Genomic DNA, 115343 nt, shown 5'->3' with positions numbered 1-115343 from the left:
GCGGCACTGGGTTTTGCCAAGAAGTGCGGCGTCGAGCTGAGCGAAATCGATCAGAGCGGCCCGAAACTGCGTTACAGCCAACGTATCGCTGGCAAGCCGACCTCGAGCCTGCTGCCGACCATCGTCGAGGATTCGCTGAACGACCTGCCGATCCCGAAACGCATGCGTTGGGGCGCTCGCAAAGAAGAATTCGTTCGCCCGACCCAATGGCTGGTGATGCTGCTCGGTGACCAGGTCATCGACTGCACCATCCTTGCCCAGAAGGCTGGCCGTGATTCCCGTGGTCACCGCTTCCACCACCCGGAAAACGTGCGCATCACCTCGCCGGCCAATTACCTGGCCGACTTGCGGGCCGCTTATGTGCTGGCCGATGCCAACGAGCGTCGCGACATCATCAGCAAGCGCACCGAAGAACTGGCCACCCGTCAGGAAGGCACGGCGATTGTTCCGCCGGCGCTGCTCGACGAAGTGACCGCGCTGGTTGAATGGCCAGTGCCGCTGGTGTGCTCGTTCGAAGAACGCTTCCTCGACGTGCCGCAAGAAGCGCTGATCACCACCATGCAGGACAACCAGAAGTACTTCTGCCTGCTGGATGCCGACGGCAAGTTGCTGCCACGTTTCATTACTGTGGCCAACATCGAAAGCAAAGACCCGCAGCAGATCATCGCCGGTAACGAGAAAGTGGTCCGCCCACGTCTTACCGACGCCGAGTTCTTCTTCAAGCAAGACAAGAAGCAGAAACTCGAAGACTTCAACCTGCGCCTGCAAAACGTGGTGTTCCAGGAAAAACTCGGCAGCGTCTACGACAAGGCCGAGCGCGTTTCCAAACTCGCGGCGTTCATCGCGCAACGCATTGGCGGCAACGCTGCATGGGCTTCCCGTGCCGGCCTGCTGTCCAAGTGCGACCTGTCGACCGAGATGGTCGGTGAGTTCCCGGAGATGCAAGGCGTCGCCGGTTACTACTACGCCCTCAATGATGGCGAGCCGGAAGAAGTCGCTCTGGCGCTGAACGAGCAGTACATGCCGCGCGGTGCGGGCGCTGAACTGCCAACCACCCTGACCGGTGCGGCCGTGGCCATCGCCGACAAGCTCGATACATTGGTGGGCATTTTCGGTATCGGCATGCTGCCAACCGGCAGCAAAGACCCGTATGCCCTGCGCCGTGCAGCACTGGGTGTGTTGCGCATCCTGATCGACAAGAAACTTGAACTCGACCTGAACGACGCCGTGGCCTTCGCCGTGGATGCATTCGGTGCCAAGGTCAAGGCTGCCGGCCTGAACGACGCCGTGCTGGAGTTCATCTTCGACCGTCTGCGTGCCCGTTACGAAGACGAAGGCGTCGACGTGGCAACGTACCTGTCGGTTCGTGCCCTGAAGCCGGGTTCGGCGCTGGACTTCGACCAGCGTGTTCAAGCAGTAGAAGCCTTCCGCAAATTGCCGGAAGCCGCTGCCCTGGCCGCCGTGAACAAGCGCGTATCGAACTTGCTGAGCAAGGTCGAAGGCTCCGTTCCGACAGTGGTTGAAGCCAAGTACTTCGACAATGCCAACGAGTTCTCCCTGTACTCGGCGATCCAGCAGGCTGACCAGGCCGTCCAGCCAATGGCTGCTGCGCGTCAGTACAGCGAATCGCTGGCCCGTCTGGCCGCCTTGCGCGAGCCGGTGGATGCATTCTTCGAAGCAGTGATGGTCAACGCGGAAGATGCCAAGGTTCGCGCCAACCGTTATGCCTTGCTGGCGCGTCTGCGTGGGCTGTTCCTCGGCGTCGCTGATATTTCGCTGCTGAGCTAAGGGGCTGCTGTTGAAACTGCTGATTCTCGATCGCGACGGGGTAATCAATTACGACTCCGACGCTTACATCAAGTCGGTGGAGGAGTGGATTCCACTCCCCGGTTCGATCGAAGCCATCGCGCAGTTGAGCAAGGCCGGCTGGACGGTAGCGGTCGCTACCAACCAGTCGGGCATCGCTCGCGGCTATTACGACATCGCCACCCTGGACGCCATGCACGAGCGCTTGCGCTCGCTGGTGGCGGAGCAGGGCGGTGAAGTCGGGCTGATCGTCTATTGCCCACATGGGCCGGACGAAGGCTGCGATTGCCGCAAGCCGAAACCCGGGATGTTGAAAACCATCGCCGAGCATTACAACGTGTCGCTGACCCATCTTTGGTTCGTTGGCGACAGCCTTGGTGACCTGGAAGCCGCCAAAGCCGTCGATTCACAGCCAGTTTTGGTAAAGACCGGGAAAGGCGAAAAGACGTTGGGCAAGTCCCTACCGGTAGGCACCTTGATTTTTGACGATCTGGCGGCGATTGCCGCAGAACTTATCCACAATTAAAGTGCTTCGATTGTTCCGATTAAGGACTGATCGGGAGTGCGCTTATAGACGGGCAGAGCCCGCACGGTAAACGTCACCATGTCGATACTGCAGGCCATCAGAACCTTCCTCTTTTACCTTCTGCTGGGCACCAGCTCATTGCTCTGGTGCAGCCTGAGCTTTTTTATCGCGCCGTTTCTGCCGTTCAAGGCGCGTTATCGTTTCATCAACGTGTACTGGTGCCGCTGCGCCTTGTGGCTGAGCAAAGTGTTCCTGGGCATCAGCTACGAAGTGAAGGGTGCCGAGAACGTGCCTGATCAGCCCTGTGTGATTCAGTCGAACCACCAGAGCACGTGGGAGACGTTCTTTCTCTCCGCTTACTTCGAGCCGTTGAGCCAGGTGCTCAAGCGTTCATTACTGTATGTACCGTTCTTCGGCTGGGCCATGGCCATGCTACGACCGATCGCCATCGACCGCGACAATCCCAAAGCCGCGCTCAAGCATGTGGCGAAGAAGGGCGATGAACTGCTGAAGGATGGCGTCTGGGTGCTGATCTTTCCTGAGGGGACTCGCGTTCCTTTTGGCACTATCGGCAAGTTCTCACGCGGTGGCACCGCGTTGGCCGTCAACGCCGCGCTTCCGGTACTGCCGATTGCGCACAATGCCGGCAAGTTCTGGCCAAAAACCGGTTGGGCGAAGAAGCAGGGTGTTATCACCGTGATCATCGGCGCACCGATGTACGCAGAGGGTAGCGGGCCTCGCGCCATTGCCGATCTGAACGACCGGGTGCAAGCCTGGAACGAGCAGATGCAACGGGAAATGGGTTCGCTGCCGGCCGCCCCGGCGGCACCGACCGCCAGTGATCAAGTGGCTGTCTGAGATTCTGTGGATAACCTGTGTACCGTTTTCTCGAAAATCAGCGTTTTTGTTTTGTAAGATAATGATTTATATACATATTTCTTAAACACATAAAACGCCGAAAATGGTGCATAAGTTTTTTCGGGGCGCAAAAAAACCGGCTGATATAGCCGGTTTTTTTATGCCCGTCGTTTGCGGTTTTCCTCACTATGGTCTACAGCGGGAGGCGGTAATACCGGACAACCTTCAATCGACTTGGTTGGTCAGAGTTGTAACATTTCATCTCCTCAGCCGATTCCTTTAGACTCCAGCCATTGGCTCATAGGGCGCTGCTTTTGCTCTATAACGGATGTCTAAATAAATTCTTATGAAAAAAATAATCGATACCCTTCGAAATCATTATTGGAAGAAATGGATTCGTAGGCATAAATGCAAAGTGGCGGGCGGTGTGTTGTCGTTGTACAAGAGATCGACGCTGACACTGGAAGAGGGGGTATCTCTCGGGTATGTGGTCATAGAATCAAAAAAACTGGGAATCGGTGCTCATACCTATATCAGAAGTGACTGTGTCCTTTCGGCAGTGTCCTCTATCGGGAGATTCTGCTCTATTGGCAGTGGATGTTTTATCGGACAGCAAAAGAGTTCACATCCGTCAGACTGGCTCAGTTCACATCCTTTTCAGTACACCGGTACAGGTCTGATTTTCGATCCCGAAGTTGCTGATGTAACGATTGGGCATGATGTCTGGATTGGGCACAGTGCGATGATCCTGGAAGGGGTCACCGTCGGCACGGGGGCTATTATCGCAACCCGCGCCTTGGTTGCCCATGATGTACCGCCCTACGCTATCGTTGCCGGGATCCCTGCAAAAGTCGTCAAGTATCGGCATGCACCTGAGCTAATTGAAGAATTGATCAGTAGTCAGTGGTGGAATCATGATGTCGAGTTGCTCAAGACGTTACCGTTGAATGATCCTCAGACCACGTTAGCGCTATTGGCAGATAGACCTGAAGAAAGTCGTGCTAACTACCAGCAGATTCAAATTACACGCAAAAAATGCAGCGTTCTGCCCTCGCTGTAAATCTATAGGGATAACGTTCCCGTCTTAAACACAGACAACAAAAAAGGCCAACGTTAAACGTTGGCCTTTTTTGTTTGGCAGGTTCTCTGGATCAGAAGTCCAGGTTCGAAACCGCCAGGGCATTGCTTTCGATGAAGTCACGGCGAGGTTCGACCGCATCACCCATCAGGGTGTTGAAGATCTGGTCTGCGCCAATGGCGTCTTCGATTGTCACTTTGAGCATCCGGCGCTGGCTTGGGTCCATGGTGGTTTCCCACAGCTGATCCGGGTTCATTTCGCCCAGACCTTTGTATCGCTGGATGGTGTGACGCTTGGTGCTTTCAGCCATCAGCCATTCAAGGGCTTCCTTGAACTCGGTGACCGGCTTCTTGCGCTCGCCACGCTGGATGTACGCGCCGTCGTCGAGCAGGGTGCTCAATTGAGCGCCCAGGGAAACGACCGTTTTATAGTCGTTGCTGCCGAAGAAGTCGCGGTTGAAGGTGACGTAGTTCGACAGGCCGTGGGAGATCAGCTCGACCTCTGGCAGCCAGACGTTACGTTCACGGTCTTCACGCAGGCTGGCTTTGTAGACCAGGCCGGATTTCTCGACGGTGCGCAGGCGAACTTCGTATTGAGCCAGCCAATCCTGCATCGCTGCATGATCGGACAGTTGATCCATGCTCACCGCTGGCAGGTAGATGAAGTGCTCGGTCAACTCCTGAGGGTACAGGCGCGACAGACGCTTGAGGGTCTTCATTACCAGGCGGAAGTCATTCACCAGGCGCTCTAGCGCTTCACCGGAGATGCCCGGTGCTTCTTCGTTCAGGTGCAGGCTTGCATCTTCCAGGGCCGACTGCGTCATGTACTCTTCCATGGCGTCGTCGTCTTTGATGTATTGCTCTTGCTTGCCTTTCTTGACCTTGTACAGCGGTGGCTGAGCGATGTAGATGTAGCCACGCTCAATCAGCTCCGGCAACTGACGGAAGAAGAAGGTCAGCAGCAGGGTACGGATGTGCGAACCGTCGACGTCAGCATCGGTCATGATGATGATGTTGTGATAGCGCAGCTTGTCGATGTTGTACTCATCACGGCCGATGCCACAACCCAGCGCGGTGATCAAGGTGCCCACTTCTTGCGAAGAGATCATCTTGTCGAAACGCGCCTTCTCGACGTTCAGGATCTTGCCCTTCAGCGGCAGGATGGCCTGGGTGCGGCGGTTACGTCCCTGCTTGGCGGAACCGCCAGCAGAGTCACCTTCCACGAGGTACAGTTCGGACAGGGCAGGGTCTTTTTCCTGGCAGTCAGCCAGTTTTCCCGGCAGGCCAGCGATATCCAGCGCGCCTTTACGACGGGTCATCTCACGGGCTTTACGCGCAGCTTCACGCGCACGTGCCGCATCGATCATTTTGCCGACGACCAGTTTGGCTTCGTTCGGGTTTTCAAGCAGGAAGTCGGAGAAGTACTTGCCCATTTCCTGTTCGACCGCTGTCTTCACTTCGGAAGACACCAGCTTGTCTTTGGTCTGGGAGCTGAACTTCGGATCCGGTACTTTCACCGAAATGATCGCGGTCAGGCCTTCGCGGGCATCGTCACCGGTGGTCGCGACTTTGTGTTTCTTCGCCAGACCTTCAGCTTCGATGTAGGTGTTCAGGTTACGCGTCAGCGCGGAACGGAAACCCACCAGGTGAGTACCGCCATCGCGCTGTGGAATGTTGTTGGTGAAGCACAACAGGTTCTCGTTGAAGCTGTCGTTCCACTGCAGGGCGATTTCTACGCCGATGCCGTCTTCACGCTGAATGTTGAAATGGAACACCTGGTTGACCGCAGTCTTGTTGGTGTTCAGGTATTCAACGAACGCACGCAGGCCGCCTTCGTACTTGAACAGCTCTTCCTTGCCGCTGCGCTCATCCTTGAGGACGATGCCGACACCGGAGTTGAGGAAGGACAGTTCACGAATCCGTTTGGCCAGGATGTCCCAGCTGAAGTGGATGTTCTTGAAGGTGTCTTCTGAAGGCTTGAAGTGAATCTGGGTGCCTGTGGTTTCGCTTTCGCCAACGATCTTCATCGGCTCTTTCGGAACACCGTGGATGTAAGTCTGTTCCCAGATTTTGCCACTGCGGCGAACGGTCAGGACCAGTTCTTTGGACAGAGCGTTCACCACCGACACACCTACACCGTGCAGACCGCCGGATACTTTGTAGGAGTTGTCGTCGAACTTACCGCCGGCGTGCAGCACGGTCATGATGACCTCGGCTGCCGAAACGCCTTCTTCTTTGTGCACGTCTACCGGGATGCCACGACCGTTGTCACGAACGGTGATGGACTCATCCGGGTGAATGATGATGCTGATGTCGTCGCAGTGGCCGGCGAGAGCTTCGTCGATCGAGTTATCGACCACTTCGAACACCATGTGGTGCAGACCGCTGCCATCGTCGGTGTCACCAATGTACATACCGGGACGTTTGCGTACGGCATCCAGGCCTTTCAGCACTTTAATGCTCGTTGAGTCGTACGTATTTTCTTCGCTCAATGCCTTCACTCCCGATGGTCGTGGGTCTGGGTGATACGGCCCTGTTCCACGTGGAACAGAGCGACTGGCGTTTCCGTCTGCCAGCCTTCCCTCAATAATTCGTGATCTACACAGGTGATAAAGACCTGGCAGCGTAAGTCTTCCAGCAAGCGGCAAAGCGCGCGGCGGTGATGCTCGTCAAGCTCGGACGGCAGGTCATCCACCAGATAAATACACTGGCCGCGTCGGGCCTGGCTAACCAAGTGCCCTTGGGCAATCCGCAATGCACAGACCACCAACTTCTGCTGACCCCGGGACAAAATGTCCGCGGCATTATGTGCGCCCAGTCTGAGGCGCAAATCAGCGCGTTGTGGTCCGGCCTGGGTGTGACCCATTTGCTGGTCCCGTTGAAGAGACCCAGCGAGTACGGCACTCAGTTCGCGGTCTTTGTCCCAGCCTCGGTAATAGCTGAGGGTCAAACCTTCAAGCTCAACCAATTCGCTCAAGGTCTGTTCAAAGACTGGTTTCAAGGCTTTGATGTAAGCGCGGCGGTATTCATCAATTTCTGCGCTGGCCTGGCACAGTTCCCTGTCCCAAACCGCTTGCGAAACGGCGTCAAGTGTACCATGCCGCAGCCAAGAGTTTCTCTGGCGCAGGGCCTTCTGCAAGCGCTGCCAGGTGGACATGAAACGCGGTTCCACGTGGAACACGCCCCAGTCGAGAAACTGCCGTCGAATCTTCGGCGCGCCTTCCAGCAAACGAAAACTGTCAGGGTTGATCAACTGAAGAGGCAGGATCTCAGCCAATTGCGCCGCACTGCGAGCATTCTGACCGTCGATGCGGATCTGAAATTCACCCTGACGGTCGCGCGAGATACCCAGCGCGCTGTGCCCCCCCTCAGCCAGTTCGACCTGGCCAAACACGGTGCAGGCCAATTGCTCGTACTGAATCACCGGCAACAAACGGCTGCTACGAAACGACCGGGCAAGCCCCAGCAGATGGATGGCTTCCAGAACACTGGTTTTGCCGCTGCCGTTGGCGCCGTAAAGAATGTTGATTCGGGGGGAGGGGGAGAAGGTCACCGGGTGCAAATTGCGCACCGCGGTGACCGAGACGCGACTGAGCGACATCTAGCTTCTGCTGAACATGATTACAGGCGCATCGGCATGACAACGTAAGCCGAGTCGTCGTTGTCGGACTCTTGCACCAGCGCACTGCTGTTGGAGTCTGACAGGATCAGGCGAACTTGCTCAGTGGTCATCACGCCCAGCACGTCGAGCAGATAGCTCACGTTGAAGCCGATTTCCAGATTGCCACCGTTGTACTCAACGCCCACTTCTTCTTCCGCTTCTTCCTGCTCCGGGTTATTCGCCTGGATTTTCAGCTGACCGTTGGCCAGTTGCAGACGGATACCACGGTACTTCTCGTTGGACAGAATTGCGGTACGGCTGAAGGCTTCACGCAGTGCCTGACGGTCGCCGAGTACCAGCTTGTCACCACCTTTAGGCAGAACGCGCTCGTAATCCGGGAATTTACCGTCGACCAGTTTCGAGGTGAAGGTAAACTCGCCGGTGGTCGCACGGATGTGGTGCTGACCCAGGACGATGCTGACGATACCGTCCGGCTCGGTCAGCAGGCGTGCGAGTTCAAGGATGCCCTTGCGTGGAACGATGACCTGATGGCGATCCGGCTGACCGATATCGGCCTGCATCGAGCACATGGCCAGACGGTGACCGTCGGTGGCCACGGCACGAATGATTCCGGCCGAAACTTCCAGCAGCATACCGTTCAGATAGTAACGAACGTCCTGCTGAGCCATGGCGAAGCTGGTGCGCTCGATCAAGCGACGCAGTTTGCTTTGCTCCAGGCTGCAAGTCAGCGAGCCCGGACCTTCTTCCACGGTCGGGAAATCGTTGGCCGGCAGGGTCGACAGGGTGAAGCGGCTACGGCCAGCTTTCACTACCAGCTTCTGTTCGTCGACCTTGATGTCGATCAGCGCGTCGTTTGGCAGGCTCTTGCAGATGTCCATCAGCTTGCGCGCTGGCACAGTGATGGAACCTGGATCTGCCGGCTCTTCAAGTTGCACACGACCGACCAGTTCGACTTCCAGGTCGGTACCGGTCAGCGACAATTGCTGGCCTTCGACAACCAGCAGCACGTTGGAGAGCACCGGCAAGGTCTGTCGGCGCTCAACGACGCCTGCGACCAGTTGCAGGGGTTTCAACAGGGCTTCGCGTTGAATGGTGAAATGCATGGTCTAGTCCCTTGCCTTAATAAGCTGCGCTGGTGTGCATCAAGTGGTCAGTGTACGCAGCAGGTTCTTGTAGTCCTCGCGGATGTCCGCGTCGGATTCCTTAAGCTCGTTGATCTTGCGGCAGGCGTGCAAAACAGTGGTGTGGTCGCGGCCGCCAAACACATCGCCGATTTCCGGCAGGCTGTGGTTAGTCAACTCTTTGGACAACGCCATTGCAACCTGACGCGGACGTGCGACCGAGCGTGAGCGACGCTTGGACAGCAGGTCGGAGATCTTGATCTTGTAGTACTCGGCGACAGTGCGCTGAATGTTATCCACAGAGACCAATTTATCTTGCAGCGCCAACAAGTCTTTCAGGGATTCGCGAATCAGCTCTATGGTGATGTCGCGGCCCATGAAGTGCGAGTGGGCGATCACGCGTTTCAGTGCGCCTTCCAGCTCACGGACGTTGGAGCGAATGCGTTGGGCAATGAAGAACGCGGCATCATGAGGCAGATCGACTTTGGCCTGGTCGGCCTTTTTCATCAAGATCGCAACGCGGGTTTCCAGTTCCGGCGGCTCGACGGCAACCGTCAGGCCCCAGCCGAAGCGTGACTTGAGACGCTCTTCAAGGCCTTCGATTTCTTTCGGGTAGCGGTCACTGGTGAGAATGACCTGCTGGCCACCTTCAAGCAGGGCGTTGAAGGTGTGGAAAAACTCTTCCTGGGACCGTTCCTTGCGAGCGAAGAATTGAATGTCATCGATCAGCAACGCATCCACCGAACGGTAGAAACGCTTGAACTCGTTGATAGCATTCAGTTGCAGCGCCTTGACCATGTCGGCCACGAAGCGCTCGGAATGCAGGTACACGACCTTGGCATTCGGGTTCTTCTTTAATAGGTGGTTACCCACAGCGTGCATCAAGTGGGTCTTACCCAAACCAACGCCTCCATAAAGGAAGAGTGGGTTGTAGCCGTGCTTCGGATTGTCCGCCACCTGCCAGGCCGCCGCCCGGGCCAGTTGGTTGGACTTACCTTCGACAAAATTTTCAAAGGTAAAGGTGCGGTTCAGGTAACTGGTGTGCTTGAGCGCGCCTTCGACTTGCACGGTGCGCTGCTCGGAGCGCACCGGAGCTTGCTGCGAGCTGGCGCCGGCCATCGGGTCGAAGCTGTCGCGGGACGGCTCTTCATTGATCTCGGCCACTTTTTGCGTTGCACGTTTGGTCGGTGCGCTGGCAGTCGGCGCTGGCGCCGGAGCGCTAACGGGTGCTTGAGCAGCCTGTGCCTGAGACGCAGCGGCAGCCAACGGCGCATTCGGTGCAGCGCGCGGTGCCGAACTGCGTTTGCTGCCTATTAATAAGGACAGCACCGGCGCCATGCCGTTGCCGTGCTCATCCAGCAGTTCAAGAACGCGGCCCAGATACTTTTCGTTGACCCAGTCGAGAACAAAGCGATTCGGTGCGTAGACACGCAACTCGTCGCCTTCGGCTTCGACCTGTAGTGGACGGATCCAAGTGTTGAATTGTTGGGCAGGCAGCTCTTCGCGCAAAAGCTCTACGCACTGCTGCCAAAGTTCCACTGACACGGATATCCCCTAAGTTGAAAGCCGGTGAGGCAAAAACAAGCGGCCATTGTAGCGACCAGACGCCGACTTATCCACACGTAGGTGGATCACTGACCAAGAACAATCAACGCTTTATACGCAAAAAACACGACGAGCGGTCTGTGCATAAGCTCTGTGGATAACCGGGTCTAAGGTCGTTGCACAAGTAGGGGGGAAACTCGGTGGATAACCACCCTGTGGATAACAAGCCCTTTCACCCACAGGTTATCCGACAGCGCAGCACAGGCTGCCCCCTGTTTTCCACCGTAGTTGTCATTCTCTGTACAGCGCGGAATAGAAGGCTTGAAGTGAGTTATCCACAGATGATCGCCTGCCTAGCTTTTATAAGCTTTACAGAAAAGCTTTAAATAATTCCTTTCTTATTTCTATTTCTAACGACGGGTTATTCACGAGCAAAACCTCTGGAGATCTATTTATAAGGAAACGTTGGTTGGAAATTGACCTAGAGGCTTGCTTTCTCTAGAATCCCCGGTCTCTTAAAACGGGGGCCATTCCGGCCCGTTGTGGACGAACCAGGTAACACGACAATGAAACGTACTTTCCAACCAAGCACTATCAAACGCGCTCGTACCCACGGTTTCCGTGCTCGCATGGCTACCAAGAACGGTCGTGCCGTTCTGTCGCGTCGTCGCGCCAAAGGTCGTGCGCGTCTGGCAGTTTGATAAGCCGGCACTGGAGGTGAGTCAGGACTTCAGTCGGGAAAAGCGCCTGCTTACTCCCCGGCATTTCAAGGCAGTCTTTGACTCCCCTACCGGCAAGGTTCCGGGGAAAAATCTCCTGCTCCTTGCGCGCAACAACGATCTTGATCACCCCCGTCTCGGGTTGGTTATCGGGAAAAAGAGCGTAAAGCTCTCCGTCGAGCGCAATCGCCTCAAACGTCTGATGCGCGAATCGTTCCGTCTGCACCAGGATTCACTGGTCGGCTGGGACATTGTTATCGTCGCGCGCAAAGGTTTGGGTGACGTAGAAAACCCCGAATTGATTCAGCATTTCGGCAAACTCTGGAAGCGTCTGGCACGCAGCACGCCGGTACCAGCAGTCAAAACCGAAACTGTAGGGGTAGACAGTCCCGATGCGTAAACTGGCGCTCGTTCCGATCCAGTTTTATCGCTATGCCATTAGTCCTCTGATGGCCAGTCACTGTCGCTTCTACCCCAGTTGTTCCTGCTACGCGTATGAAGCCATAGAAAATCATGGCCTTCTGCGCGGTGGCTGGCTGACCTTTCGTCGTTTAGGTCGCTGTCATCCGTGGAATCCCGGTGGTTATGACCCGGTTCCATCTATCCCTACCTCCCGTTCTTCTTCGATGGCCGAGTAATCATGGATATCAAACGCACGATCCTGATCGTCGCCCTGGCAATCGTGTCCTACGTTATGGTTCTTAAATGGAACCAGGACTATGGTCAGGCTGCCCTGCCGACTCAGAATGTTGCTTCCAGTACTACCGCACCGGGCTTACCGGATACGGCTACTGGCAATAATGCTTCTGTCAGTGACGACATTCCACGCGCCGCAAGCGATACCAGTGCCACTGCACCTGCTGAAACACCAGTAGCTGCAAGCAAAGACCTCATCCAGATCAAAACGGATGTGCTCAACCTGGCCGTCGATCCACAGGGTGGTGATGTTGCCCAGCTGACGCTGCCGCTGTATCCACGTCGCCAGGACCATCCGGATATCCCGTTCCAGTTGTTCGATAACGGCAACGAGCGGACTTATCTGGCTCAAAGCGGTTTGATCGGCACTGATGGTCCGGATGCAAGTCCTGCCGGTCGTCCGGTTTGGTCCTCGGAGAAGAAGGTTTATCAACTGGCTGACGGTCAGGACCAATTGGTCGTAGACCTGAAGTTCAGCAAGGACGGCGTCAACTACATCAAGCGTTTCACTCTGAAACGTGGCCAGTACGATGTAGAAGTTTCTTACTTGATCGACAACGAAAGCGCCAAGCCTTGGTCGGGTGCGATGTTCGCCCAACTGAAGCGTGATGCCAGCTCCGATCCTTCTTCCAGCACTGCCACCGGCACCGCGACTTATCTGGGCGCAGCCCTGTGGACAAGTAACGAGCCGTACAAGAAAGTGTCGATGAAGGACATGGACAAGGCTCAGCTGAAAGAAACCGTAAACGGTGGTTGGGTTGCCTGGTTGCAACACTACTTCGTGACTGCGTGGATTCCGGCGAAGGGCGAAAACAATGTCGTCCAGACCCGTAAAGACAGCAAAGGCAACTACATCATTGGCTACACCGCCCCGGCAATCACTGTTGCGCCAGGTGCGAAAGCTGAAGTCAGCGCTGTTCTGTACGCCGGCCCGAAAAGCCAGGCAGTACTGAAAGAGTTGTCCCCAGGTCTGGAATTGACCGTCGACTACGGCATTCTGTGGTTCATTGCCCAGCCAATCTTCTGGCTGTTGCAACACATCCACGCGCTGGTCGGTAACTGGGGCTGGTCGATCATCTTCCTGACCATGCTGATCAAAGGGATTTTCTTCCCTCTGTCCGCCGCCAGCTACAAATCAATGGCGCGCATGCGTGCAGTGGCACCGAAACTGGCCGCGCTGAAAGAGCAACATGGCGATGACCGGCAGAAAATGTCGCAAGCCATGATGGAGCTGTACAAGAAAGAGAAGATCAATCCGCTGGGTGGTTGCTTGCCAATCCTCGTGCAGATGCCGGTATTCCTTTCGCTGTACTGGGTTCTGCTGGAAAGCGTTGAAATGCGCCAAGCGCCGTTCATGCTGTGGATCACCGACCTGTCGATCAAGGATCCGTTCTTCATTCTGCCGATCATCATGGGTGCAACCATGTTTATCCAGCAGCAGTTGAACCCGACACCTCCGGACCCGATGCAGGCCAAGGTGATGAAGCTGATGCCAATCATCTTCACCTTCTTCTTCCTGTGGTTCCCGGCTGGTCTGGTGCTGTACTGGGTAGTGAACAACTGCCTGTCCATCGCCCAACAGTGGTACATCACACGTAAAATCGAAGCGGCTGCCAAAGCAGCTGCCTGATTTACACTGTAGATAACCACTCAAAACGCCCCCTAGTGGGGCGTTTTGCTATCTGTCACTTTTGTCTGGATTCCGGTTTATGAGCGCTCCTCGTGAAACCATCGCAGCCGTTGCAACCGCTCAAGGTCGCGGCGGCGTGGGCATCGTTCGAATTTCCGGGCCGTTGGCGAGCCTTGCGGCCAAGGCCATCAGCGGTCGGGACCTGAAACCCCGGTTTGCCCATTACGGCCCGTTCCTCAGTGAAAACGATGAGGTGCTGGACGAAGGCATCGCGTTGTATTTCCCGGGACCGAACTCCTTCACCGGCGAAGACGTGCTTGAGCTGCAAGGTCATGGCGGGCCGATCGTTCTGGATATGTTGCTCAAACGTTGCCTGGAACTGGGCTGCCGTCTTGCCCGTCCTGGCGAATTCAGTGAGCGCGCCTTCCTCAACGATAAACTCGACCTGGCTCAGGCTGAAGCCATCGCCGACTTGATTGAGGCAAGTTCTGCACAAGCTGCGCGAAATGCACTGCGTTCTTTGCAAGGCGCCTTTTCCCAGCGTGTGCATAACCTCACCGAGCAACTGATAGGCCTGCGCATCTATGTCGAGGCGGCCATCGACTTTCCAGAGGAAGAAATCGACTTCCTTGCCGATGGTCATGTATTGGCCATGCTCGACAAAGTGCGCGATGAACTATCCACAGTGCTGCGCGAAGCCGGGCAAGGCGCCTTGCTGCGTGACGGTATGACAGTGGTGATTGCCGGTCGGCCGAATGCCGGTAAATCCAGCCTGTTGAATGCCTTGGCCGGTCGAGAAGCCGCGATCGTGACCGAAATTGCCGGTACAACCCGGGACATTCTTCGCGAACATATCCACATTGATGGCATGCCGCTGCACGTGGTTGATACCGCTGGTCTGCGAGATACCGACGATCACGTGGAAAAAATCGGTGTAGAACGGGCGTTGAAAGCCATCGGCGAAGCAGATCGCGTGTTGCTGGTTGTCGATGCTACGGCTCCTGAAGCGTTGGACCCCTTCGCATTGTGGCCGGAATTCCTCGAAATCCGCCCCGATCCGGCGAAAGTTACGCTGATTCGTAACAAGGCTGATCTGACGGGCGAAGCCATTGCCCTGGAAGTCAGTGAGGATGGCCACGTCACCATCAGCCTGAGTGCCAAGTCTGCTGGCGAAGGCCTCGAGTTACTGCGCGACCACCTCAAGGCCTGCATGGGTTACGAGCAAACGTCAGAAAGCAGCTTCAGCGCACGCAGGCGCCACCTTGAGGCGCTGCGTCATGCCAGCGCATCCCTTGAGCATGGCCGCGCGCAATTGACCCTGGCAGGTGCCGGTGAGTTATTGGCCGAGGATTTGCGTCAGGCTCAGCACTCGCTAGGTGAAATCACCGGTGCATTCAGCTCGGATGACCTGTTGGGACGCATCTTTTCCAGCTTCTGTATCGGTAAATAACCCTTCAGTTGTCCACAGACAGGCCATTCGCGCCTGTCTGTTTCCTCTTTTTTGATAAATCTTCCCTCAGTGCCGAGCAGATAATTTCTGGTTGAGCGGTTTTCCTTCGACCCAAATTTACCCGATGAGCGCTTTTCTGTGGATTAAGCCCTGTGAATAACTGCCACTAAGGGCAGTTGATAACAGGGCCTCAAAACTGAAGATAACCGCCTCTGTGGATAACCACCCCTTTCATCCACAGGCTTAAACCGGTTATCCAAGGGCCTCGTTGGCACATGACCACAGGGTTTTGAATCTCTGTACATATTGATAATAAAGGGCTGTAGCAATCTATCCACAGAAAGGTGCCTCAGTAGAAATAAACATAAAAACAAAGATTTAATAAATTTCTCTCTTTATAATTTCTATAACCCCGACTTCTCCACAGCTGGTTAAATTTTGTGCAAAGGGTTCTTTAGGAAGGACGAAGTCCCTATACTTGCCGACCAGGTCCAGAAACCTGAGCTCAAACTATTCCTGATTACCTAACTGAAGCAGGCACGAGGTGCGTGGTGGATTTCCCTTCCCGTTTTGAAGTGATCGTCATCGGCGGCGGTCATGCCGGTACCGAGGCAGCACTGGCCTCAGCACGTATGGGKGYAAAAACCCTGTTGCTGACGCATAACGTGGAAACCCTCGGAGCAATGAGTTGCAACCCCGCCATTGGTGGGATCGGTAAAAGTCATCTGGTAAAAGAAATCGACGCCCTTGGTGGCGCGATGGCCATGGCTACCGACAAAGGTGGTATTCAATTTCGCGTGTTGAACAGCCGCAAAGGTCCGGCCGTGCGTGCAACTCGCGCTCAGGCGGACCGGGTTCTCTACAAAGCCGCTGTCCGAGAAGCATTGGAAAACCAGCCGAACCTGTGGATATTTCAGCAGGCCGCTGACGACTTGATCGTCGAGCAGGAACAAGTGCGTGGTGTTGTCACCCAAATGGGCCTGCGTTTCTTCGCGGACTCCGTGGTGTTGACCACTGGCACCTTCCTCGGCGGACTTATCCACATCGGAATGCAGAATTACTCCGGCGGTCGTGCCGGTGATCCTCCTTCGATTGCCCTGGCTCACCGTCTGCGTGAATTGCCACTGCGTGTAGGTCGTCTGAAAACCGGTACGCCACCACGGATCGACGGTCGTTCTGTGGATTTCTCGGTCATGACCGAGCAAGCCGGCGATACACCGATCCCGGTGATGTCGTTCATGGGGTCCAAAGAGCAGCATCCGAAACAGGTGAGCTGCTGGATTACCCACACGAACGCCCGGACTCACGAAATTATTGCCTCCAACCTTGATCGTTCGCCGATGTATTCCGGCGTGATCGAAGGCATCGGCCCGCGTTATTGCCCGTCGATCGAAGACAAGATCCACCGCTTTGCCGACAAGGAAAGCCATCAGGTCTTTATCGAGCCGGAAGGTCTGACCACTCACGAGCTGTATCCGAACGGGATATCCACCTCCTTGCCGTTCGACGTGCAATTGCAGATCGTGCAATCGATCCGTGGCATGGAAAACGCGCACATCGTTCGTCCTGGTTATGCCATCGAGTATGACTACTTCGATCCGCGTGACCTGAAGTACAGCCTGGAAACCAAAGTCATCGGCGGCCTGTTTTTCGCCGGGCAAATCAATGGCACCACCGGTTACGAAGAAGCTGGCGCCCAAGGTTTGCTGGCCGGCGCCAACGCTGCACTGCGCGCACAAGGCAAAGATGCCTGGTGCCCGCGTCGCGACGAGGCGTACATCGGCGTGTTGGTCGACGACCTGATTACGCTAGGTACTCAAGAGCCGTACCGGATGTTTACCTCCCGTGCCGAGTACCGCCTGATCCTGCGCGAAGACAACGCGGACCTGCGCTTGACCGAAAAAGGTCGCGAACTGGGTCTGGTCGATGACGCGCGTTGGGCGGCGTTCTGCACGAAACGCGAAAGCATCGAACTGGAAGAACAGCGTCTGAAAAGTACCTGGGTGCGCCCTGGTACCGAGCAGGGCGATGCAATTTCCGAAAAGTTCGGCACACCGCTGACCCATGAATACAATTTGCTCAACCTCTTGAGCCGTCCGGAAATCGACTACGCTGGCCTGATCGCCGTGACTGGCGGGGGCGCAGAAGATCCACAGGTCGCCGAACAGGTTGAAATCAAGACCAAGTACGCCGGTTACATCGACCGTCAACAGGATGAAATCGCACGCCTGCGGGCCAGCGAAGATACAAAACTGCCTGTGGATATCGATTACACGAACATTTCCGGCCTCTCCAAAGAGATCCAGAGCAAGCTCGGCGCGACCCGTCCAGAAACTTTGGGCCAGGCGTCACGTATCCCGGGCGTAACCCCGGCAGCCATTTCGCTGTTGATGATTCATTTGAAAAAACGCGGCGCGGGCCGTCAGTTGGAGCAAAGCGCTTGAGTTCGTTGGTTACCTCGCAACACGCCGAAGAGTTATCCACAGGTGCTCGCCAGCTCGGTGTCACACTGACAGAAACCCAGCACGCGCAGCTGCTGGGTTATCTGGCTCTGTTGATCAAATGGAACAAGGCCTACAACCTGACCGCCGTGCGCGATCCGGACGAAATGGTCTCTCGCCACCTGCTCGATAGTTTGAGCGTCATGTCGTTCATCGAAAACGGTCGCTGGCTGGACGTTGGCAGCGGTGGCGGCATGCCGGGCATTCCGATGGCCATCCTGTTTCCAGAGTCCCAAGTGACTTGCCTGGACAGCAACGGCAAGAAAACCCGCTTCCTGACCCAGGTCAAACTCGAACTCAAACTGGATAACCTGCAAGTTATCCACAGTCGCGTCGAAGCCTTCCAGCCTGCACAGCCATTCAACGGGATCATTTCCCGGGCGTTCAGCAGTATGGAGAACTTCAGCAACTGGACTCGCCATCTCGGCGACGCCGATACACGCTGGCTGGCAATGAAGGGCGTTCATCCGGCCGATGAGCTGGTAGCATTGCCGGCAGACTTCCACCTCGATAGCGAACACGCCCTGGCCGTACCTGGTTGCCAAGGCCAACGCCATCTGCTGATACTGCGCCGCACGGCATGATTGGGAACACAAGCAAGAATGGCTAAGGTATTCGCGATTGCGAACCAAAAGGGTGGTGTGGGTAAAACCACCACCTGCATCAACCTCGCAGCTTCCCTGGTCGCTACCAAGCGTCGGGTACTGCTGATCGATCTCGATCCACAGGGCAACGCCACCATGGGTAGCGGTGTGGATAAACACGGTCTGGAAAACTCGGTCTACGACTTGCTGATCGGTGAATGCGACTTGGCCCAGGCCATGCATTTCTCCGAACACGGTGGTTACCAGTTGTTGCCGGCTAACCGTGACCTGACGGCGGCTGAAGTGGTTCTGCTGGAAATGCAGATGAAGGAAAGTCGCCTGCGCAGTGCATTGGCGCCGATCCGTGAAAACTACGATTACATTTTGATCGACTGCCCGCCGTCGTTGTCGATGCTGACGCTGAACGCACTGGTTGCCGCCGATGGGGTAATTATCCCCATGCAGTGCGAGTACTTTGCGTTGGAAGGTCTGAGCGACCTTGTGGATAACATCAAGCGCATCGCCGAACTGCTGAACCCGAACCTGAAAGTCGAAGGCCTGTTGCGGACCATGTACGACCCGCGTCTGAGCCTGATGAACGATGTGTCTGCACAGCTCAAGGAACACTTCGGCGAGCAGCTCTACGACACCGTGATTCCGCGCAACATTCGCCTGGCCGAAGCGCCTAGTTATGGGATGCCGGCATTGGCGTACGACAAGTCATCTCGGGGCGCCATTGCCTATCTGGCTTTGGCGGGCGAGATGGTTCGTCGTCAACGCAAAAACTCACGCACCGCCGCTGCTCAGGCAACTTAAGGAATCCCCATGGCCGTCAAGAAACGAGGTCTCGGACGTGGACTGGATGCACTGCTGAGTGGTCCGACTGTCAGCTCGCTGGAAGAACAAGCGGTGCAAGCCGACCAGCGTGAGCTGCAGCACCTTCCCCTGGACCTGATCCAGCGGGGCAAGTATCAACCCCGTCGGGATATGGATCCTCAAGCGCTGGAAGAATTGGCGCAGTCGATCAAGGCCCAGGGTGTGATGCAGCCGATCGTGGTCCGCCCGATCGGTAGCGGTCGCTTCGAGATCATCGCCGGTGAACGCCGCTGGCGTGCAAGCCAGCAGGCAGGCAAGGAAACCATCCCGGCGATGGTTCGCGATGTACCGGATGAAACGGCCATCGCTATGGCGCTGATCGAGAATATCCAGCGTGAAGACCTCAATCCGATCGAAGAAGCGGTGGCGTTGCAGCGTTTGCAGCAGGAATTCCAGCTCACTCAACAGCAAGTTGCCGAGGCCGTGGGCAAATCCCGCGTGACCGTGGCCAACCTGCTACGCTTGATCGCGTTGCCGGAAGTTATCAAAACCATGCTGTCGCACGGTGACCTGGAAATGGGTCATGCGCGTGCTTTGCTCGGTTTACCGGAGAATCAACAGGTAGAAGGGGCGCGACACGTTGTCGCACGGGGGCTGACTGTGCGCCAGACTGAAGCACTGGTTCGCCAGTGGTTGAGTGGCAAACAGGAGCCTGCCGAACCGGTAAAACCGGACCCGGATATAGCCCGACTTGAGCAGCGCCTGGCCGAACGCCTAGGCTCTGCGGTGCAGATTCGCCACGGTAAGAAGGGGAAGGGGCAGTTGGTTATTGGTTACAACTCCCTCGACGAATTGCAGGGTGTGCTTGCACACATTCGTTGAAACATTTCCTCATGTAGCGTGAAGTCGGAAATCACTACCTGACAGTTGAATAGGGGCGGAACCGCCCCTATACTCTGCGCGCATTTTGTCGGCACAAATTATGCCAAGTTATTGAATTCTGGCAGCCGATCATTGGGGAGCAAAAACGATGGAGAGCCGCACGCCAAACCGCTTGCCGTTCCATCGCCTGGCAGTTTTTCCGGTCTTACTGGCTCAATTTGTCGTTTTGGTACTGGCCGCCTTGGCGCTCTGGTACTGGCATGGAGTCGTAGCCGGGTACTCAGGACTTTGCGGAGGCCTGATAGCCTTGCTTCCCAATGTTTATTTCGCTCACAGGGCATTTCGGTTTTCCGGCGCCCGAGCAGCTCAAGCCATCGTCCGGTCTTTTTATGCCGGCGAGGCGGGCAAACTGATTTTGACGGCAGTGCTCTTTGCATTGACGTTTGCAGGTGTGAAGCCATTGGCGCCGCTAGCTGTATTCGGCGTCTTCGTGTTGACCCAACTGGTCAGCTGGTTCGCGCCCCTGCTGATGAGAACAAGACTTTCGAGACCTTAGGGCGTTTGAGGCAACCATGGCAGAGACAACCGCTTCGGGCTATATCCAGCACCACTTGCAGAACCTGACCTTCGGTCAGCACCCAACTGGCGGGTGGGGTTTTGCCCACACCGCAGCAGAAGCCAAAGAAATGGGCTTCTGGGCTTTCCACGTCGATACTCTCGGCTGGTCGGTCGCGTTGGGTCTGATCTTCGTTCTTCTTTTCCGCATGGCGGCAAAGAAGGCGACTTCCGGTCAGCCTGGCGGCTTGCAGAACTTCGTCGAGGTTCTGATCGAGTTCGTCGACAGCAGCGTGAAAGATACCTTTCACGGCCGTAATCCATTGATCGCACCATTGGCGCTGACCATTTTTGTCTGGGTGTTCCTGATGAACGCCGTCGACCTGGTACCGGTTGACTGGATTCCAAAAGTGGCAGCCATCATTACTGGCGACCCGCATCTGGTCTTCCGTGCTGTTCCGACCACTGACCCGAACGCGACCCTGGGCATGTCCCTGTCGGTGTTCGCGTTGATCATTTTCTACAGCATCAAGGTCAAGGGCATCGGCGGCTTCATCGGCGAACTGACCCTGCACCCTTTCGGCAGCAAGAACGTCTTCGTTCAAGCCCTGCTGATCCCGGTGAACTTCCTGCTGGAGTTCGTGACGCTGGTTGCCAAGCCTATTTCCCTGGCACTGCGTCTGTTCGGCAACATGTACGCCGGCGAACTGGTCTTCATTCTGATCGCTGTGATGTTCGGCAGCGGTCTGCTCTGGCTTAGCGGCCTGGGCGTAGTTCTGCAGTGGGCGTGGGCTGTGTTCCACATCCTGATCATCACCCTGCAGGCGTTTATCTTCATGATGCTGACCATCGTTTACCTGTCGATGGCGCACGAAGAGAACCATTAAGACCAGTCTCGACTAGTCTGATGTCCCACTCGGTCAAACGGGTGGGTGCCCTAACAGGGCTATGAAACGATTTGTTTTACCGCTTTAAAATCTAAAAAACCTAAACCATACGACGTAAAAGTCGGGAGGAAAGATGGAAACTGTAGTTGGTCTAACCGCTATCGCTGTTGCACTGTTGATCGGCCTGGGCGCACTGGGTACCGCAATTGGTTTCGGCCTGTTGGGCGGCAAGTTCCTGGAAGGCGCAGCGCGTCAGCCAGAAATGGTTCCAATGCTGCAAGTTAAAATGTTCATCGTTGCCGGTCTGCTCGACGCCGTAACCATGATCGGTGTTGGTATCGCTCTGTTCTTCACCTTCGCGAACCCATTCGTTGGTCAACTCGCTGGCTAATTACTCGAACCTTCGAGTAGTTGGTGTGATGTGTAACGAACGAGCGAGGTGTTGGCGTGAACATTAATGCAACCCTGATTGGCCAGTCCGTTGCGTTCTTCATTTTTGTACTGTTTTGCATGAAGTTCGTGTGGCCTCCGGTCATCGCGGCTTTGCACGAACGTCAGAAGAAGATTGCGGATGGACTGGACGCTGCCGCCCGAGCAGCTCGCGACCTGGAATTGGCCCAAGATAAAGCGGGTCAACAACTGCGCGAAGCTAAAACTCAGGCAGCCGAAATCATTGAGCAAGCCAAGAAACGCGGTAACCAGATCGTTGAAGAGGCTGTTGAAAAAGCCCGTATCGACGCTGACCGTGTGAAGGTTCAGGCTCAGGCCGAGATCGAACAGGAACTGAACAGTGTCAAAGACGCGCTGCGTGCCCAACTGGGTAGCCTGGCAGTCTCCGGCGCCGAGAAGATCCTGGGTTCCACAATCGATCAAAACGCGCACGCGGAGCTGGTAAACAAACTGGCTGCTGAAATTTAAGCGAGGGCGATCATGGCAGAATTGACCACGTTGGCCCGACCTTACGCTAAGGCAGCCTTCGAGCACGCCCAGGCCCACCAGCAACTGGCCTCTTGGTCAGCCATGCTCGGCCTGGCTGCAGCAGTGTCGCAAGACGACACCATGCAGCGCGTGCTCAAGGCCCCGCGACTGACGAGCGCAGACAAGGCCGCCACGTTTATTGACGTGTGCGGCGACAAGTTTGATGCCAAGGCACAGAACTTCATCAACGTCGTTGCCGAAAACGACCGTCTCCCGCTGTTGCCGGAGATATCCGCTCTGTTCGACCTGTACAAGGCCGAACAAGAGAAGTCGGTAGACGTTGAAGTGACCAGTGCTTTTGCATTGAACCAAGAACAGCAAGACAAACTCGCCAAGGTTCTCAGTGCACGACTCAACCGGGAAGTGCGCCTGCAAGTCGAGGAAGACAAATCCCTTATTGGGGGCATTGTCATCCGCGCCGGCGACCTGGTTATCGATGGCTCGGTTCGCGGCAAACTCGCGAACCTTGCCGAAGCATTGAAATCTTGAGTTTGAAGGGGCAGCAGAGCAATGCAGCAACTCAATCCTTCCGAAATAAGTGAAATTATCAAGGGCCGCATCGACAAGCTCGATGTGACCTCCCAAGCCCGTAACGAAGGCACTGTCGTCAGCGTATCTGACGGTATCGTGCGGATTCACGGTCTGGCCGACGTAATGTACGGCGAGATGATCGAGTTTCCGGGCGGCGTCTTCGGTATGGCTCTCAACCTGGAGCAAGACTCTGTAGGTGCCGTTGTATTGGGCGCATACCAGTCTCTGGCTGAAGGCATGAGCGCCAAGTGCACTGGCCGCATCCTCGAAGTTCCGGTTGGTAAGGAACTGCTGGGTCGCGTAGTCGACGCACTGGGTAACCCGATTGATGGCAAAGGTCCGCTGAACAACACCTTGACCGATGCGGTCGAGAAAGTTGCTCCAGGCGTGATCTGGCGTAAGTCGGTAGACCAGCCTGTACAGACTGGCTACAAGGCTGTCGATGCCATGATCCCTGTCGGCCGTGGCCAGCGTGAGCTGATCATCGGTGACCGTCAGATCGGTAAAACCGCTCTGGCGATCGACGCGATCATCAACCAGAAAAACAGCGGAATCTTCTGCGTCTATGTAGCTATCGGTCAGAAACAATCGACCATCGCTAACATTGTTCGCAAGCTGGAAGAAAACGGCGCACTGGCTAACACGATCATCGTGGCAGCGAGCGCTTCGGAATCTGCAGCACTGCAATACCTGGCACCTTACGCCGGTTGCACCATGGGTGAATTCTTCCGCGACCGCGGTGAAGACGCGCTGATCGTTTATGACGATCTGTCCAAGCAAGCAGTGGCTTATCGCCAGATTTCCCTGCTGCTGCGCCGTCCACCAGGCCGTGAAGCTTACCCAGGCGACGTGTTCTATCTCCACTCCCGTCTGCTGGAGCGCGCATCCCGCGTTTCGGAAGAGTATGTAGAGAAGTTCACCAACGGCGCAGTGACCGGCAAAACCGGTTCCCTGACCGCGCTGCCGATCATCGAAACCCAGGCTGGCGACGTTTCCGCGTTCGTTCCGACCAACGTGATTTCCATCACTGACGGTCAGATCTTCCTGGAGTCGGCCATTTTCAACTCCGGGATCCGTCCTGCAGTGAACGCCGGTGTTTCGGTATCCCGTGTGGGTGGTGCCGCTCAGACCAAGATCATCAAGAAGCTCTCCGGTGGTATCCGTACCGCTCTGGCTCAGTACCGTGAACTGGCGGCATTCGCCCAGTTTGCATCTGACCTGGACGAAGCGACCCGTAAGCAACTTGACCATGGTCAGCGCGTTACCGAGCTGATGAAGCAGAAGCAATACGCACCAATGTCGATTGCTGACATGGCGCTGTCGCTGTATGCCGCTGAGCGTGGGTTCCTGACTGACGTCGCAATCGCCAAGATCGGTAGCTTTGAACAAGCGCTGATTTCCTTCTTCAACCGCGATCACGCCGATTTGATGGCGAAGATCAACGTGAAGGGTGACTTCAATGACGAAATCGATGCGGGCATGAAAGCCGGTATTGAGAAGTTCAAGGCCACCCAAACCTGGTAAGCCGCAGCGGGAGCCGCAAGGCTCCCGCTTGCTAACCTGATAGGTGTTACATGGCAGGCGCAAAAGAGATTCGCAGTAAGATTGCGAGCATCAAAAGCACGCAAAAGATTACCAGCGCCATGGAAAAAGTGGCGGTCAGTAAAATGCGCAGGGCACAAATGCGCATGGCTGCTAGCCGTCCTTACGCGGAGCGCATCCGCCAGGTTATTGGTCATTTGGCCAACGCCAACCCGGAATATCGCCACCCGTTCATGATCGAGCGTGAAGTAAAGCGTGTCGGTTACGTCGTGGTGAGCTCTGACCGTGGTCTGTGTGGTGGTTTGAACACCAACCTGTTCAAGGCCCTGGTCAAGGACATGGCGGTAAACCGCGAAAACGGCGTCGAGATTGATCTGTGTGTAGTGGGTAGCAAGGGTGCGGCTTTCTTCCGCAACTTCGGCGGCAACGTCGTAGCAGCTATCAGCCACCTGGGTGAAGAGCCGTCGATCAATGATCTGATCGGCAGCGTCAAGGTGATGCTGGATGCCTACCTGGACGGCCGTATTGACCGCCTGTCCGTGGTGTCCAACAAGTTCATCAACACCATGACGCAATCGCCTACCGTGGAGCAGTTGATTCCACTGGTGGCAACCCCGGATCAAGGACTCAAGCACCACTGGGACTATCTCTACGAACCGGACGCCAAAGAGCTGCTTGACGGCTTGATGGTTCGTTACGTGGAGTCGCAGGTCTACCAGTCGGTGGTCGAGAACAACGCGGCTGAACAAGCTGCGCGGATGATCGCGATGAAGAACGCTACCGACAACGCCGGTGATTTGATCAGTGATTTGCAGCTGATCTACAACAAGGCGCGTCAGGCTGCGATCACCCAAGAGATCTCGGAAATCGTCGGCGGCGCTGCCGCGGTTTAACGGTTCAAATATTCAGAGGATCCAGCTATGAGTAGCGGACGTATCGTTCAAATCATCGGCGCCGTTATCGACGTGGAATTCCCACGCGACAGCGTACCGAGCATCTACAACGCGCTGACTGTACAAAGCGCGGCCGCAACCACTCTGGAAGTTCAGCAACAGCTGGGCGACGGCGTGGTTCGTACCATTGCGATGGGCTCCACCGAGGGCTTGAAGCGTGGTCTGGACGTCATCGACTCCGGTTCCGCCATCTCCGTACCGGTCGGTAAAGCGACGCTGGGCCGGATCATGGACGTACTGGGCAACCCGATCGACGAAGCTGGCCCGATCGACACCGAAGAGCGCTGGGGCATTCACCGTCCTGCGCCAACCTTCGCTGAACAAGCGGGCGGCAACGACCTGCTGGAAACCGGCATCAAGGCTATTGACCTGGTTTGCCCGTTCACCAAGGGTGGTAAAGTCGGTCTGTTCGGTGGCGCCGGTGTAGGCAAAACCGTAAACATGATGGAACTGATCCGTAACATCGCCATCGAGCACAGCGGTTATTCCGTGTTCGCCGGTGTGGGTGAGCGTACTCGTGAGGGTAACGACTTCTACCACGAGATGAAGGATTCCAACGTTCTGGACAAAGTGGCACTGGTTTACGGTCAGATGAACGAGCCGCCGGGTAACCGTCTGCGCGTAGCACTGACCGGCCTGACCATGGCCGAGAAGTTCCGTGACGAAGGTAACGACGTTCTGCTGTTCGTCGACAACATCTATCGTTACACCCTGGCCGGTACAGAAGTATCCGCACTGCTGGGCCGTATGCCTTCCGCAGTAGGTTACCAGCCGACCCTGGCCGAAGAGATGGGTACTCTGCAAGAGCGTATCACTTCGACCAAGAATGGTTCGATCACCTCGATCCAAGCGGTATACGTACCTGCGGATGACTTGACCGACCCGTCGCCAGCGACCACTTTCGCCCACTTGGACGCCACCGTCGTTCTGTCCCGTGACATCGCTTCCCTGGGTATCTACCCGGCAATCGATCCACTCGACTCGACTTCGCGCCAGTTGGACCCGAACGTAATCGGCCAGGACCACTACGACACTGCTCGCGGTGTACAGTATGTTCTGCAGCGTTACAAAGAACTGAAGGACATCATTGCGATCCTCGGTATGGACGAGCTGTCGGAAGAAGACAAGCAGTTGGTAAACCGTGCTCGTAAGATCCAGCGTTTCTTGTCGCAGCCGTTCTTCGTGGCTGAAGTCTTCACCGGTTCTTCGGGTAAATACGTTTCCCTGAAAGACACCATTGCTGGCTTCAAAGGCATCCTCAACGGTGACTACGACCACCTGCCAGAACAAGCGTTCTACATGGTCGGCGGCATCGAAGAAGCGATCGAGAAAGCCAAGAAACTGTAATCCCGGCGCCCGGAAACGGGCGCTAATTTAGGTTGAGGCAATCAGATGGCTATGACAGTCCATTGCGATATCGTCAGCGCGGAAGGAGAAATCTTTTCCGGTCTGGTCGAGATGGTGATTGCGCACGGTGCACTGGGTGATCTTGGTATCGCACTGGGTCACGCGCCGTTGATCACTAATCTAAAGCCGGGCCCGATCCGCCTGGTCAAGCAGGGCGGGGAAGAGGAGGTGTATTACATCTCCGGTGGTTTCCTCGAAGTTCAGCCGAACATGGTCAAGGTTCTTGCCGACACCGTGCAACGTGCTGCCGACCTGGATGAAGCCTCCGCTCAGGAAGCCGTTAAGGCTGCCGAGAAGGCCTTGCATGAACGCGGCGCAGAATTCGATTACGGTTCTGCTGCCGCACGTCTGGCCGAGGCGTCAGCTCAGCTGCGCACCGTCCAGCAGATCCGCAAAAAGTTCGGCGGTTAATCCGTCATCGACTTGTTGTGCGATTGATTAAAAAGGGTAGCCTCGGCTACCCTTTTTTCTTTTCCAACTTTCATAACCTGGTCGCAGCCGCTGACCACCCAGGATTGGTAGCCAGTCATGTCTCTTGAAATCGTTATCCTCGCTGCTGGCCAAGGCACCCGCATGCGCTCGGCGTTGCCAAAAGTTCTGCACCCGATCGCCGGCAACTCGATGCTTGGCCATGTTATCCACAGCGCCCGACAACTTGATCCACAGCGCATCCATGTGGTGATTGGCCATGGCGCCGAAGCAGTACGTGAGCGTCTGGCGGCGGATGATCTGAATTTCGTCCTGCAGGACAAACAACTGGGTACCGGTCATGCGGTGGCTCAGGCCGTGCCGTTCATTGAGGCCGATACCGTACTGATTCTCTACGGTGACGTGCCGCTTATTGAAGTCGAAACCCTGCAACGCCTGCTCAAGAAAGTAGCGCCGCAGCAACTGGGCTTGCTGACCGTTGAACTGGACGACCCGACCGGTTACGGCCGCATCGTTCGCGATGCCGCTGGCAAGGTCACGGCCATCGTTGAGCAAAAAGACGCCAACGAAGACGAGCGTGCGATCACTGAAGGCAACACCGGCATTCTCGCCCTGCCTTTCGCACAACTGGGTGGTTGGATGAGCCGTCTCTCCAACAACAATGCCCAGGGCGAGTACTACCTGACCGACGTGATCGCCATGGCGGTCAGTGATGGGCTGGTGGTGGCCACCGAGCAACCTCATGACGCCATGGAAGTGCAGGGCGCCAACGACCGCAAGCAACTTTCCGAACTTGAACGTCACTATCAATTGCGCGCCGGCCGCCGGTTGATGGCTCAAGGCGTGACCCTGCGTGACCCGGCTCGTTTCGATGTGCGTGGTGAAGTCACTGTCGGCCGCGACGTGCTGATTGATATCAACGTGATCCTCGAAGGCAAAGTAGTCATCGAAGACGACGTGGTGATCGGCCCGAACTGTGTGATCAAGGACAGCACCCTGCGCAAAGGCGTAGTGATCAAGGCCAACAGCCATATCGAAGGTGCAATTCTGGGCGAGGGCAGCGATGCCGGTCCGTTCGCGCGTCTGCGTCCGGGCACCGTACTTGAGGCTCGCGCACATGTGGGTAACTTTGTTGAATTGAAGAACGCTCACTTGGGCGAAGGCGCGAAGGCCGGTCATCTGTCGTACCTTGGGGACGCCGAGATCGGTGCGCGCACCAACATTGGCGCGGGCACCATCACCTGCAACTACGACGGCGTTAACAAGTGGAAAACCGTGTTGGGTGAAGATGTGTTCATCGGTTCCAACAACTCGTTGGTGGCGCCTGTGGATATCTCTGCCGGTGCAACCACGGCGGCCGGTTCGACCATTACGCAGAATGTGGATAACTCACAGTTGGCGATAGGCCGGGCGCGGCAGAAGAATATCGACGGCTGGAAGCGGCCGGAAAAGGTCAAGAAGAGCTGAGTTATCCACAGCGCTTCAAAATCAAAAAATCGCAGTTTGCGGCAGGTACTGAACGACCCGCCGTAAGCTACGATTTTTTTAGTTATGCACAGGCCTTTTTATCGCATCACGCTTGACGAAATTTCGGCGATAGGTTTTGATTGCTTCCGTTATCTTTCGAATCGAAACTTATCAGCCCATGTCGAAGCGCAATACACCCCAACGCCGGCACAATATCCTCACCTTGCTCAATGAGCAGGGCGAAGTCAGTGTGGATGAGCTGGCAAAGCGCTTCGAAACTTCGGAAGTTACGATTCGAAAAGATCTGGCGGCACTCGAGAGTAACGGCCTGCTGCTGCGCCGTTACGGCGGTGCGATCACCATGCCTCAGGAATTGGTCGCTGACATCGGCCAACCCGTCTCCAAGTACAAACAAGCCATTGCCCGCGCCGCCGTCGCACGTATTCGTGAGCATGCGAGGATCATCATCGACAGCGGCAGCACCACGGCCGCGATGATTCCGGAACTCGGTCAGCAGCCAGGGCTGGTGGTGATGACCAACTCGCTGCACGTTGCCAATGCGTTGAGTGAGCTGGAACACGAGCCGGTGCTGTTGATGACCGGCGGTACCTGGGACCCGCATTCCGAGTCCTTTCAGGGGCAGGTCGCCGAGCAGGTTCTACGCTCTTACGACTTTGACCAACTTTTTATCGGTGCCGATGGCATCGATCTGGTCCGCGGTACCACCACTTTCAACGAATTGCTGGGGCTGAGCCGGGTCATGGCAGAAGTCGCCCGCGAAGTAGTCGTGATGGTGGAGGCCGACAAGATCGGCCGAAAAATCCCCAACCTGGAGCTGCCATGGAGCAGTGTCCATACCCTTATTACCGATGATCGCCTTTCGCTTGCGGCACGCGATCAGATTCAGGCCCGCGGAATCAATTTGATTTGCGCGGCTGTCAGTCAGGAGAAATAGTATGTGTGGAATTGTCGGCGCAGTTGCAGAACGTAACATCACCGCCATCCTGCTCGAAGGCCTCAAACGCCTGGAATACCGTGGCTATGACAGCGCCGGTGTGGCGGTTTTCACCAACGATGAAAAGCTCGAACGTATGCGTCGTCCGGGCAAGGTCAGCGAGCTGGAACTGGCACTTGAAGCCGAACCACTGGTCGGTCGTCTCGGCATCGCCCATACCCGCTGGGCGACACACGGCGCACCGTGTGAGCGCAACGCCCACCCGCATTTCTCCGGCGACCTGGCCGTGGTGCACAACGGCATCATTGAAAACCACGAAGCCTTGCGTGAGCAGCTGAAAGCCTTGGGTTATGTGTTCACCTCGGACACCGACACCGAAGTCATCGCTCACTTGCTGAACCACAAACTCAAGGATTTTCCCGACCTGACCGCGGCCCTCAAAGCGACTGTTAAAGAACTGCACGGCGCTTATGGCCTGGCGGTGATCAGCGCTCAGCAGCCGGACCGTCTGGTCGCAGCTCGTAGCGGCAGCCCGCTGGTGATTGGTCTGGGCCTGGGTGAAAACTTCCTCGCTTCCGACCAACTGGCCCTGCGCCAGGTCACTGACCGTTTTATGTATCTGGAAGAAGGCGATATCGCTGAAATTCGCCGTGACAGCGTGCATATCTGGGACGTTGATGGTAACGCCGTCGAGCGCGAAACCGTGCAGTATCGCGACGGTGCCGAAGCGGCGGACAAGGGCGAGTTCCGCCACTTCATGCTGAAAGAAATCCACGAGCAACCGTCTGTTGTTCAGCGCACCCTTGAAGGTCGCCTGAGCCCGAACGGCGTGCTGGTACAAGCGTTCGGTCCACAGGCTGCCGAGCTGTTCGCCAAAGTGCGCAACGTGCAGATCGTTGCCTGCGGTACCAGCTATCACGCCGGTATGGTTGCCCGTTACTGGCTCGAAGAGCTGGCCGGCATCCCGTGCCAGGTCGAAGTCGCCAGCGAATTCCGCTACCGCAAAGTCGTGGTGCAGCCAGACACCCTGTTCGTGACCATCTCCCAGTCCGGTGAAACCGCCGACACCTTGGCCGCACTGCGCAACGCCAAGGAGCTTTCAAGAGAAGAAGGGGGCTACCTCGCCAGCCTGGCGATCTGCAACGTCGGCATCAGTTCGCTGGTGCGTGAGTCCGATCTGACCCTGCTGACCCAGGCCGGTCGCGAAATTGGCGTGGCGTCGACCAAAGCCTTCACCACTCAACTGGTGGGCCTGCTGCTACTGACCCTGTCCCTGGGTCAAGTTCGAGGCACATTAGCCAAAGGCGTCGAAGCGACTCTGGTTGAAGAACTGCGTCGTCTGCCAACTCGCTTGGGCGAAGCCTTGGCCATGGACAGCACCGTCGAGAAAATCGCCGAACTGTTCGCCGAGAAGAACCACACGCTGTTCCTCGGCCGTGGTGCGCAATTCCCGGTAGCAATGGAAGGGGCCCTGAAACTCAAGGAAATCTCCTACATCCACGCTGAAGCCTACCCGGCTGGCGAGCTGAAACACGGCCCGTTGGCGCTTGTGGATAACGACATGCCCGTGGTGACCGTGGCACCGAACAACGAGTTGCTGGAGAAGCTGAAATCCAACCTCCAGGAAGTCCGCGCCCGTGGCGGCCAATTGATCGTCTTCGCAGACGAGCAGGCAGGCATGACCAATGGTGAAGGCACGCACGTTGTGCACATGCCGCATATCCACGACATCCTGTCGCCGATCCTCTACACCATCCCGCTGCAGTTGCTGTCGTACTACGTTGCTGTATTGAAAGGCACGGACGTTGACCAGCCGCGTAACCTGGCGAAGTCGGTGACGGTGGAATAAGTTATCCACAGGTGATCGAAATATTGTCTGCAATAAACAAAGGTTGTCCCAAGCGAATAAGCCTTGTCACAACGAAATAAAGATTGTCACGGTTGCTTCCCTACGTCGGGGAAGCAACCGCAATCATTATTGAGGTCCACAATCTGTAGTCAGGTTGTGACACTACTCCGATGCAACCTACGCTGCGACGCAACAGCATGGGGTTCCCCTCTCTTCCAGCGTTTCCCTCCCATGGCACCTGATACAGAATTCGTCGGAGCCCCTGAGCCCCTGATGCAACCTTTGGATCTTGGCGCTTCCTTTTGCGCATGCTAGCGGCTGCTATACTTCTTTCGGGTTGCATGAAGTGACTGCAAATCTCAGTTAAAGGCTGCAGGACAGAGGAGGTCTACGGCAAACGCGAAATGGGAGGTGTGGCATGAATCGACACTATTACATTAGTGACAATCTCGACGATCTCGAAGCTGTTGAAAATGAATTAGAGGCCAGCGGCATCAATTCCGAACAGATTCATGTGCTTAGTGAAAAAATTGCTGATGTTGAACAACATCACCTCCACGAGGTGAACTCGTTAATGGAACAAGATGCTGTTCACTCTGGTGAGATTGGTGCGGTGGTCGGTGTGCCACTCGCAGCGCTGGTCTTGGGTGTCGCCTATTGGCTGGGCTGGACCGAATCCGCCGCAGGCTGGATGCCTTTTATCTTCCTTGCCATTGTTATTTTGGGCTTCTGCATCTGGGAAGGCGGTTTTTTTGGGTTCCAGGTGCCGAACACTCACTTCCGCAGTTTTAAACAGGTGGTAGAGGAAGGAAAACATATCTTCTTCGTGGATGTTGATCCGAATCAAGAATCGGTATTGGACCGGGTAATCGAACATCATCCAACGCTGAAGATCGCCGGCACGGGAACGGCAGCCCCCCACTGGACAGTAGCCTGGCAGCACAAATGGCATCAGTTCAAGCGAGTAATATCGGGTTAGCCCCTGGAGACTCAAGGCCATCCGGAAGCTGTTTATTGGCCGAAGAAAATGACTCGGCTGAGGAAAACATAGTCCGCCTCGGTGGCCATCAGTCCCACGAGTACCAGCAAACACAAAGGTGGCACCAATATGGCGTAGACCATGGCCAACCGCTCCCAGGCCATATGCATGAAGATGGAGACAATTAAACCTGCCTTCAACAACATGAAAGTAATAATCAGGGACCACCGAAGGTAACCATGGAAGTGGAAATAGTCGACAAGGTACGACAGCGTGCTGAGGACGAATAACAGCCCCCAGATTTTAAGGTACAAACTGATTGGATGTTGCTGACCCTGAGCATGTGCCATCACCGGTGCTCCTCTACCATAAATAGAAGAAAGCAAAAATAAACACCCACACCAAATCCACGAAGTGCCAATAAAGCCCGGCTATCTCGACGTTCTGATAGTTTCCGGAGCGCTCATAATCCCCCCGCGATACTTTCAGAGCCACAATGCTCAGGTAGATGGCGCCGATTGACACATGCAGTCCGTGGAAACCGGTAATCATGAAAAAGCTGGCACCAAATTGCGCCGCCCCCATGGGGTTCCCCCAGGGACGCACTCCTTCTGCGATGAGTTTGCTCCATTCAAATGCCTGCATACTGACGAAGGTCACACCCAAGGCGGCGGTCGCCAGCATCAGGGCAGTGGTTTTCGCGCGATCACGGCGATAGGCGAAATTAACGGCCATGGCCATGGTGCCGCTGCTACTGATCAGCACAAAGGTCATGATGGCGATCAGAATAAGTGGGATTTCTCTACCGCCGATCGTCAATGCGAACACTTCACTGGGGTTCGGCCAGGCCGTGGTGATGGTCATGCGTACCGACATGTAGCCGGTTAAAAAACAGCTGAATATAAAAGTATCGCTGAGCAGGAATATCCACATCATCGCCTTGCCCCAGGGGACCTGCTTGAAGGCCTCTTTATCCGAGGACCAGTCGCTGGCGATGCCCTGCCATCCTGGTGCAGGCGTTGAGTCTGGTGGATTGGATGAACTGGATTCGACTGGGGCTTGTGGGTGCAATGCCATGGCTTTTCACCTCAGGCCGCAGAATCTGGCGATGGCTTCATAGGTTTGTGGCGTGCTGGCCAGTAAAGCGAATAGCACGAACCAAAGACCGAGTAAGTAGTGCCAATAGGTGGCACAGAGCTCTACGCTGACGCTGAGTTGCGGCAACGGCACGCGATGCAGAAATTTAGCAACGATTATGCCCCAGGCTATCAACCCGCCCAGCAGGTGGAGCCCATGCAGCCCGGTCAACAGGTAGAAGAAACTGTTGGCCGGATTGCTGGCGACAAAGTAGCCCCAGGCGACAAACTGCTGCCAGACCCAGAGTTGTCCCGTCAGAAAGGCAATGGCAAACACGCCCCCCAACGCAAAACCAATGACCGTTGCGCCCAGTTGCGCCTGTCGGGCGGCCATACGCGACCACTGCAGTGCAATGCAACTGAACACCAAAAAAGCCGAATTCAGCCATAACTGCCAGAGATTGGCTAACGGCGCCAAGGGCTCTGTCAGGGGCAGCCAGTCGGCCATTTGTGAGCGGGCAATAAAGGCGATCAGGAAGAGAAAGAATAACGAACTCACCACGACCAGAAATAAGCGCAGGCCCACTCTTGCGGTTTGATTTCTATCGGCCCCCTCGGCGGACTGAACATCCCCAGGATCGCGACTCCAGCTGCCGCCGGGGTCAGCGCCATCGGCGTTTCTCAATAGCAACCTGCTCATGTTTTAACGTCCGCTATCTTGGTTCCGGCACTCAGTTGCCGCATGTGCTCCAGCTCCTCGGCGGAGACCGTTTGCGGAACGAAATCCTGTTCTATCCCCGGCACACTGTAGTCATAGGCCCAGCGATGCACGACCGGCAGCTTTGCTCCCCAGTTACCGTGGATCGGCGGGGTATTCGGCGTTTGCCATTCCAGACTGGCCGCGCCCCAGGGATTACTGCCTGCGGGCTTGCCCTTAAATGCACTCCAGGCCAGGTTGAACACAAACAGCAGCTGGGAAACGCCAACGGTCAATGCGACCACCGTAATGAAGGCATTCAAATCTTGCGCCGACTGCGGGATGAACGCGTAGTTTTCATAGGCGTAGTAACGGCGTGGCATGCCCTGGAATCCCAGGTAGTGCATGGGGAAGAAGATGGCGTAGGTGCCCAGAAAGGTAATCCAGAAATGCAGCTTGCCCAAGGTGTCGTTAAACATGCGTCCGGTTACTTTCGGGAACCAGTGATAAATGCCGCCGAACACCACCAGTACCGGTGCAACCCCCATGACCATATGAAAATGGGCTACGACGAAATAGGTGTCCGAGAGTGGAATATCCACAATCACATTGCCGAGAAACAACCCGGTCAAACCGCCGACCAGGAAGGTGACGATAAAGGCCAGGGCAAACAGCATCGGCACGGTCAGATGGATATCGCCCCGCCACAGGGTCAGCACCCAGTTGTAGACTTTCAGTGCGGTTGGCACCGCGATGATCAAGGTGGTGACGGCGAAGAAAAAGCCAAAGTACGGGTTCATTCCGCTGACATACATATGGTGCGCCCAGACTACAAAGCTGAGTACACCGATCGCAATAATGGCCCACACCATCATTCGGTAGCCGAAGATATTTTTACGCGCATGCGTGCTGATCAAGTCGGAGACCAAACCAAACGCAGGGAGAGCAACGATGTAGACCTCCGGGTGGCCGAAGAACCAGAACAGGTGCTGGAATAATATTGGGCTGCCACCCTGGTGATCGAGCTGCTGCCCCAGCGAGATCATCGCCGGCATAAAGAAGCTGGTGCCCAACAGCTTGTCAAACAGCATCATGACCGCACTGACAAATAACGCCGGGAAAGCCAACAAGGCCATAATCGAGGCCATGAAAATTCCCCATACGGAGAGCGGCATGCGAAACAATGTCATGCCGTGCGTGCGCGCCTGCAACACCGTGGTTACGTAGTTCAACCCGCCCATGGTGGCTGCGACAATAAAAATCGCCAGTGAGACGAGCATCAGGACGATGCCCCACTCGACCCCTGGTGTTCCCTGAGAAATGGACTGTGGCGGATAGAGCGTCCAGCCCGCCCCGGTGGGGCCGCCAGGGACAAAGAAACTGGAGAGCAACACCACTACCGCAAGCAGGTAGAACCAGTAACTCAGCATGTTGACATAGGGGAAGACCATGTCGCGAGCGCCCACCATCAGCGGGATCAGATAGTTGCCGAAGCCACCCAGAAACAAGGCCGTCAGCAAGTAAATGACCATGATCATGCCGTGCATGGTCATCGCCTGATAGTAAGCACTGGCATCCATGAACGCCAAACTACCGGGAAAGCCTATCTGCATGCGCATCAAGTCGGACAACACCACGGCGATAAGACCCACGAACAGAGCCGTCAAGGAATATTGAACAGCTATGACCTTGTGGTCCTGACTCCAGATATATTTGGTCAGGAAGCTTTTAGGCTCGTGCAGTGCTTCTGTTTCGGCTTGCTCCGCATAGGCCATCACGTCATCCTCCTGTCGAAGTTTCGGTGCATTCCTGGCTGCTTCACGGCTACTTCCCTGGCTCCGCCTTGCTCGCATCGGCGTCGGTATTCGCCTTGGATTTGATAAAAGCGATCAGTGCGTTTAACTCCTGATCACTCGGAGCAAAGGCCGGCATGACGGGTGCATAGCCTTTGACGATTTTGGCGCTGGGATTAAGAATCGAATCCTTTATATAGCCCTCATCGACCTTGATACTCGTACCGTCGGCCAGGGTTTCTGCCTTGCCATACACGCCCTGCCAGCTGGGGCCGACACCCTTGCTGCCATCGACACTGTGGCAGGCCAGACAGCCGAGCGACCCGGCCAGCCGCTGCCCCTGCGTCGCCAAGTCGTCACCTGGGCCCGACGCGTCGCTGGCAGAAGGTTCATTGTCTTGCCGCGCAGCACCCAGCGATTTGATCAGGGCGACGAGAGCACCCAGTTCATCGTCATTGAGAGTATAGGCCACCATTATCGGCGGGTAGCCCTGTACCAGTCGGGCCTTCGGATCGAGGATCGACTCTTTCAGGTAGGCCTCATCGACCAGCACACTGGTGCCATCGGCAAGCTGTTCAGTGCGGCCGTATAACCCCTTCCATCCCGGGCCGAGACTGTTATTGCCATCCTGGCTATGGCAGGCACCGCAGCCGTATTTTTCGACCAACAGGCGACCTTTTTCCAGCACGCTGTCCCGACTGGGTTTGGCAGCTGTCGTTAATGTCTGGGCAAAAGTCGGTTGGCTGTTCAGCCATTGATCGAAGGCGCCTTGCTCTTCCACGATCATATGGCCGCGCATGTTGTAATGACCTACGCCACAATATTCAGCGCAAAGGGTTTCATATTTTCCGGTTTTAGTCGGCGTAAACCAAAAGTACGACACCATCCCTGGCACCATGTCCATCTTGCTGCGAATTTGCGGTACATAAAAATCGTGCAGAACATCTTTAGAGCGCAATAAAACTTTCACCGGCCGATTGAGCGGAAGGCGAACTTCATTATTTAATACAAGCACATCGTCTTGCCCTACAGGATCCTTGGGATCAAGGCCGAGGGGATTGGCAGGATCAATAAACTTAATATCCGATCTGCCCAGCTTTCCGTCTTGACCGGGAAAACGAAAGGCCCACTGCCACTGCTGGGCGACCACTTCAAGTTCGTAAGCATTTTTCGGCACCCGGATGAAATCGTTGTAAACAACCAGACCTGGCGCCAACATCCCGGCAATACCCACTGAGGTAACGATAATTAACCATACTTCCAACTTTTTATTTTCTGGCTGGTAAGCCGCCCTGGAACCCTCCTTGTGACGATACCGCATCACGGCTACCGCCATAAATACCGTGATGGCGATGAAAAATATTCCGCTAATGATCAGGGTGATGAAGAGGGTGGTGTCTATTGACCCCCAGTTGGAAGCTGCCGGTGTCGCCTGCCACGGCGCTAGTATATGAAACAGCACTGATGCAATAACGATTAGTATCAAGACAATTGCTATTGCCATTTTCTCTTCATCCTATTCCTGTTGCTCAGTGGTGATGCAAAAGCATCGCCACTGACGTCCAAGCAGGGCAGACAAGTACCATCCATTGCGACGGTAAAATCAGCCAGAAGTATAGTGCATGGACGGAACAGGCGCTTTTTCTGAGAAACGGCTGACCAATATTCCAATTCGAACATTACGTTAATTGTTTAAAGCTATTCGCTACATGCAACTATAGATATTCAGCATCACGTCTCTCGGGACTAGATGGGCATAGATCAGTCAACATGATTGGAAAAACGCTGAAAAACATCCCATCACATGAGTTTTTCCGATGAAGCAGATGACCTTCTGCCGACGCGGTTACAGCAAGCGAGGCCCGGTCGCCAGCTATACTCACTTCCGATGACGGATGGCAGAACTGGCCAGAAGCGGATTTCATTGAGAAGAGACAAGAGCCACAGAGTCCCGCAGTCCACAACGGAGGTTTCGCGTCATGAGTGCCTTGACGATCGAAGGCTGGTGCAAAGTCAACGGAGAACAAAAGTCGACCCCGGTGGGGGAAATCCATTTTTACGTCGATGGAACCCTCCATCTGGGTCTGGAACAAGCTGAAGAACGCCTGCAGAAGACCCATGAGCGTGAAGCCATGGTCGATGTCGACATGAGCTCACTGGAATTGATGCTGCCAGAGGGATATGGACCTTTGTCCGACTGCCAAATGCGCGTCTATATACACAACGAGCGCGGTCAGTTCCATTTGGTCGGGCATAGAGCGAGTGATGGAAGTTTGATCTACAGCAACGCGGTTTTGATTGATCAGTTGCTTGAGTAGCTACGACGGGATTCTCGGCATCGGATTTCCCCTGTTCGATACCCTTCACCCGACCGGCTACCAAGGGCTGTAAATTCACTCGCGCTGTGACATTGTTTATTTATCCTGCACAAACACTAAAAATCGCAGCCTACGGTTGCGATTTTTTTTATCTGAATAAAGGACATGCCCCATGGACCGATTCCAGGAAATGCAGGTCTTCGCCGCCGTGGCCCAGGAACAAGGTTTCTCGGCGGCGGCACGGCGTTTGGGGATGTCGGCGGCCAGTGTCACCCGGGCAGTGGCAGCACTTGAGAAGCGCATTGGCACTCTGTTGCTGACGCGTACTACCCGCAGCGTGCATTTGAGCGAGGCGGGGCAGCGTTATCTGGAGGATTGTCGGAGGATTCTTGCCGAACTGCAGGAAGCGGAGGATTCGGCCGCCGGCAGTCATGCCCAGCCCCGCGGGCAACTGACGATCACCGCGCCGGTGTTGTTCGGTGAGTTGTTTGTCACACCGGTGATGGTCGGTTATCTCTCTCAATTTCCTGAAGTCAGCATCAATGCCTTACTGGTTGACCGGGTTGTGAGCATGGTCGAGGAGGGCATTGATGTGGCGGTGCGCATCGGTGAGTTGCCTGACAGCAATCAACATGCGATTCGAGTGGGTGAGGTGCGGCGGGTGGTTTGTGCTTCCCCGACGTTTTTGGCGGCCCGTGGCAGGCCACGGCACCCAAACGAGCTCACTGCTGCCCCGATCGTTGCAACGTCGTCCATTGGGCAGCAAAGAACCTGGCCATTCCTTGAAGGGGGCGAGCCGCTGAATGTACGTCCGGAACCGCGTCTGGTGGTCACCGCCAATCAGGCGGCCATCATGGCGGCATGCATGGGTTTGGGATTCACTCGGGTCCTGTCTTATCAAGTGGCCAGCAACGTTGCCGCCGGTGAATTGGAAATCGTGCTGGCTGACTTCGAGCTACCTGCGTTACCCATTCATGTGGTCTACCAGGGTGGCCGCAAGGCGCCGGTGCGAGTCCGCAGTTTTGTCGATTTCGCCGTGACAACATTAAGAGAACATCCGTCGCTGCGCGGTTAATGGGTTATTGCGCTGAATGAAATAATGGATTGCGTTTACTGGTTATTCTGTTGTTTTGGTTGTGGGTGGAAGATGGCGTCCATCGGTGCTGATCCTTCCTGAACGGCGCCACCACCCAGCGGAGTCGACCATGCAAGCGATCAAACTCTACAACTTCCCTCGTTCCGGCCATGCTCACCGTGTGGAGCTGATGCTGTCGCTGCTGCAACTGCCGACCGAGCTGATCTTTGTCGATTTGGCCAAGGGCGAGCACAAGCAACCGGACTTTCTGGCACTCAATTCGTTCGGTCAGGTGCCCGTCATTGATGATCAAGGCGTGGTGCTGGCCGACTCCAATGCGATCCTGGTTTATCTGGCTCAGAAATATGGAAACGGTCGCTGGCTGCCGGCTGATCCAGTCGGAGCAGCCAAGGTTCAGCGGTGGTTGTCCGTTGCCGCCGGGCCAATTGCCTTTGGCCCGGCCAGGGCGCGGGTGATCACGGTGTTTGGTGGGCCTTACAACGCTGAAGAGGTCATCGCTTATTCCCATACCGTGCTCAAAGTGATCAATCAAGAACTGGCTGCAACGCCGTACCTGGCGGGCGCCGAGCCAACCATCGCCGATGTGGCCGCCTACAGCTACATCGCCCATGCGCCGGAAGGCAATGTCTCGTTGGACGACTACGCCAACATCCGCGCCTGGCTGGCGCGGGTTGAAGCCTTGCCTGGTTTTGTCGGCATGCCGCGTACCGTGGCCGGTTTGCAAAAAACTGCCTGATGCTCACGGCCCGACCTGCTCGGGCTGTTCACTGTGCGCAATAGGCGTAGGGGAAAACCGTTATGGAACATTCACCTTGGCACACCGGCGAGAAACAGCTGCAAGCTCATGTGGGTGTTGCCGAGCGAATGGAGGCGTTCGGTCGCAGGGTGATTCGCAGTCAGATGCCGGATCAGCACCGCACGTTCTATCAACAACTGCCGTTCATGCTGTACGGCGCCGTAGATGCCGATGGCAACCCTTGGGCCAGCATTCTTGAAGGGCCGCCGGGCTTCGCTCATTCTCCCGACCCTTCACTGTTGCAGTTCGACTGTTTGCCGAGTGCCGATGACCCCGCGCAACTGCAAGACGGTGCCGCCATCGGTCTGCTCGGTATCGAACTGCACACCCGACGTCGCAACCGCCTCAATGGTCGAGTCGACGCGGTGACGGCCGGCGGATTCGGCGTGACGGTGGAGCAATCATTCGGCAACTGCCCCCAATACATTCAATTGCGCCAGTTTCGCTCGGTGCCATTGGCGGACCCCGCGAGCCGCGTTGCACAGCACCTGAATGAACTGGATGACGCGGCCAGAGCCATGATCGTCGAGGCGGATACGTTCTTTGTCGCCAGCTACGTGGACGTCGATGGTCAGCGTTCGGTGGATGTTTCTCACCGGGGCGGGCAGGCCGGTTTCGTACAGGTAGAGGGCAATCGCCTGACCATTCCGGACTTCGCCGGCAACCTGCATTTCAACACGCTGGGCAATCTGCTGATCAATCCTCGCGCTGGTTTGTTGTTCATCGATTTCAATTCAGGTGACCTGCTGCACCTCTGTGGGCGCACCGAGATCATCCTCGACGGCCCGCAAATCGAAGCCTTTCAAGGCGCCGAGCGGCTGTGGACCTTCGAGGTCGAGCGCGTGGTGCGTCGGCCTGCGGCGCTGGCCTTGCGCTGGCGCTTCGACGGCATGTCGCCCACCAGCCTGCTGACCGGCACTTGGACGCAGGCCTCCGCGCGTTTGCAAGCCAAGGCCTTGGGTGATTGCTGGCGGCCGCTGCGGGTAGTGCGTATCGAATCGGAAAGCCAAAACATCCGTTCGATTTATCTGGAGCCCACCGATGGCGCCGGGTTGCCGGTGTTTCAGGCCGGGCAGCATTTGCCCCTGCGATTCAACATTGCCGGTGATGTGCATATCCGCACGTATAGCCTGTCGAGCGCGCCGTCTGATGATTTTTTCCGTATCAGCGTGAAGCGTGACGGGTTGGTGTCATCGCATCTGCATGAGCGGATTCGTGTCGGTGATGTTCTGGAGGCCCGTGCGCCTCAAGGGCATTTCACGGTGGCACCTCATGAGCGGCGCCCGCTGGTGTTGCTGGCCGCGGGCGTGGGCATTACGCCGCTGCTGTCGATGGTGCGCGAAGTGGTTTATCAAGGCCTGCGCACGCGAAGCATCCGCCCGACCTGGTTCTTCCAGAGTTCGCGAGCCTTGGCCGATCAACCGTTTCGCTCGGAACTGAACCGCTTGCTCGACGGGCTCGGCGACGCGGTGCGCGTCCTGCGTTTGCTCAGTCAGCCGGAGCCCGATGCGCGTGAAGGCGAAGAGTTTGACCTGACCGGGCGGATCGACGCCGACCTGCTCAAGACCATGCTCGAGGTGGAAGACTACGATCAGCTGGATTTTGTCCTCTGCGGTCCAGGCAGTTTTACCCAGGCGATGTACGACAGCCTGCGTGAGATGGACATCCGTGATTCGAGGATTCACGCCGAGACCTTTGGTCCGTCAACGTTGCGCCGGATACCCGACCCGGATGCCGTGGTCATCGAGCAACCACCGGCCGCCACGACATCGGTGGCGGTCGTGTTCGAGCGCTCGGCCAAAGAAGCGCGCTGGAAGCCCGATAGCGGGAGTTTGCTGGAGTTGGCCGAAAGCCGTGGTTTGCGCCCGGAGTTCAGTTGCCGCGGCGGATCCTGCGGGACCTGCAAAACCCGTCTGATCAGCGGTGCGGTGAGTTATCCACAGGTACCGGCAGAAGTGCCCGGCGCAGGAGAAGTGCTGATTTGTTGTGCGGTGCCGGCGCAGGGTTCGCAGCCGTTGGTGCTGGATCTGTGACGCAGGACTTGTGGGTGAACCCATGTGGGAGCGAGCCTGCTCGCGAAGGCTTTCTGACATTCAACTTTTATGTCGACTGACACACCGCTTTCGCGAGCAGGCTCGCTCCCACAAAGAAGCAGTTATGCGTAGGACAGGTATTTTTCTTCCAGCAGTTCTTCGTACAACTCTGTCCACTTGCGGCCCATTTCGTCCGCCGTGAATAATTTCCGATAACGCGCCTCAGCCTTCACGCCCATTTGCGCCGCGCGCGTCGGGTTTTCCCACAGCGTGCGCATTGCTTCACGGAAGGCCTGTGGATTACTTGGAGGAACCACCAGCCCGGTTTCGTTGTGAATGTTGATGTAACTGGTGCCGGTGCCGATCTCGCTGGAGATCATCGGTTTGCCATACATCGCGCCTTCCAGCAGCGAAATACCGAACGCTTCTGAGCGCAGGTGCGACGGGAACACGATGGCGTAGCTCAGTTGCAGCAGCGCCACTTTGTCTTCGTCGCCCAGGCGTCCGAGGAAGTGAATATTGCGCAAACCCAAAGCTGCCGCCTGGGCGTGAAGTTCCGCTTCCAGTGGGCCGGCACCGACAATCACCGTGGGGTAATCCAGGTCCTTCAAGGCGTCGAGCAGGATGTGCAAACCTTTGTAGTAACGCATCACCCCTACAAACAGAAAAAACTTATCCCCAAGCTTCTGCCGCCAGTGGGCCATGCGCTCGCTGTCGGGCTGTGGATAACCTGCCTTGTTCAGGCCGTAGGGAATCACGCGGGTCTTGTCCTGAAACTGCTGAAGCACATCGCTGGTGTGCAAGTAGTTGGGGGATGCTGCGACGATCCGGTCGGCGCTGGCCAGAAAGCGGTTCATCAGCGGCCGGTAGAGTTTGAGCAGGTGTTTCTGGCGAATGATGTCCGAGTGGTAGGTCACCACGCTCGGTTTATTCACGCCGCTGGCGAAATGCACCAGGTCCATGAAGGGCCATGGAAAGTGATAATTGACCACGTCGGCTTCGGCCGCCAACTCGCGAAACTGTTTGAAGACGCTCCAGGAGAACCCCGTGGAGGCGAACTGAATGTCGAGTCTGGCCCGATGAACTTCGTGATGGCCAAGCTGAACCACCGGCGGGGCAGGATCGGCACTGAGTGTCAGCACCTGGCCTTCAACGCCGTGCTGGGCTCCGCTTTCGCACAACTGGAAAATAACTTGCTCGATCCCGCCGACCGAGTCAGGCAGGTACGTCTTGAAAAAATGAAGAACTCGCATTCAACCTCCCATAGCCTGGCGGTAGGCGCGGGCCGTAACCTGCGCACAGCGTTCCCAGGTAAAAAGCCTTGCTTGATGTAATCCGGCTTCTCGGCATACCTGCCAATGCGCTTGATCATCGATCAGACGGCTCATTGCATCGCGTAAGCCGTCGGGTTCGTCCGTTTCAACATAGTTGCCCGCAGCGCCTGCCACTTCGGGCATGGCCGAACGTCGAGTCAGAATGACCGGCGTGCCGCTGGCCATGGCCTCCAGCACCGGCAGGCCAAAGCCTTCATAGAGCGACGGAAAAATCAGCGCCCGAGCGCCGGCCAACAGTTGTGCCACTTGTTCGTCGGGCAGATAGCCCAGCAAACAGACGTGACCGCAGGCCAAAGCCTGATGCAGTTCTTCACTGAACTGCTCGCGCTGCCAGCCGGCCATGCCGACGATCAGCAGTGGAAAACGCTGACGGACCGATTCAGGCAGTCGGGCGTGGGCGCGCAGGGCCAAGGTTAGATTCTTGCGCGGCTCCAGGGTGCCGACACAGAGGAAGTATTCCCGTGGCTCGACGCCATGCGCCTTGAGGACTGCGTCGATGGCCTCAGGTGCCCTTGGGTGGAAACGCGCGGCTACGCCCAGTGGAGCAACGACAAAGCGTTCGGCCGGTAGCCCGAAATGCGCCTGAGCTTCATCAGCAATGTACTGCGAGTCGGTGAGAATCAGGCTCGCCTGGCGCACGCCGTCGGCCAGCCGCCGTTCGATTTCTCGCAAGCGCGCGGGCGGCTGTGTGTCGGGGTAGTGCAGATGTGTCAGGTCATGCAGGGTGATGACCGTCGGGCCCTCGAACGACAGCGGCCACAAGCTCGGTTCGTGGTAGAGGTCGATGGATTGCGCGCGACCTTGATCGAAGCGTTTCTGCTCCAGCCAGCGCCGGGCCTGATAGGCCCCCGGAATTTGCCGCAGCAGCGGCGTCAGTCGGGAATAACCGGGCATGGCCGCTTCAGGCAGCACGGAGCTCCAACCCCAGCCATGAAACAGCGCCAGTTCAACATCGGGCTCACTCGCAAGAGCGTTCGCCAGTTCGGCGACGTAGTGGCCGATGCCGGTACGCGGCGCCTGGAGGATCCGGGCATTAAGGGCAATTCGCATATTGCCTCTCTGGCATGACCGGCGCTTGTTCAAGATTGCGCAGGGTTCGTTCGGCCAATTGCGCACTGGCCTCACGCCAGCCGATCCAGCGCCAGTCGGCTACGTCGCGGGTCGCCGGGAACTGACCGCTGCGCTCGAAACGCACGACCAGGTCGGCCAGGCTGTGTGGCTCGGCCAGATCAAAGTACGCCATGAATTCACCACCGATTTCGCGAAAGACCGGAATATCGCTGCCCATGGCCGGCAATCCACGCTGCATGGCTTCCACCAGTGGCAGGCCGAAGCCTTCGACATAGGACGGAAACACCAGCGAGCTGGCGTGGCTGTAGGCATGTTCGAGGCTGGTATCGCTCAGGTCGTTGAACATGAACAGACGCTGGTTCAGTTGCGGGTGATTGCGTACCCGGCCGAGCAGTGCGTCGCACTTCCAGCCGATTCGACCGGCAATGCACAGCCGGGCGTTGGAGCCCGCCGCCCAAGCGAGCTCAAAGGCGTCCAGCAGGTAGTCGTGGTTCTTGCGCGGCTCGATGGTACTGACCATCAAAAACACCGGTTCCGGCGTCTGAAACAGTCGTGCAAGGCTCGGTTCCACAGCAGCGGTGGCTTCGCTCAGGTCGAGCTCGGAACCGAGGTGGAAATAATCGAACCACAACTCATTGGCCTTGGCAGAACCCAGACGGTGCTGCAATTCCTCGCGGACCTGATCGCGCACCGTGGCAGAAATCGCCACGTAGCCATCGGCGGTTTTCGTGATCCAGTCGAACCATTCGTTGAAAACCTGCACCAACCGGTTGTCGTAGAACTGCGGGTGAGTAAGGGGAATGAGGTCGTAGATGACTGCAACGATGCCCACGCCTTCACGTTTGAGCTGTTCGGCAAACGGGAAAAAATCGGTATGCCAGGACGAGTCCAGTAGCACCAATTGATCCCCCGGCTGGTGCTGCAACGGCGTGCAGCGTTTGGGCAGCTGATACTGGTTGATGCCTTCGATCACCCGCAGCGGAATGCTGAAGCAGGTGACCGCCGTTACCCGGTAGGCCACGTGCAGCAAACGCTTGATCACTCGCGAGTTGCTGCGATTGTGCAGGCGTTGATGCAGTTGCCAGAAACGGTGAGCCAATCGCCCCAGTCGTCCACCAAAGATCATCATGTGATCGAAAAACGGGATGTTCAGTGCGCCGAGCTTCAGCACTCGATAGAGTTTGCCTTTGAGCATCACGACCGGAATGCACTCAACCCCGCCCACACTTTCCGGCAGCTGATTGATGACGTTGCGCACCACGCGCTGAATGCCCGAATTGACCTTGGGGTGTTGAAACACGTGGGTGCATTCCACCAGCAGACGCGTCATGGCGTGCTCTCCGAGGTGATCGGCGTGTTCGCGCGAGTGATGGTGGTTTTCGCTCCCAGCCACGAGCAACCGACAAAGTCTTCGTGCCGGTTATTAATCACATGGAATACCAACCCGTAGTCGCGCCACTCGAAATTGCGGTCCAGGTGCGAATCCAGCCGAGACAGGCTCAGCGCCACGGAATAGTTGCCCTTGCCCAGGCCCATGACGAAAGCAAAGCGGTAGGTCACGCGCTCGCCGGCCTGCAGGTCGGTCAGAGCCTTGTCTTGACGATGGGTATTGATGCCGTACATGGCTTGGCCCAGGCGATCCTTGATCATGAAACCCAGCACCAGCCGTTCGATGTCCTGGCGGACTTCAACCTTTACCTCCAGCACCACTGGCTGACCGACTTCGGCGGCGTCGATGGATCGGTCGTTTTCGTCCAGCAGGCGCACGCTGAGAATCCCGGCTTCACCGGTACCGGAAATGGTGCTGACTTGACCACCAGAGAGCGCTTCCTGACGCACGGTCTGGCCTTCACGCTCGGCGAGCAGGGCGTTGTAGTAATCCATGACGGCTTCAGGTGTGCCGTGCATGGCCATGCGACCTTTTTCAAGGAGGATCGCCGAGTCGCAGATCGACTGAATGGCGGAGCGATCATGGGACACGATCAGCAGGGTGGTGCCGGCTTTGCGAAAGCTGCGGATGCGATCGAAACTTTTGTGTTGAAAGTAGGCGTCGCCCACTGAGAGCGCTTCGTCGACGATCAGGATATCCGGGCGTCGGGCGGTGGCCACGCTGAATGCCAGACGCATCTGCATGCCACTGGAATAGGTGCGCACCGGGTGATCGATGGCGTCGCCGATTTCCGCGAAACGTTCGATCTCGGGCATCAATGCTTCAATTTCTTCGACGTGCATGCCCAGCAGTTGCCCGGCCATGATCGCGTTCTGCCGGCCGGTGAAATCTGCGTGAAAGCCCATGCCCAGTTCCAGCAGGGCGGCGACACGGCCTTCGAGCTGGATGTTGCCGCAGGTGGGTTGGGTCGTACCGGTGATCATTTTCAGCAGGGTGCTTTTGCCGGCTCCATTGACCCCGACGATGCCCACCGCTTCACCGGGGGCGATCTCGAATGCCACGTCTTGCAGCACCCAGTGGGGGTGATGGCGAATCGGTGAAAACGGAATCAGCCATTCGGCCAGCCGACTCCAGCGCGTAGGGTATTGCTTGTAGGCCTTGCCCAGGCCGGTGACGCGTATGTGCCCCATCAGAGTTCATCCACCATTTCACCGACCCGCTGACGGAACAACCGCAGCCCGATCACGCAGAACACCACGCCGCTGACGAAGATGGGCAGTAGCGAACTCCAGACCGGCCATTGGCCGTAAAGAAACACGTTCTGATAGCTGGTGATCAGGTTGGTCAGGGGGTTGAGTTGCAGCAGACGTTGTACCCATTCCGGCAGGATGCTCATCGGGTACACAATCGGCGTCAGCCAGAACCAGAATTGCATACAGATAGCGAAGAATTGTCCGACATCGCGGAAGAACACGTTCATTACGCCAAGAATCATCCCTAATCCGGCACAAAACATGATTTGCAACGCCAACAGCGGCAGCAAGGCCAACAAGGCCATGCCCGGAAAACGTCCGGTGATCAGCAGAAAGCCGAGGAACAAGCCGATGATGATCGCGAAGTTGATACCGGCATTGAACAGCACGATCACCGGCAGGCAGATCCGCGGGAAGCTGATTTTTTTCAGCAGGTTGGCGTTATCCAGAAACATGTTCTGGCTGCGCAAAGTGATTTCGGCGAACAGCCCCCAAGTCAGCAGGCCAGCACAGAGGTAGACGCTGTAGGCCATGCCGTCATCCACGCCCGGTAAACGAGCACGCATGATGTGGGAAAAGATCACGGTGTAGACGACGATCATCGACAGCGGGTTGAGCACGGTCCACAGGGCACCGAACAACGAATTGCGATATCGCGACTGAAACTCTCGCTGGACGCTACCGAAGATAAAACCCCGATAGCCCCACAGCGAGCGGTACAGAGAAAGCAGCATTCAAACCGTCCTGCCGTAATGGTCTTCGAAGCGGACGATATCGTCCTCCCCCAGGTATTCGCCGCTTTGCACTTCGATGATCACCAGGTCGATCACGCCGGGGTTTTCCAGGCGATGTTTGTGACCGGCGGCAATGAACGTTGATTCGTTCTTGGCCACCAGGTGGGTGCCGGTACCGTTGTTGGTCACCTTGGCCATGCCTTCGACCACCACCCAATGTTCATTGCGATGGTGGTGCATTTGCAGCGACAACTTACCACCGGGTTTGACCACGATGCGTTTGATTTTAAAGCGCGGGCCTTCTTCGAGCACGGTGTAGGTGCCCCAAGGTCGGCTGACCGTACGGTGCAGGCGATAGGCTTCGTGCTCTTTGTCCTTGAGCTGTTTGGCCACCCGGCGCACGTCCTGGGCGCGATCAGCGTGGGCCACCAACACTGCATCGGCGGTGTCGATGATGATCAAGTTATCCACACCCACGGCCGCCACCAGACGGTCTTCGCTCTGGATAAAGTTGTTGTGACTGTCGATGAACACCGCGTCGCCGCTGGCGCGGTTGTTTTGTGCATCAGCCGGCACCAGCGCGGCTACCGCGCCCCACGAGCCGATGTCGCTCCAGTCGAAAGCGGCGGGCACCACAACCACCTTGTCGGAACGCTCCATCAGGGCGTAGTCGATGGAAATGTCAGTCATTTCCGAGAACAACTCCGGGGACAACTCCTGTTGCAGGAACCCGACGGTTTCCACCGGGTTACTGGCCGCCATGCAGGTTTTCGCCTGCTCGAGTAACTCGGGGGCGTGTATTTCCAACTCGGCCAGCACGGAGGCGATCGAGAAGCAGAACATCCCGGAATTCCACAGGAAGTTGCCACTTTCCAGGTAATGCGTCGCGGTTTGCAGGTCGGGTTTTTCGACGAAGCGCTGCACCTTGGCCGCCCCTTTATGGTCCAGCGCTGCGCCGGTTTCGATATAGCCAAATCCGGTTTCCGGAGCGGTCGGCACCACGCCAAACGTCACCAGAAAACCATCTTTGGCCAGATTCACGGCGTGTTCCACGGCGGTCTTTAAGGTATCTACGTTGAGAATCAAATGGTCGGCCGGCATCACCACCATGATCGCTTCGTCGCCGTGCAGGGCTTTCAGCGACAGCGCAGCCGCCGCAATCGCCGGGGCTGTATTGCGACCGGTCGGCTCAAGCAGAAAATGCCCGCGATGGCGACCGAGGTGCGCCTCCTGATAGTGATCCTTGCTCTGGAAGTAGTAGTCGCGATTGGTCACCGTGACGATATCGCCCCAGCCATCGAGCAAACCGGCGGCACGGCGGTAGGTTTTGCCCAACAGCGACTGACCATCGGGCAAGGTCATGAAGGGTTTGGGATGGCCCTCACGGGACACCGGCCACAAGCGAGTACCGGCACCGCCGGAGAGAATCACGGGAATCAGCATGGCCTACTCCTTGGCGACGCGTTTCATGTCCGCATCCATCATCATGCGGATCAAGGTATCCAGATCGGTCTTTGGCTTCCAGCCAAGTACGCGCTGGGCTTTGGCCGGGTTGCCCAGCAATACTTCCACTTCGGCCGGGCGGAAAAACGCCGGGTCGATTTTCACAAAATCGCGATAGTTCAGGTCGACGTGGTCGAAAGCGATCCGGCACATTTCGCGCACGGTGGTGGTCACGCCGGTGGCGACCACGAAGTCATCGGGCTTGTCTTGTTGCAGCATCAGCCACATCGCTTCGACGTAGTCGCCGGCAAATCCCCAGTCGCGCTTGGCGTCGATGTTGCCCAGACGCAGTTCCTGCTGTTTGCCCTGCTTGATGCGGGCGGCGGCGTCGGTGACTTTGCGGGTCACGAACTCGATGCCACGCAGGGGGGATTCGTGGTTGAACAGGATCCCGCTGCTGGCGTGCAGGTTGAAACTTTCGCGGTAATTCACAGTGATCCAGTGGCCATACAGCTTGGCCACGCCGTACGGGCTGCGAGGGTAGAACGGGGTGTTTTCATCCTGCTGCTCGGCTTGGATCAGGCCAAACATTTCGCTGGTGGATGCTTGATAAAAACGCGTATGCGGACTGAATTGACGAATGGCTTCGAGCAGGTGAGTCACGCCCAGGCCGTCAACGATGCCGGTGGTGACCGGTTGGTCCCAGGAGGCGGCGACGAAGCTTTGCGCGGCCAGGTTATAGACCTCGTCCGGGGCCGACTTGATGACCGCGCGCTGCACGGAGCAGGCATCGGCCATGTCGCCGTCCAGGTAAACAATGTCGCCCTCGACGCCCATCTCACGCAGGCGCCAGCGCGAATCGCTGCTGCGTCGCGCCACTAACCCGTGGACTTTATAACCCTTGTCGAGCAGCAGTTTGGCCAGATACGCGCCGTCCTGGCCGGTGATCCCTGTGATCAGTGCACTTTTTGTCATTCTTGTCGTACTCGCTTCTCCCAGTCGGACAGGATCGCCCGCAGGGATTGTTGTGTTGTGATTTCAGGCGCCCATCCTGTGGCCTGTGCAAGCTTGGCAGAGCTACCACAAACGCGACGCTGATCTGCGCGGCGAAGGCGTGTGGGGTCTTGAATCAATTGCATGTCGACCTGGGCGAGGTCCCCCAGTTGTTCGATCAAACTGCGAATGCTCTGCTCGTGCCCCGAGCAGATGTTGTAGACCTGTCCCGGCACGCCCTTTTCCAGCAGCGCCAGGTAAGCCGAAATTACGTCGTTTACATCCAGGAAGTCGCGTGTGACATCGACGTCACCGACTTCCAGTTGCGGCGCTTGCAAGCCTTGTTTGATTCGGCTGATCTGCCGGGCAGCGCTGGCGATGACGAAGCTTTCGCTCTGGCCGGTGCCAATGTGATTGAACGGGCGGGCGACCATGACCGGCCAGCCTTCGCTCAGCCCCCATTGCAGGCTCAGGAATTCCGCCGACAATTTGCTCACGGCATAGGGATTGCGCGGGCAGGGTGGCTGGTGTTCGGTGATGGGCAGATCGGTTTCGCTGACCTGGCCGTAAACGTCGCCAGAGCTGACGTACAGAAAAGTACCGTTGAAGCCTCGGGCCTTCAGGGCTTGAAGCAAATTCAAGGTGCCGAGCAAGTTAATGCCGAGCGTGCGCGCCGGATCGCGGAAGGCTTCAGGAACGAACGTCTGGCCTGCCAGGTGAATGACCGCGTCGGGCATCTCGGGCCACAGATCTTCGAGGCTGTCTGGCTCAACGAGATTGTAACGGGAAGTGGCAGGCAGAAGCGCCCAATCCGAGGCATCAGCGTTCAGGCGAGATTGGATGTGTTGTCCGACGAATCCACTGAGACCCGTCACGAACAGACGCTTTTTCAAACAGCAGCCCCTTGGTCATTAATCTCGTCCATTCCCCACAGGTTTCAAGGAGATGTCTGACAGACCGGTTGGATGACCGGGTCGAAAGACAGGCGAAATATTTTTGTTGTAGTTGTTTGGTAGCCAATCTGTGCCAATTGCTCGGCAATTTCAACAGGTCCAATCGTGACCAATCAGTTCTCAGTAGAGTCACCCGCTTTATTCTCGCCGGGCGGTTCACGAATCCTCAATGGATGTGTTTAGAATGCCCCTCGTCACGATAACCGGTGTTTGTTTGGGATCTTCCGAGACTCCGCGAATCCGACCATTAAAACAAGAACGTAGACGGGCAAGAAGACGATGGGCGATGACTGGCGAATRCCGGCTCGATCCATGGCTTTGCCGTCATAGAGTGGGGCTGCCGGGATGGCGGTTTCCTCGTGGGATGCCATGAATTTCATTCTTTACTCGGACGTCAACGACAGCTCCATCAGCCAGAGCCTCGGTCGTCCCGAATACAGTTACTACTTCGTGCTCAAGGCGTATCGCCCGGTGCTCGAAAGCCTTGGGCGCGTGCATGTGGTGTCCTCCACCGCCGAGGTCGATCCCCTCTACAAACAGCTGCAGGCCGCTGGCGAAGACAGTCTGTTCCTGTCATTTACGCCGCCGCAGAAAACCCCGAACGACCTTGAGTGCCCGACGATCTGCGTGGTGGCCTGGGAGTTCGACTCGATTCCCGATGAGCAGTGGGACAACGATCCGCGCCAGGACTGGACGCAAATGCTGGCGCGTCAGGGCCGGGTGATCACGCTCTCCAGTCATACCGCCCGGGCGATTCGTAAGGCCATGGGGGACGACTTCCCGGTGCTGGTGTTGCCCACGCCGTTGTGGGAAAACTTCGCGGCCATTCGCCGTCAGCACACCAGTGTCCCGGTGAACGCCGGTTCGACGCTGGAGATCAAGGGCTGCATTTTCGATACGCGTACGCTGGGGCTCAGCGCCGATGCACTGATTCCCGTGGTGCCGACCGCTGAGGAACTGGCCGCGCGCGAAGCCGAGCTGGAGGCGTTGAAGCCACCGCCGCTGACACTGAAACGTCGCTTCGTGATTGCCCGGCATTACCTGCACATGTGGCGCCGGGACATGGGCAAAACACTGCCGATTCCGGTGCATCGCACACACTTTCTGAGCCAGTGGTACTGGGAAGGCATTCGCGATTTGCTCTCGGATGCGGCACATGCTCGAGTGGCCGAATACCTGCCAGCCATCGCCGGCCCGCAGACGATTGCCGTGCCAGAACCTGAACCACGCCAATGGCCAGACACCACCTCGATGGTACAAACCCGGGTCGACGGCGTGGTCTACGTCACCGTGTTCAACCCGCGTGACGGCCGCAAGAACTGGCATCAACTGATCACCGCATTCTGCTGGGCCTTCCGCGAAACGGCTGATGCCACCTTGGTGCTGAAGATTACCCAAAGCGACCTGTCGTCCTATTACGACGAGCTGATGACCTTGCTCGCGCAGCTCTCGCCATTCGCCTGTCGGGTGGTGGTGATGCACGGTTACCTGGACGATCCGCAATACGCCCGGCTTTATGAAGCCGCCAGTTACTACGTCAATGCCTCGCGCTGCGAAGGCCTGTGCCTGCCGCTGATGGAGTTCATGGCCAGCGGTCAACCAGTGATCGCTCCGGATCACACGGCCATGGAGGATTACATCGATGAGCGCGTCGCGTTTGTGGTCAAGTCCAGCGAAGAGCTGACCATCTGGCCGCAGGACACACGGATCATTTACCGGACTCTGCGCTATCGCCCGGACTGGGGTTCGCTGAAAACCGCTTACGAAAACAGCTATCGGATGGCCAAGGCGCAACCGCTGGAGTATCAGCGCATGTCCCTTGCCGCCGTCGAACGTATGCACGACTACTGCGCTTTCGCTCCGGTGCAGAAGCGCCTGGCGGATTTTTTCGGGCTGGCGCCACAGGCTTTGCCGGCAGCGACTGTCACGGATAACGCCGCATGCTGATCATCATTCATTCGGAAACCAACCAGCACACCATTGCTCAGAATCTGGGGCGTTCGGAGTACAGCTATTACTTCGTACTCAAGGAGTACCGGCCGGTGTTGGAACGATTGGGGCGAGTAGTAGAGGTCAGCGACCCGCAGACCGAAGTCGATGCCTTGTACCTCGACTGCCTGGCCCGTGGTGAAGACTGCGTGTTCCTTTCGTTCTCGCCGCCGCATCGCACACCGATCAATTTCGCCTGTCCGACACTACCGGTGTTCGCGTGGGAATTCAGCACCATTCCCAACGAGCCCTTTGCCGGTGATCCGCTCAATGACTGGCGCACCGTGTTGCGGGCATCGGGTGCGGCGATTACTCATTCCAGCTATACCGTTGATGCGGTGCGCGAGGCGATGGGCACCGACTACCCGATCGTCGCAGTGCCTGCTCCGGTGTGGGACCGGTTTTCCGAGCGCGGTGCTCAACTGCAGTGTCAGCCCTTGGCCAGCCAGGTGCGATTGAAGATCAAAGGGTTGCTGGCAGACAGCCGCGAACTCGACTTGCGAGCCTTTGGGCCTGCGTCATCGCGCGAAGGTGTGGGCATCGATTTCGCGGCCCCGCCGAGTGAACACGAGTTGGTCCTCGACGGCGTGATTTACACCTCGGTGTTCAACCCCGGCGACGGACGCAAGAACTGGGAAGACATGCTCAGTGCCTTTTGCGTGACATTCCGCGAAGTGGACGACGCGACACTGGTGCTCAAATTGACGCACCACGATGCCGAAGCAGCGTTGACTGACATCCTTCACCACTTGTACAAAAACCAGTCCTATCGCTGCCGCATCGTGCTGATTTACGGCTATCTGACCGACGTGGACTACGAGCGTCTGGTGCAGGCAACCAGCTACGTGGTCAACACGTCCTACGGCGAAGGCCAATGCCTGCCGCTGATGGAGTTCATGTCCTGCGCAAAACCGGCAGTGGCGCCACGGACCACGGCGATGATTGATTATCTGGATGCCGACAATGCGTTCCTGATCGACTCCACGGATGAACTGACCGCTTGGCCTCATGACCCGCGCCGGGCGTTTCGTACCCTGCGTTACGTGACCAATTGGGCGTCGTTGTGCCGGGCTTACCAATCAAGCTATGACGTGGCCAAGGGTGACCCCGACCGTTACGCGCAGATGTCCGTGCATGCCGTGGCCAGCCTCAAGAAATTCTGCAGCCAGGCCACCGCCGAGCAGCGGCTTAAGGTGTTTTTTGAGCACCTGTTCGAGCACCGTGCCGTGGAAACCCCTGAAGCATGATTCGCGCATTGGTCAGAAGTTTCTTTCCTGAAGCGAAGCCTGCGCCCGCGCCGTTACCGGTTACGCCCACCCGTGTGTCGCCAAGAGAAGTGGGCTTGCACGATGCAATGCATGACGGCTGGTTTTCAGGCGACAGCGGCGAACTGCTCAAGGGATTTGCCATTACCGCCGACGACACCTTGCTGGACGTCGGTTGTGGCGAAGGGGTCGCGACCCTGTTTGCGGTGCGTCAAGGTGCGTCGGTGATCTTCACCGACAGTGAGCACGACAAGGTCCGCGATCTGGCGCGGCAAGTGGACGCGCAGTCGGATAAAGCCAATCTCGGTCTGGTCAGCAACAGCCTGCCACTGCCGCTTGCCGATGGTTGCGCGAGCAAAGTGGTGTGCATGGAAGTGCTGGAGCACATCGATCAACCCGAGCCGTTCATGGCCGAGTTGGTGCGTATGGGCCGGCCAGGTGCGCTGTATCTGCTCAGCGTTCCTGCGCCGGTGGGCGAGCATTTGCAGAAGGGCATCGCCCCGGCGAGCTACTTCCAATCACCCAATCATGTACAGATTTTTACCCCTGAACGCTTCGCCGCACTGGTCGAGGACGCGGGGTTGGTGATCGAGCATCGCCAGGCCACCGGGTTTTTCTGGGTGATGGGCATGATCTTCTTCTGGGCCAGTGAGCGTGCCGCCGGGCGCGATCTGGGCGGCGCAGTGCGTGACCGCATCCAGGCGCCGTACCCGCCGCTGATGGAAAGCTGGGCGAAAACCTGGCAGGACTTGCTGGCGCAACCCAACGGTTTGGCGATCAAGCACATGCTCGATCAGTTCATGCCCAAGAGCCAGGTGATCATCGCGCGTAAACCGGTTGATGCCGATGCAGCGTCCAGGAGGACGGCATGAGTAATGACAAACGGATCATGGACATCGAGTTGTTGCGCGGCATTGCGGTACTCGGCGTGCTGTTTCATCACCTGCAAGACAGCCTCTTTGCAGCCTCGGTGCCTTTGCTGCAAACCATTACCGCGTTCGGTCAGCCCTGGTGGGGCGTTGACCTGTTTTTCGCGATCTCCGGATTTGTCATCGCACGCAGTTTGATCCCGGCGTTGCAAGGTTGCAGTACCCGTCAGGAGTACTGGCAGCAGACGCGCAATTTTTGGCTGCGCCGGGCCTTTCGATTGTTGCCATCGGCCTGGTTGTGGCTGGCGCTGATGTTGCTGGCTTGCCTCTTTCTAAACCGCTCCGGCGCGTTCGGTACGCTGCACGCCAACGTGCAGGCGACACTGGCCGGTGTGGCGCAATACGCCAACTTCCGCTTCGCCGACAGCTTCTATCACTACGAATACGGCACCAGTTTTGTGTACTGGAGCCTGTCACTGGAAGAGCAGTTCTACCTGCTGTTCCCCTTGCTGATTCTGGTCTGCCGCAAGCATCTGGTCTGGGCCTTGCTGGCGCTGGTCGCGGTGCAATTGTTCACGTTGCGCACACCGATCCTGATGGTGGTTCGCACCGATGCACTGGCCCTCGGCGTGCTGTTGGCGATGTGGAGTGCGCAACCTTCGTACCTGCGCTGGGAACCGACGTTTTTGCGTCGCCCATGGGCCGGTGTTTCGGCGTTGATTGTGCTGTCGCTGGCGCTCAGTTTCATGGCGACTGATCGCTTTACGTTCACCCAATACCGCATCGGTGTGATTGCCGTGTTGTGCGCGGTGCTGGTCTGGGTGGCGTCCTACAACCGTGATTACCTGATGCCTCGGGGCCTGCTGAAGAATCTGATGACCTGGGTCGGCAGCCGGTCCTACGGGATTTACCTGATCCACATCCCCGCTTATTTACTGGTGCGCGAATTCACTTTTCGTTTACAGGCTGGCGGGTTGCCCAATCCGGCGGGTCATCCAATCCTGACGTTGCTGATGGCTGGCGGCCTGATTGTGCTGCTGAGCGAACTCAACTACCGCTACATCGAAATGCCCATGCGCAACCGCGGCGCCTCGCTGGTCAAGCGCCTGAGCACATCCCGAACAGCCGTCCCATCCTCTGGAGCTACCTCATGCTGAGCCTTTTGAAGAAACTCACGGCGGGCACGCCCGCTCCCGCGACGCCTGCGGCGGACAAGGTCGAGAAAGTCGACCCGTACATGCTCGGCCTGCACGACGCGATGCTCAGTGGCTGGTTCAATCAGCAAACCGGCGAGCTGTTCACCGGTTTCCCGGTGAGCGCTGATGACACGCTGCTGGATGTGGGCTGTGGTGACGGCGGTAACGTTCATTTCTGCGGCATGCGCGGGGCGAAGATCATCATCGCCGACATCGACGCGGCCAAGGTCGAATCCACCCGTCAGCGCCTCAGTGACACCCCTGCCCGCGATGTCGAATGTCACGTCACCGATTGCAATCCACTGCCGATTGCCGACGCCACGGCCACCCGCGTGGTGTCCACCGAAGTCATCGAGCATGTGGACGACCCGGCGCAGTTCCTCGCCGAGCTGGTGCGTGTCGGCAAACCGGGCGCGCTGTATTTGCTCAGCGTTCCGCACCCGAGCTCCGAAGACCTGCAAAAGGACATCGCCGCGCCGGAGTATTTCCAGAAACCGAACCACATTCGCATCATCAGCGAAGAGCAGTTCAAGGCGATGGTCAGCGACGCTGGCCTGGAAGTACTCAGCCACAGTCAGTACGGCTTTTACTGGTCGATGTGGATGCTGCTGTTCTGGGAAGCCAAGGTTGACTTCAGCAATGCCGACCACCCGTTGCTCAACCACTGGGCCGATACCTGGCAAGCGGTTTTGAGTTCGCCTCGTGGCGCGCAGATCAAGCAGGCACTGGATGCGGTCGTGGCGAAAAGTCAGGTGATCATTGCCCGCAAGCCGATGGCATAGACCTCTAAGTAGCAGCTGCCGAAGGCTGCGTCCGGCTGCGCAGCAGTCGTAAAATCAGGCGCTGCGGTTTTTCAGATAAACCGTACATTCAGGATTTACGACTGCTACGCAGCCGGACGCAGCCTTCGGCAGCTGCTACAAAGGTCCGCTTTGGCTCAAAGGTTTCTCATGATGTTTTTCACGCGTTTGATCGCCTTGTTGGCGGCGCTGGTACTGCTCAACGGTTGCGAGCAACAAGACGCGCCACCGCTCGATCAGCAGCTCTACGTCTGGCAACGGCAATGGACGCCGGCCCATGACGTTGCCCTGCGCGACAGTCGTGCGGACTTTTCGACGCTACGGGTGCTGGCCTTGCAGGCGTTTCCTCAGGCCGGTTGGCGTCGGGCGCGAATCGATCCGGGGCTGCTCAAACGCGATGGGCGGCCGCTGATTGCGGTGATTCGTCTGGATGGTCAGCTCAAGTCGTTGGACCAGGACGAAGTAACGGCGCAGATTCAACAGGTGCTCAGCGACTGGCAAGAGCAGGGGCTGACGTTGTCCGGCGTGGAAATTGACCACGATGCGGGCAACGCCCGACTACCGGCCTATCGAACTTTTCTGGCGCAGCTGCGTGCAGTTTTACCGGCGACTTTGTCGCTAAGTATTACGGCGTTACCGGCGTGGCTGGACAGTCCCGAGTTGCCGGCTCTTCTATTGACTGTCGATAGCAGCGTCTTGCAGGTGCACGCGGTGAGCGATCCACGGCGCGGGCTGTTCGACCCGGATCAGGCGCGAAAGTGGGCCAGAAACTGGAGTCGCCTCACGACGAAACCGTTCTATCTGGCGCTGCCGGCCTATGGTGTGGCCCTGTTGCCAAGCGCCAGTGGCGCACCGGTTGTGGAAAGCGAGGTGCCGGTGGGGCGGGGCGGCGAGCGCCGGGAACTGCTGGCTGATCCGCGGCAACTGAGCACACTTGCCGCTGAGTTGCGCGCCGATCCGCCGGCTCATCTGGCCGGCCTGATCTGGTTTCGCCTGCCGTTGGCGGGCGACCGCCGGGCCTGGAGCCTGACAACCCTGGGCGCGGTGGCTCGCGGTGACACGCTCGACAGTCGCTTGAGTGTGAAACTTAGTGCGCAAGACGGCCTCTATGACATCAGCCTCAGCAACCACGGCAACCTCGACACTGCCTGGCCCGAACGCGTGACCCTGGCCGTCGAGGGCTGTGATGGCGCCGATGCGCTGGCCGGTTATGCGTTGCAACAGAGCCCGGATCTGCTTACCTTCACCCGCCTTAGCGACGGCCGGATAGCGGCTGGTGGACAGCGAGCGGTCGGTTGGGCGCGCTGCACAAAAATTGATCAAGGAGGTTCGAATGTTCACCCGTAACTGGCCCCGCCATCTGCTCTGTTTGAGCCTCAGCTTGCCGCTGGGTTCGGCGCTGGCCTGCGGCCCGGACTTCCCGATGCGCCTGCTGGATAACCGCGGCCAGTCGTTGGCGGAGCTGCCGGAAGGCAATTTCCAGTTTGAGATCAACCGCCTCGGCCATGCGATCGCGGGGCTCAAGAATGTCGCGCAGTCGCCCTACAGCATGGAAGCTACGGATTACGCAGAACAGCGAGACACCGCTGAGCAGACCGGGCTGACGGCGGAACAGCAAGCGCTGGTGAAACAACTGCGCAGCCTGACGGATGCACATCAAGTCGAAGCGCAGGGCACGAGCCTGCCGGCCGAGCTCAGGCTGTATCTGGCGGGCGCTGTGGCGTTCAGTGCGGGCAATCATGGATTGGCCGCCGACTACTTCCGGAAAGTGCTGGCGTTGCCGGCCGATCAACGTGCCTTGCGCAGCACCTGGGCGGCGTACTCGCTGGGCCGGGCGCTGTTTGCCATGAGCACCGAGGCGCAAGCGTCGCCCGATCTGCTGGCGCAGGCGCGAACGGCGTTCGAGCAGACCCGTCAGCTGAGCATCGACGGCTTCAGCGACCCACTGGAGCTGGGTGTCGCCAGCCTCGGCGAAGAAGCTCGCGTGGCCCGTACCGCCGGCGACTGGGACAGCGCCATCGAACTCTACGCCGCGCAAAACCTCCACGGTTCAGCAGTCGGTTACACCTCGTTGAAGCTGTTGATGGCGGATCTGTTGGCGATGCCGGACGATCAATTGAGCGCGCTGCTCAAGGATAAACCGGTGCAACAACTGGCAACCGCGTCCTTGATCAGCCGCCTGGGCTGGTCATTCGGTGAACAACCAGCAAACGAATTGAAACTGATCAAGCTGCTGCAAAGCAGCACGCGCGGCAGCCTGGATAACGCGGATCGATTGGCCGCGATGAACTATCAACAAGGCGATTACGCCAGCGCCAAGACCTTCCTCGAACACGCCGGTGACGGCGGCCTGGCGTGGTGGTTGCGGGCGAAACTGGCATTGCGCGAGGGCGATAAAAACGCAGCGGCTGCGGCGTATGCCAAGGCTGCTCAGGCGTTCCCGCAGAATGAATCGTGGGGTGATCGCCGGACGCCGGACTTTGATTACGAGACGCTTCAGCCCAAGTGCCGGGTCGAGGGTGAAAGTGCAATTCTGGCGCTGCAACGCGGGGATTATCTGCAAGCATTCGATCAGCTGTATCGCAGCCAGAGCATCTATTGGCTCGATGCCGCTACAGTGGCCGAACGGGTGCTGACCGTTGATGAACTCAAGCATTACGTCGACACGCAGGTGCCTGAGCCACCTCCGTTGAGCCAAGAGGATCGCGACAACTACGTACCGCTTCCGGTGGCAGCAAAATTGCGCAATCTGCTCGGACGCCGATTGCTACGCGAAGAGCGCTACGACGAAGCGCTGGCGTATTTCGACAATGCCGATCTACAGAAAAAAGCCCGGTTGTATACGCAGCAACGTCAGCTGGCGGACGCCGCGTGGTGGCCGACCAAACGCGCCGCTGCCCTGTTCAATGCAGCCTGGACGGCGCGCGAGTGGGGGATGGACATTCTCGGCTACGAAATGGCTCCCGACTACGCCACGTTTGGCGGCAATTACAGCCTCGAAAACACTGATCTGAAAGTCGGACCATTAGTCGCCGAAGGTGAAGTTCAGCGCCAGCAAGCCAGTGCCGCCAAACCCGATGAGCGCTATCACTATCGCTTTGTGGCCACGGCATTGGCCAATCGCGCCGCCGATAACTTGCCTCACACCAGCCAGGCCTTTGCGGCGGTGCTGTGCGCAGCGGCGGGCTGGAACAGCAGCCTTGAAGAGCAAAGTGCTCTGTACCAACGCTATGTGAAGGAAGGACCTTATGTGGATTGGGCGGTGAATTTCGGTCACCAATGCCCTTATCCCGACTTCGAAAATGCCAGCAAACGTTACGTGACCCAGGCAACTGACGCGACGCGTTCGGTACTGCGGCCCTACAAGCGGCCATTGCAATACGGCGCTGTCATCGCCGTGACGGCAGTGGCGTTGCTGCTGATCAACCGTCGCCGCCGTCGTCGGGTGCAGTAAGGCTTACGCCTGTTGCACGAAGGTCAGCCGCACCGCGAAGCCGATCAACAGGCTGCCAAACAGCCATTGCTGGAGCCGCTGGGCTGAAGGACTGCGTTGCAGCCAACGGCCCAGCGCCGCGCCGACCAGCGCATAGGCGCTGTCGAAGATGAAGCCGACACTGACCAGCACCATGCCGAGGATCGCGAACTGCGTGAGCACTGATCCTGCGTGTGGATCGATGAACTGTGGCAGCAGCACCGAGCAGAACAGCAGCGCCTTGGGATTGAGCAGATTGGTGAACAAGCCGCGCTGGATCGCCACTGTCCAGCGTGGCTTTGCTGCTGTGGCGTCAGTGCCGTTCAGGTTCGGCAGCATTGTGGTGCGCAGGCATTGAATACCGATCCACAACAGGTACGCAGCCCCGGTCAGACGCACCACATCGAAGGTCCACGGCGCGGCTTTGAACAGCGCTGCCAGCCCCAGCGCGGCCAACGCAACATGACAACCCCGGGCAATGCCCAGGCCTATCGCCGTTGCCAATGCCGCCCCTTTTCCCTGACGAGCGCCGGTTTGCAGCAGCAGGATCATGTCCGGTCCGGGCAGCAAATAAACCACCGCCAGTGCCATGAAAAACAGCCAGAGTCCTGCCATGTTGCGCCCCTTTCGTTGTCGATTCGGTAGGGCCAGTCTAGGGTGCAAGGGCAGGGCAGGTGGTTGCGTAGTCGGCTTCTAAAGCATGGAAAATTGGCATAGTCTGCTGCTTTCACGTGATCGAACCATCGGGATCTGCCAAACCATGAAACTGGATGCCTACGACCGCAAGATCCTCGCGGCCCTGCAACGGGACGGTCGATTGAGCAATGTGCAATTGGCCGATGAAATCGGCTTGTCCGCCTCGCCCTGTTTGCGTCGGGTGCGGATGCTGGAGGAGGCCGGGGTGATTCGAGGCTATCAGGCCAATCTGGATCGCGACGAGGTGGGGCTAGGGCTGACGGTGTTTGTCGGGGTCAAAGTCGAACGCCACAACGACGAGCAAGCCGAAGCCTTTCGCGTGGCCGTGACGGCACTGCCGGAAGTGATTTCGGCGTTTCTGGTGTCTGGGGAATCGGATTTTCTACTGCAAGTGGTGGTGCCGGATTTGCGCGGGTATGACCGCTTTCTTACCGAGCGGCTGCTGAAGTTGCCAGGTGTGAGCGATATTCGCAGTAATTTTGCGATTCACACGGTGAAGACGCCGGGGGCGTTGCCGTTGGGGCATTTGCCGCTTTAGACCGAGTCGGCCCCATCGCGAGCAAGCTCGGCTCCCACACTGGTTTTGTGAACGCCACAAATCACCTGTGGGAGCCGAGCTTGCTCGCGATGGCGGTAGACCGGAAAACGAAAAACTCAAAGCCTTACATCTGCGTCGCCATCCCCTCCACATTCATCGCCGCCTGGCGCAACGCCTCGGACCGTGTCGGGTGTGGATGGCAAGTCAGCGCAATGTCCTCGGCCGAGGCGCTGAACTCCATCGCCACGCAATACTCGCCAATCATTTCACTGACGCTCGGACCCACCAGGTGGACGCCGAGAATTTCGTCCGTGCGTTCATCGGCCAGCACTTTGGCGAAGCCTTCGGTTTCGTGGTTGATCTTGGCCCGGCTGTTGGCGGTGAACGGGAATTTACCGACCTTGTACGCGCGACCTTCGGCCTTGAGCTGCTCTTCGGTCTTGCCGACGCTGGCCAGCTCCGGTTTGGTGTAGACCACGCTGGGAATCAGGTTGTAATTCACTTCACCCGCCTTGCCGACGATCTGTTCCACACAGGCCGTGGCTTCGTCTTCTGCCTTGTGGGCGAGCATCGGCCCGGACGTGACGTCGCCGATCACCCACACGCCCGCCGCTTCGGTGCGGTGCCCTTTATTGGCGAGCATGCCGCGCTTGTCCGTGGCGAGGCCGACGTTTTCCAGCCCAAGGCCTTGGGTGTAAGGCCGGCGACCGATCGACACCAGCACGTAATCGGCCTCCAGCAACTCGGCGGTGCCGCCCGCCGCCGGTTCAATGCTGAGCTGAACACCGCTCGCCGATGCAGTGGCGCGGGTGACTTTCGAACTCAACTTGAAGGTGATGCCTTGTTTACTCAATGAACGCTGTAGTGTTTTGCCGGCCTCAACGTCCACACCTGGGCAGATGCGGTCGAGAAATTCGACTACCGTGACTTGAGCACCCAGGCGCCGCCACACAGAGCCCAGCTCCAGGCCAATGACGCCGGCGCCGATCACCACCAGATGCTTTGGTACTTCGGTCAGCGACAGCGCGCCGGTGGAGTCGAGGATGCGTTGGTTATCGATGTCGACGCCCGGCAGGGGAGTGGGCTCGGAGCCGGTGGCGATGATGATGTCTTTGGCGCTCAGCTCGGTCTTGCCGCCGCCACTGTCGGTGACCGTGACTTTGCCTGGCCCGTCGATGTAGCCCCAGCCCTTGATCCAGTCGACTTTGTTTTTGCGAAACAGAAACTCGATGCCCTTGGTCAGCCCGGTAACGCTTTCATCCTTTTGTTTCATCATCTGAGCGAGGTTGAGGATGGGTTTGACCTCGATGCCCAGGTTGGCGAATTCCGAACCCATGGCCGCGTCGTAGAGTTCGGACGCGTGTAACAGCGCCTTGGACGGCATGCAGCCGACGTTCAGACAGGTGCCACCGAGGGCCGCGCGACCTTCGACGCATGCTGCTTTCAAACCCAGCTGGCCTGCACGGATCGCTGCGTTATAACCGCCGGGGCCACCGCCCAGAATCACGACGTCGTAGCTGCTCATGGAAGGACTCCTGAAGTGAAGGGATCGGGCTGGTTAAAAGTAGTAGCTGGCTAAAATTACGAACGTAATATGTGCGCTTCGCGTTGTTTCGGTCAAGGCTTCAGCCAAGCGAAAGGTTCAGCGTTTTTAGATAGAGGGATTTAGAACAGAAATTTCACCGCTTTCGTTATACCGTAACGAAATGCGGTGTCCGCGTTGAATAAACACTGGGGTGGTATGCAAGTCGATCTCGAAGTCGATGGCGCGCAAGTAGCAGGGTTGCCGCGCTTTCAGCAGGCGGTCTTTCAGGGGCGACGATTGCGTCAGTTCGCCATTGGCCTGAGTGCTTTGGCAGCGCTCGGTCTGGTATTGGCGTTATTTGTCGGATTGTTTGCGCCACAGTCGCTGTGGGGCGCATTGCTGGTAAATCAGAGCGCCGCTTTGCTGGTGCTGGTTGCCGGTCTGCAATCAGCCTGGTGGGTTACGAGGTGGCGTGCACAGACAATGAACCCGACGCCACCTGTGGTGGCCGTTGACGAAATTGTTGCGCCTGAAGGTTGGTATGAGCGATTGCTGGATGGGCTCAGTCGGCGCTCGGTACGCATGCTTGGCCAGATCGGCGCGCCAACGCTCTGGCTCGGCGGTTGGGCGCTGTTGACCTTGTTCAGCATCAGTCAATTCTGGAACCTCGCGTTACCGCCCGCAGCGCTGGGGTTATCGGCCAGTGTCGGGGCTGCTCTGGCGTTGCTGCTGGCGTTCGGTTTGCTGGTTGCTGAGCGGCAACTGGCTCAGGAAAACGTCGCCCAATGGCCAGAGGCCGGTGCACTGGCGCAACTGACTCGGGTGGCAATCATTTGCCTGGTGCTAGGCGCATTGTGTCTGTTGTTCGCCAGTGAAACATCGGTGTGGCCAGTGCGATTGGCGGTGCTGATCGGTTTACTGCCGGGGTTGGTCGCAGTCGAGTTGCTGCTGCGTGCGGTGTTGTCGCTGTTCAGTCCACAGCGCGAACAACTCGAACCTGCATTGCTGGCGCGCAGTTTTGTCGCTGACATGCTGCGCTGGCCACCGCAACCGCTGCTCGCCTTGCAGCACGAATTGCACAATCGGTTCGGCATCGACTTGCGGCAAATCTGGGCGTTCACTTACATGCGCCGGGCGTTTTTGCCGGTGCTGGCGGTGGTTGCCGTCGTCGGCTGGTCACTCACCGGCATTCACGAAATACCGTTGCAGGGGCGGGGTATCTACGAGCGTTTCGGCAAACCGGTGGAGGTGTTTGGTCCTGGTTTGCACGCCGGCTTACCTTGGCCTTTGGGTCGAGTGCTGAAGGTTGAAAACGGCGTGGTCCACGAGTTGGCCACCAGCGTTGGCGAAGCGTCGGCACCGGTTGTACCCGAGCCCGCGGAAGGCCCAGCGCCTGCGATTGCCAATCGGTTATGGGACGCCAGCCATGTGAACGACAAATCTCAGGTCATCGCCAGCAGCCGTGCCGACAAGCAGAGCTTCCAGATCGTCAACATGGACGTGCGTTTCGTCTATCGCATCGGCCTGACCGATCAAGCGGCGTTGGCGGCGACCTACAACAGTGCCGATGTACCGACGCTGATTCGCAGCACCGCCAGCCGGATTCTGGTGCATGACTTTGCCTCGCGAACCCTTGACGGTTTGCTCGGCGAGGACCGGGTAGGGCTCGCTGAAGAGATCGGTCGTGCCGTGCAGGCTGACCTGCAGAAACTGGACAGCGGTGTGGAAATTCTCGCCACTGTGGTAGAGGCGATTCATCCACCGGCCGGCGCTGCCAATGCTTATCACGGTGTGCAGGCCGCGCAGATCGGTGCTCAAGCATTGATCTCACGGGAACGCGGTGCCGCCGCCGAGGCGACCAATTTGGCGCAACTGCAAGCGAGTATTGCGCGCGATCAAGCGACCGCCAGTGCCCATGAAATCAACGCCACGGCACAGGCAGCGGACCTGAAATTCAGCGCGGAGCAGAAAGCCTACACCAGCGCCGGTCAGGCTTTTGTGCTGGAGCAATACCTCAGCCAACTGAGCCAGGGCCTGGCCAACGCCAAGCTGCTGATTCTTGATCATCGTCTGGGTGGCAGCAGCAATGCGCCGACCATCGACCTCCGTACTTTCACGCTGCCGGCTGATCCTGCGTCGCCGCGTACGAGCGCCCAGCCAGGAGCTACCCATTGAGCCAGTCGCACACACACGATCACGATGACCACACCGGCCACGATCACGGCCATGGCGGACATCACCACGGTCACCACCATCACCACCACGGCGATCCACAAGAAGCCGGCCCGTTTCCCTGGCGGCGCATGGGCTGGGCGGCGCTGCTCGTGGCGTTTGCCATCGCTGCCGCAAGCCTTGTTCAAGTGCGTTCGGGGGAAGCCACCGTGATCACGCGCTTTGGCAATCCATCGCGGGTTTTGCTGGAGCCGGGTCTTGGCTGGCGTTGGCCGGCCCCGTTTGAAGCGGCCATTCCTGTCGACTTGCGGCTGCGCACCACCTCCAGTGGGTTGCAGGATGTCGGCACTCGCGACGGTTTGCGCATCATCGTTCAGGCTTACGTGGCGTGGCAGGTGCAGGGCGATCCGGAGAACGTGCAGCGCTTTATGCGCGCGGTGCAGAATCAGCCGGATGAAGCGGCGCGGCAGATCCGCACCTTTGTCGGCTCTGCGCTGGAAACCACGGCTGCCAGTTTTGACTTGGCGAACCTGGTTAACACCGACGCCAACCAAGTTCACATTGCCGACTTTGAGGCGCAACTTCGTCATCAGATCGATCAGCAGTTGCTTACTACCTATGGCGTGCGTGTGCTGCAAGTCGGCATCGAGCGTCTGACTCTGCCGTCGGTAACCTTGACCGCCACTGTGGATCGCATGCGGGCCGAGCGTGAAACAATCGCCACCGAACGCACTGCAATTGGCAAGCGCGAAGCCGCGCAAATTCGTTCCGCCGCTGAGCGGGATGCGCGAATCGTGCAAGCCGATGCAACGGTGAAAGCCGCTGATATCGAAGCTCAATCGCGTGTTGAAGCAGCACAGATTTACGGCCGTGCTTACGCCAGTTCTCCGCAGTTGTACAACTTGCTGCGCTCACTCGACACCTTGGGCACGATCGTTTCGCCAGGCACCAAACTGATATTGCGCACGGATGCTGCGCCATTCCGGGTATTGGTTGACGGACCGCCGACCCTCGAAAACAAGTCCGGGTCGCAGCCATGAGTTTAGTTCCACGTGGAACACATGAGTTAAGCAGCCCCTGGATTCAGGCCGGGCGCCTGGCTTTTCTCGCGCTTTACGCGGTGACCGTTCTCGCCGCGTTAGCCTGGGCGTTCTCCAATGTGCGGCAAATTGATCCACAGAATCGCGCGGTGGTCCTGCATTTCGGTGCGCTGGATCGCATCCAGAACGCCGGTTTGTTGTTGGCATGGCCGCGACCTTTTGAGCAGGTGGTTTTACTGCCAGCGGCAGATCGCATTATCGAACGTCGAGTGGAAAACCTTCTGCGCAGTGATGTCGCCTTGCAGGCTGATCGAGCTGCCACGTTTGCCACGCCGCTCAGTGATGCACTCGCCGGTTCCGGCTATTTGCTGACGGGTGATGCCGGCGTGGTGCAACTCGATGTGCGGGTGTTCTACAAAGTCACCGAGCCGTATGCCTTCGTGCTGCAAGGTGAACATGTGCTGCCAGCGCTGGATCGGCTAGTCACCCGCAGCGCTGTGGCCCTGACCGCGGCGCGAGATCTGGACACTATTCTGGTGGCGCGTCCGGAACTGATCGGCGCCGACAATCAGGCTGCTGAACGACGTGAACGTCTGCGCGGTGATTTGGTGCAAGGCATCAATCATCGGTTGGCCGAGCTGACAGCAACTGGGCAGGGGTTGGGTATTGAAGTCGCGCGAGTCGATGTGCAATCGAGTCTGCCCGGTCCTGCGGTGAACGCCTTCAACGCAGTATTGACCGCGAGTCAGCAGGCCGACAAAGCCGTGGCGAATGCGCGCACCGAAGCCGAGAAGGCGACCCAGGCCGCTAATGAACAAGCGGATCGAACGCTGCAAGTGGCCCATGCCCAAGCCAGCGAGCGGCTGGCAAAAGCGTCTACCGACACTGCCACCGTACTGAGCCTGGCCAAGGCACAACAGCAGGGCACCGACCCGCAAATGTTGTTGCGCATTTACCGCGAGCGGATGCCGAAGATTCTCGGTCAGGCCGGTTCCGTGACCACGGTCAATCCGAAAGATGATTCCCGCCTGATCATTCAGGGAGCTGCACAATGACCGCGCAAACCGCCGCCGCACCGAGCATGTTGTCCTCGGCCGAACAACGTAGCGCCGCTCGCCAACTGACGCTGGCCATGCTCGCCCTGGGTCTGCTCGGGCTCGGTCTGATCTGGCGCTGGTTGTCGCCGGAGCAGACCGGCGTTAGCCAATTGCTGCTCGGGTTTGCATCGCTGTTGGTGGCCGTGCCGGTGATGCGTTCGGCGTGGTATAGCCTGCGTTACCCGAGCTTGCACGGGATCACCGACCAGTTAATCGCGCTCGCCATGCTCGGCGCCTGGGCCACGGGTGATCTGCTGACCGCCGCGTTGTTGCCGATCATCATGATTTTCGGCCATGTGCTGGAAGAGCGCAGCGTGATCGGTTCTCAGGAAGCGATTCATGCTCTTGGCAAACTCACCCGCAGTCATGCGCGCAAGGTTCAGGCCGATGGCTCGGTCCTCGAAGTCGACAACAGCACCCTCAAGGCCGGTGACCTGGTAGAAGTGCGTGCCGGTGATCGCGTACCGGCGGATGGCCGGGTGTTGTCCGGTCAGGCGAGCCTCGATACCGCTTCGATTACCGGTGAGTCGGTGCCGATGGAAGCCGGCGTTGGCATGCCGGTGTTCGGAGGCGCGATCAACCTCGATGGCCTGCTTCGCATTGAAGTGACCCGCACCGGTAATGAATCGACCCTGGGCAAAGTCATCGCGCTGATGCAAAGCGCCGAACGCTCCAAGCCACCGATTACTCGCTTGCTGGAGCGTTATGCCGGCAGCTACATGGTGCTGGTGTTGTTGCTGGCCGCAGTGACTTGGTTTGTCACCAACGACGCCCAAGCAATGCTCGCGGTGCTGGTCGCGGCGTGTCCTTGTGCGCTGGTGTTGTCGGCGCCGGCGACGGCCATTGCCGGGGTGGCGGTGGCGGCGCGGCACGGCATTTTGATCCGCAGTTCGGCGTTTCTTGAAGAGCTGGCAGACCTGACGTCGTTGGTGGTGGATAAAACCGGCACGCTGACGTTTGGCACCTTGCGCTTGCAGTCCATCGAAGGTCCGCTGGTAGACCGCAGTCACGTCTTGAAACTGGCCGCCAGCCTTGGTTCGGCCAGCAGTCATCCGGTCAGTCGAGCACTCGCCGGGCTGGTCACGCAGGAGCATTTTCTGCTGCTGTCGGACATCCACGAGCGCCAGGGTTTGGGCGTGGTGGCCATGACCGAGCAGGGCGAGGCCGCACTCGGTCGCCCGGAATTGTTCGCGCAATTGGGCATTGCTACGTCGGCGGTTCCTGAACATGACGGTCCGATTGCCGGGCTGGCGCTTGATGGGGTATTTCTCGCTTGGTTATTGCTGGCCGACAGCGTCAAACCCGAGGCACGATTTGCTTTGAGTGAGCTGCGAGAGCTTGGCCTGGGTCGGCAATTGCTGCTCACCGGGGATCGGCAGAGCGTCGCGCATACGCTGGCGCGCGATGTCGGAATCAGCGATGTCGAAGCGCAGGCGTTGCCTGAGGACAAGCTCAATCGCGTGCTTAAAGAAATTGGCAGCGGCTTCCGACCGATGGTGGTCGGGGACGGGATCAACGACTCACTGGCGCTCAAGGCCGGTGTCGTGGGTGTCGCAATGGGCGCGGGCGGGGCAGACATCGCATTGGCCTCGGCCGACATCGTGTTGATCGGCAGCGACCTGCGTCGGCTCGGCACCTGTGTGCGCTTGAGTCGCCAATGCCGCCAGACCTTGCAGGTCAATGTGATCATTGGTTTGGGCTGGACACTGGCGATTGTTGCCTTTGCCGCTTTTGGCTGGCTCGGTGCGGCAGGGGCGATGATTGCAGCGTTGCTGCATAACTTGAGCACGTTGCTGGTGCTGGGCAACGCCGGACGTTTGCTGCGATTTCAGGAGCCTTTGCTCAAGCTCAAGGAAGACAACTGAGAGAATCGAAAACTTTTTGCAGGCCTCTGTAACGCCTTTGGGGCAGTGCTCTCTAGTGCTGTGTCGGGACTGAACAACATTCCAGCCGACAACCCTGACGATAACCGAGGATACAAAAATGAATTTCAAATCCGCTACTTCTGGTGCCGCTCTCGCTTTCGCCGCTGCCACCCTGTTTGCCGGTGTTGCCACTCAGGCTCAGGCCGCCGACGCAGCTCAGGTTCACTGCTACGGCGTGACCTCGTGCAAAGGCATGAACGATTGCAAAACCGCAGAAAACGCCTGTAAGGGGCAGGGGGTTTGCAAAGGTCACGGTTTCAAGGCGATGACTCAGACCGAATGCATGAACGCCGGTGGCAAGGTCGGCGCATAACCGACCACCGCTTGGCGCCGCGGTGGTTTCCCCCTTGCCACTGCGGCCATTTTGCGAGGAGTCCGCAAATGTCTGCATCCCTTCCGTGTCTGGGCTACGGCCTGGGTTTACGCAGTGCTTACTACCAACAAATTCTTGATCAGTCGCCGGCCGTGGACTGGTTCGAAGTCGTCTCCGAAAATTTCATGGTGCAGGGCGGCAAAGCCCTCTACTACCTTGATGCCATCGCCGAGCGTTATCCGCTGGTGATGCATGGCGTATCGTTGTCCATCGGCGGGCCTCATGCGCTGGATCCGGGCTATCTGCAACAACTCAGACTGTTGGCTGATCGAGTAAAACCGGCGTGGATTTCCGATCACTTGTGCTGGAGCCGCGGCAACGCCCATCAGCTTCATGATTTGCTGCCATTACCGTACACCGAAGAAAGCCTTCATTACGTCGCGGACCGAGTGCGTAAGGTGCAAGACTTTTTGCAGCGTCCACTGGTGTTGGAGAATGTCTCCAGCTATGTGCGTAGCGCTGGCGATGATTTCAGCGAGTGGGAATTTCTTGAAGCACTGAGTCGGCTGAGCGATTGCGAGTTGTTGCTGGACGTGAATAACGTCTATGTCAGCTCACGCAATCATGGCTTCGATCCGTGGACATTCATTCAAGGATTGCCAGCGAACAAGATTCGCCAACTTCACTTGGCGGGCCACAGCGATTACGGCGATTACGTCATCGACACCCATGACCATCCCGTCAGCGATCCAGTCTGGGCGCTTTACCAACGAACCCTCGACTACCTCGGCCCGGTCGCCACGTTGCTGGAGCGCGATGACCATTTCCCGCCTTTTGAAGAATTGCTCACTGAACTGCAAAAAGCCCGGGAGCTGGGCGAGGGCGTGTTGGCCCGGAGAGAGAAATGCGCCTGAACGATTGGCAACTGGCCTTTGAATGTTACCTGTTGGGAGAGTCTTCGACGGCTGATATCGCGCTCGGTTCAAGCCTGATCGGCGGTCCGACGCTGGGTGTCAGCACCGGGCTGGCGATTTATCACAATGCTTATCAAGCGCGGCTTCAGGAAGTGTTGCGCGGCGACTATCCGGCGATCCTGAACTGGCTGGGTGACGACGAGTTCGAACAGCTCGCCGCAGCTTATTTGCGTCAGAATCCCTCGGCTCATTACAGCCTTCGTTGGCTCGGCAATGGGTTCGAGGCGTTCATTCGCCAACATTTGGTGCCTGAGCAAAGTGCGCCATTGGCCGAACTGGCGGCGTTTGAATGGGCTTTCACGCTGGCATTCGATGCGCATCCAGGAACGCCGTTGACGATGCAGGACATGGTGATTTTGGCACCGCAAGACTGGCCGACGCTGCAAGTCAGCCCCAGTCCATCACTGCAATGGCAGGAGTGTGCCTTCAACAGTGTGGCGCTTTGGCGATCGGTAAAGGATGAAACTACGTTTCCCGGCAGTACGGCGCTCGACGATCCCCACGTGGTGGTGATTTGTCGAAATGATCTTGTTTGCCAGTATCGGAGCCTGGAGCCTCTAGAGGCCAACGCTCTAAAAGGCATGTTTGAGCGGGACTGGAATTTTGCTGAACTGTGCTCTGAATTGACAGTCATCTATGGAGAGGGCGCACCACTTCAAGCTGTAACCTGGCTTAAGCAGTGGATTCACGATGGCTGGTTGCAGATTCGCTGATTATAGAAAACGGCTAGTAATTGGATAGCCAGCTAATTTTCAGAGATGGTCTACCCTCACATCAGACGTCTGAAACAAGGGGATTGTCCATGCTCGCGCACCTTCCACCGGCCTTACAGAATCTGCAGTTACCGTTACGCCTGCGACTCTGGGACGGCCATGAATTCAATCTGGGACCGACGCCCAGCGTCACGATTGTGGTCAAGGATCCACAAATGGTTACCCAGTTCACCCATCCAAGCCTGGACGCGCTCGGAGCGGCGTTTGTCGAGGGCAAACTTGAGCTGGAAGGTTCCATCAGCGACGTCATCCGCGTCTGCGATGAATGGAGCCAGGCGATGTTGGACGAGAACGACGACGATCAACCCGTTCGTACCGCCCACGACAAGGAAACCGACGCGAAGGCCATTTCCTACCATTACGACCTTTCCAACGCGTTCTATCAGCTGTGGCTCGACAGCGACATGGCGTATTCCTGCGCGTACTTCGAGACCGGTAGTGAAACTCTGGAGCAGGCCCAGCAGGCCAAATTCCGCCACTTGTGTCGCAAGTTGCGGTTACAGCCTGGCGAATACTTACTGGATGTCGGTTGCGGCTGGGGCGGGCTGGCGCGGTATGCAGCGCGGGAGTTCGGCGCGAAGGTGTTTGGCATTACGCTCAGCAAAGCGCAACTCGATCTGGCACGCGAACGCGTGAAAGAGGAAGGTCTGGAAGATCTGGTCGAATTGCAACTGCTCGACTACCGCGACCTGCCTCAGGACGGGCGCTTCGACAAAGTGGTCAGTGTCGGCATGTTCGAACACGTGGGCCACGCCAATTTGGCGGAGTACTGCAAAACCTTGTTCGGCGCGGTGAAAGAGGGCGGTCTGGTAATGAACCACGGGATCACCGCCAAACACATTGACGGCCGGCCGGTGGGGCGCGGTGCCGGCTACTTCATTGGGCAATATGTGTTCCCCAACGGCGAGCTGCCGCACCTCTCGATGATCGCTGCTGAAATCAGTGACGTGGGGCTGGAGATCGTCGATGTCGAAAGCCTGCGCCTGCATTACGCGCGTACCCTGGATCACTGGAGCGAACGCCTGGAAGACAATCTGGAAGCGGCGTCCAGGCAAGTCCCGGAGCAAACCTTGCGGATCTGGCGGCTGTACCTGGCGGGATGCGCTTATGCATTTGCCAGGGGCTGGATCAACTTGCACCAGATCCTCGCGGTTAAAGCCCATCCTGATGGCAGCCATGAGCTGCCATGGACGCGCGACGACATCTACAACCCTTAAAGAATCGGTGAAATAAGCCGGGCGACCCGCATGCCGAATTGCTGCACGCGGCGGGTCTCCCGGCCTTCGTCTTTGGCGATTTCATGCGCCTGAGCGAAGTCATCGTTGAGCATCTGTTCCACCTGCGCGGCAAACACGCTGTCGACCGTCAACAACATCACTTCGAAGTTGAGCCGGAACGAGCGGTTGTCCATGTTGGCACTGCCGATGGCGCTGATTTCACTGTCGATCAACACCACTTTCTGGTGCAGGAAACCGGGTTGATAACGGAATACTCGAACACCGGCGCTTACGGCTTCGAAGGCGTACAGGCTGGAGGCGGCGTAGACGATGCGGTGGTCTGGACGAGAAGGCAGCAACAGTCGCACATCTACACCCCGCAACACTGCCAACCTGAGTGCCGCAAATACCGCTTCGTCGGGGATGAAATAGGGGGTGGTGATCCACACTCGCTCAGTCGCGGCATGGATGGCTTCGACGAAGAACAACGAACAGGTTTCGTAGGAATCCGCCGGGCCGCTCGCCAAAAATTGGCAAAGCACGCCGTCGTCGGGATACACGTCCGGCAGGATCAATGGCGGCAATGACCGCGCAGCCCAAAACCAGTCTTCGGCAAACGACTCCTGCATACAGGCCACCACCGGACCGCGTACTCGAACATGTGTGTCTCGCCACGGCGCCAGCGGTGGTTTCTCGCCCATGTATTCGTCGCCCACGTTATGTCCGCCCACGAAGCCCAGCACTCCATCGACCACTACGATCTTGCGATGGTTGCGGAAGTTGACCTGGAAGCGGTTGAGCCAGCCACTGCGGGTGGCGAACGCTTTGACTTCAACGCCGGCATCGCGTAACGGTTGCACGTAACTTTTGGGCAGGGCGTGGCTGCCAATGCGGTCGTAAAGCAGGTAAACCGCGACGCCTTCGGCGGCTTTTTTCAGCAGCAGATTGTGCAGGCGTTGGCCCAGACGATCATCGTGGATGATGAAAAACTGAATCAACACCGCTACCTTAGCGTTGCTGATGGCTTCGAAAATCGAATCAAACGTGGCATGGCCATTGATCAATAAGTGCACTTCGTTGTTCGCCAGGCACGGCATTCGGCCAAGCTTGGGCATCGCCCGCAACGACGCGTAAGCATTGGACGCACGAGCGGTCAGTGCCTCCTCGAACCATGGACGCCAGTTGAGTTCGGAGACGGCTTTGCGCATCTCTTCGTTGGCCTGGCGCCGAGCCTTGATGTAACCATCAAAGGTACTGCTGCCGAAGATCAGATACGGAATGAGTGTGAGGTACGGCATAAACACCAACGAAAGCGCCCAGGCGATCGATCCCTGAGCGGTACGTACGTTGAGCACGGCGTGGATGGCCGCGATTGTGCCCAGCGAGTGAAGCAGTGCAATGGTGTAGCCGAAAATGTGTGGTCCGAAGTAATCCATGGGGGCAGCCCTGCTCCTGAAGATTCAGTGCTTAACAGAGCATGTTCCGTGCAAAATGTCGCTATTTAATTGGCCCATGAACCGAAGCCGAAGGTTGGCGTCTAACGGCCACTACTGATCAGGAGTTACTCGATGAACGTTCGTCTGCTGGGTTTGGCCATGGCTATTGGTTTGTCACTTCCTGTGGCAGCTCACGCACAGATGCTGCAACCCGGGTTGTGGGAATTGACCACAAGTAACATGAAGGTCGATGACCAGAACCTGCCGGACTTACAACTGATCCTCGGTCAGTTGCAGAGCCAGATGACCCCGGAACAGCGCGCGCAACTGGAGAAGCAGGGCCTCACCATGGGCGGCAAAGGGATTCGGGCTTGCCTGACGCCGGAGCAGGTGCAGACCGACAACATTCCACTGACGGACCCACAATCGGGTTGCAAGCAGGAAGTCACCGACCGCACCGGCAACCAGTGGAAATTCCGTTTCAGCTGTCCCAAAGCGCAAGGCGCCGGTGTGGCCACGTTCCTCAGTGACCGTGAGTTCACGACCAAGGTCAACGGCACCTTCAACGCCACCGGCATCCAGCAAAAGGGCAGTCTCGAAAGCCGCGCTGTGTGGCTGGGGCAGGATTGCGGAACGGTCAAGCCAAGAGCCTAAGACCTTCCTTCGCCGTAAACCCGCTTCCTGCATGATCGTGTGGGGGCGGGTTTGATTCAGCTACTGACACGCCTCCTCCCAGTTCCACCGGCTTTCGGCGACGGCATCGTGAGCGTGAAGGCTCTCAGCGTGGACCACGCGAATGTGGAAGGCGCTGATATCGGGGGAGCGTTTCAAGGCAACGTTCAGACGTCGCGCAGCGTCTTCGCAGAACATCAGGTTCTGACCATTGGCCAAAGCGAATGCCTGTTCATCGGCGCGCTTTACCGCTGTTTGTACGGCGGTGCCGAGTGCTGCTTCGGCCTCGTTGATGAGTGCAATCAGCGGCAGGTCATCCCGATGATTGTCCAGCCGCAAGCACAAATGCGCGGTGCTGCGTTGACTATGGGGTGTCGCAATGATGCCTTTTGTGGAACCGAGCCATGCCAAAACGTCCGCGTGTTGCAGCGTCTTGTTGGCGAAGTCATCAACGAATTGCTGCTGAATCAACTGCCGGGACAGTGCTGCTGAGCATGGACATGTCGAGGAATAAGCAACGTTTATTTTAAGTTCCACGTGGAACATAGCGTTTTTCAGACGCGCTTCGATGCTCACTGGATAGGTTTTCCAGCCGGCCAATGGGCTAATTAGCGCTGGCCGTTTCAGCAATAAATCGCCGTGGATTTTTAGGTACGCATTGGTGGAGAGTCCTTGGTGAGTATCGAGAAAACGTTGCAAGACTCGTCGCAATAGAGTGGGACTCAGGTTTTCCTGCTCGAGCATTTCCAGCGCCAGATACAACCGTGACATATGAATCCCGCGTGCCTCTCCTTCATCGAGGCTCACTCCAGCGTCAGCCCTTGCACTCATTCGCTGACCATCGAATAAAACAGGAAGAGCAATGCCGCACATGCCCACCCAGTCGAGTGGCAGTGCTTGGCGAGAGGCTTGCGCAGCAATATCCGGCAGAGTCAGCGCGTTCATGGGCAGATCCATCGTAAAGAGGTGGCTTGATTGTATTGTTATACTATAACATAAAATCAGGCCCGACTCTGCGACCGGGCATCCCTGTGAGGAATACCTGATGCCCAATCGTCTCCCGGTGACTGTCCTGTCGGGCTTTCTCGGTGCTGGAAAAAGTACGCTGCTTAACTACGTATTGCGTAACCGCGACAACCTGCGGGTCGCCGTCATCGTCAACGATATGAGTGAGATCAACATCGATGGCAATGAAGTCCAGCGTGATGTCAGCCTGAACCGCGCAGAAGAAAAGCTCATCGAAATGAGCAACGGCTGCATTTGCTGCACCTTGCGCGAAGACCTGCTCGACGAAGTCAGCAAACTCGCCAGGGATGGTCGCTTTGATTACTTGTTGATCGAATCCACCGGCATCTCCGAACCGCTGCCCGTGGCGGAAACCTTCACCTTCCGTGATGAAAAAGGGCAAAGCCTGGCCGACATCGCGCGGCTCGACACCATGGTCACCGTGGTGGATGGCGTGAACTTCCTGCTCGACTATCAGGCTGCCGAAAGTCTCGGCTCACGCGGTGAAACGCTGGGCGAGGAGGACGACCGCTCGATCACTGACCTGTTGATTGAGCAGGTCGAATTCGCCGACGTCATCCTGATCAGCAAGATCGACTTGATCAGCAGCTGCGAGCGCCAGGAGCTGATCGCGATTCTTCAACGCCTCAACGCGAAGGCAGACATCATCCCGATGGTCATGGGTGAAGTACCCCTGGAAAAAATCCTGAACACCGGTCGCTTCGACTTTGAAAAGGCCGCTCAGGCGCCAGGCTGGTTGCAGGAACTACGTGGCGAGCACGTGCCGGAAACCGAGGAATACGGCATCGCCTCGACTGCTTACCGAGCCCGTCGCCCCTTTCATCCACAGCGCTTTTTCAGCTTTATCGACCGCCCATGGGTGAATGGAAAACTACTGCGCTCCAAAGGTTTTTTCTGGCTGGCCAGCAAACCCATGGACGCCGGCAGCTGGTCCCAGGCTGGAGGTTTGATGCGCCATGGTTTCGCTGGGCGCTGGTGGCGTTTCGTGCCGAAAACCCAGTGGCCGCAGGACGAAGAAAGCACGGCCGGGATCATGGAGAACTGGACCACCGCCACCGGAGACTGCCGCCAGGAGTTGGTGTTCATCGGCCAGAACATAGACTTCGCACAGCTCTGCGCCGAACTCGACGATTGTCTGCTGACGGATGCCGAAATGGCCTTGGGTGTCGAAGGTTGGCGATTGCTGGCAGACCCGTTTGGCCCATGGCACGAAGAGGCTGCCGCCTGATGTTGGCGCCGAGTCTGAAGCGGCGTCCCGCGGTTCATCCCGTTCAAGGCGAAACGCCGCAAACGCTGGCCCGAATCCTCGATGACGACGTAAACCTCGCCATTTGGCAGCGCCAACTCCCGGTGCATATCGTAGATTTTGGTCAGTTGCTGCTGTCCCTGAACGCACCGCTAGCCGAGTCGTTGGTCCTGGAGTTGCCGAGCGATGACGCCGAACCCAATCTGCAGGGGCTGGCCTCAGGCTTCAGCGATCTACAAGGGTATGAGGGGTTCATTGCCGACGTGTCGTGGTTAGTCAGCGCGTTTGCCTGTTTGTTGGGCGCCAAGCGCATCGGCCTGCGTCTACGGGTACTGGACAAGGCCATGTGCCCGCGTTTTCACGTCGATCACGTGCCGGTGCGGTTGATCACGACGTATTCTGGCATCGGCAGTCAGTGGCTGCGAGAGGGCGTTATGGAGCGTCGCCAACTGGGCAGGCCTGAGGCCGAACCTGTACAAGATTCGCTGATCGAGCAAATCGCCAGCGGGGAAGTGGCGCTGTTCAAAGGCGAGAAATGGCATGGTAACGAAGGTTTCGGCCTGATCCACCGCTCGCCGCAACCGGCACCGGGCGAGCGTCGTTTGATCCTGACCCTCGATTGGCTCGGCTAACGCCTCAAGGCTTGAGCCAGTTGCCTTGGCTCTGTGTTTCGCAAAACGGCTTCAAATAGGCAGCATCGGTGGCCACGCCGTAATAGTGAATATCCTGCCGGTAAGGCATATTGGCAACTTGAGCGTTGCTGCACACCCCGAATGCGCCGGTTGGGCATTGGTCGACGTACTGCACGTCGACTGTTTGCCCGGCCAGATTGGGCTGGCAAAAGCCGTCGGTAAAGAGTTTTTCCGGGATGTTTCTGTTCTGCTGGCAGACTTTCACGTCCAATCGCGCGGATGTGGTATGTACCACACAAGCTTGGGCAAGTACCTCGCTGGAACACAGCGCCAGCAGTAACGACAATCCCATCAACCGCATCTTTTACCTCCTCAGAAAATGCCGACCATGTTGCAGAACATTCCCACTCACGTCATTGCGGGCCCTTTGGGCGCAGGCAAAACCAGCCTGATCAAGCACCTGTTGACGCAGCGGCCGGTCGGCGAGCGCTGGGCGGTGCTGATCAACGAATTCGGTCAGATTGGCCTCGACGCTGCGCTGCTGACCTCGGATACCGATGGTATCGCACTGGGCGAAGTGGCCGGCGGCTGTTTGTGTTGCGTCAATGGGACACCGTTTCAGATCGGGCTCGGGCGGTTACTGCGCAAGGCAAAGCCGGATCGGTTGTTCATAGAACCCTCTGGCCTTGGACATCCGGTCCGGTTGCTTGAACAGTTGAGGGAGGCTCCGTGGGTCGGTGTACTGTCGGTACAACCCTGCGTACTAGTGCTGGATGCCCAGGCGCTCGCTGCCGGCAAACCGCTGCCTGAGGCGCAACAGGAAGCGTTGAACAGCGGCGGCCTGTTGGTGTTGAACAAGGCGGAAGGCCTCGACTTCGATGATCGCCAGCGAATCGCCGCGCGGTTACCTCCTGGTCCTCTGTATTGGACGCAGCAAGCTCGGTTGCCGTTGAGCAACTTGCCCGGGCTTCATGCACGGGCTGTAGCGGGTGTGGATAACTTTGTCGCGCCCAAGGGGCTGGCGCAGATGCCCGCCATCTGGACCGATCCCGCGCTGCCGATTTGCTTGAGTCAGGAGCAGGAGGGGGGCTGGAGCATCGGCTGGCGTTGGCATCCGAGCCAGACGTTCGATGCGGCGCTCATTGGCCAATGGCTTGAAAGCCTTTCCTGGCGGCGGGCGAAGCTGGTTATCCACAGCGTCGACGGTTGGGTTTCGGCCAATGCGTTGGATAACTCGGAACTGGAATGGAAGCCCAGCGAATGGCGCCAGGATTCGCGGATAGAGCTGATTTTCAGTGAGCCGCAGGATGTTGAATCACTGCAAAGCGTTCTGGCCGACTGTCGGTCGGGTTAAGGGCGCCACTTGGTGTGTTCTTGCCGCCACTGGCTCAACTCGATCACCTCGGCGCGCGGCTTCGCTACATCGACTACGACAGGCGTGTCGTCAAACGGCATCGGGTAGGGCGCCAGTTCGATCTGCGCGCTGTGGGCGCCGAATTGCGTGATGGTGCCGTTGTGGCGGGTTTCACCGGTCACGGTGAATTCAAAGTTGTACACGCGGGCCAGGCGCCGCCGGCCGTTGGCGTCTTTGATGAACGCGATCTTTTTCAGGGCGACGTTGCCGTCCAGCAACTCGATGCCGAGCTTGGCACAATGCTGTTTGACCCGCTCCAGCGCGCGCTCGCGTAAGCCGTGGTTGTGCCACAGCCACGCGCCACCGGTGGCGAGCAGCATCAGCACGAAGATATTTCCGAGGGTCAGCATCAACAGATTGCTCCAACTAGATGGTGTCAGCTTAACTGCGTCGCCGGTCTGTCGTACAGGCTGCGTTTCGTCGCATACTGAGCGCCTTGAATTTCAATGGTTTTACGGAAAACTCACCGCATGAAACGCACGCCCCATCTGCTCGCCATTCAGTCCCACGTGGTGTTCGGCCACGCTGGCAACAGCGCCGCGGTTTTCCCGATGCAGCGGGTCGGGGTGAATGTCTGGCCGCTCAACACCGTGCAGTTCTCCAACCACACCCAGTACGGCCAGTGGACGGGTGAAGTGCTGGCACCCCACCAGATCCCTGAGTTGGTCGAAGGCATTGCCGCGATTGGCGAGCTGGGCAACTGCGATGCGGTGCTGTCCGGCTACCTCGGCAGTGCTGCTCAGGGCCGGGCGATCCTGACCGGCGTGGCGCGCATCAAGTCGATGAATCCCAAGGCACTGTATTTGTGCGACCCGGTGATGGGCCATCCGGAGAAAGGCTGTAGCGTACCGGCCGAAGTCAGCGACTTCCTGCTGGAAGAAGCGGCGTCGGTGGCTGACTTCATGTGCCCGAACCAGTTGGAACTGGACAGCTTCTCGGGACGCAAACCGCAGTCACTGTTCGATTGCCTGGCCATGGCGCGAGCGCTGTTGGCGCGTGGGCCGAAGGCGGTATTGGTCAAGCATTTGGACTATCCCGGTAAACCGGCGGATGGCTTCGAGATGTTGCTGGTGACTGCCGAGGGCAGCTGGCATCTGCGTCGCCCGCTGCTGGCGTTTCCGCGTCAGCCGGTGGGCGTGGGCGACCTGACGTCCGGGCTGTTCCTGGCGCGGGTGTTGTTGGGCGACAGTCTGGTCGCTGCGTTCGAGTTTACAGCGTCTGCGGTGCATGAAGTGCTGCTGGAGACTCAAGCTTGCGCCAGCTATGAGCTGGAACTGGTGCGGGCGCAGGATCGGATTGCTCATCCGCGGGTACGGTTTGAGGCGACGGCGATCAGTCTCTGATCCGTGTTGAACCCATTCGCGAGCAGGCTCGCTCCCACCCTTGAACTGTGTCGCTCACAAATTCACTGTGGGAGCGAGCCTGCTCGCGATGGCTATCTAAAACGGGTCACAGATCTCAGGCATCACCCTTGATTTCCTGATACCGCTTTTCCAGCTCCTGACGAATCTGCCGACGCTGCTGTGCCTGGATGAAGCGGCGTTTTTCTTCGCTGTTATGCGGTTGCAGCGGCGGGACGACAGCGGGTTTGCGGTTGTCATCCACCGCGACCATGGTGAAAAAGCAGCTATTGGTGTGGCGCACCGAGCGCTCGCGGATGTTCTCGGTCACGACCTTGATGCCCACCTCCATGGAGGTGTTGCCGGTGTAGTTGACCGAAGCCAGAAAGGTCACCAATTCGCCGACATGAATCGGCTCGCGGAAAATAACCTGGTCCACCGACAGAGTCACCACGTAGCGACCGGCATAACGGCTGGCGCATGCATACGCGACTTCGTCGAGGTATTTGAGCAAGGTGCCGCCGTGGACATTGCCAGAGAAGTTGGCCATGTCAGGGGTCATCAATACCGTCATCGACAGTTGTGCGTTTCCGGGTTCCATAGCGTTCTCACGGTTCAAGGCGCAATTTCAGGGGCGCACCTCTGCGGGTGCCTTGTCAGCTTTTTCAAACCAACAGTTATCGGGACGCCGGGCAGGTGGCTGCCGTCACGCCTGGGCCGATCTGTTTCCATATATTGCACCGCCTTTGCGACGGAAGTCGTGGTGTTAACCTCCAAAAGTCCCCTGAGGAGCTCCGCGCCATGCATGCCATCAGTTTCATTCAGGATTTGGCGGTGATCATGTTGATCGCGGGCATGGTGACTGTGTTGTTCCATCGCTTCAAACAGCCGGTGGTGCTGGGCTACATCGTCGCCGGTTTCATCATCGGTCCGCACACGCCGCCGTTCAGCCTGATTCACGATGAAGACACCATCAAGACCCTCGCGGAACTAGGGGTTATTTTCCTGATGTTCTGCCTCGGCCTGGAATTTAGTCTGCGCAAGCTGTTCAAGGTCGGCGCCACGGCGTTTATCGCGGCGTTCCTGGAAATCGTGCTGATGATCTGGATCGGTTTCGAGATCGGTCGCTGGTTCGGCTGGAACACCATGGACTCGCTGTTCCTCGGCGCGATCCTGGCGATTTCCTCGACCACCATCATCGTCAAGGCACTCAACGACCTGAAGATGAAGAACGAGCGCTTCGCGCAATTGATCTTCGGTGTGCTGATCGTCGAGGACATCCTCGGTATCGGCATCATCGCGTTGCTGTCGAGCATTGCGGTCAGCGGCACGGTCAGCTCCGGCGAAGTGTTTTCCACGGTCGGCAAGCTCTCGCTTTTCATGATTGTCGCGCTGGTCATCGGGATTTTGCTGGTGCCACGGCTGCTGGCGTACGTGGCCAAATTCGAAAGCAACGAGATGCTGCTGATCACCGTGCTCGGCCTGTGTTTCGGTTTCTGTCTGCTGGTGGTGAAGCTGGAGTACAGCATGGTGCTCGGCGCGTTCTTGATTGGCGCGATCATGGCTGAATCGCGACAGCTGTTGAAAATAGAGCGTTTGATTGAACCGGTTCGTGACTTGTTCAGTGCAATCTTCTTCGTCGCCATCGGCCTGATGCTGGATCCGATGATCCTGCTGCAATATGCCTGGCCGATTGCGGTCATTACCGTGGCTGTGGTGCTTGGGAAGATGTTGTCCTGCGGTCTTGGCGCCTTTATCGCCGGGAATGATGGGCGCACCTCACTGCGTGTGGGGATGGGGCTTTCACAGATTGGCGAGTTTTCTTTCATCATCGCCGCACTGGGCATGACGCTGCAGGTCACCAGCAACTTCCTCTATCCGGTCGCCGTGGCTGTTTCGGTGATTACCACGCTGCTGACACCGTACCTGATCCGCGCGGCCGATCCGCTATCGATCAAGCTTGCTGGCGTGATGCCGCAACGGCTGGGCAGGGTTTTGGGGATGTATGGCGAGTGGCTGCGCAGCATTCAGCCGCAAGGCGAGAGCGCGCTGCTGGCGTCGATGATTCGGCGGATTTTGTTGCAGGTGGGGGTCAATCTGGCGTTGGTGATTGCGATTTTTTTCTCGGGCGCGTATTTCGCCGAGCGCATGTCTGCCTGGCTGGAAGATTGGATCAGCGACCCGAGTTGGCAGAAAGCTTTGATTTGGGGTGGGGCACTGCTGTTGTCGCTACCGTTCCTGATCGCCGCCTATCGCAAGCTCAAGGCGCTGTCGCTGCTGTTGGCAGAGATGGGGGTGAAGCCGGAGATGGCAGGCCGTCACACGCAGCGAGTGCGTCGGGTGATCGCCGAAGTGATTCCGATCCTCTCGCTGCTGGTGATTTTCCTGCTACTGGCAGCCCTGTCGGCCAGTATTCTGCCGACTAACAAGTTGCTGGTATTGATCATCGTGGTCGCTGCCGCCGTCGCGGCATTGCTCTGGCGCTGGTTCATCCGCGTACATACGCGGATGCAGGTGGCCTTGCTCGAAACCCTGGAAAACCACAAGCAATCGTCCGGGCATTGACCACGCGGAGCAGCAGGCGTTTCAGCTTTCCAGCCAGACATCCCGCGCCCAGTGCCACACGGATTCCCAGGTTTCTTCGGCGAGCAGTTCTTCCTCGGCCAACCACAACACCACGGTGCCGTCTTCTTCGACCAGGTAGTAGTTGTCACCGTCCTGGCAGATCGGGATCATGCTGCGATCGACGCCAGCGTCCCAGGCGTTGGCGGCAACGTCCGGCAGGTAGGTGTGGGATTGCGGGTCGGTGACGGTCACCGGCTCCAGGCTGCCGTAGACCACGTCGCTGACGGTCAGCAAAAATTCTCTGAAGACGAACGGGATGTCGATGAACAGTTGTTCTTCGATTTCCACGATCTGATCTTCGTCAGGCAGTTCCAAGGGGACCGGTACCGGTTCGTTGGCTTCACGCAGTTGTTCAATGATTTCTTCCACGTCCGGGATCCTCTTGCTTGATGGCGCGGTTTAGTTGGGGCGGTTTATACAGTAGCTCGCTATAGATGCAACCGCGAAATAGAAAACCCCAGCCGAGGCTGGGGTTTTTTTTACTACAGCATACTTAACGCAAGGGGGATCAGCCGTTCTGGCGGATACCGGCCACCAGCCACGGCTGGTTTTCGCCCTGTGGACGTTCCATGTTCCAGCTTTCGCTGAACACTTCGCCCTGGTCGAAGCGCGAGGTCTTCGACACACCGCTGAAGGTCAGGGTGGCGATGGTCTTGTCGGCACGGTCATCCACGCCGTCCAGTTGAACATTGAGGTTATCAATGTAGGTCGACTGGAAACCTTCGCCCAGGTCAGCGCGTTCGCGTTTGAGGAACTCGAGTAGCTGCGGGGTCACGAACTCGGCGATCTTGTCCATTTCGTTAGCGTCCCAGTGTTGCTGCAGGGACTGGAAGTGGTTGCGGGCCGCTTCAATGAAGTTCTTTTCATTGAACCAGGCCGGAGCATTGATTACCGGACGAGCGGCAACCGGTGCAGCCGAATCGCCGAAGATCGAACCGCCAGCAGGCTTGTTCTCGAACACTTCACGCTGCATCGGCGCGTGGCCAGCCGGAGCCATGTGCTCCTGCTGCTTGCGACGACGAGCGGCGATGAAGCGGAAGACCAGGAAGGCAATGACCGCCATGATCAGGATGTCGAAGATCTGCATGCCCTCGAAGCCGCCGCCCATGAACATGGAAGCCAGCAGGCCACCGGCAGCGATGCCGGCCAGAGGGCCGAGCCAGCGCGAAGCACCGCCAGCCTTGGCGGCAGCGCCTGCGGCACCGGCAGCACCAGCAGTCGCCGCAGCGCCGCCCATGCCTGGAGAAGAAGGTGCCATTTGGCTGGTCTGGTGAGTCGGCGCAGCGCCGGAGCTCTTGCCGCCACCAAAGCGCTTGGCGTTGGCGTCGAGGCTCATCGTCAGGCCGATGCACAACGCCATGGCGATGCTAAGAAAACGTTTCATAAAGGGTAATCCCATTTGTGGATGGCACGCGCGCCATGTTGCACAGCTGAAGTGTTACTGGCTAGCGGCAGAGTGTTTCGGGCTTTTGCCTGACAGGTTGCGTTCAGCTTCAGTCAGCGCAATAAGGCCTTTTACTTTGGTCCGTAGGACGAATGGATAGTTCTGTAGGAAAGATGCCTAGCGTCGCAGCGCGAGCAAGACCACACCGGCCGTGATCAGTCCGATTCCGCCCCATTGGCGCAGGTCGAGTTTTTCGCCCAGCAGGACCACGCCGAGCACCGCCACCAGCACCACGCTGAGTTTGTCCACCGGAGCGACCAACGAAGCCGGCCCCAGTTTCAGCGCGCGGAAGTAGCAGATCCACGAGGCACCGGTGGCCAGTCCCGACAGCAACAGAAACAGGTAGCTCTTGGCGGAGATCGATCCTAATGACTGATATTGGCCCGTGGCGTACAAAATCAAGGCCAGGCTGACCAATACCACCACAGTGCGTAGCAGGGTGGCGAAGTCGGAATTGACGTTTTCGATGCCGATTTTGGCGAAAATCGCGGTCATGGCGGCAAACGCCGCCGACATCAGGGCCCAGAATGTCCAGGAAGAAAAGAAGCCTGAGCCCATTATTTCGCGCCTTGTAAGATCAGCCTGCTGAAGTATGGATCAACACAAAACCCTGTGGGAGCGAGCCTGCTCGCGATAGCCACACCGCGATTTAACAGATACACCGCAGCGATCCCAATCGCGAGCAGGCTCGCTCCCACAGAAAAGCTGATCAGATAGCCCTTAAATAGCTTCCAGCTTGGCGTAACCGAGCATCAGCCATTTGCTGCCTTCGCTGAAATTCACTTGCACCCGTGCCTGAGCGCCGGCGCCTTCGAAATTCAGGATCACGCCATCGCCGAACACCGAGTGCCGCACAGTCTGGCCGAGACTGAAACCGGTGTCCGGGATCTCGCTGCCGCCAAACAGGCTGCTGGAACTCTGCTGCTGACCGCCGCCGAATGGACGGCTGACGCTGTTGGACAGCCGCACTTCCTGAATCAGGCCTTTGGGCACTTCTCGTACGAAACGCGACACCTTGTTGTAGGTTTCGCTGCCGTACAGGCGTCGGGTCTCAGCATAGGTCATCACCAGATTATTCATGGCACGGGTGATGCCGACGTAGGCCAGACGGCGTTCTTCCTCAAGACGGCCGGGCTCTTCCAGGCTCATCTTGTGCGGGAACAGACCTTCTTCCATGCCCACCAGGAACACGTAAGGGAATTCCAGGCCCTTGGCGCTGTGCAAGGTCATCAGCTGAATGCTGTCTTCGTGCTCCTCGGCCTGAGTATCGCCGGCTTCCAGCGATGCATGGCCAAGGAACGCCGCCAGCGGCGTCAGGTCTTCGTCTTCTTCCGCGTTTTCGAAGTTGCGCGCCGCGCTGACCAGTTCCTCAAGGTTTTCTACCCGAGCCTGGCCTTTCTCGCCTTTTTCCGCCTGGTGATAGGCAATCAGCCCTGATTGCTCGATGACCGTCTGGGTCATCAGGTGCAGGGGCATTTCCATGCACTTGGCGGCGAGATTCTCGATCAGCTCGATAAAGGCGCCGAGCGCGCCAGCAGCGCGACCGGTCAGGCCTTTATTAGCCACCAGCAAGCGCATGGCTTCCCACATCGATACATCGCTGTGACGGGCGTGGTCGCGAATCGCTTCGACGGTTTTCTCGCCGATGCCACGGGCCGGGACGTTGATCACCCGCTCCAGCGCAGCATCATTGCCACGGCCTTCCAGCAAGCGCAGGTAAGCCATGGCGTTCTTGATCTCTGCCCGCTCGAAGAAGCGCTGACCGCCATAGATGCGGTACGGAATGCGCTCGCGCAGTAGGGCTTCTTCCAAAACGCGCGATTGGGCGTTGGAGCGGTACAAAATCGCGATATCGCTACGGGCCAAGCCGGTTTTCAGCGCGCTTTCAATGGTTTCCACTACATAGCGTGCTTCGTCGTGTTCGTTGAACGCGGCGTACAGGTTGATCGCTTCGCCTTCGCCGCCATCGGTCCACAGCTCCTTGCCCATGCGCCCGGTGTTATTGGCAATCAGGGCGTTGGCCGCTTTGAGGATCCCGGCCGTGGAGCGGTAGTTTTGCTCCAGACGAATGGTCTCGGCATCCGGGAAGTCGTCGGAGTACTGATAGATGTTCTCGATTTTCGCGCCACGCCAGCCGTAAATCGACTGATCGTCGTCGCCCACCACCATCAGGCTGTCGCCGCCCTTGGCCAGCAAACGCAACCAGGCGTACTGCACGGCGTTGGTGTCCTGAAACTCGTCCACCAGAATGTGCCGGAAGCGCTTCTGGTAATGGGCCAGCAAGCCCGGGTGATCGCGCCACAAGTCGAGGGCACGCAGCAGCAATTCGGAGAAGTCGATAACGCCAGCGCGTAGGCAAGCAGCCTCGTAAGCCTCATAAATGCTGCGCATGGTTGCCAGGAACAGGTCGCCGCTGGCTTGAATATGTTGTGGGCGCAGACCTTCGTCTTTTTGCCCGTTGATGAACCACTGGGCCTGCCGGGCCGGCCAGCGTTGTTCGTCCAGGCCCAGCTCGCGGATCACCCGCTTGACCAGCCGTTGCTGGTCATCGCTGTCGAGGATCTGGAAGGTCTGGCTCAGGCCGGCTTCCTGCCAGTGCGCACGCAGCAAGCGGTGCGCCAGGCCGTGGAAGGTGCCAACCCACATGCCGGCCGGGTTGAGCCCCATCAGCTGCTCGATGCGCTGACGCATCTCGGCCGCGGCCTTGTTGGTGAAGGTCACCGACAGGATCGAGTGGGGCGAGGCGTTTTCGACCTGGATCAACCAGGCGATACGGTGCACCAGCACTCGGGTTTTACCGGAACCAGCACCGGCCAGGACCAACTGACGACCCACGCGGGCAGCTACGGCCTGGCGTTGGGCATCGTTGAGTGAGTTCAGCAGAAGGGAGAGATCATCGCGCATCGGGGCATTCTAGGGTGCGCTAACACACCGGGCAAACCGAGCTTTGCATTAGCCGATGAAAGATCCACAAAGGACGACCGGTCAGTCACTCGCCGCAGGCGTTGGCGGGCCGCGCTCCAAGGGTTTTGGAGGGGCGGCGGGTGGCTGAAATATTGTCGAATTTGTGATCCGGGGCAGTTTGGTAAGGGCATTGGCTTGTGTATGCTCCGACGACGTTTCGGGCTCATGCTCATCATTATAAGAACAAGAACATTGCCTATGACCCTCAGCATCGACCTGTCGGGCCCCACCGTGGAACCTCGGGTTATCCGCAAACAGTACGCCATGGAAATGGCGGTCGAACGCACGCGCCTGCTTTATCAGGGCTCGCTGCTGCCCACGTTATTTATGTTGATCAATGGTCTGGTCTGCGCCCGGTTGCTCTGGAATCCGCAGCGCCATTTCCTGGTCAGCGTCTGGCTGGTGTGGCTTTTGTCGCTGGTGGCGTTACGGGTGATTCAGGTCGCGGCCTTCGATTCGGCGATTCCTGACCGGCAGGTGCATCCGATCTGGCGTCGTATGTTTTGGCTCGGCTCAGGCTTCACCGGCCTGACGCTGGCCGGCGCCGGTATTGCGTTGGTGCCCGCCGACAATTTCATGCAGCAAGCGTGGGTGTTCGGCCTGATCGGCGCCGCCGCCCTTTCTGCCAGCGTTGCGTACGCGGTCAGCCTGCCGGCGTTTCTGTCTTTTACCTTGCCCTGCCTGTTGCCGGCCATCATCTATTTATTCTGGGGTGGCGACGCACAGAGTCAAGGCTGGGGTTGGTTCGGGTTGATTTTGTTGGGGGCGCTGAGTGTGATCGCCTGGCAGATCAACCGCTTGATCGACCGCGGATTGCTGCGGCGCTTCCAGAATCAGGCATTGATCGAGCACTTGCAGCAAGCGCAAAGCCGTAGCGATCAACTCAATCACCAACTGGCCAAGGAAATCGACCAGCGCCGCTGCGCCGAAGACCAACTACGTGAAGCCCAGGTCGAACTGGAAAACCGTGTTGCCCAGCGCAGCCTGGAGCTGGACGCCGCGAACCAGGCCCTGAGCAAGAGTGAAGCGCGGCTGGCGTTGGCGTTGAATGCCAGCGAGCTCGGGCTGTGGGACTGGAACCTGCAAACCGATGAAGTCCATCACACGCAGATCCAGGAATTGTTCGGCCTGGCACCGGAGTACGTGACGGCCATGCTTCGTCACCTCAAACCTCGTCTACACCCGGAAGACGTGCCGGTGCTGAAGCGAACGTTGGTCGAGCATTTGAAAGGCCGCAGCGAGGACTACCAGATCGAATACCGCGTGCGGCATGGCGATGGCCACTGGGTCTGGATTGAGGATCGCGGCAGGGCCGTTGAGCGCAGCGAAAATGGTCGGGTGATTCGCATGGTCGGCACCCGTCGTGACATCAGCGCAACCAAGAGTCAGGAAGACCAACGCCAACTGGCGGCGACGGTGTTTGAAGCCGCCAGCGAAGGCATCGTGATTTTCGACCCCGATTATGCGTTGATCGCGGTCAATCAGGCCTTCAGCCGAGTTACCGGCTATGACATCGACGACATGCTGGGCCGTAACGTCGTCGAGTTACCGTGCAGTCGCGATGCGCGTCGACACTATGGTGCAATTCATCACGCGTTGGAGCAGCACGGGACTTGGCAAGGCGAGTTGGTGGAGACCCGTAAAAATGGCGAGCTCTATCCGCAATGGCTGCAACTGAACGTGGTGCGCGATACAAGGGGAAACGTCAGTCATATTGTCGGCTTCTTCGCCGATCTGTCGGCCCGTCGCGAATCCGAAGAGCGCATGCGTTATCTGACCCACTACGACGAGCTGACGGGCCTGGCGAACCGTTCGTTGTTCCGGGAACGGCTGCGCGAGGCCCACCAGCGCGTGCGTCAGGGCGGGCGTAGCCTGGCATTGCTGCACATCAATCTGGACCGCTTCAAATTACTCAATGACAGCCTGGGTCATGACGTCGCCGACCAACTGCTGCAGAAAATGTCCCGACGCCTGGTCAACGCACTGCCAGAGGCCGACACGATCGCAAGGCTTTCCGGGGATGAGTTTGCGGTGCTGTTCGATGCCTACGCAAACCTGTCGAGCCTGGCGCGAGTGGCGAAACGTTTGTCGAGCAAGCTACGTTTGCCGGTCACCGTTGATGGTCATGAACTGGTGATCAGTGCGTCCATGGGCATCAGCATGTTGCCGGACAACGCGCGGGAAATCACTGCGTTGGTCAGTCAGTCGAACATAGCCATGCAACACGCCAAACACTTGGGTGGCGATAACTTCCAGTTTTATACCGAAAGCCTGCAAGCCAGCACCCTTGAGCGATTGCAGCTGGAAAACCAGCTGCGCAAAGCCATTGAAGAACAGCAGCTGAAAGTTTTTTACCAACCGAAACTCTGCCTCGCCACGGGCCGACTGAACGCCGCCGAAGCGTTGGTGCGCTGGGATCATCCGACCATGGGTCGGGTGCCGCCGGGAGATTTTATCGGTCTGGCCGAGGAAATCGGCCTGATCGGCCCGATCGGCGAATTCGTATTGCGTCAGGCCTGCTGGCAAGCCTGCGAGTGGCAGCAGCAGGGGCTTGAACCGATCCGGGTGTCGGTCAACCTGTCGGTGCATCAATTGCGTCAGGGCAAGCTGGTCAGTCTGGTGCGCCAGGTGCTGGAAGAAACCGGCCTGGCGCCGCACTACCTGGAGCTGGAACTCACCGAAAGCCAGTTGCTGGACAGCGTCGAGCACATCCTCGCGACCTTCCAGCAGCTGCGAGATCTGGGGGTGAAGCTGGCGATTGACGATTTCGGCACGGGGTATTCGTCCCTGAGCTACCTCAAACGCATCCCGGTGGACTACGTGAAGATCGATCAGGCGTTTATCCGTGGTCTGGGGGAGGGGACCGAGGATGCGGCAATTACCCGGGCGATTATTGCGATGGCCCATGGTTTGTCGCTGAAAGTGGTGGCTGAAGGTGTGGAACGGCAGGAGCAGCTGGAGTTTTTGAAAGTCGAGCGTTGTGATGAAGTGCAGGGCTATTTGATCAGTCGTCCGGTCGAAGCCGAAGAACTGGCCAAGCTGTTACGTAAGGACGCTAACCCCTTGTAGGTGCTACATGGAGCGCACGTCGCCTGAAATGGGGACATCGAGTTACGCATTGAGCAGGCAAAAAGCCAATTCTTGTAGTATAACTACAAGCTTGCTACATCCCCGGCAACTGCCAATAACAAAGAGTCCAGCCCTTTGAATCTGCTGCAACACATCGCCCAGTCACGCCACCTCTTACGCAAGTCGGAGCTCAAGGTCGCCGACCACGTGCTGCTTGATCCTGCGGCGGTGATGCACAGCTCCATGGCCGACCTGGCCCACAGCGTCGGCATCAGCGAGCCGACCATCGTGCGCTTTTGCCGCGCCATTGGTTGCTCCGGTTTTCAGGATTTGAAACTGAAGCTGGCGCAGAGCCTGGCGGCCGGCGCGAGCTTCGGCCAGTTTGCGATCCATGAAGACGATTCCGTTGCCGACTACAGCCTGAAAATCTTCGACACCACCCTGCATACCTTGATGGAGGTTCGCGAGAAGCTCGATCCGGTGGAGTTGCAGCGGGCGGTCACGCTCATGTCCCAGGCTCAGCGCGTCGAGTTCTATGGCTTTGGCGCATCCGGCGCCGTGGCGGCCGATGCCCAGCACAAATTCTTCCGTTTGCTGCTGACCGCAGCGGCGTATTCCGACCCGCACATGCAAGCGATGTCGGCAGTGACGTTGAAGCCGTCTGACGTAGCGATCTGTATTTCGCAGTCCGGGCGTTCCAAGGATCTGCTGATCACGGCCAACCTGGTGCGTGAAAGTGGTGCCTCGCTGATCACCTTGTGTCCGAGCCAGACGCCGCTGGCTGAGCTGTCGACCGTCAACCTGGCGATCGATGTGCATGAAGACACCGAAATCTACACCCCGTTGACCTCGCGTATTGCTCACCTGGTGGTGATCGACGTGTTGGCGATGGGCGTGGCCATGGCGCGCGGCCCGAGCCTGGTCAACCACCTCAAGAGCGTCAAACGCAGCCTTCGCAGCTTGCGGCTGTCGCCCAAGTCGGTGAAAGCGCTGGACGACTGACGTCGTCGTAAGGTCGTTCCGACCTTAATCGTCGGAACGCCGCCCGGACCAGGCTCGCTCCCACATTTGATCGCGTTCTCCTGTGGGAGCGAGCCTGCTCGCGAAGGCGCCCTCAAACATGACAACTTTCATCTGCCTGTAACCCGTCCGCCGCCAAACCGTCATCCCCCGCGCCTATCTTGAAACTCCCGTAATCGCCTTGGGAGACTCGAAATGGCCCAGCCCTACGAAGAACGCAACAGCGCCGCCAAAACCCGTCGTCAGCAAGAAGATCAGCGCCGCATGGAGTTTCGCCGCGCCATCGAAGATCGTTGCGAACGCCGCCAACTGCTGGCCGAGATCGGTGATTTCCCTGATCTGGAGCTCAATTACTGGCACGCAGCGCCGGTAACTTCGCGTCGAAACGCTCAACCAGCGCACTGATCTGCACCCGCTCGCTGCGGATAAACGCAAGGAATGCGTGGGCCACCGGTGAGAGTCGCTTGGCTTTGGCCTGCACCAGGCACCAACTGCGGTACAGCGGCAGCTCTTCGACCGGCAACTCTATCAATCCGCCGGTCGCCAACTCGAGGTTCAGGGCGTGGCGCGTCAACAGCGCTACGCCCAGACCTGCCAGCACACATTCACGTTGAGCTTCGGCTGACGAGACCTCCTGGGTCTGGTTGAAGTGCACGCGCTTTTCCTTGAAGTACTCTTCGCAAGCCATTCGCGTCCCGGAACCGGGTTCGCGCAGCAGGAGGGTGTAGGGCTCAAGGTCCTGCAAGCGCAGAGGCCCCATGTGGCACAACGGATGATCCGGTGGCGCCACCGCGACAATCGGGTTGTTGAGGAAGGGCAGGAACTCCAGCCCCATGTCCTGCGGCACCATCGACATGATCACCAGGTCATCACGGTTGTCTGACAGGCGTCGAATCACTTGCCCCCGATTGACGACCGTCAGTTGCAGGTTTACTTCCGGATGCTGACGTTTGAACGCGGCAAACAAGTGCGGGACGAAATACTTGGCGCTGGATTCCACCGCCAGTTTCAGCTGGCCTTGCAGCGATCCTTGCATGTCCGAAAGCTGCATATCGAGGTTTTCCAGACGCCCGAAAATATCCCGGCTGGCGCGTTGGAGTGCTTCTGCGGCCTCGGTCATGTAGAGTTTTTTGCCGACGTAGTCGAACAAGGGCTGACCAATCAGCTCCTCAAGTTGACGGATCTGTAGGCTGACGGCGGGTTGTGTGAGCGACATTTCGTCGGCTGCCCGGCTGTAGGATCGTAAATCACAAACTTCATTGAAAATCTGCAATTGACGTAATGTCATACGCATCAATGACTTACGCATATTGTGTCGCTCCCGCCGCAGGCTGATGCATCAACTATAAGTCTTTACTTATGCCTGACCCAATTATTATTCATTTTTGTTAATCCCTTGTGGGGGCTAGTGTGGGCCTGCGACTGAATCGAAACATTTGGTCACGCGTCGACCTGGTCTAGCAGGTCGTGGGTACCACCGGCTCAAGGGAACCTCCAAAAGTGATAAAAAAGATCCTGATCGCCAACCGTGGTGAGATTGCCGTACGAATCGTACGTGCCTGCGCCGAGATGGGCATTCGCTCGGTCGCGATCTATTCCGACGCTGACCGTCATGCCTTGCATGTGAAGCGCGCGGACGAGGCCCACAGCATCGGTGCCGAGCCACTGGCCGGTTACCTGAATGCGCGAAAATTGGTGAACCTGGCCGTGGAAACCGGTTGTGATGCATTGCATCCCGGCTACGGATTCCTCTCGGAAAACGCTGAACTGGCCGATATCTGCGCAGAGCGCGGCATCAAGTTCATTGGTCCATCGGCTGAAGTCATACGCCGCATGGGCGACAAGACTGAAGCCCGCCGCAGCATGATCAAGGCCGGCGTGCCGGTCACACCGGGCACCGAAGGCAACGTCGCGGACATCGCCGAAGCTTTGGTCGAAGGCGACCGTATTGGTTACCCGGTGATGCTCAAGGCAACCTCCGGTGGTGGTGGTCGTGGTATCCGTCGCTGCGACAGCCGCGAAGAACTCGAACAAGCGTTCCCTCGTGTGATCTCGGAAGCCACCAAGGCGTTCGGTTCGGCAGAGGTGTTCCTGGAAAAATGCATCGTCAATCCAAAGCACATCGAAGCGCAGATTCTCGGCGACAGCTTTGGCAACGTGGTGCACCTGTTCGAGCGTGATTGCTCGATCCAGCGTCGCAACCAGAAACTGATCGAGATCGCCCCGAGCCCGCAACTGACCCCGGAACAGCGTGCCTACATCGGCGACCTGTCGGTGCGTGCAGCCAAGGCCGTCGGTTACGAGAACGCCGGTACCGTGGAGTTCCTGCTCGCCGAGGGCGAGGTGTACTTCATGGAGATGAATACCCGGGTGCAGGTGGAACACACCATCACCGAAGAAATCACTGGCATCGACATTGTGCGTGAGCAGATCCGCATTGCGTCGGGCCTGCCGCTTTCGGTGAAACAGGAAGACATCCAGCACCGCGGTTTCGCGCTGCAGTTCCGGATCAACGCCGAAGACCCGAAAAACAACTTCCTGCCGAGTTTCGGCAAGATCACCCGTTACTACGCACCCGGCGGTCCCGGCGTGCGGACCGACACGGCGATCTACACCGGTTACACCATCCCACCGTTCTACGACTCCATGTGCCTGAAACTGGTGGTGTGGGCGCTGACCTGGGAAGAAGCGATGGACCGTGGCTTGCGTGCCCTCGACGACATGCGTCTGCAAGGGGTCAAGACCACCGCCGCGTACTACCAGGAAATCCTGCGTAACCCGGAATTCCGTAGCGGCCAGTTCAACACCAGCTTCGTTGAAAGCCACCCTGAACTGACCAACTACTCGATCAAGCGCAAACCCGAAGAGCTGGCCCTGGCCATCGCCGCCGCCATCGCCGCCCACGCAGGCCTGTGAGGAATATAACAATGAGCAAACAAATCCACGTTACCGACACAATCCTGCGCGACGCCCACCAATCGCTGCTCGCCACCCGCATGCGCACTGAAGACATGCTGCCGATCTGCGACAAGCTCGACAAAGTCGGCTACTGGTCGCTGGAATGCTGGGGCGGCGCGACCTTCGATGCCTGCGTACGCTTCCTGAAAGAAGACCCGTGGGAGCGTCTGCGCCAACTGCGCGCTGCGCTGCCTAACACACGTCTGCAAATGCTCCTGCGTGGCCAGAACCTGCTGGGCTACCGCCATTACAGCGATGACGTGGTCAAAGCCTTCGTCGCCAAGGCAGCGGTCAACGGCATTGACGTGTTCCGCATCTTCGACGCCATGAACGACGTGCGTAACCTGCGCGTTGCCATCGAAGCCGTAAAAGCGGCCGGCAAACATGCCCAGGGCACCATCGCGTACACCACCAGCCCGGTGCACACCATCGATGCCTTCGTGGCACAAGCCAAGCAAATGGAAGCCATGGGTTGCGACTCGGTGGCGATCAAGGACATGGCCGGCCTGCTGACGCCATACGCCACCGGCGAACTGGTCAAAGCGTTGAAATCCGAGCAATCGCTGCCGGTCTTCATCCACTCGCACGACACCGCTGGCCTGGCCGCGATGTGCCAAATGAAGGCCATCGAAAACGGTGCCGACCACATTGACACCGCGATCTCCAGCTTCGCCTGGGGTACCAGCCACCCGGGCACCGAGTCGATGGTTGCCGCCCTCAAAGGCAGCGAGTTCGACACCGGCCTGAACCTGGAACTGCTGCAAGAGATCGGCCTGTACTTCTACGCCGTACGCAAGAAGTACCACCAGTTTGAAAGCGAATTCACCGCAGTCGATACCCGTGTTCAAGTAAACCAGGTACCGGGCGGGATGATTTCCAACCTGGCCAACCAGTTGAAAGAGCAGGGCGCACTGAACCGCATGAGCGAAGTGCTGGCCGAAATCCCGCGCGTTCGCGAAGACCTTGGCTTCCCGCCGCTGGTAACGCCGACCTCGCAAATCGTCGGCACCCAAGCGTTCTTCAACGTGTTGGCTGGCGAGCGTTACAAGACCATCACTAACGAAGTGAAGCTCTACCTGCAAGGCGGCTACGGCAAGGCGCCGGGCACCGTGAACGAGCAACTGCGTCGCCAGGCAATCGGCAGCGAAGAAGTGATCGACGTGCGTCCAGCCGATCTGCTCAAGCCGGAAATGACCAAATTGCGTGCTGAAATTGGCGCCGTGGCCAAGTCCGAAGAAGACGTGCTGACCTATGCGATGTTCCCGGACATCGGTCGCAAGTTCCTCGAAGAACGTGCTGCCGGCACCCTGACACCTGAAGTGCTGCTGCCGATTCCTGAAGCCGGTCGCGTGGCCTCGGCCGGTGGCGAAGGCGTGCCGACCGAGTTCGTCATCGACGTCCACGGTGAAACCTACCGCGTCGACATCACCGGTGTCGGCGTCAAGGCTGAAGGCAAGCGTCACTTCTACCTGTCCATCGACGGCATGCCGGAAGAAGTGGTGTTCGAACCGCTCAACGAATTCGTCAGCGGCGGCACCAGCAAGCGCAAGCAAGCCTCCGCGCCGGGCCACGTCAGCACCACCATGCCGGGCAACATCGTCGATGTGTTGGTCAAGGAAGGCGACACAGTGAAAGCAGGGCAAGCCGTGCTGATCACCGAAGCGATGAAGATGGAAACCGAAGTCCAATCGGCCATCGCCGGCAAAGTCACCGCCATCCACGTGGCCAAGGGCGACCGGGTGAATCCGGGCGAAATTCTGATCGAGATCGAAGGCTGATTTAACAGCCTCGATACAACGCTTAAACCTCGGGGGGGCATGTGCTCCCCTTTTTTTTCGCCCGATTTTCCACTCGCTCAATGTGGGTGCAAGCCTGCTCGCGAATACGATGTGACATTCTGCGGCATCATTGTCTGATACTCCGCTATCGCGAGCAGGCTCACTCCCACAGTGTCTGCGGTCTGTCAGTCGTTGATCAGAAGGTCATCCGCCACTGACCCGTAACGCCATGGTTTCGGCTGTCGGTGCCGAATTCACTGTTAAGGCTGACGCCCAACGTGTGTTTGGCTGACACACCGAGATCCAGACCTGCATCGACCAGCAAGCTGTCGCGATCCAGCGGCGCACCGGAAACAGTGAAGTCTTTCCCGCCTGTTACCAGTCGTTGGCGGGTATCGCTGTCGACATCGCCAAACGTGTGTTTCCAGCCGGCTGTGAATCTCGGTGTGAGTTGCATGCCGTTATCCAGCGTGTTGAGCTTCGCCAGTCGCAGGCCGATGGTGCTGTTGAAGTTGTTCTGGGATTGGCTGTGGACTTTCAGCGCAGCGGCACCGCCTTTCTCCGTATAACCGTCTCGCTGATAGCGTTGATAGCCAAGACCGGCGAACGGTTCAATGCTGACATTGGCGCGCCCCAGGTTGTAACCGGCCTCCGCGAAGGCCTGTTGAGTGTTGGCGTCGTAGCGGCCTTCGGGGCGATCACTGAAACCTTTGAAGGCAACCCGGCGTTTCGTGTGTCCGTCGTGATTGCTGTAAGTCGCACCGAGGCGCAGCGACACAGGACCGTCCTGGCGCAGGGCATAGGCGCCCACGTGCCAGCTGTCGAGATCGCCGTCGAGGCCGCGGCTGTCCAGTCGCGTTTCGGATTTGCCACCCAACACACCCATACGCCATTGCTCATCGATGCCCCAGTCCGCGCCCAGAACCAGACCTTGTGTTGAGAATTTAAGGGCGTCGTTATCGCTATCCAGTGTTCCGCCGAGACCTAGCGCCTGGAGCCAGACCCTGCCGTTGTTTTCACCGCCAGCGGCTACATGCGGTGCATTTCTCTGATTACCAAATACGGCTGCGCTGTCGAGCTGGCGCATGGCCGAGAGCATGGTTGCGCTGATGGGGCTGTCGCTGTTTAGCGTCGCCTTCGCGAGATTGGCGTTGTTGCCTGCGGCCAGCTGTTCAATGGCATGAGACGCGGTGGTTTTGTCGCTACCGAGCAGGGCAGCGACAGCGGCGTTTGTAGGGCTGGATGGTTTTGGGGCGGGAGTGACGGGGCTGGTAGCGGCTGTTGGAGTTGTCGCCGCGACGGGATTGTCGGTGGTGAGTGGGGTTACGGCTGTCGATGGTATTTCAGCGGTATTCATCGGCGCAGTGGCGGGGAGGGAAGTATCGGTGCTTGCCGGTGTATTCAGTGCATCTGAAACGGCTAATGCATTGTCAGATGGCGCCGGTGCTTGCGGTATTTCCATCGGCTCTACGATGTTCTGAACGGGATGGGTAGCCGCCGGCGGAGTTTGCGCCGTAACGGGCTGGACGGTGGTCAGTGGGGGGATGGCTGACGCTGGAAGCTCAGCAGTATTTTTCGGCGCAGAGACGAAGAGGGAAGTATCGGCGATTAAAGGTGTATTCAGTGCTTGCGAGACGGTTAACGCATTGTCAGAAGGCGTCAGCGCTAGCGGTATTTCCATCGGCTCCAAGAGGCTCCGTGCGACTTCTCGTCCGTTATCGGTGTCTGCGACGCTCTCGATCGGCACATCGTTTCGAGCGTAGGTCAGGCCGACGGTCTTTGCTTTGTAATGGGGAGTAGCGGTCATGAATGCCAGTTCGTTGACGATTTTCCCGAACTCGCCTTTTACCTTTTTTGCTTCGATGATTGTGTACTGACTGCTTTGCGGATGATCACCCGGTACCGCAACAATTTTCAGTGTTGCATCGCCGAGGCTGGCAGTGCCGTCGACTTTGATCGTCTCTCCATGGCCATCGGGGGAAACCTCGTAGGCCAGCACACCAGTGCTGGAAAGGTTCAAGTTGCCTTTGACCCTTGGGGCGCCTTGCAATCTATCAATGTTGAGCTGCCCCAAAACCTCCAGACCGCCGACAGTGCCTTTGCCTGCAAACTGGCCGCCATTCTCAACCGTCACGACTCCCTTTATCTCGTCATTGTTGAAAAGCTGCCCGGCCACACTGGCCTTGCCTTTGATTTTTCCGTTATTGATCAGAATGCCGTCGTTGAACACCGCAACTTCGTCTTTGAAATCTCCTGTACTGGTTGCCGTCCAGGATCCTTGCGAAACGTACAGGCTGTTGACGTTACGGGTGTTCCCCAACTGACCGCCATCGGTACCGATGAGGTGGATAACGTTGGTTCCTTTACCGCCGTCGACGCGACCTTCGAAGCTCCCACCGTTTTTGACGATGATGAGGTCATCCCGGTCTTGCGGCTTCACGGACACACCCCGAAGTGCGGGTTGAGGCGAATCAATCTCAGACGTGAATGTGCTGCTCGCGCCGGTAAAGGCTTGAAGCCGGGCAAGCGGGTCCGCCGGCGTAGCCTCTGGAAGCTGGGTTACTTCAATGAAGCTCGTCGGCTCTGCTTGTTCTGGCAGTTGTTGAGCGCTTGTAAACTCAGTACAACCCAACGCAAGCGCAATGGCCAATGCCAGGTTTTGTGGGCGAAATGTGTGCTGAATGGACATCGGGTTCGACCTCTTTTCAATGGAGGTCAAACTCTAAATATCGGCCTTGGATACCGATGTCAGGCGGTTCTGGAGGGGTTGCGGGCGGTGTCAGATAGCTCGATGTAGAAAATCTTCCACTGTTCGAGTGCAGCGGTTTTTAACGCGTCGAGCCGATGACCTTTTCTTACAAAAAATCGAGACGCCGCCAGCGGTTGCACACTCAGAAACTCATCTGCCTTTGCCCAAAAAGCCGTGATAGCGGCTGTTACACCTAATCTCACCAGAACCAAGCCATTTCGATCCGGATGGCTTTTACAGAATGAAGCCTGCGCTACACCCATGTGCAATTTGATGCACATTCTTTCGTTTTAAAACGCAAAAAATGCATTTTAATGCGTAAATTGGTACCGCAGCCCTGTATGAGGGTTTACGAAAGGACGCTGAATATCATCCTATCCAAGGCAACTTCAGTGTCGGCCCGACGTTGTTCGTCAACACGGAAGCAAAGGCCTCCGATCTTCTTGAAACCGCCACTCACCAAATCAAAGCCGCGCGCACCTGCTCGACAGCACTACATGCTTGTGCGTGGAAGACGCTGAAGGCCACGACCTAGAGCATTTCGCCAATGTTGCGCATGTTTGGCTTCAGGATGGCTGCGACGCGCTGGATGCGTTGGGCTGGAGTCTTGATCGGAAGCCCCGATGCGCCCCCCCCTCCAGCAGTTCAAGCTCGACCTTGGTAGATCATTGGAATAACCGCTTAGCGATACGCTAGCGTTGGGATAGTAATACTGTATATTCATACAGTCTGATGTTTCAATTTATGGACCTTTTCTGTGGTCCGATCAATTGCCAATTGTTGATTCTATTTTTTTAACGCAACATCGCGTAACAGCGATAGGCGGGACGCCTAGACCTTCAAAGCAAGGTAGAATCGCGACCCGCAATGGGGGGTGTATGGCAAAAGAGGCGCAAATCACATTTGCTGAGCAGGATTATCCTTTCGCTTTGGAGGCTCCTGCTCAGTCATTGGTGGCTATTCGGGCGACGGCCCGAGCAATGGCAAACTCCATTCCCGCAGAAAATCAGCTTGTCTTCGCCAGAACCTTTGGTGTTCGGGTTATCGAAGCTTGGTGGCGAGGTCTTACTGAACATGAGGCAGTTCCTCAGGAGCTTCGTGCGCCCATTTCTGCATTTGAGACTTCGACACTCACTGCCTCAGCTAATTTTCTTGCGGAGCAGATTGGTTCAGCAGCATCTGAGTTCGATGCAGAAACGGCTGCTTACCAAATCGGCCTAACCTATACCAGCATGCTTCCGGTGGAGCATCGTGGTGAGTACGGGATTTTCTATACTCCGCCAGCTTTGACTGCCCGGCTCATCGATCAAGCTACATCGGCTAACGTTGATTGGGCTACGTGTCGTGTTTTGGATCCTGCGTGCGGCGGTGGTGCGTTCCTTGCGCCAATTGCGCAGCGAATCATGAATACGCTTGCGCATTGCAGTCCAAAGCTTCTACTGCAAAGCATCGGAAACCGTTTGCATGGCTTTGAGATTGATCCATTCGGTGCTTGGCTGAGCCAAGTTGCGCTAGACGCTGTGTTGTTGCCGATTAGCAGCTCCTCTGGTCTGCGGCTCCCGGTAATGATCACGGTTTGTGATTCTTTGAGGCAAAGCCCAATCAAAGATGAGTTTGATTTGGTCATTGGAAATCCCCCATACGGTAGAGCCAAACTAGATGTCGAGACACGAGAGCTATACAAACGCTCGCTGTATGGACATGCCAATCTGTATGGCTTATTCACTGATTTTGCTATTCGCCAAACCAAGCCTGGTGGATTGATCGCTTATGTCACTCCGACTTCTTTCCTAGCCGGAGGGTATTTTAAAAATCTGCGTGCGTTGATAGGCCGTGAAGCACCTCCAATTGCGATCGATTTCGTAGCCGCGCGCAAAGGTGTATTTGATGATGTGCTTCAGGAAATGGCGCTCACCACCTATCGCAGAGCGGGTGAAGCAGTTTCGGTAGCGATATCTGAGATTACCTCGTCCAACGGTGTTGTCGAAGCCAGAGAAACGGGCTCAATTACTCTCCCGAAAGATCTCACTCTGCCGTGGTTGCTGCCCAGAAACTCAAACCAGACGGAACTCGTAGCGAAGCTTATTAATATGCCCTTTCGTCTTGCTGATTGGGGCTACGGGGTTAGTACTGGTCCATTGGTATGGAATCGTCATAAATCACAATTGACCTATCAGCCGGGAAGCAACCGACTGCCGCTGATTTGGGCTGAAGCCATTACTCCTGATGGCGAATTCATTTTTCGAGCTGAGAAAAAGAACCACGCTCCGTATTTTGAACTGAAACCATCTGATCAGTGGTTAGTAACAACCAAGCCATGTGTTCTCTTGCAGCGAACTACCGCAAAAGAGCAAAGCCGTCGCCTTATTGCGACAGCCTTACCCCTTGCGTTCCTGCAGTTGCATGGTGGCGTTGTTATTGAGAACCACATCAATATGGTTAAACCTATCACGGACGTTCCGCAGATTAAGGCTTCAGTGCTTGCCGCTTTTCTTAACAGCGGCGCGGCTGATCGTGCGTTTCGCTGTGTTAGTGGTTCTGTAGCTGTTTCAGCTTACGAGCTGGAGTCATTGCCGTTGCCCGCACCCGAGGCTTTGAAGGAATTAACGAAGCTGGTGGAATCCGGTGGTTCAAAAGAATCCATCGAAGCCGCCTGTTCCAGGCTTTTCTAAGGAAGAAATAGTGCTACCACCTTATGTCTCACGAGCGTTGATATCTGAAAGGCTGCCCCTGATCTTTCCGGAAGGAACGCCTAACCGTTCTTATTGCACACGTGAGTTGGCGGCAAGCACGATATTCGCGATGCTTTACATCGGGGCAGTCGAAGACGCAGATGTCTGGCTTGGACCTGTACACGTTTACCGAATGACAGATATGCAGGCGGAAGACTGCTGCGAGACAGCTCGGTTGAATTACCGTAGCAATTTGCGAAAGAAATCTTTTCAGGTCCCTGGTAGCCGTTGGTATGCGGACAACACCCGCGAGCCGATTCGTGATGAAACCTTGCGGGAAGGTTTATTGGTGGTTGGTGCGGTACTTGAACGAGCGGATGTACCTACGACATCAGGTGCTCCTCGCTATGCGCTCAATGCTGAACTTACCGGTCTTTTCGATCCGGCCCTTGAAGGAGAGAGCCTGAACGCCGCTGTCTTGTCGTGGCAGGAAAAGCATCTCACTCGTAGCGCAAGAGCACGTGTATCGCTAATGCGGGCGGGTACTGCTGGAAAAGAAGGAGTCCTTGTACGCTTCCCGAATGGAGAAACTCGTCGACTAGTTTCAGGGCCTAGTTCTGAAATTTCGAAAGCAGTTGTTGAGGTGTTTGCAGGTAAGTTTCTAGAGAGTCCAGGCGTTATTTGGCTTAGTGAGTCTGGAAATAAGGTTGCTCACCCTGATCTAAAACTCTCATCAACGATTGGGCTCGATATAGAGGCACAGAAAAACCTTCCAGACTTGATTTTAGTGGACCTTGGTCCGGCCGAACCTTTGATTGTTTTTGTTGAAGTTGTCGCAACTGATGGAGCCATTACACCTCGTAGGCAGGACGCGTTGTATGCGATTACTGACAAAGGCGGATTTAGTCGTTCACAAGTTGCTTTTGTGACGGCTTATGCGGACAGAGAGTCAGCGGGATTCAAAAAAACAGTGACAGGTTTGGCTTGGGGATCTTTCGCGTGGTTTATGTCTGAACCCGATAATCTCGTATTGCTACAAAGTGGTGTGAGTCGGCTTTCGAGTCTGAACGTAATTGTTGAGAAGACCTAAACTTCTAGGACGTGACCCTAGGCATAGCTAGAGACGCATTAACGAACATCAATGACTTCGCGGGTAAGCCGTGCTCCTACGGATTTTTGTCGATGCGCGAATGTATGAGCGACGACAAATCGTAGGAGCAGAGGGGGGGTAGCCATTGCCCGCGTAGGTGAACGCTCAGCCCCGAAATTTACCCGCGACACTCCACCAGCGTTTTCATCTGCCCCGACCCCGTCTGGTTCTCATCGCTCAACCACCGCTCAAACCCTGCGCCAATCGCTGGCCATTCCGAATCCAGAATCGAGTACCACGCGGTATCCCGGTTCTGCCCCTTGACCACCATGTGCTGGCGGAAAACCCCTTCAAAACTGAAGCCCAATCGCTCGGCCGCGTATTTGGAGCGGGCGTTGCCGTTGTTGCACTTCCACTCCAGGCGGCGATAACCCAGAGCAAACGACTCCTTGGCCAGCAGGTAAATCGCCTCGGTACTTTTCGGTGAACGCTGCATCGGTGCGCCGAAAGTGACATGGCCGATTTCGATGCGACCTTGCGCCGGTACGATCGACATCAGGCTGAGAATGCCTTGCACCTCACCGCTGACACGATCGATCACGCTGAAAAAATACGGGTCGCTATTGGCCGCATGGTTTTTCAGCCAGTCGTTGAATGCACTGCGTTCCGGGAAAGGCCCATAAGGTAAATAATCCCAGAGCTTCGGATCGGCCCCCGGGCCTTCCAAGGCCTTGAACAAGCCCTCGCCATGACGCACCGGGTCGAGTTTTTCCAGGCGAATGAAACGCCCTTCGATTGTTTGAACGGTGGGTGCCGGGGCACCTTTCCAGTCCACGAGTGAATTCGACATGGTGTTCTCCTTGAACCTTAAAGGGCTTTGCGAAACTGGATGAAACCGGGGCGTTCGGCGATGCGCTCGTAGAGCTGAATCGCGGTGGTGTTGGTTTCGTGGGTCAGCCAGTGGACTTTGCCGCAACCGTCTGCTTTGGCGGTGGCGTAGACGAATTCGATGAGCTTGCGGCCGACGCCGGTACCGCGGGTTTCTGGCGTTACCAGCAGGTCTTGAAGATAGCAGGAGTTTTCGATGCTCCAGTTCGAGCGATGGTAGATGAAGTTCACCATGCCGACCGCTTTGCCATTGATCCACGCCAACGCCGAATGCGTCGGTTCAGTCGAGTTGAGCATGCGCTGCCAGGTGCTGTCGGTGACCGCGTCAGGCAACTCGGTGTTGTAGAAGCGCAGGTAGGCTTGCCACAACGGCAACCAGGCAGCGTGATCGTCGGCGCTGACCTGGCGAATTTCAATCTGACTCATGTTTATTCCTTAACGCATCAAGTGGGCGAGGGCCTGATCGTGCACATCGGGGCTGGCGGCGAGCCCTTCGCGCACACCGGCGATGTCTGCGGCGCTGCGGTTCTGGCTGAGCTTGCGTTTGCCTTCCAGGCGCTGGATCGGCAGGGCAAACCCGACAATTGCCTTGAGCATACCGTCGATGTAGTCGGCGGGAGCGTCGGCGACCTTCCACGGCTGGGCACGGCCGGCTTCGTGACGATCAGTCAACGCGCTGACCAGGTTGAGCAAGCGCTCGGCATCGGTGAACACGTCGGCTGTACCGTAAGCGTGTACCGCGACGTAGTTCCAGGTCGGCACGACTTTGCCGTGTTCGGCTTTGCTCGGGTAAAACCCCGGGCTGATGTAAGCATCGGCACCGGCAAAAATCACCAGCGCTTCAGCGCCGTTCAGCAGTTCCTTCCACTGAGGATTGGCCCGGGCGAAGTGGCCGTAAAGGGTGCCATTCGGACCTTCGTCAGGTTTGAACAGCAACGGCAAATGACTGGCTTGTAGACCTTGTTCGCCGTGGGTAACCACCATGGCGAGGCGGGTGCCGAGGATCTGCTGGCGCAGTTCATCCAATTCTTTAATGGCAAAGCTGCTGGGGTTGTACATGGAAAAATTCCTTGGCGAATGTCTCCATCCTAGGCAGGCTATTGGTCTGTTGTAAGAGCCATTAATGATCAATTTCATAGGTCCATTGCTATGACCGACGCGCCACTTTCTCTGTCGTTCAACCCTGCCGGTATCGAACTTGATCGCCGTCAGGGCCTGAGTCGTCAGCTTTATCAGGCATTGCGCCTGCGAGTGCTGGACGGGCGGTTGGTCAGCGGCACGCGATTGCCGGCCAGCCGCGATCTGGCGGCAGTACTGGCTATTTCTCGTAACAGCGTGGTGCGAGCCTACGATCAGCTCTATGCCGAGGGGTTTATCGAAGGTCGAGTCGGAGACGGGACTTACGTCGCGCAATTGCCTCAATCCGCGTTACCGGCAAAAAAATTATCCACAAAAGTATCCACAGGGTTGTCAACAGGGTTACCCACAGCCTTATCCACAAATTGGCTGGATTTGCCTGTGGTTTCATCCAGTAAAGTTATCCACAGTGGTGCCTTGGGGCGCGTTGAAAAGAACCATTTGGCCCTGCCGCCGAGTGGCCCTCCACGTGCGTTTCGGGTCGGGGTTCCGGCGTTTGATCTGTTTCCTTTCGAGATTTGGGCCAAGCTGAATGCGGCTTTCTGGCGTAAACCGGATTTGCAGCAGTTGTGTTATGGCGATCCGGCGGGTGATGAGCGTTTGCGCGGACTCATTGCCGCTTATTTGCGCAGTTCTCGCGGCATGCAATGCACGGCTGAACAAATAGTGATCACCAGTGGCGCGCAGCAGGGAATTAGCCTTTGTGCACAGCTGCTGGTGGAGCCGGGTGACGGGGTGGCAATTGAAAATCCGGGGTATCGGGCGGCGGGTCATGCGTTTGCTGTGGCCGGTGCGCGATTGCACGGCGTGGCGGTGGACAGTGAAGGCATTGATTGCAGCGAATTGGCCGGGTTGAGTGATTGCCGGCTGGCGTATGTCACACCCTCGCATCAATACCCGACCGGGGTGGTGATGAGCCTGGCGCGGCGTCTGGAATTGCTGGCCTGGGCCGAACGCACCCAAGGCTGGATCGTCGAGGACGACTACGATGGCGAATACCGCTACAGCGGCGCGCCATTGGCCCCGTTGGCGGCACTCGACCGGCAGGGGCGGGTTTTGTACGTCGGGACTTTTGGCAAAGTCGCCTTCCCGGCCCTGCGCCTGGGTTATCTGGTATTACCGCCGGCATTGGTTCAGGCATTTTCTCAACGCCGAGCAGTAGACGTCCGGCATTCCGAAGTGAGCACCCAAGCGGTGATGGCCGAGTTCATGGCGGCCGGGCATTTTCAGCGGCATATCCGTCGCATGCGGCGCGCGGCACTGAGTCGGCGTAACACATTGCTGGCAGGATGGCCCAAAGACATTCCCGGCATTGGCAGTCTGCCGAGTGTCGCGGCAGGGTTACATCTGACGGTATCCGTCGACTCCCAAGCCCGCGAGCGCGAACTGGTGGAAAAAGCCGCCAGCGTTGATGTCGAAATCAACGCGCTTAGCGGCTATTGGTTGCCGGACTCGCAGACACCGGTGGACGAGCGTGCCGGGCTGGTCCTTGGTTTTGCGGCGGTACCCGAGGTGGCGATCAGTGCCGCACTCGGGCGTCTGGAAAAAGTCTGGCGCTGATATACCTATAGGAAGAACAACGCACCGGCCAGTCGATGGTTGATTTCAGCACGATAAATGGCAATGGACTGAAGTGCGTTCACGCTGGCGTGCCTTTCGTAGGCTCCCCCGGAGCCGCGTTGTTCGACGGTCTTCAAGTGCGCGGCAGTGAAGGCCGGTCTGGGTGTGTCGGATGCCGGGTAATGAAAGTGCGCATACCAAAGTACATTGCGGGTTTCGTGATCGCGAATCTCATACTCATCCAGAAAGTCTTTGCGCGGTCCCTTCAAACGCCGATGCTCCGGTAGTGGTTTGCCTATCCTGTGGATGGTCACCTGGCCCTTGCTGTGCAGCCATTCAACACGACTCGCGGTAGGAAGTTGTCGTTTGGTCATGCTGATACGAACATCGGTGCCTTTTTTGTAAAGCGCGACCGCTCCATCGATCAGTTTTTTGCTGACGGTGACCGCCGATCCCGGACCGCCTTCGGTGGAATTGTTATCGGTCAGGGCTTTCTCGATAGCGTCCGCCGCCGCGTCCATTCGGTGGGCCTGTTGATGAAACATCTCTTCGATTTCCAGTGGAATACGTCGATCGGCTTTTGAGTGGGCCTCGGTACGTCGGATGAAAGATTCCAGCTGTGCAAGCAAGGCTTCAGCGTTTTGCAGGCTGACCGTCAGCGTTGGAGGAGTGGAGGCGGGTACAGCCGTTTTGACGGGTACATGTTCGACCCAGACGCCGGGTGTTTTCTCATGGAACGTAGCGATTACCTTCCCGGTGAGTGGGGAGGTCACGTCGACCAGATCGGTGTCGGTGGAGTTCGCGCGCGTTCGCGGCTTGCCGACGACGGCGCCTTTGAAACGCGTTTTGATCAGGCGATGAGGGGCCATTACCGGTCGCGATGGCCACGGAGCCGGTTCGAGGGTCTTGCGCTCATGCAGCAACCCCGACAGGTGATTCACGGCGCGCTCGTTGAACGCTTCGATACGCTGGCGCATCAGGTCCAGTGATGGTTGCAGCAGCTGCCCGGGGTACTCGTCGGGCAAGTCGAGAATACGTTGGTCGATGGTTGCAAACTGCTCCACCAGATCGCTGAATCCTTCAATCCGCTCGGGTAGCGACAGGGGATTATCCTTGGCGAGGTCCAGCGACGACTGGATAGTGAGGCCCACATCTTCGACGAGCGTCACCAGCGCCTGACGGGCAGCCTCGGTGGCGACCGTACCGGTGTCATTCAGGCAGAGTTCTTGAGCGAGGCTGATCTGAAACAGCTTCAGGTCGTGCAGGTCAAAGCTCGGCAGTCCTTGCGTGTATTGCCTGGCGGTTTCGGCGCCTTCTCTGCCCAGTCGTTTCAACTCGTCGATCCGGGCCTGGGCAAACTCGATTTTGTCGATAAATCCCTGGGCCAGGTCGCTGGTCTGTTGATGAATCTGGCGTCGTGTTTGAGTGGTTTCGTTCGGCTCTCCGTCAAACAGGGCCAATGAGCGACGCATGCAGGTGCCAAACACGGCGTTTTGCCGATGGAACCACATCTCCGTAAGCAATAGCTGTTGATCCAGGCAACTGACCAGGACAGCGCGGTAGTTGATGATGGGCTCAAGCACGTGGAATGCTTTGAGCTGTTCAATGTAGACGTCATAAACGGCCCGCTGTTTATCCAGCGTTTCGATCAGTCTGCGAACGTTGGGATCATCGACGCCCGGCGCAGAAGGGGCGGCCGCTTTCTCTGCGGATTCGAGAGCGGTCTTCAGCGCCACTTTGTTCGTATCGAAGGACTTCAGTTGCTGTCGCAGTTCCTCTTTGCGTCGTGCATTTTCCCGCACCAATTCTTTTCGGCTTCGTCCGCCGCCGCGCAACCTCAAACGTGTGTCGACGACCCATTGTCCTGATGCGGAATGGGTCAGCAGGGGGCCAGTCCCTGGTGGAGACTGACGGCTATCGATGATTTGCACGAACTCGTTGTCGTTGACCATGACTTCGAACCAGCGTTGGCCAACTTGGGCATACCATTGTTTGTTGAGCGGGCTCAAAAAGCGGTGGGGGCCGGCTTCAGTCGAGGGGCTTGCCAGGCCTTCAGGTTTTGCAATGGCCAGCCCGTCCAGCAGCGCCCCCAAGCCCGTGCGCGCGAGGGCACCATGGGTGTACAAGTTGCTCTTGTGATTCGCTGACAGCCGTTGAGCGGTGATATCGGGTAACCGGGTCATGGTGATTGTCGGCGTCGGCGTGGTTTTTTGCCCTAGCGTCAAAGCCTCCTTTTCAACGGCGCGGCTTGTTGTGTGGCGCGTCGCTGCGTAATGGGCCAGGACCATGCCCAATGACAGGAACAGGTCGGTCAGTGCCGTCCATGCATCGTCACTGTCACCTTTCTCGCTGGCTTCATTCGCTTCATCCAGGTCGCTCATGATTTGCCAGACCCAGGCCGCGCTGGCAGCCGTTCTGCCCAGGAATGGCAGTGCAATGTTGAACAGCATCCACGCCCCATGCTTGAGAGTCTGCCAACGACTTTGTGCATTGGAGACCGATTGCCGGTCTGCCAGGGTGATCATCGCGTTGGCATTGGCGGTGAACAGGGTCGCCAGTGCAGGTTGTGCAAGTGGCGTGGCCGCTAGCGTGACAGCCCCCATCATGCCGAGGACCGACGTTGGATCGACCAGCCATTGCGACAGTGTCCAGACCGACGGCAGTTGGCCGGGAAATACGTACTGTGAGTAGTTGAAGCGCACATCATCCGGCAACCAGGCCAGCACCGACTGGCGAAGCGTCTGGTTATGTTTGATTGCATACAGCAGGTTGGTTTCGCGGGGGTATTGCAAAAGCGGAGGATCAAGCAGCGGGCGAAAGAGCAGGCAGGGCCCCTTGTCAGCGAGACGCGGGCCGATGACGAACATGTTGGCAACCTCGTCGGCCTTGTTGTCCGTGCGGCCCCCGGGAATGAACGCCAGCGCACGAATGATGATTTCCTGGCCGTCCACAAAACGGTCGGCGGGTTTTTCTTGCATCGCTGCGAGCACGTATCGGTATCCCTGATTATCGATACCTGCCTCGCCACGAATTTTGTGCTGCAGCGTCTGAAGTGGCAGCTGGATGCGCAGGTGGCTGGCGAACAGGTTTTGCCGACGTTGTGTTTCCTTCGGGTCACCGAGCAGCTTTTGCTTGATCAGCGTGGGATAGATTTCACCGATGTTGACCTCTGTGACCAGTTTTTCCAGGTAGGCCGGTGTCATCCAGGACTCAACGGCGCTGCCGTCGGTGCGGCGCACGGTCTTGTTACCCAGCGGTACGGCAATCAGATTCTGCAGGGCGAGATCGATCAGCGACATCGTGACGGTTTCGGTTTTGCCCGGTACGGCGATGGCGCCCAGGATCACTGGGCTGGTGATACTCATTTCAATCGTTTCGAGCCTGGCGTCCGTCGCCTCGGGGTGATCTTTCAGCACCTGATTTTTTAGTGCTTGCAGCGTAAATACCGGGAGCGGAGGAATATCATCCAGATAAGATTTACCCGCGTGTTGCTCCCGAAGCTGTGCCAGGTCCATCAAGTGTCGGCTGTAGCAGGTCAGGTCTGCCGGTTGCGCGTTTAGCAGCCAGTCGGGCAGCAAGTGCTCGATCCGGCTGAAACGCCCTTCGTCAATGTCCTTGCGGTTTCCGGCCGCCGTAATGGCTCGATGCGCAAGACCACCGTTCGGGATGGTGTCTTGAAGCTGGCCGATGGCAGCGATTTCAAGCGCGATCAGAGCACTGGCCTGGTGGTCGAAAAAATCGCCGGTGGGTTCAGACAAACGCCATCGCAAAGTGCGTGGAGCCGACGTGGATGCAACACGTGCAGGCAGCGTTTCACCGAATGATTCCAACGAGTCGTAATGCTTGAAGCCCTCTGTGATCGAGTGGCTGATCACCAGCGTGCGCTTGCCCAGCGTACCCACCAGCACGGCCACGTCCAGCAGCCACAGATGCTTGTCCGGTTCATCGATGTCGATCAGGCAGGCCCTTGATTTGTAGGGGTCGTTGCGCTGTCGGGTGGCTTTATCCGGGTTGTTGAACAAGGCCAGTGCCATGGCCTTTTGATCCTCATCCCAGCCTGAAACCTGCTCGATGTTCCAGAGGTTGTGCAGTGAGCCCGAGAGTTGATGCCAGCGTGGTGTTTGGTCTTCTGTCTGCTGGTTCCAGTAATCAAGTTGCTGCTCCTGGTAAGAAACGAACAGCAGCGGGATCAGTTGGTTGATCAATCGGCCAATGTCGTCGATCTTGACGGGCAACTGGATCGCTGGAGCTACCCCCGGTTGCAGGGTCAGGAAGTGTTCCCCGTCAATGTAGGTCGCGGTCTGCGCCGACAGCGTGAGCCGCACCAATGCGTCGGTCAGCGACTCGAATCGGCGCAGGCCGGGCGTGACCTGGTTGCCGCTGACGGTCCAGGTTGGCGTCACGACCATGGCCTGGACCGGATCGATATCAAGGCTTGGATACGCGGCGTCGAGGGCTGTGCGCAGTGCGTTCGTCGCCACTTCCCTGAGTGAGGGGCCAGTGACCAGTTGGGTCAATACATCTTCGGAGCGGGTGGACGAGGTATCGGGCATGGCCATTTCCTTTGTGCCGAATGAGGACGCTGGCCACTGGGCCGCGCGGTATCGGGTCAAGGTAGAGGGCTGTCGAAGGCAAAAGGTGGTAGATAGTTATCGCGGGCAAAAAAAGACCCGCGCTCATTGGCGGGTCTTCCAGTTCACGTTTTCAGGTGCCTGACTTGATCTTGGTCCAGGCTCGCGTGCGCGCACGTTCGGCATCGCGCGGCAGTGGTTGCAGGGTGTAAAGCGTGCTCATCGCCGTTTCGGTCGGGTACAGGTTGGGGTTGTTGCGGATCGCCGGGTCGACCAGTTCCGTGGCGTCCTTGTTCGGGTTCGGGTAGCCGACGAAGTCGCTGACCGGCGCGATCACTTGGGGTTGCAGCAAGTAGTTGATGAAGGTGTAGGCGTCTTCCGGGTTCTTTGCGCCTTTGGGAATGGCGAGCATGTCGAACCAGATCGGCGCGCCTTCTTTGGGCAGCCGCATGTCGACGATCACGCCGTTCTTGGCTTCCTTGGCGCGATTGGCGGCCTGGGAGAAACTGCCGGAGTAACCGACCGCGACACAGATGTCACCATTGGCAATGTCGGCCATGTACTTCGAAGAATGGAAGTAGGTGATGTACGGGCGGATCTTCATCAACAGGGCTTCAGCCTTGTCGTAGTCCGCCGGCTTCTTGCTGTTGGGGTCCAGGCCGAGGTGTTGCAGGGCCAGCGGCAGGATCTCCGATGGCGAGTCGAGCAGGGCGACGCCGCACTGCTTGAGCTTGCTGATGTTTTCTTCCTTGAAGATCAAATCCCAGCTGTCCACCGGCGCATTGTCGCCCAGCACGGCTTTGACCTTGTCCGGGTTGAAACCGATCAGGATGGTGCCGTACATGTACGGCACGGCGAACTTGTTGCCCGGGTCGTTGGCTTCGATCAGCTTCATCAGCTTCGGATCGAGGTGGTTCCAGTTTGGCAACTTGCTGCGATCCACCGGCTGGAATACGCCGGCTTCGATCTGTTTGGCAAGGAACACATTAGACGGCACCACGACGTCATAACCGGAGTTACCGGTCAGGAGCTTGGCCTCCAGTGCTTCGTTAGTGTCGAAAATGTCGTAGACCAGTTTGGTCTGGGTGTTCTGAGCCTTGAAGTCTTCCAGCGCTTTGGGGGTGATGTAGTCGAACCAGTTGTAGACGCGCAACGTTCGTTCTTCAGCATGAACCGCACCACTGAGCACCGTGGCGCACAGGGTGGGGATGATAAAACGCTTGAGTCTGTTCATTGTTCTAATTCCTCATTGGGCGCTTTCAAAACCTTCGAGAACGTTGACGGCATTGATGCCGATTTCTTCTACCGCGTAACCGCCTTCCATCACGAACAGCGTCGACTTGCCGAGGCGGGCGATACGCTCGCCCATGGCCAGGTAATCCGGGCTGTCGAGCTTGAATTGCGAGATGGGATCGTCCTTGAACGTATCGACACCCAGGGAGACGACGATAATGTCGGCGCCGTATTTTTCGATCTCTTGGCAGGCCTGATCCAGGGCTGCACTCCACGTGTCCCAGCCACTGCCTGCGGGCAACGGGTAGTTGAAGTTGAACCCTTCGCCGGGGCCTTCACCGAGCTCGTCTTCATAGCCGAGGAAGAACGGGAACTCTGCTTCCGGGTGGCCGTGAATCGAGGTGAACAGCACGTCGCAGCGTTCGTAGAAAATCGATTGGGTGCCATTGCCGTGGTGATAATCGACGTCTAGGATCGCGACCTTTTTGTGGCCCTGATCAAGGAACGCTTGAGCAGCGATGGCCGCGTTGTTGAGGTAGCAATAACCACCCATCAAATCGCTGGCAGCGTGATGTCCCGGTGGACGGCACAAGGCGAAGGCACTGCGCGCGCCGCGCTGGATTTGCGCCTGTGCGGTGAGAGCAACTTGTGCCGCACTGTATGCCGCTTGCCACGTACCGGCGGTGATCGGTGCGCCAGCGTCGAAGCTGTAATAGCCAAGCTGGCCGTGCAGGCTGGTGGGTTTAATGGAACGCAAGGTCCGGGTCGGCCAGGTGTAGGGCAGCAAGTCGCCGTCGGTGTTGAATTCGGTCCAGCGTGCCCATGCCCCCTTGAAGAAATCGAGGTAGTCACGGCTGTGGATGCGTGCGATCGGGTCGAGGCCGAAATCCTGCGGCGCTTCGACCGGGCCGAGATTCTGGTTTTGCACGCGTTGCAACACATGGTCGGCACGCGACGGCATTTCGAAGCAGGGCTTGAGTTGCCCGTCTATCAATTCGCAACGGCCGTGGTGCAGGTGGTGATCGTCCGAGTAGATCGTCAGCATTTTCTTGTTCTCCGCAGGCTGATTCGGTTGAACACAGTCTTGCGGCAGGCGGGGTTTGGGAGAACGGCAGGAAAGGCCAAAAGGGGATTGATATGGCCAAAAGGTTTGACCGAAATTCGCCCCTTGATGTGCGCGGTGCCCTGGAAACCGCAATCGCGAGCAGGCTCACTCCTACAAGGGATCTTCAGTGTTCACGTTTTTTGTGAACGACACATAACCCCTGTAGGAGTGAGCCTGCTCGCGATAGCGGTGGACCAGTCAACGAATGACTCAAGGCCGGAACTGGCTCGGCGCTACGCCGCTCCAGCGCACAAACGCATGACGGAAACTGGCGGTCTCGCTGAAACCCAGCGCCTCGGCGATCCGGTAGATCGGCAGTTGGTCTTCACAGAGCATTTGCTTGGCCCGCTCGAAGCGCAGCTCATCGAGCAATTCCTGATAGCTGCAACCCAAATCCTTGAGGTGCCGACGCAACGTACGCGTCGAGCAATTCATCTGCTCGGCCAACCCTTCAAGTCCCGGTGCGGCATTCAATTGCGCGCTGAGCAACTGCCGAATCCGCCCCAGCCAGGCCTGACGCCCGGTGAACTCGGTGTTTTGCTTGCGGCAGCGTTCGGCCATGGCCTGGTGGGTAATGGCGTCGGCCAGTGGCAGGGGCCGATCCAGCCAGCTTTTGTCGAAAGCAAAGGCGTTGGACGATGCGTCGAACTGCAAGGGGCAGTCGAAACGTTCGGTGTAGCGTGCCTGATAGTCCGGTGCCGAGTGTTCGAAGCGTGCGCCCAGTAGCGGCAAAGGTTGGCCGAGCAAGTCCTCGCAGGTGACCTTCATCGAGACCAGGCAAAATTCGACATTGAACGGCGCCAGCGCCGGGTTTTCCCGATAGTCGCCAGCGGTAAGCCAGATGCGTTCGTTATCTTCTTCCAGGCTCAGCTCGAACAGTGTTCCCAATAGCGCCGGATAGTGCAGCGCCAGCTGCAAGGCGTCACCTAAAGTGGCGCTGGTGAGTAAGGCGTACCCGAGCATGCCGTAGGACGAAACGTGCATTTGCCGGCCCAACTCCAGGCCAATGTCATGGCGTAACGCGACCGCATTGGCGCAAACCAGCATCTCTTGGTTGGTCGTGATACGCGTGTCCGCCCGGCTCAGGTCCGCCGCGCTGATACCGCTGCCGGCCAGTAATGCCTCACTGGACAGGCCTTCAGCCTTGAATGTGTTGAGCACCAGAGAGACAGCGTTGAGGGTGGTGAGGTGGGAGTGGAGCATGGGGGCGTCCAGCCTTGGGATGCTGGAACGCAGCAAGTTATATGCCGAGCGAAGAACCTGTAATTGGATGGACTCGCCCACGCCGAGGCGTCAATGCGCCACGGTGGCAGTCTAAGAAGCCAACGGCAGCGAGGGCGAGTCCATGAAAAAGAATACGACGCTTAAACAGTCCCTGTCTTCAACCGATGTGTCGGCCTGTACGACAGTGGCGGTCGATCTTGCCAAGCAGGTCTTTCAGGTCGCAGGCGAAGACGCTCTGGGCCAGGTGCTTTATGAAGAACGCCTCAAATCGCGTGAAGCTTTCC

The 115343-nt window shown here is 57.7% G+C and carries 98 protein-coding genes and 1 pseudogene (1 of these 99 running past the window's edge); 61 read left to right on the top strand and 38 right to left on the bottom strand.

Annotation, left to right across the window (positions count from 1 at the left end):
* From glyS to AC1DWM_RS02695, 4 genes are all read left to right on the top strand, one after another.
* Positions 1–1788: the 3' portion of a glycine--tRNA ligase subunit beta gene (glyS, locus tag AC1DWM_RS02710; protein WP_223519782.1), read on the top strand. It extends 267 nt beyond the left edge of the window; the window shows 1788 of its 2055 coding nt (coding positions 268–2055); its start codon lies beyond the left edge, outside the window; its stop codon occupies positions 1786–1788.
* A gap of 4 nt (positions 1789–1792) precedes the next feature.
* Positions 1793–2332 (top strand): D-glycero-beta-D-manno-heptose 1,7-bisphosphate 7-phosphatase, encoded by a 540-nt coding sequence (gmhB, locus tag AC1DWM_RS02705; RefSeq protein ID WP_223519786.1) that lies wholly within the window; start codon positions 1793–1795, stop codon positions 2330–2332.
* Positions 2333–2410: 78 nt separating this feature from the next.
* Positions 2411–3190, top strand: a complete 780-nt coding sequence (locus tag AC1DWM_RS02700; protein ID WP_223519784.1) for a lysophospholipid acyltransferase family protein — start codon at positions 2411–2413, stop codon at positions 3188–3190.
* A gap of 346 nt (positions 3191–3536) precedes the next feature.
* Positions 3537–4250: a CatB-related O-acetyltransferase gene (locus AC1DWM_RS02695; protein ID WP_223521382.1), complete on the top strand. Its 714-nt coding sequence runs from the start codon at positions 3537–3539 to the stop codon at positions 4248–4250.
* 91 nt (positions 4251–4341) lie between these two features.
* On the opposite strand, the gene gyrB is transcribed toward AC1DWM_RS02695, so the two are convergent.
* Genes gyrB through dnaA form a run of 4 tightly spaced genes read right to left on the bottom strand, consistent with a single transcriptional unit; the run spans position 4342 to position 10555 of the window.
* Positions 4342–6759, bottom strand: coding sequence for a DNA topoisomerase (ATP-hydrolyzing) subunit B (gene gyrB / locus AC1DWM_RS02690; RefSeq protein ID WP_223521381.1), 2418 nt, complete (start codon positions 6757–6759; stop codon positions 4342–4344).
* A gap of 5 nt (positions 6760–6764) precedes the next feature.
* Complete coding sequence (recF, locus tag AC1DWM_RS02685; protein ID WP_008007898.1) at positions 6765–7868, bottom strand: DNA replication/repair protein RecF; 1104 nt, start codon at positions 7866–7868, stop codon at positions 6765–6767.
* Positions 7869–7888: 20 nt separating this feature from the next.
* Positions 7889–8992: a DNA polymerase III subunit beta gene (dnaN, locus tag AC1DWM_RS02680; RefSeq protein WP_017341709.1), complete on the bottom strand. Its 1104-nt coding sequence runs from the start codon at positions 8990–8992 to the stop codon at positions 7889–7891.
* A 39-nt stretch (positions 8993–9031) separates the two neighbouring features.
* Complete coding sequence (dnaA, locus tag AC1DWM_RS02675; RefSeq protein ID WP_007948104.1) at positions 9032–10555, bottom strand: chromosomal replication initiator protein DnaA; 1524 nt, start codon at positions 10553–10555, stop codon at positions 9032–9034.
* A gap of 566 nt (positions 10556–11121) precedes the next feature.
* Here dnaA and rpmH point away from each other — a divergent pair.
* The 22 genes from rpmH (at position 11122) to AC1DWM_RS02565 (ending at position 32365) form a co-directional block, all read left to right on the top strand.
* On the top strand, positions 11122–11256 hold the full coding sequence (gene rpmH / locus AC1DWM_RS02670) for a 50S ribosomal protein L34 (protein ID WP_003213577.1): 135 nt from the start codon (positions 11122–11124) through the stop codon (positions 11254–11256).
* 16 nt (positions 11257–11272) lie between these two features.
* On the top strand, positions 11273–11674 hold the full coding sequence (rnpA, locus tag AC1DWM_RS02665) for a ribonuclease P protein component (RefSeq protein WP_027926203.1): 402 nt from the start codon (positions 11273–11275) through the stop codon (positions 11672–11674).
* Positions 11667–11912 carry a membrane protein insertion efficiency factor YidD gene (gene yidD / locus AC1DWM_RS02660; RefSeq protein WP_052966011.1) on the top strand — a complete coding sequence of 82 codons (246 nt, stop codon included), beginning with the start codon at positions 11667–11669 and terminating at the stop codon, positions 11910–11912. The genes rnpA and yidD overlap by 8 nt, the downstream gene beginning before the upstream one ends.
* 2 nt (positions 11913–11914) lie before the next feature.
* Positions 11915–13600, top strand: a complete 1686-nt coding sequence (gene yidC / locus AC1DWM_RS02655; protein ID WP_223521380.1) for a membrane protein insertase YidC — start codon at positions 11915–11917, stop codon at positions 13598–13600.
* A gap of 79 nt (positions 13601–13679) precedes the next feature.
* Positions 13680–15050 (top strand): tRNA uridine-5-carboxymethylaminomethyl(34) synthesis GTPase MnmE, encoded by a 1371-nt coding sequence (gene mnmE / locus AC1DWM_RS02650; protein WP_223521379.1) that lies wholly within the window; start codon positions 13680–13682, stop codon positions 15048–15050.
* Positions 15051–15601: 551 nt separating this feature from the next.
* Positions 15602–17494, top strand: coding sequence for a tRNA uridine-5-carboxymethylaminomethyl(34) synthesis enzyme MnmG (gene mnmG / locus AC1DWM_RS02645; RefSeq protein WP_477794576.1), 1893 nt, complete (start codon positions 15602–15604; stop codon positions 17492–17494).
* A complete protein-coding gene (rsmG, locus tag AC1DWM_RS02640; protein WP_223521377.1) occupies positions 17491–18135 on the top strand; it encodes a 16S rRNA (guanine(527)-N(7))-methyltransferase RsmG in 645 nt (214 codons plus the stop codon). Before mnmG ends, rsmG begins: the two co-directional genes overlap by 4 nt.
* Before the next feature lie 18 nt (positions 18136–18153).
* On the top strand, positions 18154–18951 hold the full coding sequence (locus tag AC1DWM_RS02635) for a ParA family protein (protein WP_007948095.1): 798 nt from the start codon (positions 18154–18156) through the stop codon (positions 18949–18951).
* 9 nt (positions 18952–18960) lie between these two features.
* Entirely contained in the window at positions 18961–19833 is an 873-nt protein-coding gene (locus AC1DWM_RS02630; protein ID WP_090177598.1) for a ParB/RepB/Spo0J family partition protein, read from the top strand.
* 148 nt (positions 19834–19981) lie between these two features.
* Positions 19982–20389, top strand: coding sequence for a F0F1 ATP synthase subunit I (locus AC1DWM_RS02625; RefSeq protein WP_007948092.1), 408 nt, complete (start codon positions 19982–19984; stop codon positions 20387–20389).
* Between the two features lie 16 nt (positions 20390–20405).
* Positions 20406–21275 (top strand): F0F1 ATP synthase subunit A, encoded by an 870-nt coding sequence (gene atpB / locus AC1DWM_RS02620; protein WP_223521376.1) that lies wholly within the window; start codon positions 20406–20408, stop codon positions 21273–21275.
* A gap of 133 nt (positions 21276–21408) precedes the next feature.
* Positions 21409–21666: a F0F1 ATP synthase subunit C gene (gene atpE, locus AC1DWM_RS02615; RefSeq protein WP_002555987.1), complete on the top strand. Its 258-nt coding sequence runs from the start codon at positions 21409–21411 to the stop codon at positions 21664–21666.
* 56 nt (positions 21667–21722) lie between these two features.
* A complete protein-coding gene (locus AC1DWM_RS02610; RefSeq protein ID WP_223521375.1) occupies positions 21723–22193 on the top strand; it encodes a F0F1 ATP synthase subunit B in 471 nt (156 codons plus the stop codon).
* A gap of 12 nt (positions 22194–22205) precedes the next feature.
* Positions 22206–22742 (top strand): F0F1 ATP synthase subunit delta, encoded by a 537-nt coding sequence (locus AC1DWM_RS02605; RefSeq protein ID WP_054594854.1) that lies wholly within the window; start codon positions 22206–22208, stop codon positions 22740–22742.
* A 21-nt stretch (positions 22743–22763) separates the two neighbouring features.
* Complete coding sequence (atpA, locus tag AC1DWM_RS02600) at positions 22764–24308, top strand: F0F1 ATP synthase subunit alpha (RefSeq protein WP_007948088.1); 1545 nt, start codon at positions 22764–22766, stop codon at positions 24306–24308.
* A gap of 50 nt (positions 24309–24358) precedes the next feature.
* Positions 24359–25219 carry a F0F1 ATP synthase subunit gamma gene (gene atpG / locus AC1DWM_RS02595; protein ID WP_046030892.1) on the top strand — a complete coding sequence of 287 codons (861 nt, stop codon included), beginning with the start codon at positions 24359–24361 and terminating at the stop codon, positions 25217–25219.
* Positions 25220–25246: 27 nt separating this feature from the next.
* A complete protein-coding gene (gene atpD, locus AC1DWM_RS02590; protein ID WP_007948086.1) occupies positions 25247–26626 on the top strand; it encodes a F0F1 ATP synthase subunit beta in 1380 nt (459 codons plus the stop codon).
* 45 nt (positions 26627–26671) lie between these two features.
* On the top strand, positions 26672–27097 hold the full coding sequence (locus tag AC1DWM_RS02585) for a F0F1 ATP synthase subunit epsilon (RefSeq protein ID WP_223521370.1): 426 nt from the start codon (positions 26672–26674) through the stop codon (positions 27095–27097).
* A 117-nt stretch (positions 27098–27214) separates the two neighbouring features.
* Complete coding sequence (gene glmU / locus AC1DWM_RS02580; RefSeq protein ID WP_477794575.1) at positions 27215–28582, top strand: bifunctional UDP-N-acetylglucosamine diphosphorylase/glucosamine-1-phosphate N-acetyltransferase GlmU; 1368 nt, start codon at positions 27215–27217, stop codon at positions 28580–28582.
* 178 nt (positions 28583–28760) lie between these two features.
* Complete coding sequence (locus AC1DWM_RS02575; protein ID WP_223521366.1) at positions 28761–29537, top strand: DeoR family transcriptional regulator; 777 nt, start codon at positions 28761–28763, stop codon at positions 29535–29537.
* Between the two features lies 1 nt (position 29538).
* Positions 29539–31386, top strand: a complete 1848-nt coding sequence (gene glmS / locus AC1DWM_RS02570) for a glutamine--fructose-6-phosphate transaminase (isomerizing) (RefSeq protein ID WP_477794574.1) — start codon at positions 29539–29541, stop codon at positions 31384–31386.
* Positions 31387–31804: 418 nt separating this feature from the next.
* A complete protein-coding gene (locus AC1DWM_RS02565; RefSeq protein ID WP_223521362.1) occupies positions 31805–32365 on the top strand; it encodes a magnesium transporter in 561 nt (186 codons plus the stop codon).
* Positions 32366–32397: 32 nt separating this feature from the next.
* Here AC1DWM_RS02565 and AC1DWM_RS02560 read toward each other — a convergent pair whose 3' ends face one another.
* From AC1DWM_RS02560 to AC1DWM_RS02540, 5 genes are read right to left on the bottom strand one after another with little or no spacing between them, the layout of a single operon-like run.
* A complete protein-coding gene (locus AC1DWM_RS02560) occupies positions 32398–32715 on the bottom strand; it encodes a cytochrome C oxidase subunit IV family protein (RefSeq protein WP_223521360.1) in 318 nt (105 codons plus the stop codon).
* A gap of 13 nt (positions 32716–32728) precedes the next feature.
* A complete protein-coding gene (locus AC1DWM_RS02555) occupies positions 32729–33442 on the bottom strand; it encodes a heme-copper oxidase subunit III family protein (protein ID WP_477794573.1) in 714 nt (237 codons plus the stop codon).
* A gap of 6 nt (positions 33443–33448) precedes the next feature.
* On the bottom strand, positions 33449–34141 hold the full coding sequence (locus AC1DWM_RS02550) for a cytochrome c oxidase subunit 3 (RefSeq protein ID WP_223521356.1): 693 nt from the start codon (positions 34139–34141) through the stop codon (positions 33449–33451).
* The gene (gene ctaD / locus AC1DWM_RS02545) at positions 34138–35913 is read right to left on the bottom strand and encodes a cytochrome c oxidase subunit I (protein WP_223521385.1); all 1776 of its coding nucleotides are present in this window, start codon (positions 35911–35913) and stop codon (positions 34138–34140) included. The genes AC1DWM_RS02550 and ctaD overlap by 4 nt, the downstream gene beginning before the upstream one ends.
* A 49-nt stretch (positions 35914–35962) precedes the next feature.
* Complete coding sequence (locus tag AC1DWM_RS02540; protein WP_477794572.1) at positions 35963–37435, bottom strand: c-type cytochrome; 1473 nt, start codon at positions 37433–37435, stop codon at positions 35963–35965.
* A 475-nt stretch (positions 37436–37910) separates the two neighbouring features.
* Here AC1DWM_RS02540 and AC1DWM_RS02535 point away from each other — a divergent pair, with 475 nt between their 5' ends.
* From AC1DWM_RS02535 to AC1DWM_RS02520, 4 genes are all read left to right on the top strand, one after another.
* The gene (locus AC1DWM_RS02535; protein WP_452628773.1) at positions 37911–38249 is read left to right on the top strand and encodes a hypothetical protein; all 339 of its coding nucleotides are present in this window, start codon (positions 37911–37913) and stop codon (positions 38247–38249) included.
* 172 nt (positions 38250–38421) lie between these two features.
* Entirely contained in the window at positions 38422–39324 is a 903-nt protein-coding gene (locus AC1DWM_RS02530) for a LysR family transcriptional regulator (protein ID WP_223521351.1), read from the top strand.
* 130 nt (positions 39325–39454) lie between these two features.
* Positions 39455–40081 carry a glutathione S-transferase family protein gene (locus AC1DWM_RS02525; protein ID WP_223521349.1) on the top strand — a complete coding sequence of 209 codons (627 nt, stop codon included), beginning with the start codon at positions 39455–39457 and terminating at the stop codon, positions 40079–40081.
* A 62-nt stretch (positions 40082–40143) separates the two neighbouring features.
* Entirely contained in the window at positions 40144–42174 is a 2031-nt protein-coding gene (locus AC1DWM_RS02520) for a 2Fe-2S iron-sulfur cluster-binding protein (protein ID WP_477794571.1), read from the top strand.
* Between the two features lie 122 nt (positions 42175–42296).
* Here the strand turns inward: AC1DWM_RS02520 and AC1DWM_RS02515 are convergent, their stop codons facing one another.
* Genes AC1DWM_RS02515 through AC1DWM_RS02480 form a run of 8 tightly spaced genes read right to left on the bottom strand, consistent with a single transcriptional unit; the run spans position 42297 to position 51285 of the window.
* Positions 42297–43427 carry a glycosyltransferase family 4 protein gene (locus AC1DWM_RS02515; protein WP_223521346.1) on the bottom strand — a complete coding sequence of 377 codons (1131 nt, stop codon included), beginning with the start codon at positions 43425–43427 and terminating at the stop codon, positions 42297–42299.
* Positions 43428–44558, bottom strand: coding sequence for a glycosyltransferase family 4 protein (locus tag AC1DWM_RS02510; RefSeq protein ID WP_477794570.1), 1131 nt, complete (start codon positions 44556–44558; stop codon positions 43428–43430).
* Positions 44542–45909: a glycosyltransferase family 4 protein gene (locus AC1DWM_RS02505; protein WP_477794569.1), complete on the bottom strand. Its 1368-nt coding sequence runs from the start codon at positions 45907–45909 to the stop codon at positions 44542–44544. Before AC1DWM_RS02505 ends, AC1DWM_RS02510 begins: the two co-directional genes overlap by 17 nt.
* Complete coding sequence (locus AC1DWM_RS02500; RefSeq protein ID WP_223521340.1) at positions 45906–47159, bottom strand: ABC transporter ATP-binding protein; 1254 nt, start codon at positions 47157–47159, stop codon at positions 45906–45908. The genes AC1DWM_RS02505 and AC1DWM_RS02500 overlap by 4 nt, the downstream gene beginning before the upstream one ends.
* Positions 47159–47956: an ABC transporter permease gene (locus tag AC1DWM_RS02495; RefSeq protein ID WP_477794568.1), complete on the bottom strand. Its 798-nt coding sequence runs from the start codon at positions 47954–47956 to the stop codon at positions 47159–47161. The genes AC1DWM_RS02500 and AC1DWM_RS02495 overlap by 1 nt, the downstream gene beginning before the upstream one ends.
* The gene (locus tag AC1DWM_RS02490; RefSeq protein ID WP_477794567.1) at positions 47957–49399 is read right to left on the bottom strand and encodes a mannose-1-phosphate guanylyltransferase/mannose-6-phosphate isomerase; all 1443 of its coding nucleotides are present in this window, start codon (positions 49397–49399) and stop codon (positions 47957–47959) included.
* A 3-nt stretch (positions 49400–49402) separates the two neighbouring features.
* Positions 49403–50374, bottom strand: a complete 972-nt coding sequence (gene gmd, locus AC1DWM_RS02485; RefSeq protein ID WP_223521337.1) for a GDP-mannose 4,6-dehydratase — start codon at positions 50372–50374, stop codon at positions 49403–49405.
* The gene (locus AC1DWM_RS02480) at positions 50371–51285 is read right to left on the bottom strand and encodes a GDP-mannose 4,6-dehydratase (protein WP_477794566.1); all 915 of its coding nucleotides are present in this window, start codon (positions 51283–51285) and stop codon (positions 50371–50373) included. The genes gmd and AC1DWM_RS02480 overlap by 4 nt, the downstream gene beginning before the upstream one ends.
* A gap of 429 nt (positions 51286–51714) precedes the next feature.
* Between AC1DWM_RS02480 and AC1DWM_RS02475 the strand changes: the two genes are divergently transcribed.
* From AC1DWM_RS02475 to AC1DWM_RS02445, 7 genes are all read left to right on the top strand, one after another.
* On the top strand, positions 51715–53292 hold the full coding sequence (locus tag AC1DWM_RS02475; RefSeq protein ID WP_477794565.1) for a glycosyltransferase: 1578 nt from the start codon (positions 51715–51717) through the stop codon (positions 53290–53292).
* Positions 53286–54581, top strand: a complete 1296-nt coding sequence (locus AC1DWM_RS02470) for a glycosyltransferase (RefSeq protein WP_477794564.1) — start codon at positions 53286–53288, stop codon at positions 54579–54581. The genes AC1DWM_RS02475 and AC1DWM_RS02470 overlap by 7 nt, the downstream gene beginning before the upstream one ends.
* The gene (locus tag AC1DWM_RS02465) at positions 54578–55471 is read left to right on the top strand and encodes a class I SAM-dependent methyltransferase (RefSeq protein ID WP_477794563.1); all 894 of its coding nucleotides are present in this window, start codon (positions 54578–54580) and stop codon (positions 55469–55471) included. Before AC1DWM_RS02470 ends, AC1DWM_RS02465 begins: the two co-directional genes overlap by 4 nt.
* Positions 55468–56625: an acyltransferase family protein gene (locus tag AC1DWM_RS02460; protein ID WP_477794562.1), complete on the top strand. Its 1158-nt coding sequence runs from the start codon at positions 55468–55470 to the stop codon at positions 56623–56625. Before AC1DWM_RS02465 ends, AC1DWM_RS02460 begins: the two co-directional genes overlap by 4 nt.
* The gene (locus AC1DWM_RS02455) at positions 56619–57446 is read left to right on the top strand and encodes a class I SAM-dependent methyltransferase (RefSeq protein WP_223521330.1); all 828 of its coding nucleotides are present in this window, start codon (positions 56619–56621) and stop codon (positions 57444–57446) included. Before AC1DWM_RS02460 ends, AC1DWM_RS02455 begins: the two co-directional genes overlap by 7 nt.
* Before the next feature lie 168 nt (positions 57447–57614).
* On the top strand, positions 57615–58811 hold the full coding sequence (locus AC1DWM_RS02450; RefSeq protein WP_477794561.1) for a DUF3142 domain-containing protein: 1197 nt from the start codon (positions 57615–57617) through the stop codon (positions 58809–58811).
* Positions 58798–60918, top strand: a complete 2121-nt coding sequence (locus AC1DWM_RS02445) for a hypothetical protein (RefSeq protein ID WP_477794560.1) — start codon at positions 58798–58800, stop codon at positions 60916–60918. Before AC1DWM_RS02450 ends, AC1DWM_RS02445 begins: the two co-directional genes overlap by 14 nt.
* 3 nt (positions 60919–60921) lie before the next feature.
* Here the strand turns inward: AC1DWM_RS02445 and AC1DWM_RS02440 are convergent, their stop codons facing one another.
* A complete protein-coding gene (locus AC1DWM_RS02440) occupies positions 60922–61551 on the bottom strand; it encodes a LysE family translocator (RefSeq protein ID WP_477794559.1) in 630 nt (209 codons plus the stop codon).
* 145 nt (positions 61552–61696) lie between these two features.
* Here AC1DWM_RS02440 and AC1DWM_RS02435 point away from each other — a divergent pair, with 145 nt between their 5' ends.
* A complete protein-coding gene (locus tag AC1DWM_RS02435; protein ID WP_027926238.1) occupies positions 61697–62170 on the top strand; it encodes an Lrp/AsnC family transcriptional regulator in 474 nt (157 codons plus the stop codon).
* A gap of 124 nt (positions 62171–62294) precedes the next feature.
* Here AC1DWM_RS02435 and lpdA read toward each other — a convergent pair whose 3' ends face one another.
* Positions 62295–63695 (bottom strand): dihydrolipoyl dehydrogenase, encoded by a 1401-nt coding sequence (lpdA, locus tag AC1DWM_RS02430; RefSeq protein ID WP_477794558.1) that lies wholly within the window; start codon positions 63693–63695, stop codon positions 62295–62297.
* Between the two features lie 216 nt (positions 63696–63911).
* Between lpdA and hflK (AC1DWM_RS02425) the strand changes: the two genes are divergently transcribed.
* The 8 genes from hflK (AC1DWM_RS02425) (at position 63912) to cfaB (ending at position 73206) form a co-directional block, all read left to right on the top strand.
* A complete protein-coding gene (hflK, locus tag AC1DWM_RS02425) occupies positions 63912–65870 on the top strand; it encodes a protease modulator HflK (RefSeq protein ID WP_223521324.1) in 1959 nt (652 codons plus the stop codon).
* The gene (gene hflC / locus AC1DWM_RS02420) at positions 65867–66907 is read left to right on the top strand and encodes a protease modulator HflC (RefSeq protein ID WP_477794557.1); all 1041 of its coding nucleotides are present in this window, start codon (positions 65867–65869) and stop codon (positions 66905–66907) included. Before hflK (AC1DWM_RS02425) ends, hflC begins: the two co-directional genes overlap by 4 nt.
* Positions 66904–67962, top strand: coding sequence for a protease modulator HflK (gene hflK, locus AC1DWM_RS02415; protein ID WP_477794556.1), 1059 nt, complete (start codon positions 66904–66906; stop codon positions 67960–67962). Before hflC ends, hflK (AC1DWM_RS02415) begins: the two co-directional genes overlap by 4 nt.
* Positions 67959–69869: a cation-translocating P-type ATPase gene (locus AC1DWM_RS02410; protein WP_477794555.1), complete on the top strand. Its 1911-nt coding sequence runs from the start codon at positions 67959–67961 to the stop codon at positions 69867–69869. The genes hflK (AC1DWM_RS02415) and AC1DWM_RS02410 overlap by 4 nt, the downstream gene beginning before the upstream one ends.
* Before the next feature lie 118 nt (positions 69870–69987).
* Positions 69988–70242, top strand: coding sequence for a BufA2 family periplasmic bufferin-type metallophore (bufA2, locus tag AC1DWM_RS02405; protein WP_223521320.1), 255 nt, complete (start codon positions 69988–69990; stop codon positions 70240–70242).
* 68 nt (positions 70243–70310) lie between these two features.
* The gene (gene bufB, locus AC1DWM_RS02400) at positions 70311–71156 is read left to right on the top strand and encodes an MNIO family bufferin maturase (RefSeq protein WP_477794554.1); all 846 of its coding nucleotides are present in this window, start codon (positions 70311–70313) and stop codon (positions 71154–71156) included.
* Positions 71147–71929: an HvfC/BufC family peptide modification chaperone gene (locus AC1DWM_RS02395; protein ID WP_477794553.1), complete on the top strand. Its 783-nt coding sequence runs from the start codon at positions 71147–71149 to the stop codon at positions 71927–71929. The genes bufB and AC1DWM_RS02395 overlap by 10 nt, the downstream gene beginning before the upstream one ends.
* A gap of 89 nt (positions 71930–72018) precedes the next feature.
* Positions 72019–73206: a C17 cyclopropane fatty acid synthase CfaB gene (cfaB, locus tag AC1DWM_RS02390; protein ID WP_223521315.1), complete on the top strand. Its 1188-nt coding sequence runs from the start codon at positions 72019–72021 to the stop codon at positions 73204–73206.
* Here the strand turns inward: cfaB and cls are convergent.
* Positions 73203–74642: a cardiolipin synthase gene (gene cls, locus AC1DWM_RS02385; protein WP_223521313.1), complete on the bottom strand. Its 1440-nt coding sequence runs from the start codon at positions 74640–74642 to the stop codon at positions 73203–73205. The two genes, cfaB and cls, sit on opposite strands and share 4 nt — an antisense overlap.
* Positions 74643–74774: 132 nt before the next feature.
* On the opposite strand from cls, the gene AC1DWM_RS02380 reads away from it, so the two are divergent.
* Entirely contained in the window at positions 74775–75296 is a 522-nt protein-coding gene (locus AC1DWM_RS02380; RefSeq protein ID WP_477794552.1) for a DUF3617 domain-containing protein, read from the top strand.
* Positions 75297–75356: 60 nt separating this feature from the next.
* Here AC1DWM_RS02380 and folE2 read toward each other — a convergent pair whose 3' ends face one another.
* On the bottom strand, positions 75357–76259 hold the full coding sequence (folE2, locus tag AC1DWM_RS02375) for a GTP cyclohydrolase FolE2 (protein WP_477794594.1): 903 nt from the start codon (positions 76257–76259) through the stop codon (positions 75357–75359).
* A 100-nt stretch (positions 76260–76359) separates the two neighbouring features.
* Between folE2 and zigA the strand changes: the two genes are divergently transcribed.
* Positions 76360–77568 (top strand): zinc metallochaperone GTPase ZigA, encoded by a 1209-nt coding sequence (gene zigA, locus AC1DWM_RS02370; protein WP_223521307.1) that lies wholly within the window; start codon positions 76360–76362, stop codon positions 77566–77568.
* Positions 77568–78218 (top strand): DUF1826 domain-containing protein, encoded by a 651-nt coding sequence (locus AC1DWM_RS02365; RefSeq protein WP_223521305.1) that lies wholly within the window; start codon positions 77568–77570, stop codon positions 78216–78218. Before zigA ends, AC1DWM_RS02365 begins: the two co-directional genes overlap by 1 nt.
* Before the next feature lie 4 nt (positions 78219–78222).
* Here AC1DWM_RS02365 and AC1DWM_RS02360 read toward each other — a convergent pair whose 3' ends face one another.
* Positions 78223–78579: an NADH:ubiquinone oxidoreductase gene (locus AC1DWM_RS02360; protein ID WP_223521303.1), complete on the bottom strand. Its 357-nt coding sequence runs from the start codon at positions 78577–78579 to the stop codon at positions 78223–78225.
* Between the two features lie 27 nt (positions 78580–78606).
* Between AC1DWM_RS02360 and AC1DWM_RS02355 the strand changes: the two genes are divergently transcribed.
* Entirely contained in the window at positions 78607–79572 is a 966-nt protein-coding gene (locus AC1DWM_RS02355) for a CobW family GTP-binding protein (protein ID WP_477794551.1), read from the top strand.
* Here AC1DWM_RS02355 and AC1DWM_RS02350 read toward each other — a convergent pair.
* The gene (locus AC1DWM_RS02350) at positions 79569–79982 is read right to left on the bottom strand and encodes a DUF3301 domain-containing protein (RefSeq protein WP_046030812.1); all 414 of its coding nucleotides are present in this window, start codon (positions 79980–79982) and stop codon (positions 79569–79571) included. The two genes, AC1DWM_RS02355 and AC1DWM_RS02350, sit on opposite strands and share 4 nt — an antisense overlap.
* Before the next feature lie 120 nt (positions 79983–80102).
* On the opposite strand from AC1DWM_RS02350, the gene pdxY reads away from it, so the two are divergent.
* Positions 80103–80975, top strand: a complete 873-nt coding sequence (gene pdxY, locus AC1DWM_RS02345; RefSeq protein WP_223521299.1) for a pyridoxal kinase PdxY — start codon at positions 80103–80105, stop codon at positions 80973–80975.
* A 115-nt stretch (positions 80976–81090) separates the two neighbouring features.
* Here the strand turns inward: pdxY and AC1DWM_RS02340 are convergent, their stop codons facing one another.
* A complete protein-coding gene (locus AC1DWM_RS02340) occupies positions 81091–81573 on the bottom strand; it encodes an acyl-CoA thioesterase (RefSeq protein ID WP_027926265.1) in 483 nt (160 codons plus the stop codon).
* Positions 81574–81773: 200 nt separating this feature from the next.
* Here AC1DWM_RS02340 and AC1DWM_RS02335 point away from each other — a divergent pair, with 200 nt between their 5' ends.
* On the top strand, positions 81774–83537 hold the full coding sequence (locus AC1DWM_RS02335) for a cation:proton antiporter (protein ID WP_477794550.1): 1764 nt from the start codon (positions 81774–81776) through the stop codon (positions 83535–83537).
* Between the two features lie 21 nt (positions 83538–83558).
* Here AC1DWM_RS02335 and AC1DWM_RS02330 read toward each other — a convergent pair whose 3' ends face one another.
* The 4 genes from AC1DWM_RS02330 to uvrD form a co-directional block, all read right to left on the bottom strand.
* The gene (locus tag AC1DWM_RS02330) at positions 83559–83966 is read right to left on the bottom strand and encodes an SMI1/KNR4 family protein (protein WP_008073570.1); all 408 of its coding nucleotides are present in this window, start codon (positions 83964–83966) and stop codon (positions 83559–83561) included.
* Between the two features lie 139 nt (positions 83967–84105).
* The gene (locus AC1DWM_RS02325; protein WP_477794549.1) at positions 84106–84981 is read right to left on the bottom strand and encodes a Tim44 domain-containing protein; all 876 of its coding nucleotides are present in this window, start codon (positions 84979–84981) and stop codon (positions 84106–84108) included.
* A 177-nt stretch (positions 84982–85158) separates the two neighbouring features.
* Positions 85159–85599: an EamA family transporter gene (locus AC1DWM_RS02320; protein WP_223521293.1), complete on the bottom strand. Its 441-nt coding sequence runs from the start codon at positions 85597–85599 to the stop codon at positions 85159–85161.
* Between the two features lie 162 nt (positions 85600–85761).
* Positions 85762–87945, bottom strand: coding sequence for a DNA helicase II (uvrD, locus tag AC1DWM_RS02315; RefSeq protein WP_223521291.1), 2184 nt, complete (start codon positions 87943–87945; stop codon positions 85762–85764).
* A 258-nt stretch (positions 87946–88203) separates the two neighbouring features.
* Between uvrD and AC1DWM_RS02310 the strand changes: the two genes are divergently transcribed.
* The 3 genes from AC1DWM_RS02310 (at position 88204) to AC1DWM_RS02300 (ending at position 92499) form a co-directional block, all read left to right on the top strand.
* Entirely contained in the window at positions 88204–91074 is a 2871-nt protein-coding gene (locus AC1DWM_RS02310) for a putative bifunctional diguanylate cyclase/phosphodiesterase (RefSeq protein WP_477794548.1), read from the top strand.
* Positions 91075–91209: 135 nt separating this feature from the next.
* On the top strand, positions 91210–92076 hold the full coding sequence (gene hexR / locus AC1DWM_RS02305) for a transcriptional regulator HexR (protein ID WP_025131545.1): 867 nt from the start codon (positions 91210–91212) through the stop codon (positions 92074–92076).
* Positions 92077–92289: 213 nt separating this feature from the next.
* Complete coding sequence (locus AC1DWM_RS02300) at positions 92290–92499, top strand: PA3496 family putative envelope integrity protein (protein WP_223521288.1); 210 nt, start codon at positions 92290–92292, stop codon at positions 92497–92499.
* On the opposite strand, the gene AC1DWM_RS02295 is transcribed toward AC1DWM_RS02300, so the two are convergent.
* Entirely contained in the window at positions 92441–93403 is a 963-nt protein-coding gene (locus AC1DWM_RS02295; RefSeq protein WP_452628726.1) for a LysR family transcriptional regulator, read from the bottom strand. The genes AC1DWM_RS02300 and AC1DWM_RS02295 overlap by 59 nt on opposite strands.
* 191 nt (positions 93404–93594) lie before the next feature.
* On the opposite strand from AC1DWM_RS02295, the gene AC1DWM_RS02290 reads away from it, so the two are divergent.
* On the top strand, positions 93595–95010 hold the full coding sequence (locus AC1DWM_RS02290; RefSeq protein WP_046030798.1) for an acetyl-CoA carboxylase biotin carboxylase subunit: 1416 nt from the start codon (positions 93595–93597) through the stop codon (positions 95008–95010).
* Positions 95011–95021: 11 nt separating this feature from the next.
* Entirely contained in the window at positions 95022–96830 is a 1809-nt protein-coding gene (gene oadA / locus AC1DWM_RS02285; RefSeq protein ID WP_223521284.1) for a sodium-extruding oxaloacetate decarboxylase subunit alpha, read from the top strand.
* A gap of 196 nt (positions 96831–97026) precedes the next feature.
* Here oadA and AC1DWM_RS02280 read toward each other — a convergent pair whose 3' ends face one another.
* Positions 97027–99519, bottom strand: coding sequence for an autotransporter outer membrane beta-barrel domain-containing protein (locus tag AC1DWM_RS02280; RefSeq protein WP_477794547.1), 2493 nt, complete (start codon positions 99517–99519; stop codon positions 97027–97029).
* Between the two features lie 59 nt (positions 99520–99578).
* Positions 99579–99860: a hypothetical protein gene (locus AC1DWM_RS02275; RefSeq protein WP_477794546.1), complete on the bottom strand. Its 282-nt coding sequence runs from the start codon at positions 99858–99860 to the stop codon at positions 99579–99581.
* A 597-nt stretch (positions 99861–100457) separates the two neighbouring features.
* On the opposite strand from AC1DWM_RS02275, the gene AC1DWM_RS02270 reads away from it, so the two are divergent.
* Positions 100458–102251, top strand: coding sequence for an HsdM family class I SAM-dependent methyltransferase (locus tag AC1DWM_RS02270; RefSeq protein WP_477794545.1), 1794 nt, complete (start codon positions 100458–100460; stop codon positions 102249–102251).
* Positions 102205–103341: a BsuBI/PstI family type II restriction endonuclease gene (locus AC1DWM_RS02265; RefSeq protein ID WP_477794544.1), complete on the top strand. Its 1137-nt coding sequence runs from the start codon at positions 102205–102207 to the stop codon at positions 103339–103341. The genes AC1DWM_RS02270 and AC1DWM_RS02265 overlap by 47 nt, the downstream gene beginning before the upstream one ends.
* 178 nt (positions 103342–103519) lie before the next feature.
* Here AC1DWM_RS02265 and AC1DWM_RS02260 read toward each other — a convergent pair whose 3' ends face one another.
* The 3 genes from AC1DWM_RS02260 to AC1DWM_RS02250 are packed head-to-tail and all read right to left on the bottom strand — an operon-like array spanning position 103520 to position 105288.
* On the bottom strand, positions 103520–104191 hold the full coding sequence (locus AC1DWM_RS02260; RefSeq protein WP_477794543.1) for a GNAT family N-acetyltransferase: 672 nt from the start codon (positions 104189–104191) through the stop codon (positions 103520–103522).
* Positions 104192–104208: 17 nt separating this feature from the next.
* On the bottom strand, positions 104209–104655 hold the full coding sequence (locus tag AC1DWM_RS02255) for an N-acetyltransferase family protein (protein ID WP_477794542.1): 447 nt from the start codon (positions 104653–104655) through the stop codon (positions 104209–104211).
* A 9-nt stretch (positions 104656–104664) separates the two neighbouring features.
* Positions 104665–105288, bottom strand: coding sequence for an FMN-binding negative transcriptional regulator (locus AC1DWM_RS02250; protein WP_477794541.1), 624 nt, complete (start codon positions 105286–105288; stop codon positions 104665–104667).
* A 90-nt stretch (positions 105289–105378) separates the two neighbouring features.
* Between AC1DWM_RS02250 and pdxR the strand changes: the two genes are divergently transcribed.
* Positions 105379–106926, top strand: a complete 1548-nt coding sequence (gene pdxR, locus AC1DWM_RS02245) for a MocR-like pyridoxine biosynthesis transcription factor PdxR (protein ID WP_477794540.1) — start codon at positions 105379–105381, stop codon at positions 106924–106926.
* A 5-nt stretch (positions 106927–106931) separates the two neighbouring features.
* On the opposite strand, the gene AC1DWM_RS02240 is transcribed toward pdxR, so the two are convergent.
* The 4 genes from AC1DWM_RS02240 to AC1DWM_RS02225 all read right to left on the bottom strand — a co-directional run bounded on the left by AC1DWM_RS02240 (position 106932) and on the right by AC1DWM_RS02225 (position 115038).
* A complete protein-coding gene (locus AC1DWM_RS02240) occupies positions 106932–111479 on the bottom strand; it encodes a hypothetical protein (RefSeq protein WP_477794539.1) in 4548 nt (1515 codons plus the stop codon).
* A gap of 151 nt (positions 111480–111630) precedes the next feature.
* Positions 111631–112731 (bottom strand): polyamine ABC transporter substrate-binding protein, encoded by a 1101-nt coding sequence (locus AC1DWM_RS02235; RefSeq protein WP_223521264.1) that lies wholly within the window; start codon positions 112729–112731, stop codon positions 111631–111633.
* Between the two features lie 12 nt (positions 112732–112743).
* On the bottom strand, positions 112744–113775 hold the full coding sequence (locus tag AC1DWM_RS02230; protein ID WP_223521262.1) for a histone deacetylase family protein: 1032 nt from the start codon (positions 113773–113775) through the stop codon (positions 112744–112746).
* 270 nt (positions 113776–114045) lie between these two features.
* Positions 114046–115038: an AraC family transcriptional regulator gene (locus tag AC1DWM_RS02225; RefSeq protein WP_223521260.1), complete on the bottom strand. Its 993-nt coding sequence runs from the start codon at positions 115036–115038 to the stop codon at positions 114046–114048.
* A gap of 187 nt (positions 115039–115225) precedes the next feature.
* Between AC1DWM_RS02225 and AC1DWM_RS02220 the strand changes: the two are divergent.
* Positions 115226–115343 (top strand): annotated as a pseudogene (locus tag AC1DWM_RS02220) (IS110 family transposase); the annotation flags it as partial.

It is taken from the genome of Pseudomonas sp. P4_C8, from assembly GCF_056401975.1.
The sequence above is the reverse complement of the archived record's forward strand: the minus strand, read 5'-3'. Positions and strand labels throughout refer to the sequence as shown.

Coding starts and splice junctions, on each gene's coding strand:
- AC1DWM_RS02360 (WP_223521303.1), bottom strand. CDS start 78,579: ATGCGGTTGATGGGATTGTCGTTACTGCTGGCGCTGTGTTCCAGCGAG.
- cfaB (WP_223521315.1), top strand. CDS start 72,019: ATGCTCGCGCACCTTCCACCGGCCTTACAGAATCTGCAGTTACCGTTA.
- rpmH (WP_003213577.1), top strand. CDS start 11,122: ATGAAACGTACTTTCCAACCAAGCACTATCAAACGCGCTCGTACCCAC.
- AC1DWM_RS02255 (WP_477794542.1), bottom strand. CDS start 104,655: ATGAGTCAGATTGAAATTCGCCAGGTCAGCGCCGACGATCACGCTGCC.
- recF (WP_008007898.1), bottom strand. CDS start 7,868: ATGTCGCTCAGTCGCGTCTCGGTCACCGCGGTGCGCAATTTGCACCCG.
- atpG (WP_046030892.1), top strand. CDS start 24,359: ATGGCAGGCGCAAAAGAGATTCGCAGTAAGATTGCGAGCATCAAAAGC.
- dnaN (WP_017341709.1), bottom strand. CDS start 8,992: ATGCATTTCACCATTCAACGCGAAGCCCTGTTGAAACCCCTGCAACTG.
- AC1DWM_RS02225 (WP_223521260.1), bottom strand. CDS start 115,038: ATGCTCCACTCCCACCTCACCACCCTCAACGCTGTCTCTCTGGTGCTC.
- AC1DWM_RS02325 (WP_477794549.1), bottom strand. CDS start 84,981: ATGAAACGTTTTCTTAGCATCGCCATGGCGTTGTGCATCGGCCTGACG.
- AC1DWM_RS02470 (WP_477794564.1), top strand. CDS start 53,286: ATGCTGATCATCATTCATTCGGAAACCAACCAGCACACCATTGCTCAG.
- AC1DWM_RS02535 (WP_452628773.1), top strand. CDS start 37,911: ATGAGTGCCTTGACGATCGAAGGCTGGTGCAAAGTCAACGGAGAACAA.
- AC1DWM_RS02240 (WP_477794539.1), bottom strand. CDS start 111,479: ATGCCCGATACCTCGTCCACCCGCTCCGAAGATGTATTGACCCAACTG.
- glmS (WP_477794574.1), top strand. CDS start 29,539: ATGTGTGGAATTGTCGGCGCAGTTGCAGAACGTAACATCACCGCCATC.
- AC1DWM_RS02340 (WP_027926265.1), bottom strand. CDS start 81,573: ATGGAACCCGGAAACGCACAACTGTCGATGACGGTATTGATGACCCCT.
- hflK (WP_223521324.1), top strand. CDS start 63,912: ATGCAAGTCGATCTCGAAGTCGATGGCGCGCAAGTAGCAGGGTTGCCG.
- glmU (WP_477794575.1), top strand. CDS start 27,215: ATGTCTCTTGAAATCGTTATCCTCGCTGCTGGCCAAGGCACCCGCATG.
- AC1DWM_RS02280 (WP_477794547.1), bottom strand. CDS start 99,519: ATGTCCATTCAGCACACATTTCGCCCACAAAACCTGGCATTGGCCATT.
- AC1DWM_RS02630 (WP_090177598.1), top strand. CDS start 18,961: ATGGCCGTCAAGAAACGAGGTCTCGGACGTGGACTGGATGCACTGCTG.
- AC1DWM_RS02465 (WP_477794563.1), top strand. CDS start 54,578: ATGATTCGCGCATTGGTCAGAAGTTTCTTTCCTGAAGCGAAGCCTGCG.
- AC1DWM_RS02695 (WP_223521382.1), top strand. CDS start 3,537: ATGAAAAAAATAATCGATACCCTTCGAAATCATTATTGGAAGAAATGG.
- AC1DWM_RS02525 (WP_223521349.1), top strand. CDS start 39,455: ATGCAAGCGATCAAACTCTACAACTTCCCTCGTTCCGGCCATGCTCAC.
- AC1DWM_RS02310 (WP_477794548.1), top strand. CDS start 88,204: ATGACCCTCAGCATCGACCTGTCGGGCCCCACCGTGGAACCTCGGGTT.
- AC1DWM_RS02455 (WP_223521330.1), top strand. CDS start 56,619: ATGCTGAGCCTTTTGAAGAAACTCACGGCGGGCACGCCCGCTCCCGCG.
- AC1DWM_RS02320 (WP_223521293.1), bottom strand. CDS start 85,599: ATGGGCTCAGGCTTCTTTTCTTCCTGGACATTCTGGGCCCTGATGTCG.
- AC1DWM_RS02520 (WP_477794571.1), top strand. CDS start 40,144: ATGGAACATTCACCTTGGCACACCGGCGAGAAACAGCTGCAAGCTCAT.
- mnmE (WP_223521379.1), top strand. CDS start 13,680: ATGAGCGCTCCTCGTGAAACCATCGCAGCCGTTGCAACCGCTCAAGGT.
- pdxR (WP_477794540.1), top strand. CDS start 105,379: ATGACCGACGCGCCACTTTCTCTGTCGTTCAACCCTGCCGGTATCGAA.
- bufB (WP_477794554.1), top strand. CDS start 70,311: ATGTCTGCATCCCTTCCGTGTCTGGGCTACGGCCTGGGTTTACGCAGT.
- AC1DWM_RS02495 (WP_477794568.1), bottom strand. CDS start 47,956: ATGCTGCTTTCTCTGTACCGCTCGCTGTGGGGCTATCGGGGTTTTATC.
- oadA (WP_223521284.1), top strand. CDS start 95,022: ATGAGCAAACAAATCCACGTTACCGACACAATCCTGCGCGACGCCCAC.
- AC1DWM_RS02575 (WP_223521366.1), top strand. CDS start 28,761: ATGTCGAAGCGCAATACACCCCAACGCCGGCACAATATCCTCACCTTG.
- AC1DWM_RS02625 (WP_007948092.1), top strand. CDS start 19,982: ATGGAGAGCCGCACGCCAAACCGCTTGCCGTTCCATCGCCTGGCAGTT.
- AC1DWM_RS02275 (WP_477794546.1), bottom strand. CDS start 99,860: ATGTGCATCAAATTGCACATGGGTGTAGCGCAGGCTTCATTCTGTAAA.
- AC1DWM_RS02395 (WP_477794553.1), top strand. CDS start 71,147: ATGCGCCTGAACGATTGGCAACTGGCCTTTGAATGTTACCTGTTGGGA.
- AC1DWM_RS02460 (WP_477794562.1), top strand. CDS start 55,468: ATGAGTAATGACAAACGGATCATGGACATCGAGTTGTTGCGCGGCATT.
- AC1DWM_RS02445 (WP_477794560.1), top strand. CDS start 58,798: ATGTTCACCCGTAACTGGCCCCGCCATCTGCTCTGTTTGAGCCTCAGC.
- yidD (WP_052966011.1), top strand. CDS start 11,667: ATGCGTAAACTGGCGCTCGTTCCGATCCAGTTTTATCGCTATGCCATT.
- AC1DWM_RS02505 (WP_477794569.1), bottom strand. CDS start 45,909: ATGACGCGTCTGCTGGTGGAATGCACCCACGTGTTTCAACACCCCAAG.
- atpD (WP_007948086.1), top strand. CDS start 25,247: ATGAGTAGCGGACGTATCGTTCAAATCATCGGCGCCGTTATCGACGTG.
- AC1DWM_RS02585 (WP_223521370.1), top strand. CDS start 26,672: ATGGCTATGACAGTCCATTGCGATATCGTCAGCGCGGAAGGAGAAATC.
- AC1DWM_RS02540 (WP_477794572.1), bottom strand. CDS start 37,435: ATGGCAATAGCAATTGTCTTGATACTAATCGTTATTGCATCAGTGCTG.
- AC1DWM_RS02635 (WP_007948095.1), top strand. CDS start 18,154: ATGGCTAAGGTATTCGCGATTGCGAACCAAAAGGGTGGTGTGGGTAAA.
- AC1DWM_RS02530 (WP_223521351.1), top strand. CDS start 38,422: ATGGACCGATTCCAGGAAATGCAGGTCTTCGCCGCCGTGGCCCAGGAA.
- atpB (WP_223521376.1), top strand. CDS start 20,406: ATGGCAGAGACAACCGCTTCGGGCTATATCCAGCACCACTTGCAGAAC.
- AC1DWM_RS02605 (WP_054594854.1), top strand. CDS start 22,206: ATGGCAGAATTGACCACGTTGGCCCGACCTTACGCTAAGGCAGCCTTC.
- atpE (WP_002555987.1), top strand. CDS start 21,409: ATGGAAACTGTAGTTGGTCTAACCGCTATCGCTGTTGCACTGTTGATC.
- atpA (WP_007948088.1), top strand. CDS start 22,764: ATGCAGCAACTCAATCCTTCCGAAATAAGTGAAATTATCAAGGGCCGC.
- AC1DWM_RS02700 (WP_223519784.1), top strand. CDS start 2,411: ATGTCGATACTGCAGGCCATCAGAACCTTCCTCTTTTACCTTCTGCTG.
- AC1DWM_RS02230 (WP_223521262.1), bottom strand. CDS start 113,775: ATGCTGACGATCTACTCGGACGATCACCACCTGCACCACGGCCGTTGC.
- pdxY (WP_223521299.1), top strand. CDS start 80,103: ATGAAACGCACGCCCCATCTGCTCGCCATTCAGTCCCACGTGGTGTTC.
- uvrD (WP_223521291.1), bottom strand. CDS start 87,945: ATGCGCGATGATCTCTCCCTTCTGCTGAACTCACTCAACGATGCCCAA.
- AC1DWM_RS02260 (WP_477794543.1), bottom strand. CDS start 104,191: ATGTCGAATTCACTCGTGGACTGGAAAGGTGCCCCGGCACCCACCGTT.
- AC1DWM_RS02250 (WP_477794541.1), bottom strand. CDS start 105,288: ATGTACAACCCCAGCAGCTTTGCCATTAAAGAATTGGATGAACTGCGC.
- ctaD (WP_223521385.1), bottom strand. CDS start 35,913: ATGGCCTATGCGGAGCAAGCCGAAACAGAAGCACTGCACGAGCCTAAA.
- AC1DWM_RS02475 (WP_477794565.1), top strand. CDS start 51,715: ATGAATTTCATTCTTTACTCGGACGTCAACGACAGCTCCATCAGCCAG.
- AC1DWM_RS02515 (WP_223521346.1), bottom strand. CDS start 43,427: ATGCGAGTTCTTCATTTTTTCAAGACGTACCTGCCTGACTCGGTCGGC.
- AC1DWM_RS02365 (WP_223521305.1), top strand. CDS start 77,568: ATGTTGGCGCCGAGTCTGAAGCGGCGTCCCGCGGTTCATCCCGTTCAA.
- bufA2 (WP_223521320.1), top strand. CDS start 69,988: ATGAATTTCAAATCCGCTACTTCTGGTGCCGCTCTCGCTTTCGCCGCT.
- AC1DWM_RS02555 (WP_477794573.1), bottom strand. CDS start 33,442: ATGGCATTGCACCCACAAGCCCCAGTCGAATCCAGTTCATCCAATCCA.
- AC1DWM_RS02270 (WP_477794545.1), top strand. CDS start 100,458: ATGGCAAAAGAGGCGCAAATCACATTTGCTGAGCAGGATTATCCTTTC.
- AC1DWM_RS02450 (WP_477794561.1), top strand. CDS start 57,615: ATGATGTTTTTCACGCGTTTGATCGCCTTGTTGGCGGCGCTGGTACTG.
- AC1DWM_RS02380 (WP_477794552.1), top strand. CDS start 74,775: ATGAACGTTCGTCTGCTGGGTTTGGCCATGGCTATTGGTTTGTCACTT.
- AC1DWM_RS02235 (WP_223521264.1), bottom strand. CDS start 112,731: ATGAACAGACTCAAGCGTTTTATCATCCCCACCCTGTGCGCCACGGTG.
- AC1DWM_RS02550 (WP_223521356.1), bottom strand. CDS start 34,141: ATGAGCAGGTTGCTATTGAGAAACGCCGATGGCGCTGACCCCGGCGGC.
- AC1DWM_RS02510 (WP_477794570.1), bottom strand. CDS start 44,558: ATGCGAATTGCCCTTAATGCCCGGATCCTCCAGGCGCCGCGTACCGGC.
- lpdA (WP_477794558.1), bottom strand. CDS start 63,695: ATGAGCAGCTACGACGTCGTGATTCTGGGCGGTGGCCCCGGCGGTTAT.
- hflK (WP_477794556.1), top strand. CDS start 66,904: ATGAGTTTAGTTCCACGTGGAACACATGAGTTAAGCAGCCCCTGGATT.
- AC1DWM_RS02295 (WP_452628726.1), bottom strand. CDS start 93,403: ATGCGTAAGTCATTGATGCGTATGACATTACGTCAATTGCAGATTTTC.
- yidC (WP_223521380.1), top strand. CDS start 11,915: ATGGATATCAAACGCACGATCCTGATCGTCGCCCTGGCAATCGTGTCC.
- AC1DWM_RS02490 (WP_477794567.1), bottom strand. CDS start 49,399: ATGCTGATTCCCGTGATTCTCTCCGGCGGTGCCGGTACTCGCTTGTGG.
- AC1DWM_RS02440 (WP_477794559.1), bottom strand. CDS start 61,551: ATGGCAGGACTCTGGCTGTTTTTCATGGCACTGGCGGTGGTTTATTTG.
- cls (WP_223521313.1), bottom strand. CDS start 74,642: ATGGATTACTTCGGACCACACATTTTCGGCTACACCATTGCACTGCTT.
- AC1DWM_RS02355 (WP_477794551.1), top strand. CDS start 78,607: ATGTTGCAGAACATTCCCACTCACGTCATTGCGGGCCCTTTGGGCGCA.
- AC1DWM_RS02500 (WP_223521340.1), bottom strand. CDS start 47,159: ATGGGGCACATACGCGTCACCGGCCTGGGCAAGGCCTACAAGCAATAC.
- zigA (WP_223521307.1), top strand. CDS start 76,360: ATGCCCAATCGTCTCCCGGTGACTGTCCTGTCGGGCTTTCTCGGTGCT.
- AC1DWM_RS02335 (WP_477794550.1), top strand. CDS start 81,774: ATGCATGCCATCAGTTTCATTCAGGATTTGGCGGTGATCATGTTGATC.
- AC1DWM_RS02560 (WP_223521360.1), bottom strand. CDS start 32,715: ATGGCACATGCTCAGGGTCAGCAACATCCAATCAGTTTGTACCTTAAA.
- AC1DWM_RS02300 (WP_223521288.1), top strand. CDS start 92,290: ATGGCCCAGCCCTACGAAGAACGCAACAGCGCCGCCAAAACCCGTCGT.
- gmd (WP_223521337.1), bottom strand. CDS start 50,374: ATGACAAAAAGTGCACTGATCACAGGGATCACCGGCCAGGACGGCGCG.
- AC1DWM_RS02435 (WP_027926238.1), top strand. CDS start 61,697: ATGAAACTGGATGCCTACGACCGCAAGATCCTCGCGGCCCTGCAACGG.
- AC1DWM_RS02350 (WP_046030812.1), bottom strand. CDS start 79,982: ATGCTGACCCTCGGAAATATCTTCGTGCTGATGCTGCTCGCCACCGGT.
- AC1DWM_RS02410 (WP_477794555.1), top strand. CDS start 67,959: ATGACCGCGCAAACCGCCGCCGCACCGAGCATGTTGTCCTCGGCCGAA.
- folE2 (WP_477794594.1), bottom strand. CDS start 76,259: ATGAACGCGCTGACTCTGCCGGATATTGCTGCGCAAGCCTCTCGCCAA.
- AC1DWM_RS02565 (WP_223521362.1), top strand. CDS start 31,805: ATGAATCGACACTATTACATTAGTGACAATCTCGACGATCTCGAAGCT.